This window comes from Asanoa hainanensis (assembly GCF_900188485.1).
In the GTDB taxonomy this organism is placed as follows: Bacteria; Actinomycetota; Actinomycetes; order Mycobacteriales; family Micromonosporaceae; genus Asanoa; species Asanoa hainanensis.
This window is the reverse complement of the sequence record NZ_FZPH01000005.1, coordinates 394,652-480,091: the sequence shown is the minus strand read 5'-3', so window position 1 is coordinate 480,091 and position 85,440 is coordinate 394,652. Positions and strand designations below refer to the sequence as shown.

83 protein-coding genes, 2 tRNA genes and 1 pseudogene (1 of these 86 running past the window's edge) are annotated in these 85,440 nt (G+C 71.0%); 52 read left to right on the top strand and 34 right to left on the bottom strand.

The window, feature by feature from the left end; translation table 11 throughout:
- Window positions 1–161: 161 nt before the first annotated feature.
- The 5 genes from CHC05_RS16215 to CHC05_RS16195 all read right to left on the bottom strand — a co-directional run bounded on the left by CHC05_RS16215 (window position 162) and on the right by CHC05_RS16195 (window position 4,276).
- Window positions 162–1,418 carry a PKD domain containing protein gene (locus CHC05_RS16215; RefSeq protein ID WP_089249486.1) on the bottom strand — a complete coding sequence of 419 codons (1,257 nt, stop codon included), beginning with the start codon at window positions 1,416–1,418 and terminating at the stop codon, window positions 162–164.
- 90 nt (window positions 1,419–1,508) lie between these two features.
- Window positions 1,509–1,928: a globin gene (locus tag CHC05_RS16210; RefSeq protein WP_245870896.1), complete on the bottom strand. Its 420-nt coding sequence runs from the start codon at window positions 1,926–1,928 to the stop codon at window positions 1,509–1,511.
- Between the two features lie 108 nt (window positions 1,929–2,036).
- A complete protein-coding gene (locus CHC05_RS16205) occupies window positions 2,037–2,432 on the bottom strand; it encodes a DUF5130 family protein (protein WP_089249601.1) in 396 nt (131 codons plus the stop codon).
- 49 nt (window positions 2,433–2,481) lie between these two features.
- Window positions 2,482–2,811 carry an aa3-type cytochrome oxidase subunit CtaJ gene (gene ctaJ, locus CHC05_RS16200; protein ID WP_144022619.1) on the bottom strand — a complete coding sequence of 110 codons (330 nt, stop codon included), beginning with the start codon at window positions 2,809–2,811 and terminating at the stop codon, window positions 2,482–2,484.
- Window positions 2,812–2,839: 28 nt separating this feature from the next.
- Entirely contained in the window at window positions 2,840–4,276 is a 1,437-nt protein-coding gene (locus tag CHC05_RS16195) for an amidase (protein ID WP_089249479.1), read from the bottom strand.
- Between CHC05_RS16195 and kynU the strand changes: the two genes are divergently transcribed.
- The 3 genes from kynU to CHC05_RS42505 all read left to right on the top strand — a co-directional run bounded on the left by kynU (window position 4,275) and on the right by CHC05_RS42505 (window position 7,567).
- Window positions 4,275–5,558 carry a kynureninase gene (kynU, locus tag CHC05_RS16190; protein WP_089249477.1) on the top strand — a complete coding sequence of 428 codons (1,284 nt, stop codon included), beginning with the start codon at window positions 4,275–4,277 and terminating at the stop codon, window positions 5,556–5,558. The genes CHC05_RS16195 and kynU overlap by 2 nt on opposite strands.
- A 63-nt stretch (window positions 5,559–5,621) precedes the next feature.
- On the top strand, window positions 5,622–6,209 hold the full coding sequence (locus tag CHC05_RS16185; protein WP_144022618.1) for a hypothetical protein: 588 nt from the start codon (window positions 5,622–5,624) through the stop codon (window positions 6,207–6,209).
- Window positions 6,210–6,955: 746 nt separating this feature from the next.
- Complete coding sequence (locus CHC05_RS42505) at window positions 6,956–7,567, top strand: class F sortase (protein ID WP_425426765.1); 612 nt, start codon at window positions 6,956–6,958, stop codon at window positions 7,565–7,567.
- A gap of 228 nt (window positions 7,568–7,795) precedes the next feature.
- On the opposite strand, the gene CHC05_RS16175 is transcribed toward CHC05_RS42505, so the two are convergent.
- On the bottom strand, window positions 7,796–8,335 hold the full coding sequence (locus CHC05_RS16175) for an HNH endonuclease (RefSeq protein WP_089249473.1): 540 nt from the start codon (window positions 8,333–8,335) through the stop codon (window positions 7,796–7,798).
- A 284-nt stretch (window positions 8,336–8,619) separates the two neighbouring features.
- Between CHC05_RS16175 and CHC05_RS16170 the strand changes: the two genes are divergently transcribed.
- On the top strand, window positions 8,620–9,630 hold the full coding sequence (locus CHC05_RS16170) for a mechanosensitive ion channel family protein (protein WP_089249597.1): 1,011 nt from the start codon (window positions 8,620–8,622) through the stop codon (window positions 9,628–9,630).
- A gap of 225 nt (window positions 9,631–9,855) precedes the next feature.
- Window positions 9,856–11,205 carry an MFS transporter gene (locus CHC05_RS16165; protein ID WP_089249471.1) on the top strand — a complete coding sequence of 450 codons (1,350 nt, stop codon included), beginning with the start codon at window positions 9,856–9,858 and terminating at the stop codon, window positions 11,203–11,205.
- Window positions 11,206–11,707: 502 nt separating this feature from the next.
- Here CHC05_RS16165 and CHC05_RS16160 read toward each other — a convergent pair.
- The gene (locus tag CHC05_RS16160; RefSeq protein WP_089249595.1) at window positions 11,708–12,814 is read right to left on the bottom strand and encodes an NAD-dependent epimerase/dehydratase family protein; all 1,107 of its coding nucleotides are present in this window, start codon (window positions 12,812–12,814) and stop codon (window positions 11,708–11,710) included.
- An 88-nt stretch (window positions 12,815–12,902) separates the two neighbouring features.
- On the opposite strand from CHC05_RS16160, the gene CHC05_RS16155 reads away from it, so the two are divergent.
- On the top strand, window positions 12,903–13,478 hold the full coding sequence (locus tag CHC05_RS16155; RefSeq protein WP_089249469.1) for a TetR/AcrR family transcriptional regulator: 576 nt from the start codon (window positions 12,903–12,905) through the stop codon (window positions 13,476–13,478).
- A gap of 47 nt (window positions 13,479–13,525) precedes the next feature.
- Entirely contained in the window at window positions 13,526–14,692 is a 1,167-nt protein-coding gene (locus CHC05_RS16150) for an MFS transporter (RefSeq protein ID WP_144022617.1), read from the top strand.
- Window positions 14,693–15,077: 385 nt separating this feature from the next.
- Here CHC05_RS16150 and CHC05_RS16145 read toward each other — a convergent pair whose 3' ends face one another.
- From CHC05_RS16145 to CHC05_RS16135, 3 genes are read right to left on the bottom strand one after another with little or no spacing between them, the layout of a single operon-like run.
- Window positions 15,078–16,832, bottom strand: coding sequence for a glycosyltransferase family 2 protein (locus CHC05_RS16145; protein WP_089249465.1), 1,755 nt, complete (start codon window positions 16,830–16,832; stop codon window positions 15,078–15,080).
- A 4-nt stretch (window positions 16,833–16,836) separates the two neighbouring features.
- Window positions 16,837–17,880, bottom strand: coding sequence for a glycosyltransferase family 2 protein (locus tag CHC05_RS16140; RefSeq protein WP_089249463.1), 1,044 nt, complete (start codon window positions 17,878–17,880; stop codon window positions 16,837–16,839).
- Window positions 17,881–17,930: 50 nt separating this feature from the next.
- Window positions 17,931–18,455 carry a hypothetical protein gene (locus tag CHC05_RS16135; RefSeq protein WP_089249593.1) on the bottom strand — a complete coding sequence of 175 codons (525 nt, stop codon included), beginning with the start codon at window positions 18,453–18,455 and terminating at the stop codon, window positions 17,931–17,933.
- Window positions 18,456–18,533: 78 nt separating this feature from the next.
- Between CHC05_RS16135 and CHC05_RS16130 the strand changes: the two genes are divergently transcribed.
- Together CHC05_RS16130 and CHC05_RS40740 are read left to right on the top strand one after the other, a co-directional pair.
- Window positions 18,534–19,766, top strand: a complete 1,233-nt coding sequence (locus tag CHC05_RS16130; RefSeq protein ID WP_089249461.1) for a GNAT family N-acetyltransferase — start codon at window positions 18,534–18,536, stop codon at window positions 19,764–19,766.
- Between the two features lie 24 nt (window positions 19,767–19,790).
- Window positions 19,791–20,222 carry a hypothetical protein gene (locus CHC05_RS40740; RefSeq protein ID WP_144022616.1) on the top strand — a complete coding sequence of 144 codons (432 nt, stop codon included), beginning with the start codon at window positions 19,791–19,793 and terminating at the stop codon, window positions 20,220–20,222.
- Here CHC05_RS40740 and CHC05_RS16120 read toward each other — a convergent pair.
- The 4 genes from CHC05_RS16120 to CHC05_RS16105 all read right to left on the bottom strand — a co-directional run bounded on the left by CHC05_RS16120 (window position 20,219) and on the right by CHC05_RS16105 (window position 22,808).
- Complete coding sequence (locus tag CHC05_RS16120; protein ID WP_089249591.1) at window positions 20,219–20,689, bottom strand: ribose-5-phosphate isomerase; 471 nt, start codon at window positions 20,687–20,689, stop codon at window positions 20,219–20,221. The genes CHC05_RS40740 and CHC05_RS16120 overlap by 4 nt on opposite strands.
- A gap of 13 nt (window positions 20,690–20,702) precedes the next feature.
- Complete coding sequence (locus tag CHC05_RS16115; RefSeq protein ID WP_089249459.1) at window positions 20,703–21,893, bottom strand: DUF1015 family protein; 1,191 nt, start codon at window positions 21,891–21,893, stop codon at window positions 20,703–20,705.
- Window positions 21,894–21,948: 55 nt separating this feature from the next.
- Window positions 21,949–22,128, bottom strand: a complete 180-nt coding sequence (locus CHC05_RS16110; protein WP_089249457.1) for a hypothetical protein — start codon at window positions 22,126–22,128, stop codon at window positions 21,949–21,951.
- 77 nt (window positions 22,129–22,205) lie between these two features.
- Complete coding sequence (locus CHC05_RS16105; RefSeq protein WP_089249455.1) at window positions 22,206–22,808, bottom strand: mycothiol-dependent nitroreductase Rv2466c family protein; 603 nt, start codon at window positions 22,806–22,808, stop codon at window positions 22,206–22,208.
- 214 nt (window positions 22,809–23,022) lie between these two features.
- Between CHC05_RS16105 and pepN the strand changes: the two genes are divergently transcribed.
- From pepN to CHC05_RS16090, 3 genes are all read left to right on the top strand, one after another.
- Window positions 23,023–25,581: an aminopeptidase N gene (gene pepN / locus CHC05_RS16100; RefSeq protein ID WP_089249453.1), complete on the top strand. Its 2,559-nt coding sequence runs from the start codon at window positions 23,023–23,025 to the stop codon at window positions 25,579–25,581.
- A gap of 80 nt (window positions 25,582–25,661) precedes the next feature.
- Window positions 25,662–26,228: a hypothetical protein gene (locus CHC05_RS16095; RefSeq protein WP_089249451.1), complete on the top strand. Its 567-nt coding sequence runs from the start codon at window positions 25,662–25,664 to the stop codon at window positions 26,226–26,228.
- Window positions 26,229–26,231: 3 nt separating this feature from the next.
- Window positions 26,232–26,864, top strand: a complete 633-nt coding sequence (locus CHC05_RS16090) for a nucleotidyl transferase AbiEii/AbiGii toxin family protein (RefSeq protein WP_089249449.1) — start codon at window positions 26,232–26,234, stop codon at window positions 26,862–26,864.
- A gap of 18 nt (window positions 26,865–26,882) precedes the next feature.
- Here CHC05_RS16090 and gntF read toward each other — a convergent pair whose 3' ends face one another.
- On the bottom strand, window positions 26,883–28,127 hold the full coding sequence (gntF, locus tag CHC05_RS16085; RefSeq protein ID WP_089249447.1) for a guanitoxin biosynthesis pre-guanitoxin forming N-methyltransferase GntF: 1,245 nt from the start codon (window positions 28,125–28,127) through the stop codon (window positions 26,883–26,885).
- Between the two features lie 109 nt (window positions 28,128–28,236).
- Between gntF and CHC05_RS16080 the strand changes: the two genes are divergently transcribed.
- Window positions 28,237–30,240, top strand: coding sequence for an AAA family ATPase (locus tag CHC05_RS16080; RefSeq protein ID WP_089249445.1), 2,004 nt, complete (start codon window positions 28,237–28,239; stop codon window positions 30,238–30,240).
- On the opposite strand, the gene CHC05_RS16075 is transcribed toward CHC05_RS16080, so the two are convergent.
- Window positions 30,237–31,619 carry an FAD-dependent oxidoreductase gene (locus tag CHC05_RS16075; protein ID WP_089249443.1) on the bottom strand — a complete coding sequence of 461 codons (1,383 nt, stop codon included), beginning with the start codon at window positions 31,617–31,619 and terminating at the stop codon, window positions 30,237–30,239. The two genes, CHC05_RS16080 and CHC05_RS16075, sit on opposite strands and share 4 nt — an antisense overlap.
- Before the next feature lie 95 nt (window positions 31,620–31,714).
- Here CHC05_RS16075 and CHC05_RS16070 point away from each other — a divergent pair, with 95 nt between their 5' ends.
- On the top strand, window positions 31,715–32,275 hold the full coding sequence (locus CHC05_RS16070; protein WP_179266208.1) for a uridine kinase family protein: 561 nt from the start codon (window positions 31,715–31,717) through the stop codon (window positions 32,273–32,275).
- On the opposite strand, the gene CHC05_RS16065 is transcribed toward CHC05_RS16070, so the two are convergent.
- Both CHC05_RS16065 and CHC05_RS16060 read right to left on the bottom strand, forming a co-directional pair.
- On the bottom strand, window positions 32,262–33,227 hold the full coding sequence (locus CHC05_RS16065; protein ID WP_089249439.1) for a serine hydrolase domain-containing protein: 966 nt from the start codon (window positions 33,225–33,227) through the stop codon (window positions 32,262–32,264). The two genes, CHC05_RS16070 and CHC05_RS16065, sit on opposite strands and share 14 nt — an antisense overlap.
- A 15-nt stretch (window positions 33,228–33,242) precedes the next feature.
- On the bottom strand, window positions 33,243–34,016 hold the full coding sequence (locus CHC05_RS16060) for an SDR family oxidoreductase (RefSeq protein WP_089249437.1): 774 nt from the start codon (window positions 34,014–34,016) through the stop codon (window positions 33,243–33,245).
- Between the two features lie 190 nt (window positions 34,017–34,206).
- Between CHC05_RS16060 and CHC05_RS16055 the strand changes: the two genes are divergently transcribed.
- From CHC05_RS16055 to CHC05_RS40735, 15 genes are all read left to right on the top strand, one after another.
- On the top strand, window positions 34,207–35,907 hold the full coding sequence (locus CHC05_RS16055) for an enoyl-CoA hydratase-related protein (RefSeq protein ID WP_179266207.1): 1,701 nt from the start codon (window positions 34,207–34,209) through the stop codon (window positions 35,905–35,907).
- A gap of 169 nt (window positions 35,908–36,076) precedes the next feature.
- The gene (locus CHC05_RS42500) at window positions 36,077–36,226 is read left to right on the top strand and encodes a hypothetical protein (RefSeq protein ID WP_245870888.1); all 150 of its coding nucleotides are present in this window, start codon (window positions 36,077–36,079) and stop codon (window positions 36,224–36,226) included.
- 3 nt (window positions 36,227–36,229) lie between these two features.
- Window positions 36,230–36,730, top strand: coding sequence for a hypothetical protein (locus CHC05_RS16045; RefSeq protein ID WP_089249433.1), 501 nt, complete (start codon window positions 36,230–36,232; stop codon window positions 36,728–36,730).
- Complete coding sequence (locus CHC05_RS16040) at window positions 36,720–38,030, top strand: hypothetical protein (RefSeq protein WP_089249431.1); 1,311 nt, start codon at window positions 36,720–36,722, stop codon at window positions 38,028–38,030. The genes CHC05_RS16045 and CHC05_RS16040 overlap by 11 nt, the downstream gene beginning before the upstream one ends.
- 451 nt (window positions 38,031–38,481) lie before the next feature.
- Entirely contained in the window at window positions 38,482–40,656 is a 2,175-nt protein-coding gene (locus tag CHC05_RS16035; protein WP_089249429.1) for an Agd3-related carbohydrate-binding protein, read from the top strand.
- Between the two features lie 11 nt (window positions 40,657–40,667).
- Complete coding sequence (pelF, locus tag CHC05_RS16030; protein WP_245870886.1) at window positions 40,668–42,305, top strand: GT4 family glycosyltransferase PelF; 1,638 nt, start codon at window positions 40,668–40,670, stop codon at window positions 42,303–42,305.
- Entirely contained in the window at window positions 42,302–43,819 is a 1,518-nt protein-coding gene (locus CHC05_RS16025) for a hypothetical protein (RefSeq protein ID WP_089249425.1), read from the top strand. The genes pelF and CHC05_RS16025 overlap by 4 nt, the downstream gene beginning before the upstream one ends.
- Window positions 43,819–44,565 (top strand): sugar phosphate nucleotidyltransferase, encoded by a 747-nt coding sequence (locus CHC05_RS16020; protein WP_342745644.1) that lies wholly within the window; start codon window positions 43,819–43,821, stop codon window positions 44,563–44,565. Before CHC05_RS16025 ends, CHC05_RS16020 begins: the two co-directional genes overlap by 1 nt.
- The gene (locus CHC05_RS16015) at window positions 44,562–45,446 is read left to right on the top strand and encodes an NAD-dependent epimerase/dehydratase family protein (RefSeq protein WP_179266206.1); all 885 of its coding nucleotides are present in this window, start codon (window positions 44,562–44,564) and stop codon (window positions 45,444–45,446) included. Before CHC05_RS16020 ends, CHC05_RS16015 begins: the two co-directional genes overlap by 4 nt.
- A gap of 3 nt (window positions 45,447–45,449) precedes the next feature.
- Entirely contained in the window at window positions 45,450–46,409 is a 960-nt protein-coding gene (locus CHC05_RS16010; protein WP_089249423.1) for a glycoside hydrolase family 191 protein, read from the top strand.
- A 20-nt stretch (window positions 46,410–46,429) separates the two neighbouring features.
- Window positions 46,430–47,743: a nucleotide sugar dehydrogenase gene (locus CHC05_RS16005; protein WP_089249421.1), complete on the top strand. Its 1,314-nt coding sequence runs from the start codon at window positions 46,430–46,432 to the stop codon at window positions 47,741–47,743.
- Window positions 47,740–48,705 (top strand): NAD-dependent epimerase/dehydratase family protein, encoded by a 966-nt coding sequence (locus CHC05_RS16000; protein WP_089249419.1) that lies wholly within the window; start codon window positions 47,740–47,742, stop codon window positions 48,703–48,705. Before CHC05_RS16005 ends, CHC05_RS16000 begins: the two co-directional genes overlap by 4 nt.
- Complete coding sequence (locus CHC05_RS15995) at window positions 48,702–49,400, top strand: hypothetical protein (protein ID WP_245870884.1); 699 nt, start codon at window positions 48,702–48,704, stop codon at window positions 49,398–49,400. The genes CHC05_RS16000 and CHC05_RS15995 overlap by 4 nt, the downstream gene beginning before the upstream one ends.
- Window positions 49,401–49,669: 269 nt before the next feature.
- Entirely contained in the window at window positions 49,670–50,185 is a 516-nt protein-coding gene (locus tag CHC05_RS15990; protein WP_144022614.1) for a hypothetical protein, read from the top strand.
- A 13-nt stretch (window positions 50,186–50,198) separates the two neighbouring features.
- Complete coding sequence (locus CHC05_RS40735) at window positions 50,199–50,534, top strand: hypothetical protein (protein WP_144022613.1); 336 nt, start codon at window positions 50,199–50,201, stop codon at window positions 50,532–50,534.
- A 46-nt stretch (window positions 50,535–50,580) separates the two neighbouring features.
- Here CHC05_RS40735 and CHC05_RS15985 read toward each other — a convergent pair whose 3' ends face one another.
- Entirely contained in the window at window positions 50,581–50,937 is a 357-nt protein-coding gene (locus tag CHC05_RS15985) for a hypothetical protein (RefSeq protein ID WP_089249415.1), read from the bottom strand.
- A gap of 114 nt (window positions 50,938–51,051) precedes the next feature.
- On the opposite strand from CHC05_RS15985, the gene CHC05_RS15980 reads away from it, so the two are divergent.
- A complete protein-coding gene (locus CHC05_RS15980; RefSeq protein ID WP_089249413.1) occupies window positions 51,052–52,074 on the top strand; it encodes a hypothetical protein in 1,023 nt (340 codons plus the stop codon).
- 114 nt (window positions 52,075–52,188) lie between these two features.
- Here the strand turns inward: CHC05_RS15980 and CHC05_RS15975 are convergent.
- Window positions 52,189–52,259, bottom strand: a tRNA-Gly gene (locus CHC05_RS15975).
- 30 nt (window positions 52,260–52,289) lie between these two features.
- Window positions 52,290–53,039 carry a hypothetical protein gene (locus CHC05_RS15970; protein ID WP_144022612.1) on the bottom strand — a complete coding sequence of 250 codons (750 nt, stop codon included), beginning with the start codon at window positions 53,037–53,039 and terminating at the stop codon, window positions 52,290–52,292.
- Between the two features lie 172 nt (window positions 53,040–53,211).
- Here CHC05_RS15970 and CHC05_RS15965 point away from each other — a divergent pair, with 172 nt between their 5' ends.
- A complete protein-coding gene (locus CHC05_RS15965; protein WP_245870883.1) occupies window positions 53,212–54,105 on the top strand; it encodes a TAXI family TRAP transporter solute-binding subunit in 894 nt (297 codons plus the stop codon).
- On the opposite strand, the gene CHC05_RS15960 is transcribed toward CHC05_RS15965, so the two are convergent.
- A complete protein-coding gene (locus tag CHC05_RS15960) occupies window positions 54,061–55,452 on the bottom strand; it encodes a sensor histidine kinase (RefSeq protein WP_089249407.1) in 1,392 nt (463 codons plus the stop codon). The two genes, CHC05_RS15965 and CHC05_RS15960, sit on opposite strands and share 45 nt — an antisense overlap.
- Before the next feature lies 1 nt (window position 55,453).
- Window positions 55,454–56,110, bottom strand: coding sequence for a response regulator transcription factor (locus CHC05_RS15955; protein WP_179266205.1), 657 nt, complete (start codon window positions 56,108–56,110; stop codon window positions 55,454–55,456).
- 244 nt (window positions 56,111–56,354) lie between these two features.
- Here CHC05_RS15955 and CHC05_RS15950 point away from each other — a divergent pair.
- The 7 genes from CHC05_RS15950 (at window position 56,355) to CHC05_RS15920 (ending at window position 62,349) form a co-directional block, all read left to right on the top strand.
- Window positions 56,355–56,428 (top strand) — tRNA-Pro (locus CHC05_RS15950).
- 94 nt (window positions 56,429–56,522) lie between these two features.
- The gene (gene tig / locus CHC05_RS15945) at window positions 56,523–57,857 is read left to right on the top strand and encodes a trigger factor (protein ID WP_089249403.1); all 1,335 of its coding nucleotides are present in this window, start codon (window positions 56,523–56,525) and stop codon (window positions 57,855–57,857) included.
- Between the two features lie 104 nt (window positions 57,858–57,961).
- Window positions 57,962–58,603: a ClpP family protease gene (locus CHC05_RS15940; RefSeq protein WP_089249401.1), complete on the top strand. Its 642-nt coding sequence runs from the start codon at window positions 57,962–57,964 to the stop codon at window positions 58,601–58,603.
- A gap of 11 nt (window positions 58,604–58,614) precedes the next feature.
- A complete protein-coding gene (locus CHC05_RS15935; protein ID WP_089249399.1) occupies window positions 58,615–59,277 on the top strand; it encodes an ATP-dependent Clp protease proteolytic subunit in 663 nt (220 codons plus the stop codon).
- 160 nt (window positions 59,278–59,437) lie between these two features.
- On the top strand, window positions 59,438–60,721 hold the full coding sequence (gene clpX, locus CHC05_RS15930; RefSeq protein WP_089249397.1) for an ATP-dependent Clp protease ATP-binding subunit ClpX: 1,284 nt from the start codon (window positions 59,438–59,440) through the stop codon (window positions 60,719–60,721).
- 6 nt (window positions 60,722–60,727) lie between these two features.
- Window positions 60,728–61,537, top strand: a complete 810-nt coding sequence (locus tag CHC05_RS15925) for a carbon-nitrogen hydrolase family protein (RefSeq protein ID WP_089249395.1) — start codon at window positions 60,728–60,730, stop codon at window positions 61,535–61,537.
- 5 nt (window positions 61,538–61,542) lie between these two features.
- The gene (locus CHC05_RS15920) at window positions 61,543–62,349 is read left to right on the top strand and encodes a class I SAM-dependent methyltransferase (protein WP_089249393.1); all 807 of its coding nucleotides are present in this window, start codon (window positions 61,543–61,545) and stop codon (window positions 62,347–62,349) included.
- Between the two features lie 462 nt (window positions 62,350–62,811).
- On the opposite strand, the gene CHC05_RS15915 is transcribed toward CHC05_RS15920, so the two are convergent.
- The 3 genes and pseudogenes from CHC05_RS15915 to CHC05_RS43440 form a co-directional block, all read right to left on the bottom strand.
- Complete coding sequence (locus CHC05_RS15915) at window positions 62,812–63,030, bottom strand: hypothetical protein (RefSeq protein ID WP_089249391.1); 219 nt, start codon at window positions 63,028–63,030, stop codon at window positions 62,812–62,814.
- Between the two features lie 30 nt (window positions 63,031–63,060).
- Window positions 63,061–63,354, bottom strand: coding sequence for an ABC transporter permease subunit (locus CHC05_RS43045; RefSeq protein WP_281257677.1), 294 nt, complete (start codon window positions 63,352–63,354; stop codon window positions 63,061–63,063).
- Window positions 63,355–63,427: 73 nt separating this feature from the next.
- Window positions 63,428–63,595: pseudogene (locus tag CHC05_RS43440) on the bottom strand (hypothetical protein); the annotation flags it as partial.
- Between CHC05_RS43440 and CHC05_RS42490 the strand changes: the two are divergent.
- A complete protein-coding gene (locus CHC05_RS42490; RefSeq protein ID WP_245870912.1) occupies window positions 63,594–63,809 on the top strand; it encodes a hypothetical protein in 216 nt (71 codons plus the stop codon). The pseudogene CHC05_RS43440 and the gene CHC05_RS42490 sit on opposite strands and share 2 nt — an antisense overlap.
- Window positions 63,810–63,909: 100 nt before the next feature.
- On the opposite strand, the gene CHC05_RS15905 is transcribed toward CHC05_RS42490, so the two are convergent.
- Window positions 63,910–64,347 carry a carbohydrate ABC transporter permease gene (locus CHC05_RS15905; protein WP_218824557.1) on the bottom strand — a complete coding sequence of 146 codons (438 nt, stop codon included), beginning with the start codon at window positions 64,345–64,347 and terminating at the stop codon, window positions 63,910–63,912.
- On the opposite strand from CHC05_RS15905, the gene CHC05_RS15900 reads away from it, so the two are divergent.
- Together CHC05_RS15900 and CHC05_RS15895 are read left to right on the top strand one after the other, a co-directional pair.
- Window positions 64,330–65,265 carry an ROK family protein gene (locus CHC05_RS15900; protein ID WP_218824556.1) on the top strand — a complete coding sequence of 312 codons (936 nt, stop codon included), beginning with the start codon at window positions 64,330–64,332 and terminating at the stop codon, window positions 65,263–65,265. The genes CHC05_RS15905 and CHC05_RS15900 overlap by 18 nt on opposite strands.
- Window positions 65,266–65,315: 50 nt before the next feature.
- Window positions 65,316–66,131: an SAM-dependent methyltransferase gene (locus CHC05_RS15895; RefSeq protein WP_089249387.1), complete on the top strand. Its 816-nt coding sequence runs from the start codon at window positions 65,316–65,318 to the stop codon at window positions 66,129–66,131.
- A gap of 18 nt (window positions 66,132–66,149) precedes the next feature.
- On the opposite strand, the gene CHC05_RS15890 is transcribed toward CHC05_RS15895, so the two are convergent.
- Complete coding sequence (locus tag CHC05_RS15890) at window positions 66,150–67,676, bottom strand: hypothetical protein (RefSeq protein ID WP_089249385.1); 1,527 nt, start codon at window positions 67,674–67,676, stop codon at window positions 66,150–66,152.
- A gap of 123 nt (window positions 67,677–67,799) precedes the next feature.
- On the opposite strand from CHC05_RS15890, the gene CHC05_RS15885 reads away from it, so the two are divergent.
- Window positions 67,800–68,198 carry a DoxX family protein gene (locus CHC05_RS15885; protein WP_089249581.1) on the top strand — a complete coding sequence of 133 codons (399 nt, stop codon included), beginning with the start codon at window positions 67,800–67,802 and terminating at the stop codon, window positions 68,196–68,198.
- On the opposite strand, the gene CHC05_RS15880 is transcribed toward CHC05_RS15885, so the two are convergent.
- Both CHC05_RS15880 and CHC05_RS15875 read right to left on the bottom strand, forming a co-directional pair.
- Window positions 68,155–68,466: a hypothetical protein gene (locus tag CHC05_RS15880; RefSeq protein ID WP_089249383.1), complete on the bottom strand. Its 312-nt coding sequence runs from the start codon at window positions 68,464–68,466 to the stop codon at window positions 68,155–68,157. The genes CHC05_RS15885 and CHC05_RS15880 overlap by 44 nt on opposite strands.
- Window positions 68,463–69,782, bottom strand: coding sequence for a hypothetical protein (locus CHC05_RS15875; RefSeq protein WP_089249381.1), 1,320 nt, complete (start codon window positions 69,780–69,782; stop codon window positions 68,463–68,465). The genes CHC05_RS15880 and CHC05_RS15875 overlap by 4 nt, the downstream gene beginning before the upstream one ends.
- Window positions 69,783–69,940: 158 nt before the next feature.
- Here CHC05_RS15875 and CHC05_RS15870 point away from each other — a divergent pair, with 158 nt between their 5' ends.
- On the top strand, window positions 69,941–70,258 hold the full coding sequence (locus tag CHC05_RS15870) for a hypothetical protein (protein ID WP_089249379.1): 318 nt from the start codon (window positions 69,941–69,943) through the stop codon (window positions 70,256–70,258).
- A gap of 26 nt (window positions 70,259–70,284) precedes the next feature.
- Window positions 70,285–71,121, top strand: a complete 837-nt coding sequence (locus CHC05_RS15865; protein ID WP_089249377.1) for a hypothetical protein — start codon at window positions 70,285–70,287, stop codon at window positions 71,119–71,121.
- An 11-nt stretch (window positions 71,122–71,132) separates the two neighbouring features.
- Here CHC05_RS15865 and CHC05_RS15860 read toward each other — a convergent pair whose 3' ends face one another.
- Both CHC05_RS15860 and ileS read right to left on the bottom strand, forming a co-directional pair.
- Entirely contained in the window at window positions 71,133–71,819 is a 687-nt protein-coding gene (locus CHC05_RS15860; RefSeq protein ID WP_089249375.1) for a lysophospholipid acyltransferase family protein, read from the bottom strand.
- Between the two features lie 77 nt (window positions 71,820–71,896).
- A complete protein-coding gene (ileS, locus tag CHC05_RS15855) occupies window positions 71,897–75,058 on the bottom strand; it encodes an isoleucine--tRNA ligase (protein ID WP_089249373.1) in 3,162 nt (1,053 codons plus the stop codon).
- 259 nt (window positions 75,059–75,317) lie between these two features.
- Here ileS and CHC05_RS15850 point away from each other — a divergent pair, with 259 nt between their 5' ends.
- Genes CHC05_RS15850 through CHC05_RS15835 form a run of 4 tightly spaced genes read left to right on the top strand, consistent with a single transcriptional unit; the run spans window position 75,318 to window position 78,922 of the window.
- Window positions 75,318–76,325 carry an ArsR/SmtB family transcription factor gene (locus tag CHC05_RS15850; RefSeq protein ID WP_089249371.1) on the top strand — a complete coding sequence of 336 codons (1,008 nt, stop codon included), beginning with the start codon at window positions 75,318–75,320 and terminating at the stop codon, window positions 76,323–76,325.
- Between the two features lie 46 nt (window positions 76,326–76,371).
- Complete coding sequence (locus CHC05_RS15845; protein WP_089249369.1) at window positions 76,372–77,361, top strand: ABC transporter ATP-binding protein; 990 nt, start codon at window positions 76,372–76,374, stop codon at window positions 77,359–77,361.
- Entirely contained in the window at window positions 77,358–78,131 is a 774-nt protein-coding gene (locus CHC05_RS15840) for an ABC transporter permease (protein WP_245870882.1), read from the top strand. Before CHC05_RS15845 ends, CHC05_RS15840 begins: the two co-directional genes overlap by 4 nt.
- A 14-nt stretch (window positions 78,132–78,145) precedes the next feature.
- Entirely contained in the window at window positions 78,146–78,922 is a 777-nt protein-coding gene (locus CHC05_RS15835; protein WP_245870880.1) for an ABC transporter permease, read from the top strand.
- On the opposite strand, the gene CHC05_RS15830 is transcribed toward CHC05_RS15835, so the two are convergent.
- Window positions 78,923–79,462, bottom strand: a complete 540-nt coding sequence (locus CHC05_RS15830) for an AAA family ATPase (RefSeq protein WP_218824555.1) — start codon at window positions 79,460–79,462, stop codon at window positions 78,923–78,925.
- Window positions 79,463–79,530: 68 nt separating this feature from the next.
- Here CHC05_RS15830 and CHC05_RS15825 point away from each other — a divergent pair, with 68 nt between their 5' ends.
- The 4 genes from CHC05_RS15825 to CHC05_RS43035 all read left to right on the top strand — a co-directional run bounded on the left by CHC05_RS15825 (window position 79,531) and on the right by CHC05_RS43035 (window position 84,626).
- Entirely contained in the window at window positions 79,531–79,995 is a 465-nt protein-coding gene (locus tag CHC05_RS15825; RefSeq protein ID WP_089249365.1) for an NUDIX hydrolase, read from the top strand.
- A 62-nt stretch (window positions 79,996–80,057) separates the two neighbouring features.
- Window positions 80,058–81,194 carry a radical SAM/SPASM domain-containing protein gene (locus tag CHC05_RS15820; protein ID WP_179266203.1) on the top strand — a complete coding sequence of 379 codons (1,137 nt, stop codon included), beginning with the start codon at window positions 80,058–80,060 and terminating at the stop codon, window positions 81,192–81,194.
- 11 nt (window positions 81,195–81,205) lie between these two features.
- Window positions 81,206–82,192, top strand: coding sequence for a zinc-dependent alcohol dehydrogenase (locus CHC05_RS15815; RefSeq protein ID WP_144022611.1), 987 nt, complete (start codon window positions 81,206–81,208; stop codon window positions 82,190–82,192).
- 4 nt (window positions 82,193–82,196) lie between these two features.
- Complete coding sequence (locus tag CHC05_RS43035; protein WP_089249359.1) at window positions 82,197–84,626, top strand: NB-ARC domain-containing protein; 2,430 nt, start codon at window positions 82,197–82,199, stop codon at window positions 84,624–84,626.
- Window positions 84,627–84,632: 6 nt separating this feature from the next.
- Here the strand turns inward: CHC05_RS43035 and CHC05_RS15805 are convergent, their stop codons facing one another.
- Window positions 84,633–85,440, bottom strand: partial view of an SMI1/KNR4 family protein gene (locus CHC05_RS15805; RefSeq protein WP_144022610.1) — the 3' portion only. 767 nt of this gene lie beyond the right edge of the window; 808 of the gene's 1,575 nt are visible here — the last part of the coding sequence; its start codon lies off the right edge, out of view; the stop codon is at window positions 84,633–84,635.

Below are 85,440 nucleotides of genomic sequence, written 5' to 3'. Positions count from 1 at the left end.
CCAAGATCGACACTTCGGACAAGTCACATCCCGGACCCGCCAAACCACACCCTAACCAACCCCCTCTTGACAGAGGGGCGCCGGGAGCGACGGTCCGGACCACCGCGGACCCGGGACCGCTCCTCGATCTTGCCCTCGATCTTGCTTTTGAATTTGATCGATTACGGGAGCGGGAACATCCCGATGCGTCCGTGGTATTCCTTGGCGAGTTTGTCGGTGTCGGAGCCTACGTAGAGGCCGGTTTTGGTGGCGACGATGGCGCGGGCGCCGACGCCTCGGCTGCGGGTCGGGTTCCAGGGCAGGGCCTTGCCGGTCTTCGGGTTGATGGCGCCGATGCCGGGGCGGTCGACGGCGCCCGGGCCCTTGCTCTTCTTGCCCTTCGGGTTGTCGAGCCACTGCTGGTGGCCGCCCACGTAGACCGCCGCGCCCGTCACCGACACCGAGAACAGGGTGTTGCCGCCCGTGTGGTTGACCCAGGTCGGCTTGTGGGCGCCCGTGCCGGCGCTCTCGAAGCGGGCCGCCGAGTCGCACATCTTGCCCGGGCCCGTCAGGGCGCCGGTGGTGACGGTGACGAAGTACGCGCCGTCGGGGGAGTAGTCGACCCCGCGCAGGTACGTGTCCAGCGACGTGTCGCACTGCGTCCGGAACGCGTCCGTGTACCAGTTGGCGACCACCGCCTTCGCGCCGGAGACGTCGAGCACCGCGAGCTGGTGGCGGGGCTGGCCCGCGGCGTGGGTGATCGCGCCGACCGCGACCAGGCGGCGGCCGTCGGGCGACAGGGCCATGTCCTCGACCCGGACGCGGGCCATCTCGGTGGCCGTGAGCTTGGCGTCGAAACCGGCGTCGACGGCGCCGCTGACCCCGTCGAGGCGGGCCAGGCCGGCCCGGTTGACCCCGTTGATCGCGGAGAACGGGCCGCCCGCGTAGAGACGCTTGCCGTTGACCGCGAGCGTACGCACGTCGCCCCAGTTGATCTCGGCGTTGAACGGCTTCACGCGGGCGCCGTTGCCCACCGACAGGCGGGTCAGGCCGCGCGCCGAGGCGCCGTTGACGGTGCGGAACGCGCCGCCGACGTAGACGCTGTTGTCCGGGCCCGCGGCGAGCGCGTAGACCGCGCCGTCGACCGTCGGGGCGAAGCCGGTGCGGATCTCACCGGACTTCGCGTCGAACGCGAACAGGTACGGCCGGCGGACCGACCGGAAGCCGCCCTCGTTGGCGACGCTGGTGAAGGTGCCGCCGACGACGATCGTGTTGCCGACCGCCGCGATCGCGCGGACGGTGCCGTCCAGCGCGTGCGGCGTGAAGTCGACCGGGTCCGCCGTCACGACGGTCGGCTGGGCCACGTCCGCGACGGCGGGCAGGGCGCCGGCGATTCCGGCGGCGATGACCACGGCGGCGGCGATGAGTCGGCGGCGCATGCGGGCGAGGCTCCTCGGGGTGTGGCCCCCACGATCCCTCCGCGGCGGCGGTCGTCTGGATCAACGACCGAGAAGTGCCCTGCGATGCGATTATGTCGGATTTGTGGCGGCTGGGTCGTCCATCGTGTTGACCATGAAGTACGCCGCCCGCTCCAGGTAGTCCCAGAGGGTCCGCTCCTGGTCGGCCGGCAGGTCGAGCGAGTCGACGGCGTCGCGCATGTGCCGCAGCCAGGCGTCCCGCTCCTCCGGACCGACCCGGAAGGGGGCGTGCCGCATCCGCAGCCGGGGGTGCCCGCGGGTGGCGGAGTACGTGTTGGGACCACCCCAGTACTGCATCAGGAACAACGTGAGTCGCTCGGTCGCCGGCCCCAGGTCTTCCTCGGGGTAGAGCGGCCGCAGCAGCGTGTCGTCCGCCACGCCCTCGTAGAAGCGGGCGACCAGCTTGCGGAAGGTCGGCTCACCCCCGACGAGCTCGTAGAAGGTCGGCTCGTCCTTGCCTTGTGCAGTCACGCCTTCCATCCTGCCAGGCCGGGATCCGAGACCCATTCACGTGGGGCTGTGCCTGCCACCACACAGACGAAAAGGCCCGGCACGTGGCCGGGCCTTTCGGGGAAGAACCTAGGAGCGGCCCGCCCTGGTGGCGAGCTGGTCGAGGCCGCTGATGATGCCGCCGGCCAGGTCGCCGCCACCGAAGGCGGCCACCATCGACAGCGCCGCGAGCTTGGCGTCGCGGTCCGGGATGCGCCGGCGGGCCTCGCCGCCGGTGACGACCTCGAGCACCCGCTGGTTGGGGCTGACCGCGATCAGCACGGCCGACGCGACGTCGGGGAGCTGCTGGTGCATCCGCTCGGCGTGGCCGCGGACCGGCTCCTCCAACTCTCCGACGTAGACGGAGAAGACGAGCCCGGTCGCCCGGTCGGCGGTGCGCAGCGCCTCGTCGAGCCGGAGCAGCTGGCGGGTGCTGAACGGACCCTCGAGCACCTCGGGCTGGCCGTAGTTGTGCTCCTCGATCAGCTCGGCGCGCTGCTGGGCCTCGGGGTGCTGCGCCAGCAGAGGGCCGGTCTCACCAGCGGTCACTTGCGCCTCCAACCTTGCCCGCCGGCGCCGCGGAGGGCACCGGCTCGATCGCGCCCACCGGGCCGCCGTACGGCGTCTGCGCGGTGGACAGCGCGCGGGTCTCGCCCGCCTCGATCATGTGGGAGTCCGCCTCTTCCGGCGCGTGGGAGAGCAACTCCGGAGCGGACAGGAACCAGACCGGCCGGAAGTCGTACGGCCGACCGGGCCGGTAGCGCTTCGGGCGCGGTCCGCCGCCCGCGGCCGCCAACCCCGCGATCACCAGGACGGCGGCGCCCGGAATGATGACGAAGTAGAGCACCGTCTCGGTAACTGACAACGCCAACTCCCTTTCGAAGCCGACCGGCTCAGACGCCGTTCACGGTAGCGGAGGGCGCGTCCGTCCAGATCGCCGGGTGGCGATCAACACGCCCGGCGATCCGCTCGAGCTGCGCCGCGAGGGCCAGCAAACGCGCGTCGTCGCCGTAGCGCCCGCTGCACAGGACACCGACCGGAAGACCGTCGGCGGTCGCGCCGGTCGGCACGCTCACCGACGGTTGGCCGGTCACGTTGAAGATCGCACAGAACGGCGAGAAGCGCCGCTGGCGGTCGAAATCCTCACCCGGTTCGTCCGCTTCCGTGAACCAACCGAGCTCGGCCTGCGGCACCGCGAGTGTCGGGCTGAGCAACACGTCGTAGCCGGCGAGCCGGGCCAGTCCCTGGCGCACCCGGGTCTGCAGCTCGGCCAGCACCGCGATCAGCTGGCCGGCGCCGACCGTCTCGCCCCGGGCGCGCAGGTAGCGGGTCAGGGGCAACAGCGACGGCTCCGCCGCCGGGGGTACGGGTGCCAGCGACAGCACGTACCAGAGCGTCTCGAACAGCGGCCACATGTCGGGCGTCAGTGGCGCCGCGACCTCTTCGACTCGGTGCCCGGCGCCGGCCAGCGCGGCCGCCGCGTCGTCGACGGCGGTTACGCAGGCCGGGTCGACGGGCGTGTCGACCAGCATCGGCGTGGTGAACCGGCCGATCCGCAGCGGTCCCGGTGCGGCCGTGCGCGCGGCACCGAGGTAGCCGCCGCCGGGAGCGGGCGGCGCCAGGTAGGGCTCGCCGAGCGTCGGCACCGCCATCGCGTCGAGGAAGGCGGCGGCGTCGGTCACCGTGCGGGCGATCGCGCCGTGCGTGGGCAGGCCGAACCCGGCCGAGCCCAACGGGCCGCCGGAGACGACGCCGCGGCTCGGCTTGTAGCCGACCAGGCCGCAGATCGCCGCCGGAATCCGCACCGAGCCGCCGCCGTCCGAGCCCTGCGCGACCGCCACCAGGCCGGCGGCGACCGCTGCGGCCGCACCGCCGCTGGAACCGCCGGCCGTGTTGCCCAGCGCCCACGGGTTGCGGGCCGGCGGTGCGACCAGGCTCTCCGCGTGGCAGGAGCTGCCGAACTCCGATGTGGTCGTCTTGCCCAGCGACACCGTGCCGGCTGCGCGCAGGTAGGTCACCACGTCGGCGTCGACGTTCGGCACGAAGTCGGCGAACGCCGCCGAGCCGAACGTCGTGCGTACGCCGGCGGTAATGGTCAGGTCTTTGATCGCGGTCGGCACGCCGTGCAGCGGGCCTTTCCGGGCTGCTTTGTCCAGCGCGGCTGCCTCGGCGCGGGCCTGGTCGGCGGTCACGGTCACGAAGGCGCCGACCCGGTCGCCGAACGCGGCCACCCGGGTCAGGTAGTGCTGGACCAGCTCCGCACTGGTCAGCTCGCCGCTGGCGATCGCCGCACCCTGTTCGAGCGCGGTCAGGTCGTGGAGGTCCGCCATGCCTCTCATCCTGCCCGGCTACGGTGTCGGCGTGCCCGTTGATCGCCTCACCCAGGCCCAGCGACTCGACGCCGAGGACCCGCTGGCCGCCTTCCGCGACGAGTTCGTCATCGACGAGTCCGATTTGGTGTACTTCGACGGCAACTCGCTGGGTCGCCTGCCTCGGGCGACCCGGTCGCGGTTGCGTGCCGCCGTCGACCAGGAGTGGGGCGTCGACCTGGTGCGGGGCTGGGACAGCTGGATCGGGCTGGCTCGCGAGGTCGGCGACCTGCTGGCCGGCGGCCTGCTGGAGGCCTCGCCGGGTGAGGTCACGCTCGGCGACTCGACCAGTGTCAACCTCTACAAGCTGGCGGTCGCGGCGTGCTCCGCGCGGCCCGGCCGGAGCGTCATCGTCACCGACGACGACAACTTTCCGACCGACCGGTACGTGCTGGAGGGTGTCGCGGCGGCGCGCGGCATGACGCTGCGCGTGCTGCCGTCCGACCTGGACACCGGCGTCACGCTGGGCGCGGTGCGTTCGGCGCTCGACGAGGACGTGGCGCTGGTGTCGCTGTCGCACGTGGCGTACCGCTCGGGCGCGATCGCCGACCTGGCCGGCATCACGGCGGCCGCGCACGCGGCCGGTGCGCTGGTGCTCTGGGACCTGTGCCACTCGGCGGGCGCGGTGCCGGTGCCGTTGTCCTCGGCCGGGGTCGATCTGGCGGTGGGGTGCACCTACAAGCACCTCAACGCCGGCCCGGGCGCGCCGTCCTTCCTGTACGTCCGCCGTTCCCTGCAGTCCTCGCTGCGGCAGCCCATCTGGGGGTGGTTCGGGCAGCAGGACCAGTTCGCGATGGGGCCCGCGTACGACCCGGCGCCGTCGGTGGACCGCTTCCTGGTCGGCACGCCGCCGGTGCTCGGCGGCTACGCGGCGTTGTGCGGCGTCCAGCTCTCCGCGGCGGCCGGCATCGACCGGATCTTCGCCAAGGGGACCGCGTTGGGGGACTTCGCCGTCGAGCTCTACGACGAGTGGCTCGCCTCGCACGGCTTCGCGCTGGCGTCGCCCCGGTCCGGCCGGGGCGCGCACGTGACCCTGCACCACCCGGCCGCGTGGCAGATCAGCCAGGCGTTGCGGGACGCGTCCGTGGTGCCGGACTACCGCACCCCGGACCGGCTCCGGCTGGGCTTCGCGCCGCTCTACACCCGGTTCGTCGACGTGTACGAGGGCTTCGACCGCCTACGCACGATCATGGAGGCGGAGTCCTGGCGGCGGTTTTCCGCGAATCGTTCTCGGGTTACCTGAGCGATTTCGGGGCTTTGGACCGATAGGCGGGGTTATCGTCTCCCCATGCGGAGGGGGGCTTTCGTGTCTGTCGTTTCGTTTGCCGCACTTGGCCGGATCGTGGTGGCTGGGGCCGCCGCGGCCGCTGGGACCGTATTGATCGTCGGTTTGCCGGCGCACGCCGAACCGCCGTCACCCGCCACGCCCGCCGCGCCCGCTTATGGCGAGCAGCCCGGTGGCGGTGAGCCTGGCGGTGGGCAGGCCGAGGGCACCTGGATCGAGGTCAGCCCCAGCACCGTCCAGGCCGGCGAGCAGGTCCAGATCAAGGCGAGCTGCAAGGAGAAGGTCGACGAGGCCAAGGCCCACTCGAAGGCCTTCGGCGAGGTCGTCCTCGTGCCGAAGTGGGGTTTCCTGACCGGCGAGGCGACGGTGCCGGCGGACACCCGCAAGGGCGACTACGAGGTGAAGCTGACCTGCGTCAAGAGCGGCCACGCCGAGACCAAACTCAAGGTCATCGAGCGGTCCCGGCCCTCGCACGGCCCGCACACCGGCGGCGGCGGCCTGGCCGGCTCCGGCGGTGACGGCACGGTCGCGCTGGTCAGCGGCCTGGCCACGGTGACCGCGGGGGCCGGCCTGGCGCTGGCGCTCCGCCGCCGCCGGCGGCTGGTCTAGCCGCCATGTCCGATGACCTGGACTCGATCCCGGTCATCCGGGACCTGCTTCGTCTTCCGGGGGCGAGCGCACCCCCACCGGTCGCGCCGCCCCCGGACACCGCCGCGCCGCCACCCGCAACACCGGGCCTGGCCTCCGGACCCGCCTCGGCCGGTCTGAGCGTTGCCGGACCCGGACCAGCCGGCTCTGCCTCAGCCGCGGTCGCGGGTGTGGCGGCGGCCCGTGGGCCAGCCGCATTCGGACCCGGCTCTGCCGTCTCCGGCGCGGCCGGACCCGGCTCAGCCGGCTCCGCCTCAGCCGCGGTCGCGGGTGTGGCCGCGGCGGGTGGGCCAGCTGCGGGCGGACCTGGCTCAGCCGGCTCTGCGTCAGCCGCGGTCGCGGGTGTGGCCGCGACGGGTGGGCTGGCTGCGGGCGGAGCTGGCTCGGCCGTTTCTGGCGCGGCCTCCGGGCCTGCCTCGGCCGCGGTCGCGGGTGTGGCCGCGGCGGGTGGGTCGGCCGCGGGCGGAGCTGGCTCGGCCGTTTCTGGCGCGGCCTCCGGGCCTGCCTCAGCCGCGGTCGCGGGTGTGGCTGCGGCGGGTGGGCAGGCTGCGGGCGGACCTGGCTCGGCCGTTTCTGGCGCGGCCTCCGGGCCTGCCTCGGCCGGGACTGGTGCTCTGGCAGCGGCCCGCAACCCGGCGTCCGCCGGACCTGCCTCTGCCCGGCTGCTCGGCTTCTCGGAGCGTGCTCCCGCGCCGAAGCGGCGCCTGTTGGGCGTACCCGGCGTGCTGGTCCTGGTCCTGCTCGGGGTGTTCCTGTCCGGGCTCGGGCTCGGTCAGGCGACGGGCGGGTTCTCGATCTCGATGCCCAACTGGTTCGGCTCGGGCGACAAGCCGCCGCCGCGCGACTTTCCGGTGCTGGAGCCGAGTCGGCCGACTCGCATCAAGATCGCGTCGATCGGTGTCGACGCGCCCGTCAACGACGTGGGTCTGGCCGAGGACGGCACGATCGCCGTGCCGCCGGTGGACGAACCCAACGAGACCGGCTGGTACGACGCCGGGCCGACGCCGGGTGAGTTCGGGCCCGCGGTCGTGGTCGGGCACGTCGACACCAAGACCGGGCCGGCGGTGTTCGCGAAACTGTCCACCCTGGACCCCGGCGACCGGGTCGAGGTGAGCCGGCGCGATGGTTCGGTGGCGGTGTTCGAGGTCAACTCGGTCGAGCGCTTCGACAAGGCCGACGTGCCGGCCGATCGGGTGCACGGCGACTTCACCCGGCCCGCCCTACGGTTGATCACTTGCGGCGGGCGCTGGGTCGGTGGCACCACCGGCTACGCCGACAACATCGTCGTCTTCGCGTCGCTGGTCTCCGCGCGGGCGTAGGGCCTGCCCCGCCGATCATCGCGGCCTGCGCCGGGCCTAGGCGCTGCCTGGCGGCGTCCCCGGGATCACCGAGATCCAACACCGGCAAACGGGAAGCGGCACAGGCCGAGCGGCCCGAGGAAGAGGGCGCTGGTGGGGAATAGGCGCAAGGCAGCCGCCCAAATCGCGGCGATCCGGGGTCACCTGGTGGTGACCCGGATCAGCTCACGATGAGCGGCAGGACGCGCCCTACGCGGCCTCGGCCGCCTCGACCGGCAGGTCGAGCCAGCTCGCCCAGCGCGGGTCGGGTGCGCGGTGGCCGAGCACGCGCCACGCGACTCCTTTGGGCGCCGCCGGCTTGGTGTGCAGCCGCCACCCGAGCTCGGCCGGGGTCTTGTCGCCCTTGCTGTGGTTGCAGCGCGCGCACGCGGCGACCACGTTCTCCCAGGCGTGCCGCCCGCCGCGGCTGCGCGGGAAGACGTGGTCGATGGTCTCGGCCGCACCCTTGCAGTAGGCGCAGCGCCAGCCGTCACGGGCGAATATGGCGCGGCGGGACAGCCCGACGGTGGCGCGGTAGGGGACCCGGACGTAGCGGGTCAGCCGGACCACGGACGGCACCGGAAGCTCGTGGCGGACGCTGTGCAGGAAACCCTCGCCGTCGGCGACGCAGACAGCCTTGGCGGATAACACGAGGATCGCGGCTCTTCGCACTGACACGACGCAGAGGGGCTCGTAGGTGGCGTTCAGGACTAAAACCCCAGAGCCCACAGTTGGTCGTATGTCAGGCATCCCGCTCACCCTCTCGGTCGTTCTGTCGCCCGCTCCACAGGTCCGCGATGTGTGGTCGTGGTGCGCAGCGCCACGACCGGCGCCGGCGAGGTGCCTTCGCCCGTGCAGCAATCGTCCCTGATGGGGGACCCGATTGCACGTACTAATCGGGGGTCGGGAAGTGAAGCTTTTATTTCGTGTGGTGAGATGGTCGGTTCCGTCCGGTTGCGGCCCGCCCCGGGGCGCCTCGCTGACCGAACGGCCCATGCGGTACGAACACACGTGTGACTGCCATCGACACGATCATGAACCTCGCCGAGGCATCCCCGTCCCCAGATCCGACCGCCAGCTGCGCGAAGAATGATGCTTTCTGCGGCTGGATGTGGGACGTGACCGGTTCGGCCTGGGCCGCCGAGGGAAGCACGTACCTCCTCGTCAAACCGCTGCGGATCGTCGCGATCCTGCTGCTCGCGGTCCTCGCCCGGTACCTCCTGCACAAGCTGATCAGCCGGCTGGTCCGGACCACCTCCGAGAGCTCCGTGCCGGCCATCCTCAAGCCGCTGCGCCAGCGGACGCCGACCGCGGCGAGCGCCGACCCGGCCTCCGTGGTGCCCGAGCGGCGCCGCCAGCGGGCCGAGGCGATCGGCTCCGTCCTGCGCAGCCTGGTGACCGCGTTCGTCTTCTCGATCGCGCTGTTGATGGTGCTCGAGGAGTTCAACTTCAACCTCGGGCCGCTGCTGGCCAGCGCCGGCATCCTCGGCCTGGCCGTCGGCTTCGGCGCGCAGAGCCTGGTCAAGGACCTGCTCGGCGGCCTGTTCATGCTCCTGGAGGACCAGTACGGCGTCGGCGACATCGTCGACCTGGGCGAGGCGACCGGCGTCGTCGAGTCGGTCGGGCTGCGGATCACCACGGTTCGGGACGCCCGCGGGGTGCTCTGGTACATCCGTAACGGCGAGATCATCCGGGTCGGCAACAAGAGCCAGGGCTGGGCCATGATCATGATCGACATGCCGATCGGGTTCGCCGATGCCGGCGAGGCGACCGAAGTGCTGCGGGCGGCGGCCGCGACGGTGTACGCCGACCCGGATCTCGCCGAGAAGTTCGTCGAGGCGCCAGAGGTGCTGGGCGTCGAGTCTGTGACCGTCGAGGGCACCGTCATCCGCACCATCGCCAAGACCACTGCGGACGGTCAGTACGTGGTGGGTCGGGAGCTGCGCCGCCGCCTGACGGAGGCCTTGGCCAGCGCCGGCATCACCGCGCAGCTCGTCGCGAACCGGGTGTTCCCCCGTCCGGCCACACCGGAGAGTGGTTCTTAGCGGCTCGGTTCACCCATCCCGCACATTGAAGGTCGTGCCGGCCGGGGTCGCGCGCCAGTCGAACGGTCGGGTATCGTCCGATCGTTCAGTCGGACAAGCGACCCCCTGCCCGTTCGCCCTAGCCAGTTGTCAGACGATCGGGCAGAATCCGTCCCAAGCTCACTTCACCCCCGACGTCTGACAACGTTGCTCGGTCGCACCGCCACAAGTGGGCTGCCGAGGGCGATGGAGGCTTACGCAGTGTCCGATGAGACACGACCGTCCAACCGGCCGGCGACCTTTCGCGAGGTGTTCGGCGAGCGCGAATACCGGGCGGTCTTTGCGGCGAGTCTGCTCTCCTGGCTCGGCGACTACATCTCCAAAGCCGCCGTCACGGTCATCGTCTATCAGGAGTCGCGGTCCGTCGCCCTGTCGGCCGCCGCGTTCGCGATCAGCTACCTGCCCTGGTTGGTCGGCGGCCCGCTGCTGGCCACGCTGGCCGAGCGATACCCGTACCGCAATGTCATGGTCTGCTGCGACCTCGCGCGGATGGCGCTCGTCGCGCTGATCGTGATCCCCGGCATGCCGGTGCCGGTCATGCTGGTCATCCTCTTCGTCGCGACGCTGGCCAACCCGCCGAGCCAGGCGGCGCGCTCGGCGCTGATGCCGCTGATCCTGCCCGGCGACAAGCTGGTCGTCGGCCTGTCGCTCAACAACAGCGTGGGCCAGGCCGCCCAGGTCGCCGGCTACGCCGTCGGCGCCGGCATCGCGGCCTTCAATCCCCGCGCGGCGATCATCGTCGACTCGTGCACGTTCCTCGCCTCGGCGCTGCTGATCTGGTTCGGTACGAAGCACCGGCCGCCCGCGATGGCCGAACAACACAGGTCCAACCTGCTCCGCGAGACCGGCGAGGGCTTCCGCCTGGTCTTCGGCCGCCCGGTGCTGCGCGGCATCGCCCTGCTGGTCTTCTCCGCGATGCTCTTCTCCATCGTCCCGGAGGGCCTGGCCGCGGCCTGGGCCCAGGAAAAGGCCGAGGGCACCGCGGCCGGCGCCTACCAGGCCCTGATCATGGCGGCCAACCCGCTGGGCTTCATCATCGGCGGCCTGGCGATGGCCCGCCTGGTGCCGCCGAACATCCGCCGCAAGCTGGTGCGCCCGTTCGCCGTGATCTCCCCGCTGATCCTGGTGCCGTCGCTGCTCAACCCCTCACCCGTCTGGGTGGCGGTGCTGGCGGCGATCTCCGGGTTCGCGGTGGCGGGCCTGATGCCGGTTGCCAACGGCCTGTTCGTGCAGGCCCTACCGCACGGCTACCGCGCCCGCGCCTTCGGCGTGATGGCCACGGGCGTCCAACTCACGCAGGGCGCCGCGGTTCTGATCACCGGCGTCCTGGCCGAACACTTCGAGATCCCCCTGGTAGTCGGCATCTGGAGCATCGGCGGCGTCGCCCTGATGCTGGTCATGGCCAGCAGCTGGCCCAACACCCACCAGTTCGACGCGGCGATCGCGGAAGCGGCCAAGTCCCGCCCGGACGGCGAGGAACGGCCCCCACCACAACGCGGCCCCTCCAGCCACCGCCCAGCCCACGCCCAGCCGTAGCCCAAGCATCCCGCGCGGCCGGCTCCGCGGGTCTGCGCTCGTGCGGCGTGCGAGCGTCTGCGCTCGCGTAGCGAATGCGGGTCTGCGCTCGCGCGGCGTCTGCGGATCTACGTATCTGTGCCTACCCAACGCCCGCGGGTCCGCGCCCGGGCGGCGAGGCAAGCTCGGCGTGTCGCCGCGACCCGCCGGATGCTGGCCGACGATGGCGAGATCTAGGTAAGAAATTGCTGCCGGAGCAGCATTGGATTTCCTAGATCTCCCTCTTACGCCTGGCCGCCGGCGCGGTCAGGCCTCGCACAGTCGACGATCGTTTCGATGCGGGGGCAGTGAATCCGCGCAGTTATGGGCGTTACTGCGCCCACCCAATGCCTGCGGGTCTTGCGCCCGCGCGGCGATGCAAGCTAGGCGTGTCGCCGTGGCGCGCCGCGTGCTGGCCGGCGGTGGCGGGATCTAGGTAAGAGATTGCTGCCGGAGCAGCATTGGATTTCCTAGATCTCTCCGTTTACGCCCGCCCGTTCGGCGTGGTCAGGCTTCGCGCGCAGTCGACGATGGTTTCTGTTGCTGGGCGTGGGGTGAAGCCGAGCAGTTTCTGCGCCTTGGCCGAGCTGAAGGTCAGGTCCCGGCCGAGCAGTGGCGTCAGTGGGCGCAGCGCCGGGACCAGCCGGGCCAGTGCGCGGACCACGCCGTCCGGGACGGGTCGGGTGGGGACCTTGCTGGCGTACGCGCCCAGGTGGCCGCGCAGCACGGCGGCGATCTCGGCCAGCCAGCGGAACTCGCCCGCGCCGATGAAGCGCTCGCCCGCCGCGGCCGGCGCCGTCATGGCGCGGATGTGGAGGTCGGCCAGGTCCCGTACGTCCACGATGCTGAAGCCGAACCGGGGCAGTACCGGTGGGCGGCCGGCGAGCAGGCGAGCGATCACGTCGACCGAGCCCGCGTTGCCGGGGGAGCGCAGCGGGCCGAAGACGGCGGCGGGCAGCACCGTGGTGAGCTCCGTGTCGCCGCCGTGTGTGGCCATGAAGTCCCACGCCGCGCGTTCGGCCAGGAGCTTCGAGCGGCGGTACGGGTTCAGGTTCGGGTCCTCCGGGTCCGTCCACACGGTCTCGTCGCTCACGCCGCGCGGGTCCGCGGGCGTGGTGGCCGCGGTCGAGGACGTCAGCACCACCCGCCGCACGCCGGCCCGGGTCGCCGCCCGCAGGACCCGCAGCGCGCCATCGCGGGCCGGGCCGATCAGCGAGTCGCCGGCCACGCCGAGGGGCGAGGCGACGTGCAGGACGTACGCGCAGTCGGCAGCCGCCGCGTCCCACCCCTCGTCGCGGGTGAGGTCGGCGGTCACGGTCTCGAACCGGTCGCTGGCGGCCTGAATCCGGTTGCTGCCCGCTGGCTGCGCAGAATCGCCGTCTACTGCTTGCGACGGGTTGTCGATCGCTGCCCGCAGATCGCGGGCCGGTTGCCGCTTCATGCCGAGGTCCGCTGCTCGCGTCAGGTCGCCGGACGCCGCCCGGCGTGAGTCGCGGACCGTCGTTCGCACCGCGTAGCCGCGGTCCAGCAAGCCGGCGATGCACCAGCCCGCGACGAAGCCGGTCCCACCGGTCACCAGTACGCGTTCCATCGCGATCATCTCCTTGTCTACGGTTGTAGACTAACTCGCGGAACGGACCACGTCTACAGCCGTAGACTTGTCGCGGAGGAGAGCTGGCATGGCGGAGACCCGGCGCCGGGACGCGGTGGCCACTCGGGCCGCGATCCTGGCCTCGGCCAGGGCGGGGTTCGCCCGCAGCGGCTACGACGGCGTCGGCGTGCGCGAGATCGCCGAAGGCGCCGGCGTGACGGCGATGATGGTCAACCGCTACTTCGGCTCGAAAGAGCACCTGTTCGCCGAGGTCGTCGACCAGATCATGGCCGAGCCGACGATCCTGACCCGGGCCAACATCGAGGCGCCGGACTTCGCCGACCGGATCGCCGCGAACCTCGTCGAGATCACGGCCGGCGGTGCGACCCCGCTCGACGGCTTTCTGATCATGCTCCGGTCGTCGTCGAGTGACCAGGCCGCCGTGGTCGGCCGCGAGCGGATCGAGGCGCACTACCACCGGGTGCTGACCGAGGCCCTGGCCGGCGACCTGGCGCCCCAGCGCGCCGCGATCGTGCTGGCCATCGTGTCCGGCATCCAGGTCATGCGGCAGGTGCTCGCGCTGTCCGCGCTCACCGACGCCGACCCTGCCGACCTCCGCGCGCTGCTGGAGCCGTTGTTCCGTCAGCTGGTGAAAGCGCCGTAAGCAAGAGCACAGCGGACCAAGATCGAAAACTGGATAGGCTGGCCCGCGTGCGTAATGTCGCAATCACGGCCTTCGTGTTCTGGACCGTCATGCTCGGGACGACGGTGCCCACGCCGCTCTATCCGCTCTACGAGCAGTCGTTCGGCATCGTTCCCGTCGAAATCACGGTCCTGTTCGGCGTGTACGCGCTCGGCGTCGTCGTCGGCCTGCTCATCCTCGGCCGGCTCTCGGACCAGATCGGCCGCAAGCCCGTACTCGCCATCGCGCTGCTCCTGAGCGCCCTCGCCGCCGTCCTCTTCCTCGTCTCGGACAGCCTCGGCCCGCTGCTCGCCGCCCGGGTGATCTCGGGCTTCTCGGCCGCGCTGGCGACCGGCGCCGGTACCGCCGCGATCGCCGAGCAACTGCCGGAACGCCGCAAGTGGCTCGGCCCGGTGATCGCCCTGCTGGCCAACATGGGCGGCCTGGCGTCCGGCACGATGATCTCCGGCCTGCTGGCCCAGTGGGCGACCCATCCGCTCCGGCTGAGCTGGGTGCTCGACCTCGCGCTGATCGCGGCCAGCCTCGTCGGCCTCACCCTGGTCACCGAGACGGTCCGCCGCGGCCGGGCCACGTTCCACCTCGAACGGTTGCGGATCCCGCACGAGATCCGCGGCGACTTCATCCGCGCGGCGGCCACCGGCGGCGCCGGGTTCGGCGTACTCGGCGTGCTCACCTCGGTCACCGGCATCCTGCTCGGCGTCGAGCTCGGCAAGCACGACCCGGCGTTGACCGGCTTCGTGGTGTTCCTCGGCTTCGTCTCGACGGCCACGGGCCAGCTGATCGACCGCCGGCTGCCACCCCGCCTCTCCCTGCCGCTCGCCTGCGTGGCGCTGATCGTCGGCGCGGCGCTGGTCGCGGCGGCCGTGCTCGGCGCCGCCCTGCCGCCCCTGCTGGCCGCCGCGGTGGTGGTCGGCCTCGGCACCGGCAGCGCGGTCAGCGCCGGCCTGCGGGCGATCGCGACGGGTGTGCCACCGGAGCGCCGAGCCGGCGCGTTCTCGGCCCTGTTCGCGATCCTCTACACGCTGCTCGCCCTGCCGGCGATCGGCGTCGGGATCGTCATCGAGTACGCCGGCCTGCGCTGGGCCGCCGGCATCTTCACCCTCGTGGTCGCCCTCCTCGCGGCGGCGGTCCTGGTCAGCCTCAGCTCCCGCCGCCGCCAACCCAGCCACGCCTAAGCCCCGCCAACCCCGAAGGCCAACGACCGGGCCCGACCGACGTTGTCCGCCGTCGTTCCGAGCCCGTGTGGGCCCGAAGGGCAACGACTCAGGCTGGCCGACGTCATACGCCGTCGCTTCGGGCCGGTGTGACCTCGAAGGCTGACGATCGGGGCCGGGCGACGTCGTGCGCCGTCGTTCCGGACCCCTGCGAGCCCGAAGGCCAACGACCCGGCCGGCCGACGTCGTACGCCGTCACTTCGGGCCGGTGTGACCGCGAGGGCCGACGATCGGGGCCGGCCGACGTAGTGGGCCAACCGTCCAGGCCGTGCGAAGTCGAAAGCCGACGACCCGGGTGCGCCGACGTCGTACGCCGGCGGCCCGGGTCGGGTTCGTAGAAAAAGCTCTAGACCGAGGCCGAAGCCAGCGGCATGCCGAACTCCGAGTACGGCGGTAGGCCCTGCCAGGTGAACTGGGCCGAGTCGAGGAAGTACTGCTGGCCCGGGTCCCAGGTGTGGCCCTTCGCCCGGCGGTGGTAGATGTAGCCGAACGGGTGCGTCCGGTAGATCAGGCCGCCGTCCGCCTTGACGCGGGTGATGATGCCCAGGTCTACCGAGCGCGGCACCGGCCGCCAGCCGCCCGCGTTCTCCAGGTCGCCGCGGCCGATCATGATCGTGCCGCCGGCCACCGACTCCGCGAACGACTCCGGGTTGCCGAACTTGCGGCGGATCGTCTCGTTGCGGTCCTCGAGGTGGACGAACTCGGCTCCCTTGCCGACCATCGTCGCGCCCGAGTAGTGGCGGCCCAGGACCAGGTCCCACATGTGCTCCGGGCCGTACGTGTCGTCGTCGTCGACCTTGGTCACCAGGCTGCCGTTGGAGCGCGCGGTGACCAACCCGAGGCCGGTGCCGAAGTCGACGTCGGCCGGCACCTCGACCACCGTGACCGGCCGCGCGGACCGGGCCACCCAGGCGTTGAGCGCGTCCGACGGCGGGCAGCCGTGCAGGCCGACCACGATCTCCAGCTCCGGGTACGACTGCTTCTCCAGCGCGTCGAGCACCGGACCGAGGATCTCCGGCCGCCGCGTCATCAGGATCGCGCTGACGCTCGGGAGCTGGCGCAGCAGCGGGAAGCCCTCCGCAGCCAGGCGGGGGAGCACGAGCTCGGACGCGTGGCCGCGCAGCGCGGCCCGGCGCTGCCGGATGCTGTGCACCTCCAGCGCTACCGAGTCGGTGACGTCGGGCGCGGGCTCGGCCAGGATCGCGGCGAGCTCCGGTGCGAGCAGCTTCGCCACGGCCGGCTGCAGGTCGGGGGCGAGCAGCACCGCGCCGGTCGCCGCCACCTGCACCAGGATCGCGGCCGCCTGGCCGGGGTCGCCCTGGTAGCCGGCGAGGTCGCCGACGTCGACGAGGGCCCGGCGGCGGACCATCTCGACGGAGAACTGGTCGAGGCCGATGCCGTCGAGCCGGCCGGAGCGCACCGTCGGCCCCGACCGGGCGTCGCCGAAGACCAGCCGCTGGGTGCCCTTGACCGTGCGGTCGGGGCGACCGCGGGGGTTGATCCGGATCGCGTCGAGCAGCACCGCGCCGCCGGCCTGGGCCGCGTCGCTGGTCAGCACGACGCCGGCGGCGCCCGGGTCGGCCGGGGAGGCCGTCAGCAGCACGTCGGTCGGCCGGATCTCGTCAGGCGACGGCAGCTTGCCGACGCGCGCGCTCGGCGGCAGGAACCCGGGCTGGATGCCGGTCGCGGCGATGTCGGCGCTGGCCGGCATCGGCATGCGACGCACCGGCAGCAGCGCGCTGAGGCCGCTGCGGACGATCTCGCGCAGCGGCAGCGGCTCGTGCAGGCGGAAGGTGATCGACGCCACACCGCGCTTGCGCAGCGGCAAGGACACCTGGTGGCGGCGCAGCCGCGGCAGCGGGTCGACGGCGCCGGCCCAGCCGGGCCGGATGGTCTGCCAGATCGTCATGATCCGGACGGCGCGGGCCGGTGCCACCGACTCCGGCGCCGCCATCAGGTCACGCAGGTGACCCGGCGTGGCCGCGAGGATCACCACCCGTTGCCGGGGCAGCTTGATGACCCGCAGACCGAGCAGGCGCTTGATCCGGTTGAGGCGGCCGCGCGGCCGGGGGCAGTCGAGCAGGGACCAATATGACGACACGCGGCTAGGGTACGGCGTCGGGAACCCGCGGCTGAGCCCTGGCCGGCCGGGGCGCCCGCCGGACCATCCTGACCTGCATCCGCCGGCCGGCCCGCAACGCTTCGAAGAGCAGGAATGCGTTGCGCGCGACCAGCCGGTGTTTGACGCCCTCGTCGCCGGCCGGCAGGGGGTAGCCGCCCGCCGGCCGCTCGGCCCGGTAGAACGCCACGACGCGGGAGAAGAACGGGCGGCGCAGGTGCTGCGGCACCCGCGCGTAGTGGTTGAGCACCCGCAGCAGGTGCCAGATCGCCCGCTCGAAGATCGGCGCGCGCAACGCCTCGTCCGCCGGGCCCCGGCCGTTCAGGAACTGGAACACGAACTCCCACTGCCCGACGACGTCCATGTGGCGGGGGCTGACGGTCCGGGTGATCGAGCCCGTCGGCCGCTGGCGGTACGCGTACGCGATGAAGTCCAGGAGGGTGATCCGGTCGGCGGCGATCATCAGCGGCATCGAGAACGCGACGTCCTCGTACCAGCCGGGGCGGAACACCAGGCCCAGGTCGACCAGCAGCTGCCGGCGGATCACCTTGTTGCAGGCGATGTGCAGGAGCTTGGTCAGCCCGGGCACCTCGGCGAGGCGGAACGTGTCGGGCGCCGGGCCGGCCTTGGCGACCGTCGACTCCGAGACGCGTCCGGTGTCCCAGAACTTGGCGAAGCCGGTGATCAGCAGGTCCGCCTCGGTCTTCGCCAGCCGGTCGGCAACCTCCTGGACGGCACCCTCGGTGAGCCAGTCGTCACTGTCGACGAACCAGACGTAGTCACCGGTCGCGGCGGCCAGGCCGGCGTTGCGGGCCGCGCCGAGCCCCTGGTTGGTCTCGAAGCTGAGCACCCGGACGCGGCTGTCGCGGGCCGCGTAGTCGGCCAGGATCGCCGCGCACCCGTCGTCGGACGCGTCGTCGACGGCGATCAGCTCCAGGTCACGGAAACTCTGGCGGAGGATCGAGTCGAGGCACTCGGCAAGGTATTCCTCGACCCGGTAGACCGGGACCACCACACTGAGCAGCGCCATCCCGTGTTCGCCTTCCGTCCGCCGGGAAATGCGAGAAGTCTAGGCCCTGATCAGAACAGGCCCGCGAACCAGCTCCAGGCACTGACCACCCAGTCGATCTGCCGCAGGTACGCGATTCCGACGCCGGCGAGAAAGACGGCGGTGACCAGGTGGGCGCCCCGCGCGGACCGGCGTACCCGGCCGAGCTGCTTCTCGAGGACGACCCGGCCGACGACCCGCGCCAGCGCGTACAGGCCGAGTGCGACCAGGCCCGTCAGCACGAAGAGGGCGAACGGGGTGCCGAGGTTGCCACCGTCGGAGATCGCCCACAGGCCCCAGCAGACGAACGCGAACAGCGCGCCGGTGAGCATCAGCCGGGCGCCGCGCCGGAACAGCCGGAGCTCTTCGGAGAACACCGGGCGCGGGATCGTGCCGGTCTCGCCGGGCCAGCCCGTCCCGGTCGGCACGTAGGGCCCCGCCGGCTCGGCGGGCCTGGCCGGACCCACCTGCGCACGTCCGCTCCGGAACGGGTTCTGCGGCCCGCCGGGCGGCACCTCGACGGTGCGCTCGGCCCACGGATCGTGTTGATCGGTCATCATGCCCCCCTCCTGACGCCAGGGTAGCGAGCCGACAAACCGGTCGCCCTCGGGCCGACATTCCGGTACGCAGAACGCATGACTTCCCCCGACGTGGTGTTGCGGACGGCTACCGCCGACGACTTCGAACCGGTCGCCACGATGCTAGGTGTGGTCTTCCACCACACGCAGGACCCAGCCGTGCTGGCCGTCGAGCGGCCCCTCGTCGACCCGGCCCGCGGCCTGGTCGCGGTCGACGGCGACACGATCGTCGGCCACGCGGCCGCGTTCGAGCGCGACATGGCCGTGCCCGGCGGTGTTGCCCTGCCGTGCGCGCACGTCACCGGCGTCGGCGTGCTGCCGACCCACCGCCGCCAGGGCATCCTGCGCCGGCTGATGGAGCAGCAGCTCCGCGACGTGGCCGCCGCCGGGCGCGAGCCGATCGCCGCGCTCTGGGCCAGCGAGACGGCGATCTACCCGAGGTTCGGCTACGGCGCGGCCGGCGCCCGGATCCGGTTCCAGGCTGACCTGACCAGCACCGGGCTGCCCGCGCCCGCGCCCGGTCGGCTCCGCGCGGGCCCGCCGGACACGCTGCGCCCCGAGCTGGTCAAGGTCTACGACGAAGTCCGCGTACGCCGCCCGGGCTGGTCGAGCCGCGACGAGCACTGGTGGACCTACCTGCTCTCCGACGTGGCCTCCGAGCGTGACGGCGCCACCGAGCGGCAGGCGGTCGTGCACGAGGGCACCGACGGCACGGTCGACGGCTTCGCGCTGTGGCGGGTCAAGAACGAGTGGAACCGGGGCGGTCCGGCGGCCGAGGTCCGGGTCGACGAGGTCGTCGCGGCCGGCCCGGAGGCGTACCGCGCGCTCTGGCGCTTCCTGTTCTCGCTCGACCTGACCCGCGAGCTCTCGTACTCGTTCGCGACCCCCGACGAGCCCCTGCTCCACCTGGTGGCGGAGCCCCGCCGCCTCGGCGCGACGGCTGGCGACGGCCTGTGGGTGCGGCTGGTCGACGTGCCGGGGGCGCTGCGCGCCCGGGCCTACAGCGCGCCGCTCGACGCGGTGATCAAGCTGACCGACGCGATCCTGCCCGCCAACGCCGGCCGCTGGCGGCTGACCACGGACGGCGCCCGGACCACCTGCGAGCGCACGACCGAGGACGCGGACCTGGTCTGCGACGTGCTGGAGTTGGGCGCGGCGTACCTGGGCGGCACGTCGTTGGCCGCGCTCGGTCGGGCCGGCCGGGTGCACGAGGCGCGCCCGGGCGCGTTGGCCGCCGCGGACACCGCCTTCCACTGGCACCAGGCTCCCGGCGGAGCGGAGGTGTTCTGACGGAGAACCGGTACGGTGCAGGGCATGGGTGACAACGAACGCCGCCGGCGGCGCCAGCGCCACCCGGCGGACCGGCCCGTGCCGGCACCGGCACCGCCACCGTCCGATCCCGACGACGGCCTGCCCTCGGCGACCACCGCCGAGGTGCACGATCCCGAGCCGACACCCGCGCCGCGCCGCCCCGACCCCAGCGAGAGCCGGCCGCGCCGCCCGGCCGGCCCGCGTCCGATGGGTGGGTTGCCACCGTCGGAGGAGCGCGAGGCCGAGCGCGGGCTGCGTGGGCTGGTCGGCTCGGGCGCGTCGCAGGTCGCCATCACCGCGGCGATGCGGGCCCGCGACGCGTCCCGGCCCAGCGCGGCGGAAGAGGCGGAGGCGATGGACCGCCTCGTCGTCGTCCGCCGCAACTGGGTGCCCCGCGAGGACCTGCCCCGCGGCGGCGCCCGCCCCAAGCCCTAGGAGGGCAGCGCCGGCAGTTCCTGGGCGACCTCGTAGTCGGCGACCTCGGCGATCCGGCGCGAGTGCCGTGCGGCGCCCGAGAACTCCGTCGACAGGAACGCCTCGACCAGGGCCGTCGCCTCGTCGAGCGAGTGCTGCCGCGCACCGACGCCGGCCACGTTGGCGTCGTTGTGCTGCCGGCTGAGCCGCGCCGTGTCGAGGTTCCAGATCAGCGCGGCGCGGACCCCTTTGATCTTGTTGGCGGCGATCTGCTCGCCGTTGCCGGAACCGCCGATCACGATGCCGAGGCTGCCCTGGTCGGCCACCACCTTGGCGCCGGTGTGCAGGCAGAACGCCGGGTAGTCGTCCTCGGCGTCGTAGCGGTGCGCACCGACGTCGACCACGTCGTAGCCCTTTGCCGCGAGGTGGTCGACGAGGTGGGACTTGAGTTCGAAGCCGGCGTGGTCGGAGCCGAGGTAGACGCGCATGGTCAGCAGTCTCTCAGTGCTCGCCGAGCTCGGCGAGCACCAGGCCACCTCGCGCCTTCGGGGTGAACCAGGTGCTCTTGCGCGGCATCTTGGCCCGGGCGAGGTTGACGGCCACGAAGTCCTCGACGGTCACGGGCGCGACCAGGATCGCCAGCTCCGCCCGGCCGGCGTCGACCTCGCCGGTCAGCCACTCCGCCGGGTAGTCGCCGCCGACGTACGTGATCCGCTTGTCGCCGGGCTCCAGGCCCAGCGCGTCGCGCAGGACGATCCGCTCGACCAGCGCGTGGTCGAGGTTCTCGACGCGGCTCACCGCCGGGTCGTGCGGGAGCGCCACCGCGTGGGCCGCGCCGGCCGCGTACAGGACGACCGAGGTCGGCTCGATGTCCGTCGTCGGGGTGACCGACGCGCCGGCGGCCCGCAACGCGTCGAGCAACTCCGCCGGGGTGCTGGTCAGCTCGCTGACCAGGCGGTTGTAGGGCTGGATCGCGACCGAGCCCGGAGTGGTGATGACCGCGAGGAAGCGGGGCAGCCCGCCGGTCTGGGCGGCCAGGCTGCGGTGGTTGCCGTCGGCGACGACGAGCTCGCCGCCGCCGGCCAGCGCGGCCAGCCGGTCCTGCGCCTCACCCGGGCCGATCGGCCAGATCGCGTGGGTGCGGCCGGCCTGGTCGAGGTCGGTCGCGGCGGGGGCGCCGGCCGCGTCGCAGGCCTCCGCGAGGGCGGCGTGCAGCTCTTCGCCGCGCCCGGTCTGCAGCAGGAGCACGGGCGAGAGCAGGTGGCCGACCGCCTCGGCCAGGGCGACGCGCTCGCGCACCTTCTCGATGAACACGTCCTCGTTGCGGATCACGAGACCCGGCTCGTCGGCGCTGGTCGAGATCTGGTCGGTGTCCACCATGGCCCACAGGCCGTACGCCGGCTCCTCGCCGGGCGCCGTGATCCGGTAGAGCACCATCGCCTGGTCTGCGGGTGTGTAGCTGCCGTCGGCCTTGGCGTCGGCGAGCCGCTGGGCGGCCGCGGGCAGCGAGTCGAGGAAGGAGCGTCCGCCCGCGTCCGGGGAGCGGTGCGGCATCTCGATCGCGAGCGCGCTGCGCGGGTTGTCGGCGATGATCGCGGTGATCTCGTTGTCGTCGGCGAACTCGTCGTAGTTCTGCGCGCCGGTGCCGCCGGTGGTGATCCAGGCCCGGGCGATCGGGTGCACGATCGTCATGTCCGAAACGCTACCGATGGGCGTTGACGTGACGGCCGACACCCAGGCGCGTGTCTCAGGCTATGGCCACGGCGCGCGCCTCGCGGGGTGCGGCGCCGACCAGGATGGGTGGCGCCAGCAGGTCGACGACGTGGTCGGGGAGCGCCGGCGCGATGGTTTCCCAGTGGCCCTCGTCGACCGACCAGTAGGCGCCGCCGATGCTCTCGGCGACCTCGTCCTGGGTGTGCTCAGACATGGTGACCCCCTCGATGCGTAGGGTGCCGTTTCGACACCCTACGCAACGAATCGATCAACCAGCCGGAAAGGGTCCGATCAGTCGAAAATCGGACCCACGTCGCGGGTCCGCTTGAGCTCGAAGAAGCCCGGCGTGCCCGCGACCAGGACGACGCCGTCCCAGAGCCGGCCGGCGGCCTCACCCTTCGGCGCCGGCGTGACGACCGGCCCGAAGATGGCGACCCGGCCGCCGTCGGGACCCGGCGCGTGGATCACCGGCGTGCCGACGTCCATGCCGACCGGCTTCATGCCCGCGTCGTGGCTGGCCCGCAGCGCGTCGTCGTACTCGGTGCTCTCGCCGGCCTCGACCAGCGCGGGGTCGAGCCCGACCTCGGCGAGTGCGGCCGCGTAGAGTTCCGGGCCACGCTCCTGCTTGCCCGGGTGGATGCGGGTGCCAAGCGCGGTGTAGAGGTCACGCAGCACGGCGTTGCCGTACTTCTGCTCGGCCGCGATGCAGATCCGCACCGGCGCCCAGGCCGTACGCAGGAACTTCTTGTAGTTCTCGTCGAGCTCGTCACGGCCGGCGTTGAGCACAGCGAGGCTCATCACGTGGAAGCTCACGTCGAGGGGGCGAACCTTCTCGGTCTCCAGCAGCCAGCGGGAGGTCACCCAGGCCCACGGGCAGGCGGGATCGAACCACATGTCGACGTTCTGACGGTCATTGTTTTCGGACACGGCAAGTCCTTGGGGGGTTGGGGGTACGTACCCTGATATTCACCCTCGCCCAACCCTTCTGCCACCGGCAGGGCACCGTGACGTGGGTTACCGTGGTTGGCCGCGAACGGCATGGAAGACTCGAACGAGGCCGCCGTTGTCGTCGGCGAAAATGCGAATGGGAGAACGAACCGTGGCTGGTGTGCGCAACCTGACCCAGGCCGAGGCGGCCGAACGAGCGCGACTGCTCGACGTCACCTCGTACGACATCAGCCTGGACCTGGCCTCCGCCGGGCAGGGTGACGCGCGGACGTTCCGCTCCACCACGACGATCGTGTTCGACTGCGTCGAGCCCGGCGCCGCGACGTTCATCGAGCTCGCCGCCGCGTCCGTGCGCTCGGCCACCCTCAACGGCACGCCGGTCGACATCAGTGGCTGGGCCGCCGACAAGGGCCTCACGATCATCGGCCTGGCCGCCACCAACGAGCTCGTGGTCGACGCCGACTTCAACTACTCGACGTCCGGCCAGGGCCTGCACCGCAGCGTCGACCCGGTCGACGGCGAGACCTACCTCTACAGCCAGTTCGAGACCGCTGACGCACAGCGCGTCTACGCGTCGTTCGACCAGCCCGACCTCAAGTCGGTCTACACCTGGCACGCGACGGTGCCGGCCCACTGGAAGGTCATCTCCAACGCGCCGGTCTCGGGTGTCGACGGCTCGGGCTCCGACGAGGTCAAGACCGTCCACTTCGCACAGTCCGCGCGGATGTCGACCTACGTGACCGCGCTGTGCGCCGGGCCGTACCACGAGGTGCGCTTCGAGCACGACGGCATCGACATGGGCTACTTCTGCCGGGCCACGATGGCACAATACTTTGACCCCGACGACCTCCACCTGATCACCACGCAGGGCTTCGACTTCTACCACGCGCACTTCGGCGTCCGGTACCCGCTGCCGAAGTACGACCAGCTGTGGGTGCCCGACTTCAACGCCGGCGCGATGGAGAACTTCGCCTGCGTGACCCACGCCGAGTCGGCGTACGTCTTCCGCTCGCAGGTCACCGACTTCGAGTACGAGCAGCGGGCCAACACGATCCTGCACGAGCTGGCCCACATGTGGTTCGGCGACCTGGTCACCATGCGCTGGTGGAACGACCTTTGGCTCAACGAGTCCTTCGCCGAGTGGGCCAGCCACTGGTGCAACACCAACGCCACCCGGTTCACCGACGCCTGGACGACGTTCCTGTCGATCCGCAAGAACTGGGGCTACCGGCAGGACCAGCTCAGCTCCACCCACCCGGTCTACTGCGAGATGCCCGACCTGGAAGCGGTCGAGGTCAACTTCGACGGCATCACGTACGCCAAGGGCGCCTCGGTCATCAAGCAGCTCGTCGCGTACGTGGGCATCGAGCCGTTCCTGGCCGGCCTGCGCGCCTACTTCGCCCGGCACGCCTGGGGCAACGCGACCTTCGACGACCTGCTCGGTGAGCTCGAGTCGGCCTCCGGCCGCGAACTGCGCAAGTTCGCCGCCCAGTGGCTGGAGACGGCCCAGGTCAACACGCTGCGCCCGCAGGTGGTCATCGGCGCCGACGGCACGTACGAGTCGGTCGTGGTGCTCCAGGAGGCGCCGTCCGACTACCCGACGCTGCGTACCCACCGGATCGGGGTCGGCCTCTACGACCTGACGCCCGAAGGCTCGCTGGTCCGGCGGGAGCTGCTGGAGATCGACGTCACCGGCGAGCGCACTCCCGTCGAACAGCTCGTCGGCGTCCGCGCCCCTGACGTGCTGCTGCTCAACGACGACGACCTGACATACGCCAAGCTGCGCCTCGACGAGCGCTCGATGGCCACCGTCGTGCAGCACATCGACGGCTTCGAGTCGTCGCTGGCCCGCGCCCTGTGCTGGGCCGCCGCCTGGGACATGCTCCGCGACGCCGAGCTCGCCGCCCGCGACTACGTGGCCCTGGCCCTGACGGGCCTGCCGGCCGAGTCCGACATCAACCTGGTGACGGCGACGCTGCGCCAGGCGGCCGGCGCCCTGTCCTACTACGCCGACCCGGAGTGGGCGCCGACCGGCTGGGCCCAGCTCGCCGACACGGCCCGCACCGCGATGCTGGCGGCCGCGCCCGGCAGCGGTTTCCAGCTCGCCTGGGCCCGCGCGTTCGCCTCCGCGGCCCGCTCCGACGAGCACCTGGCCGTCCTGCGCGGCTGGCTGTCGGGCGACAACATCCCGGCTGGCCTGCCGATCGACACGGAGTTCCGCTGGTCGCTGCTGCGCGCCCTGGTCGCCAACGGCGCCGCGGACGCCACCGAGATCGAAGCGGAACTGGCCAACGACCGCACGTCCAGCGGCGAACGCGAGGCGGCGGAGACCCACGCCCTGATCCCGACGGCCGACAACAAGGCGTCGGTGTGGCGCACCCTGACCGAGTCGACGGAGCTGCCGAACTGGCGCAACCGGGCGCTGCTGGTCGGCTTCCAGCACCCGACGCAGGTCGAGCTGACGGCCCCCTACGCCACGAAGTTCTTCGAGTCGGCGGCGGCCGTGTGGGCGCTGCGCGACTCGGAGCCGGCCCAGGAGTTCGTCGTCTACGGCTACCCGACGTACACGATCACGGACGAGGTGGTCGCGGCAGCGGACGCGTGGCTGTCGCAGACCGGCCACCCGGCCGCGTTGCGCCGCCTGGTAGCGGAAGGCCGCGACACGACCGAACGCGCCCTCCGGGCCCGCCTCCGCGACATCGCCGCCTCCCAGTCCTGACGAACCTGATCGGCTTTTCTCGGTACGCAGCGCTAGGCCAAGCGCCAAGCATGCTTGGCCTAGCGCGGTAGACTTGGCGCATGCGGGAGTACTCCGAGGACGAGTTGCGTGCTGCGGTCGCCGAGTACGAGGAGACCAAGAAGGCCGCGCTCGACGAGCGCGACCGAAGGCTTCGTGCGTTCCGGGACGCCGGCTGGCGGCCGGTCGACCTGCAACGCGTGACCGGCTACAGCCGCGAGACCATCCGGCAGGCGCTACGTCCAGAGGTCCGGCACGCGACCAACAACAGCCGCCGCAAGGCCGCTGTCGAGCCCGGGCCGCCAGCCGACTACGTGCCGTACGGAGACCGCAAGCATTACGTGGTCGCTGACAGTCTCGATGATCTGCACGGCCCGACCACCGGAACGGTGACTCTCCCGCACCATCTCGACTGGTCGGGTCGCGGCACCTACGACCTCGACAAGGCCGCTCGACTCGCATCGATGTACAAGACCGTCCTCAACGAGGCTGCGACGGTCGACGATCTCCGCAGCTGGATCGACGGCCGCCAACTGGTCCGACTCTGGCCCACACTCTGGCTACCCGCGTCGTTGCGCCGGGCGTGGGAGCAACGGTTCCGTGCGCTCGCCGGCACCGCCGTGGCGTAGGCAGTGGACGCATTCCATGAACGGCTCGCCAGTGTCGGGCTGACCGCCGCCGAACGTTACGGCTTCGCTCTCGCCGGTGGCTACGCCGTTCAGATCGCCGGGATCCTGGAACGGCCTAGCGAGGACATCGACCTCTTCACCGCCTGGAACCGGCGCGACGAGTTCGACACCGCTGTCGCCGCCGTCGTGACGGCCTATCGCGCCGAAGGGCTCGTGGTCGAAGTAGAGCGCCGTTACGACACTTTCGCCCGCCTGGCCGTTGCCGATGCCGACCGCACGTCGCTGGTCGAGCTTGGCGTGGACTGGCGCGCCAACGAACCCATTCAGATGACCATCGGTCCGGTGCTCCACCCTGATGACGCTCTCGCCAACAAGATGAGTGCCCTCTACGGTCGCGCCCAAGCTCGGGACTTCATCGACGTCGACGCGGCCATCCAAACCGGCCGCTACGACCGCGAAACGCTGATGCTTCTCGCCGAACGGGCTGACAGAGGATTCGACCGTCGAGTCTTCGCGGACGCGCTGGCCCAAGCCGCGTTGCTCGACGCCGATGACTTCGCGGACTACGGACTCGCTGGCGACGACCTCGCCGAACTGCTAGCTCGGTTCGCGGAATGGCGCGAACGGCTTCTCTGACCAGTGACGGCAGCTCGGTCAACGTGATTGAGCATGACTGAGCTCGCGCCTCCGGGCATGTGCGAGCAGCACCGAACCGTACCCGTGCGCGGTTTCCTGGCCTGTGGAACAGACCTCGATGGCGCAGTCGAAGTCAGGTTCCAGGGCCGCTCGCAGGTCTTCCGAGCCGATGTTCGCGCTCGGGAAGCGGCGGCCACCTACCGAATAGAACGTGCAGCGGTGCAGGGCCGCCGTGATGAACAGGCCGCCGGGTTCGACCAGGCCGGTGATGTTGCGCATCAGCTCTCGCCACGTTGACAGGTTGTCGGTGGCCGAGTCCGCGCAGTACGGGCTGACCACCGTCGAATAGACAACGTCAGTCGGGTGCTCCGACCGGGCATCCAACACGATCAGCTCGGTGATCTTCTTGCGGGTCAGGTCCTCGCGGAGGGTCACCTCGGCGTCGGTCGGGTCGCTGATGCCCTCGCACCGCAGCGTGTAGCGCACGAACGGGCGCCAGTCGTGGGCGTCCGGTGCCCGGTCGACCCAGCGTTGGAGCTCGGTCAGGTTCGCCGGCAGATAGTCACCTAGGTGGATCTCCGAGGCCACCTCGGCGGCGGCGAAGACGTGGTGGAGAGTCGGGCCGACGCCGAAGAACAGGATCGGTCGGTCGCGCTCCGCCTCGCGCAGGGCCGCGACGAGGTAGGTGATCGTCGCGAGCTCGTCCGGCTCGACGGCGCTGTAGTAGTCGGTCAGATAGCGCCGCGGCTGCCAGTCCGTCTCGAACGACGCGAACCGGCGCCGGAGGAACCCCGCGGTGAGGCGGCCCAGGCCGTACTCGTACACCGCGGCCCCGAGGTTCGCTCCCGCCAGGAAGACCAGCGCGTCCGTCGTGGTGATCGCGGACGTCGCCGCCGCCGCTCCGAACGCCGCCGCGTAGTAGGGCAGCTCCTTCACGACCTCCGTGCCGGCGTAGGCGACCGCCGCGGCCACCCGCGGCGCGCCGGCCCGACGGGTGAACCGCCGGGTCAGGTCGTACGCCGCCTTCGACAGGACGTTCGTGCTCGTGCCCGTCGCGGCGAGCAGCGCGCCGTTCGCGCGCAGGTTCGTGCGCAGGCCGAGCGCCCAGACCAGGTAGCTGGCGACGAGTACCGCCACCACCCAGCTGTGGGAGAGCCCGCCGAGCACGCCGGAGGCCACGACCAGCGCACCCGCCGCGGCGGCGAACAGGTCCAGCGCGTAGGTCGAGGCCGCGGTGGCGACGACGCTGACAGTCCATCTCATGGTGTGCAGGGTCGGGTGACGGGCCGCTCACCCACCACGTCAGATAGTGGCTAATCGCTGTCCAACGAGTGCCGCCAGGGCGGAGAGTAGGGCAACCGAAGGAGAGGGCGTGACCACGAGCCTGGGCGACCTGCTGGACACCGCACGGCGCGAGCGATTCGTCGGGCGCCGTCGCGAGCTCGCCTGCTTCGACGACGCCATCGCCGGGCGTGCGCCACAACGACTGCTCTTCGTGTACGGCCACGGCGGCATCGGCAAGACGACACTGCTGGCCGAGTTCCGGGCCCGGGCCCGCGCAGCCGGCCGCAGCGTCGTGCAGGTCGACGGTCGTGAGGTCGACCCGTCGCCGGACGGGCTGACCGCGGCCATCAACCACCACGACCTCGACGACGCGGTGCTGCTCGTCGACGGCTACGAGGAGCTCGGTCCGATAGACGACTGGCTGCGCGACGAGTTCGTGCCGGGCCTGTCCGCCGACACCGTCGTCGTGCTCGCCGGCTGTGACCCGCCCGCCGCGCCCTGGCGCACCGATGCCGGCTGGCGGCGGCTCGTGGCCGTGCACCAGCTCGACCACTTCGACGCGGCGGAGAGCGCCGATCTGCTGGCCCACGCCGGCGTCGCGCCGGAGATCCAGTCGCATCTGACCCGGCTCGGCCAGGGGCATCCGCTGACCATCGCGCTGCTGGCCGACCTGGCGGTGACCGGCACGGTGCCCGGCTCCCTCGCCGACGCGCCGGACCTGATCTCGGCGCTGCTGGGGTCGTTCCTGCGCGACGTGCCGGGCGACGCGCACCTGACCGGACTCGCGACGTGCGCGATCGCCTGGCTCACCACCGAGGACCTGCTCGCCCGCATGGTCGGCGCCGAAGCACCCGAGGTGTGGCGCTGGCTGGCGCGGAGGCCGTTCGTCACCCGCGGCCCGCGCGGGCTGTTCGTCCACGACCTGGCCCGGGCCGTGCTGGACGCCGAGTTCGAGCGCCGGATGCCCGAGCGCTACCACGCGCACCGCCGGGTGATCCACGCCCACACGGTCACCGGCCTGCGCGCCACGACCGGGCCGGACCAGCAGCGACACGCCCAGCAGCTGCTCTTCCTCCAGCGCAACAGCCCGTACGCGACCGCCTTCGCGGAGCTGCGGGCGCTGGGCTCCGCCGCCGTCGTGCCCGGCCGGGTCGACGAACACGACCAGGTCTGCGACATCGTCGAGCGCTTCGAAGGGCCGGAAACAGCCGAGCTGACCCGGGCCTGGCTCCACGAGCAACCCGAACACCTCTACGTCGTACGTACGCCCGACGGTGTCGCGGGTTTCGCCCTGCACCTGTTCTGTCCCAGCGGGTCCGCCCTCGAAGACCGCGACCCCGCGGTGCGGGCCGTCCTCGACCACGTCGCGCGGCACGGACCGACCCGGCCCGGCGAGCTGGTCAACATCGTCCGGGTCGTGGCGGGAGTCAACGACTACGAACGCGACCCGTACGCCGTGCTCGCCGCGCCCGTCTCGAGCGTGATCGAGTGGCTGACCCGCCCGCTCGCCTGGTCGATCGGCATCACCTCGGACCCCGACTTCTGGGCGCCGCGGTTCGAGCACGTGGCGTTCGCACCGCTGGTCAGCGTCGAGGTCGACGGGCAGCGGCACGTCGGGTTCGGCATCGACTGGCGCCGCCTCCCGGTCGACAGCTGGCTCGACCTGATGCGGGAGCGCGGGCACTCCGGCGAGACCGGCCCTCCGCCGGCCGAGCTGCTGCGCCCGCCGCCGCTGGGCCGCGACCGGTTCGGTGCGGCGGTCAAGGCGGCGCTGCCGGTGCTGCACCGCCCTGACCTGCTCGCCACCAGCCCGTTGCTGGGTTCGGCGCTCGCGTCCACCGCAGCCGGGCCGAGCGCGGCGCAGCTGCGCGCCACGATCGAGGCCGCCGTCGTCCGGCTCGGGGAGCAGCCGAAGGGCGAGCAGCTACGGGCCGTCCTGCACCGCACCTACCTGCGCCCCGCCCCGACGCAGGAGGCCGCCGCCCAGGTCCTCGACCTGCCGCTGAGCACCTACCGCCGCTATCTGGCGCGCGCCCTCGAACACCTCACCGATCTGCTGTGGACGGTCGAGATCGGCGACGTCCATCTTTAGGTGATCGCCGCCAGCAGCTCCGCGCGGCTGGGTCCCGGCAGCGGGTAGTTCGGCGCGTGCCCACCGAGCTTCATGATCTTCTCGGGTAGGCCGGGGCGGGCGCGCAGGTCGTCGGGCGTGGCCAGCAACGACGTCAGCGACTGGTACGCGCGGGCGATCTCCTCGTCGCCCAGGCTCGCGGCGAACGTGGCCTTGGCGAACGCCCACCGCATGTCGTCGGGTCGGTACGGCACGCCCGCCGCGTCGGCGTCGAGCTCGGCCAGCCGGTGGGCGTCGAACCAGAGGGTGCCGCGATAGAGCGGCTCCACGTTGGCCATCGTCCAGTCGTGGAAGGCCCGGACCAGCTTGTCGTGCTCACCCGGGCCGGTGTCCCGCAGCACGTCGCGCAGCCCGATCGCGTGCAGCAGGCCGATCGTGGCGCCGCGCCCGAGCGACGGGTTCGTGCACGCCCAGGAGTCACCGACGGCGACGACGCCGGTCGCGACCGGTTCACCGTCGACGACGAAGCTGCGGTGGCGGTCCTCGATGCCGGCCATCACGTCCACGCCGGGCGCCGGGTCGCCGTCACACCAATGAGCGGCCAGGGGGTACGCGGCCACGGCGGCATCCCAACGCGCCGGGTCCCGCAGACCGCGCATCGCCCGGTCCCGGCCGCTGGTGATCAGCGCGACGCTCCACGTGCCGTTGTCGCCGGGCAGCGTCAGGATCGACGCCGACTCGTGCCGTTGCAGGACGTTGGCGCGACCCTCGGGCAGTTCGCCGCGGAAGTGCCGGCCGTAGTAGACGAAGCCGCAGTCGGCCCGCTCTTCGTCGGGCTTGCGGGCGCCGGCGGCGACCAACCAGGACGCGAGCGCGGAGCGCCGGCCGCCGCAGTCGACCACCAGGTCGGCCCGCAGCGTGTGGCCACCCTCGGCGAGCACCCCGGTGACCCGGGTGCCCTCGGTCAGCAGGCCGCTGACCGTGATGCCGCGCCGGATCGTGACGCCGGGCGTACCCGCTGCGGCTGTCGACAGCACAGCTTCCAGGACCGGCCGGCGGGCGGTGACCGTCTCGAAGATCTCGTCGCCGGCGCGCCACGGGCCGCGCTGGACCGCCGGCAGCAGGGCGAGCAGGTTGGTGTGGAGCCCGCCGACGGCCACCAGGTCGGTGAGCACGTCGGGCAGCTCGCGGGCCATCTCGACCCGCCAGCGCGCCGCCATCAGGTGCGGCAGGCGGAACTGGTTGACGCCGGGGCGGGCCCACGCCTCCCAGGCGTCGGCGGCCGGCGGGGGCTCGGCCGGGTCGCGTTCCAGCACGGTGACGTCGTGGCCGTCGCGGGCGAGCAGCATCGCGGTCGACAGCCCACACAGGCCGGCGCCGAGAACGAGGATTCTGGACACTGTGCACCTCCGAACCAGAGGATCGCTGTCTTGGCTGCTCACTTCATAGGTCAATCGCTGTCCAATCGGGCGCCGGAGTGACGGTGTTCGTGGCCGTGACCGGGGGCACCTGCAGCGGCAAGACGACGCTCGCCGCGGGGCTGGCCGCCCGGCTCGGTCCGGCGCTGTCCGTGCTGTCCCTGGACGACCTGGTGGTCGGGCGGGCGGCGCTGGCCGGCCGAACCGTCACCGACTGGGACGACCCTGGCCTGTGGCGCTGGGCCGACCTGCGGGCGCACCTGGCCGACCTGCGCGCCGGGCGGCCGACGCTGGTCGACGCCCGCTCGCGGGAGAGCCGGGCGGCCGGCGTTACCAGCCGGCTGGTGGTGCCGGCGCCGGTGGTCGCGCTGGTCGGGCACCTCGCGCTGCACGACGAGCTGATCGCGGCGACCTTCGAGGTCCGCGTCTACCTGGACCTGCCCGAGGACGAGCTGGTCCGCCGGCGGTCGCGGCGCCCCGACGCGCGGTGGAACCGGGAGCCGTACCTCTCGCGGACGTTGTTGCCGGCCCACCGGCGCCTGGTCGTGCCGCAGCGGGCCCGCGCGACCCACGTCGTCGACGCGACCCGCCCACCGGACGAGGTCGCGGACGAGGTCGCTGGCATCATCCGGCAGTGAACACCGCTGCCACTCCGGCGAGGAGGTCGATGCTCGGCGGCAGACCGTTGGCGGCCGTGGTCACCGACACGGTCAGCTGTCGGCCGGCGTCCGGCGTGTGGAAGGACAGGGTGCGGTAGCCGAAGAAGCCGCCGTCCTTGCCCCAGACGACCGTGGCGTCGGGCAGCGTGAGCCGGGTGGTGGTCCGCAGTTCCTCGAGGTCGGCCGGCAACGCACCGGTGAGCAACGCGGCGAAGAAGCGGTTCAGGTCGCCTGCCGTCGAGATCATCCCGCCGGCCGCCCAGGCCTGGGACGGGTCGTAGGCGGTGACGTCGACCAGCTCGCCGTCGGCCGCCGGTAGGTAGGCGTGTGCGTGCGGCTCGGGCAGCTTCTCGTCGGCCGGGAGCGCGGTCTGCTTCAGCTCCAGCGGGCCGAGGACGCGCTGTTCGAGCTCCGCCGAATAGGTGCTCCGCGTCGCGGCCTCGATGATCATTCCCAGCAGGATGTAGCCGGTGTTGCAGTACGCCCGGTCCGTACCCGGCGCGAACCGCGGCCCGTGCGCGGTCGCCCGGTCCACCATCTCCCGCGGCTGCCAGCGCCGGCGGCGGTCCCGGAGGATCCCGGCGACGTCGAGGTCGTCGGTGTAGTTGTGCAACCCGCTGGTGTGGTCGAGCAACTGCCGCACCGTGATCCCGCCGGGCACCAGGCCGGGCAGCCAGCGCTCGACGGTGTCGGCCAGGTCGAGCCGGCCCTCGCCGACCAGTTGGAGGACCAGGACGGCGGTGAAGGTCTTGGTCACGCTGCCGATCCGGAAGAAGCCGTCGGGCGCGACCGGCCGCTCGGCACCGAGCTCGGCGACGCCGCTGGCTAGGTCGACCGTGCCGTCCTCGTCGCGGAACTGGGCCAGGGCTCCGGGTGAGCCGGCGGCGACCAGGTCGTCGAGCATGAGCTGGATCCGGTCGGGGCGCCGCATCCGCCCACTCTAGATCTAGAGCGACGTGGTGAGACCGCCGTCGATGATGTGGTCGGTGCCCGTGACGTTGCCGGGCAGGTCGCTGGCCAGGAAGACCACCAGGTCCGCCACCTCCTGCGGGTGGGTGAACCGGTTCGTGGCTGCCTGGCCCGCCGCCGCGTCCTTGACGTCGCCCGGTTTCGCGCCGGTCGCCGCGCCCACGGTCTGCGCCATGCCGTGCTCGCCGAGCCAAAGGTCGGTCTCTACCGGGCCCGGGCTCACCGTGTTGACCCGTACGCCGCGCGGACCGACCTCCTTGGACAGCGCCTTGGAGAAGTTGAGCAGGGCGGCCTTGGCCGCGCTGTAGTCCATGACGAGTGGGTCGGGCAGGGTCGCGTTGACCGAGCACACCGTGACGACCACCCCGCGCCGCCCCAGCAGTTGCGGCAACGCCGCGCGCGTCGCCCGTACCGCCGCCAGGAAATTGATCGTGATGGTCTGGAGCCAGTCGTCGTCGGTGATCGACACGAACCCGTCCGGGCGGGGTCGGGTCGCGCCGACGTTGTTGACCAGGATGTCGGCGCCGCCAAGCTTCTCGGCCTCCGCGAGGAGCCGGACAGGGCCGTCGGCGGTCGCGAGGTCGAGCGCGAACGGTTGCACCCCGGCGAGCCCGGACAGCTCGGGCGTGATCGTGCGCGAACCGGCGATCACGCGTACGCCCTCGCGCGCGAGCGTCTGGGTGACCGCGAGCCCGATGCCCTTGCCGGCACCGGTGACCACGGCTGTCTTGCCCGCCAGACCTAGATCCACAGCTCATCCTCCCCCTCTGTGCCGGCGCGGCAGGGAGCTTCCGGCGAATCTGGCTGACATTTGGTCCGTCGCCGCGCGGCGGTGGCGCGCGTTAATCGGGCTCGTGCCGAATTCATGGTCGGAATGGTTTCTCCGCGGCGGTGAGACCGACTCGGTCGTTGGACTGGATGACCGGATTGGGAGTATTGCCGTGGTCTCACGTCGCGTACAACGGGTGCTGTTGCTGTCCAACGGCTTCGGCGGTGCCACCATGGCGGCGTACTGCTGGCTGCGCGACCACGGCATCCAGACCGCTTTCCAGCCGGCCGGCTCGCCGGAGGCCATGGTCGAGGCACACCGGTGGTACGGGCCGGACCTGGTGTTCGCGCCCACGCTGAGCGCCCGGGTGCCGGACGACCTGCTCGGCCAGGTCGTCATCCACCACCCCGGCCGGCTCGGCGACCGCGGCGCGTCGTCGATCGACTGGGGACGGTGCCGCCGCGAGCCGTTCGGCGGCACGACCCTGCTGCTGGCCGCGGAAGGCTGGGACACCGGCGACGTACTGCACACCAGCACGTTCCGCTATCCCGCCGGGCCGGCCACCAAGAGCTGGATCTACGCGTACCAGAACCGGGCCGCGATGCTGACCGGGCTCGAGCGGTTGGTGGCCGACCCGGCGCCGGTCGCGCGCCCCCTCGACTACGAGCACGCGGACGTTCTCGGCCGGTGGAACGACGTGCTGCGGCAGGACGACTGCGCCGTCGACTGGTCGCTGCCCGCCGATGAGCTCGTCTGGCGGGTCGCGGCGCGCGACGGCGCCCCCGGCGTCCGCACCTCGCTGCTGGGGCACCCGATCCACGTCTTCGACGCGCACCCCGCCGGCCCGTGCCGGGGCGACCAGGGCGAGATCGTGGGCTGGCTCGCGGACAGCGCCATCCAGGTGGCGACCGGCCCGGTGCACGCCGACGGCCGCCGCGACAGCGTGTGGATCGGCCACGTCAAGACGGACTTCAAACAGCCGGCCGCCTGGTGGCTGCGCGACGCCCTCGGCTACCTGCCGGCCTGGCAGGGCGACCCGGCGTCCTACCGCCCGGTGACCATGCGACGGCGGGGCCCGGTCGCCGTGATCACCGCGGCCGCGTACAACGGCGCCTGGTCGACGGGTTTCTGCCACGCGGTCGCCAGCAGCATCGCCGCCGCGGCCCGCCGCACCGACGTCGACCAGATCGTGCTGCGCGGCGGGGGTTCCGGCCCGTTCGGCAACGGCATCAACCTGAGCCACGTGTACGCGGCCCGCACGGGCATGACGACCGAAGCCCAGGCCAACATCCGCGCGATCAACGAGGTGGCCCTGGCGATGTTCCAGGCCCGCCGCGACGGCGTCGCGGTCATCGCGTTACTGGACGGCGACGCGGGCGCGGGCGGAGCGTTCCTGTCCCTGTGCGCGGACGTGGTGGTCGCGGTGCCGGGCCGGACGTTCAACTACCACTACGCGGGCATGGGCGGCCTGACCGGTTCGGAGTTCCACACCCTGACCCTGCCGGCCCGGATGCCGTCGGAACAGGCCCGGGCGGACCTGCTCCTGGACTGCCTGCCACTGAGCGCGTTCCAGGCACACCGGCAGGGCCTGGTCGACTACCTGTCGCCCGAGGGCCTGGCGGACGACGACCTGACGGAGTGGGTGCACGAGTTCGCCCTGAACCACCGAGAAGCAGGCAAACGAGCGGACCGCGCCCGCTGGCGCCCGTTGCCGACGGAGGCCGAACTGGCGGCGACGGAGGCCCGCGAACTGTCCCGCATCGACCGTGACTTCGCGAGCCCAGAGTTCCAGTCAGCGGTAGCGAACTTCATCCGCAAACGAGCCACGGCCCCACCCACAGCCGCGATCGAATACCGCGGGGCGTACGCCTGACCCGGGCTGCCAGACTGGGCCGGTGACCACGGCAGGGATCGTGCGGGAATGGCATGACGAAGAGGGGTGGGGAGTTATCGACTCCGACAGCACCCCTGGCGGATGCTGGGCGCACTTCGGCAGTGTCCGCATGGAGGGTTACCGCGCGCTGCGTCCCGGGTAGTCCGTTTTGTTCGAGTTCGAGGACGGCCCGCAGGACGGGTACGCCTACCGGGCCGTCGCCGTCTGGACCGGCGACGACCGCCAGGCGACCCAGCCTGAATCGGCGGCCTTCCACAGCACCCTGCGCCTCTCGTTCGACGCGCCCGCCGACAGCTGAGCCATGCGGTTCACGGTCACCGACGACTCGGGCCTGATCGCGCTGGTGGACCACCATGCCTATCCGACGTTCGTGAGCGGCGACTGGACGTACGAGACGCTGTTCGCCCATTTCCGCTCCGCCATGGCCGCGCGGTCGCTGCTGGTGTGGGGGACGGGCCGGGAGGAGGACTGGGTCGTCGACGTCGTGGTCGACGGCCCGGCGCCGCGCGGCGGCTTCCGGCGGGCGCTCGGACCGATCCGGGTGACCGCGGGCCAGCTCCACGTGACGAGCTACGACTCGCTGACGATGGCGGCCCAGTTCGCCGACGAAGCGCTGCCCCAACCACACCAGGCGGACGCGGTCCTCGACCTCCCGACGGGGCTGTACGGCTGCGAGGTCGTGCAACTCGTGGACCCGGAAGCCCCCTACGACCACGACCGCCCGCAGCCCGACTTCGTCCTGACGCTGACCACCGCCCAGGCCGCCACCCCGTGGCGCGACCCACCCTGGCATGAGGCATAGCGCGCACGGCCTGGCGGCCAATCCCGCACTGACGCGCGCGGCGCTGGATCGGCTGGTCGCGGTCGGGGGTTGGGCTCTCGACGACGAGCTCGCCGAACGCGCGGACCTGACGGACGGCCAGGTCGAGGCGCTGGCTGGCCGGGGTTCCAGCTCCGTGCTCGTGACGCTGGTCCGCCGCGGGCGCGTCGGATTGTCGGCGGTCGAGCATCGGCCGTGGGCGATCGTCGCGTTGCTCGACGACCACGACATCCCGGAGGCGTGGCTGTGGCGCGTCGCCGGCGAGCCCGACAGCGACCTCCGAGCCGAACTGGCGTTGGCGGCAGCCTGCCCACCCGAGCTGCTGCGGCTGTTGGCGCAGGACGCGGAGCTGGTCAGCTCCGTAGCCGCCTCGGCGGCGCTCACCCCCGAGCTGGCCGCCGAGCTTGCCGGCCATTCAGACGCCGAGGTGCGCCGCGCGGTGGCCGCCAACGAGCACGCACCCGCGTCCCTGCTCGCGGGCCTGGTCGCCGCGGTCAGTGCCACCGACCACGACCTCGCGTTGGCCCTTGCCGGCAACCCGGCCGCCGCCGCCCAGGCCTTGGTCGGGCATCCGTCGCGGCTCGTCCGCCTCGCGCTGGCAGGGCGGACCGACCTGGGCCCGGACAGCTATCGCGCACTGGCCCGAGAGGAAGCGGTCCGCCCCGAGCTGGCCGCCAACCCGGCGATCGGCGAGGCGTTGATCCGCGAGCTGGCCACCAGCGAGCTGCGGCAGTGGATCGCGCGCAACCCGGCGGTCCCGCTCGACGTGCTGACCGACCTGGCCCCGGGCCTCCGCATCGGCCCAGCCCCGCTGCCGCGCATCGCCGTGGCAACCCAGGCGGAGCTACGCCGGTTCGCCGGCGGGCCATTGCGCGCGCTGGTGGCCCAACACCCGGACCTGCCGGAAGAGCTGGCCGCCACCATGCTCGACGACCCGGATCCCCGTGTGGCCAAGGCCGTCGCACCCCATCCGTTGGTCACCGCCGAGCAGCTGCGCCGCATGACGGCCCGCCACGGCGCAGCGGTCGCCGCTGGTGTGGTGCGCAACCCGAACTGCCCGCCGGACCTGCTCGGCGCGACGGCCGGCAAGCGCCTGCTGCGCGCGATCGCCACACACCCGAACACCGCACCCGCCACGGTCGCGGCCCTGCTGGACCACGACGACGACCTTGTCGCGGCGTCGGCCGCCGCCAATCCGGCGCTCCCGGCCGAGGCGGTCGAGCGCATCCTCCGCTCGGTCGAGTCGCGGACCAGCACGGCCGCCGACTACGGCTATGCATGATCGAGTTTACAAAGTATCGTGATCTTCGATGTCTTGAGTGCTGTGCCGGGAATTGACGGCGCTTTGTCCCATAAAGCGCCACCAACTTCTTTGCTATAGCGCAAAGCCGGACTTTTCTGGTTGACCGGCGTCGCCCGTTTTTCGTCCGGCCTGACCCGATTCAGTCCGATGTAGAGTCATTCACGCGGGCGCGACCCCCACGGCCCCGAGCGTCCGGTGTGGATGGTCATGATTTACCTGATCATCTCGGGAAGCTTGGCCCCGAAAGGGGATGGCGGCGGGGCGCTCGGAGTGGATCGCCCGCCGAACGGCCAGTCGCAGCGTCGGGATTCCGACTTTGGTTCGCGCATCATCCCGTACCGGATGCAACGCTATTCGCGCCGCGGAATTCAAGTCCGAAAATGGCCGCGCTTTGGCGACCGCCGCTGTCGAAATTGCTTGGAGAGTCAGCATGAGTGGGGTTGCGAGAAAATTCATCCATAGTCCGTCGGTACGCCTGGTGTCCGCCATCTGCGTACCGCTGCTGCTGCTCGCGGGTGCGACCCCCGCGAACGCCGGCCCGACGGCCAAGGCGGACAGCCACGAACACCAACACGGTGTCGTCCGCGGCGTCGTCGCACCGCCCCGCGCCAAGCCCGGCAAGCCGCTGCCCAAGGTCAGCGGCTCGGTCCGGGTCAACCGCGCGCAGGCCGCCGCACTTCCGCCGGCCACGGGCCTCAAGGGCCCGTCCCGCACCGTCACCGCCCTGACCGTCCCGCCCAAGTACCAGCTGCGCGCCCTCATCGTGGGCGTCGACGCGGCTGACTGGGGCGTGGCCACCTGGAAGCAGACCGTCGACCGGGTCGGTGCCTCGTACGACGTCCTCTATTCGAAGACCGCCCCGCTGACCGCCGCCGACCTGGTGCGGCCGGACGGCGTCGGCAAGTACAACGCGATCCTGCTGACGAGCAGCTCGCTGCTCTACGACGCCGGCGGCGGCAGCTTCGTCAGCGGCCTCGACCCCACCGAGTGGAACACGCTGTGGGCCTACGAGCGCGACTTCAACATCCGGCAGGCCGCGCTGTACACCAGCTACGGCACCTGGCCCGAGGACTACTGCCTCACCGCGTCGTCCGAGGTCTCGGTCGGTGACACCCCGCTCGCGGCCACGCTGCCGACGGCCGGGCAGGCGCTGTTCGACGACCTCAAGACCACCGCGACGATCAACATCCAGCAGTCGTACGTCTACAAGACGCGCATCGCCGCCGGCTGCAACGCGAGCGCCATCCTGCAGAGCGGCGCCGACATCCTCGGCGTGCAGACGAACTCCACCGACGGCCGGCAGCGCGCCGCGCTGACGTTCACGTCGAACCAGTACCTCATGCAGAGCAACCTGCTCGCGTACGGCCTGTTCCGCTGGGCCAGCCGCGGCATGTACCTCGGCAACCAGCGGCACTACCTCCAGGTCGACATCGACGACTGGTTCAACTCCGCTGACCACTACACCCTGCCGGACGGCGTCGTCGTGAGCGACCCGCCCTACGAGGTCTCGGGCCACGACGCCTACAACCTGCGCGAGAAGCAGAACGCGCTGCGCGCCGCGAACCCGCTGGCCAACACGTTCCGCTACAACCTGGCCTACAACGGCGCCGACGCGAACCTGCTGTCGAACACCACCTGTAGCCCCAACGGCGGCGTCGAGACGCTCACGTCCACGAGCCGCTGCCTGAAGAACGACTTCCGGTGGCTGAACCACACGTACACGCACCCGGAGCTGAACTTCACCACGTACGCGGAGAGCGCGGCCGAGATCACCCAGAACCGCACCCTGGCCTCGCTGTTCTCCATCTCGCAGCCGAACAGCGTGCTCAAGACGGGCGAGTACTCGGGCCTGGGCGTCTACAACCCCGACCCGAACGACGACACCGGTCCGCCCACCGACTACGGGCTGGCCGCGTCGAACCTCAACTTCCTGCAGGCCGCCCGTGACAACGGCGTCCAGTACGTGCACGGCAACATGTCGTTCGCCAGCCACGTGCCGTCGTGCTTCAACTGCGGCATCGACCACCCGCTCGAGCCCAGCATCATGATCGTGCCGGACTGGCCGACGAACATCGCCTACCACACGACCACGCCGGACGAGCAGACCCACTTCTACAACTCGTTCTACGGCCCGAACGGCCGGTTCCCGTTCTTCCCGGTCGACCAGACGTACGCGCAGATGCGGGACTACGAGACCAACGTGGCCCTGGGTCACGTGGCCACCGGCTCGATCTACGCGCACACGATGCACATCGCCAACGTCAAGGACTACGGCGCCGGCGAGACCCTGGTCACCGACTGGACGTCCACCGTGATGCAGAAATACTCGGCCCTCTACAAGGTGCCGTTACTCTGCCTCGACTGGGCGACGCTGGCCGCCAACGTCAAGAACCGCACCCGGCACGCGTCGCTGACCTCGGCGGGCGCCAACGCGGTCTACGACCCGGTGACCGGCACCATCACGGCCAGTTCGCCGACGGCGGGCCCGCTGATCATCACCGGTGCCAGCGCGGCCGGTTACACCACCTACGGTGCCGAGCGCACCTCGACCCTGACCATGACCGCCGGCGGCACGACGACCGTCATCGCGAGTCCTCGGTCATGAAAGTAGCGCTGGTGTCGGAGGGCACCTACCCGTTCGCCATGGGTGGCGTCAGTGTCTGGTGTGACCAGCTGATGCGCGGGCTCTCCGACTACCGGTGGGAGATGGTGGCACTCACCGTCGACAACTCGGAGCGGCCGGTTTGGCGGCTGCCCGAGAACCTCGACGCGGTGACATCGATTCCGTTGTGGGGCCCCGGCGGCGACCGCCGCCGGGGCGTCCCCCCGCCCGAGTTCACCGAGCCGTACCAGGAGTTCCTGCTGAGCCTGGTCACGCCGTTGGACCCGCGGCCGGAGCGGGCCATCCGCGAGAACATGCGGTTCCTCAACGCGCTGCGCGGGCTGCACCAGTACGCGGCGTCCGGCGGCGACCTGTCGGCGGCGATGATGTCGAACCGCGCGCTGGCGATGATGATGGACGCCTGGCACACGATCCAGGCGGACGGGCTGACCCTGGCCGACGCCACGCAGGGCGCCTGGTCGCTGGAGCACATGCTGCGGCCGCTGTCGATGCCGGCCGTCGAGGCCGACGTCGTGCACGCCTCGATGAACGGCCTGTCGATGCTGCCCGGCCTGGTCGCCAAGTGGACGCACGGCACGCCGCTGCTGCTCTCCGAGCACGGCATCTACCTGCGCGAGCGCTACATCTCGTACCTCGAGGAGGACACGCCGCACCCCGTGAAGGTGCTGATCCTCAACTTCTTCCGGTGCCTGGCCGGCGGTGCCTACCTGGCCTGCGACGCCCTGGCGCCGCACTCCAGCTACAACCGGCGCTGGCAGCTACGCAACGGCGCCGAGCCGGATCGCATGTGGACGATGTACAACGGGGTCGCGCCGGAGTCGTTCCCGCCTGCCCTGGAAGAGCCGCCGGAGCCGACGATCGTGTTCGCCGGCCGCATCGACCCGCTCAAGGACCTGCACACCTTGATCAGGGCGTTCGCCATCGTACGAGAGAAGCTGCCGGACGCCCGGCTGCGGATGTTCGGCGGCACGCCGCACGGCAACGAGGCGTACCACGACAGCTGCGTCGACCTGATCGAGGAGCTCGGCGTGACGGGCGCCGCGGTGCTCGAAGGGCGCATCGAGGACATGGTCCAGGCGTACCACAGCGGCAGCATCGTCGCCCTGACCAGCATCTCGGAAGGTTTCCCGTACACGGTGGTCGAGGCGATGGCGTGCGGACGCACAGTGGTCTGCACCAACGTCGGGGGAGTCTCGGAAGCTGTCGGCGACGCCGGGTACGTGGTCGCACCGCGCGACGCGGCAGCGGTGGCCGAGGCCTGCGTCCGGCTCCTCGACGACGCGGCCCTCCGGCACGAGCTGGCCGCCAAGGCGCGCAACCGCGTGCTCGAACGGTTCACGCTGGCCCAGTCGATCGACGCGTACCGCAACCTCTACGAGCGGCTGTCGAACCCCGAGCTCACCGCCGAGCCGGCGCCGGCCGAGTCCGAGAAGGTGTACGTGGGTCGCGTGGCCATCTCCCGCTATGTCGGGCGGGTCGCCCGCGAGATCACGGCCGACCCGGAGACGCCCGAGTCAGCCGAGCCGGTCGAGCCGGCCGCGTCCGACGCGCCACATGTCGGCCGCGCCGCCGCCCGCTACGTCGGGCGGGTCGCCCAGTCCGAGGTCGACTCCGCGGAGCAGGCCGCATGACCCTCACATCGGGGCAGCCGCGCGCGCCCATCATCGCCGCGGCCCGAGAGGTGGCGGCCGACGCCACCCTCGCGATCAACATCAGCGGCACGGCGGTCGCATCGCCGCCGGTGATCGAGGGCGTCGCCGTCACCGGCGACCCGCTGGACGCACTGGTCGACCGGGTCCGGGAGACGGCCGGTCGGGCGGTCGACGCCCTCCAGGTCGCGGCGCTGCTCGAGGCCGACGGGATCACCGACCGGGTGGCCCGGGCGGTGTTCGGCTTCACCGACGTGTTCTACCTCGCCGAAGAGGTGTTCCGCCGGGCCGGTGGCGGCGTGCGCCGGCTGCGGCCGGTGGCCGCGCCGCTGCGCGACCCGGGGCGGGCCGCCCGGGAGATCGCCCACGGCGCGCTCTACCTGCTGCCGGGTGCGCTGTTCCCGGCCGTGGCCGCCGTGATCGCGCCCCAGGTGCTGGTGGTCGCGCTGCTGGTGGCCGGCGTGCTGGGCTGGGTCTGGGCGGCCGGCGCGAGCTGGCTGGCCTTCCAGTGCCTCAACGTCGACGACGACCTGACCGCGGGCCGGGTGCTCGCCTGGTCCACGGGGATCGGCATGGTGGTCGCGGCCCTCGCCGGCCTCGGCGTGACCATGGCGGTCGGCGGCGGCGTCACCGCCGCCGCGCTCGTGCCGGGCGTCATGGCGTACCAGATGGCCAGCACCGCCCTGGTCTTCTACAAACTGGAGCTCTGGCTGGCGCTGCTCACGGCACCCGCCGCGGTGCTCGGGATCGGCTATCTCCTGGGCGACATCCAGCTCGTCTGGGCCCTGGGCACCGTGTCCGCGTGCGTCGGCGCCGCTCTCGCCGCCGGCATCTGGTTCGCGTTGCGGGCCGGCAAGGGGCGCACGGTCTCGGCGATCGGCGGGCCGCGCGGGCTGTTCCGCGGCCGGATCGGTCCGCTGGCCTGGGTCCTGCTCTACAGCGCGCTCGCCGCGGTGTTCCTGCTGCACGCCCAGGTCCCGTACCTGCTGTCGAATGTGGACGTCGTCCTGGTCGTGCTCGCTCTCATCGTGACCATGGGTGTGGTGGAGTGGCGGTCCCGCCGCTTCATGGAAGAGGCCCGGCGCCTGCTGACCCGGGTCCGCTACCCACGGGAGTTCCAAAGCCGGGTCTGGCTGCTGCTGGCCGGCAACCTGGCCGCGTGCTGGCTGGCGACAGCCGTGTTCGCGACGGCCATCTGCTGGGGGCTGTGGTCGTTCGGCCGACTCAGCCCCGACGCTCTGGCCATGGCCGGTGCGCAGATCGCGATGGCGGGCGCCTACCTGACGGCGTTCGTCCTCGCCGGGCAACTGCGCTACGGCTGGCTCTGTGGCTGCCTGACGGTGGCCATCGCGGCGAGCCTCGGCACGCCGCACCTCATCGGGGCGTCATCCGACGTACCCACGACCTTCTTCTATCTGGGCAGTGCCGTGCTGCTGCAGATCCTCCTGCTGGTGGGTCTTACTCCGGTGCTGGGCCAGGTCTCGCGCTACCGCTGATGAACTGGGGGTTCAACATGCATGCGGTGATCCTTGCCGGTGGAAAGGGTGTGCGCCTACGGCCGTACACGACGGCCTTACCGAAGCCCTTGGTTCCGATAGGCGAACGCTACGCGATTCTCGAAATCATCCTGCAACAGCTCTCCGACCAGGGCTTCCGGTCGGTCACCATCGCCATCAACCACCTGGGCCACCTCATCAAGGCGTTCGTCGCCGACGGACGCCGGTGGGGCCTGCGGGTGGACTACGTCGAGGAGACCGTTCCACTGTCGACGGTCGGGCCGCTGTTCGGCCTGACCGACCGCCTGCCGGAACGGTTCCTGGTGATGAACGGCGACGTGCTCACCGACCTGCACTACGGCGACCTGATGGAGCACCACATGCTGTCCGGTGCGCCGCTGACCGTGGCGACGTACACCCGGACCGTCAAGATCGACTTCGGCGTGCTGGGGCTGGAGAGCGGCCGGATCGTCGGGTTCACCGAGAAGCCCAGCTACCACTACCCCGTGAGCATGGGCGTCTACGGCATGTCCCGCCAGACGCTCGCTCCGTACCCGGCGGGGCTCTCGTTCGGCTTCGACGAGCTCATCCTCGACCTGGTCGGCCAGGGCTCCTACCCGTCGACGTACGCGTTCGACGGCTTCTGGCTCGACATCGGTCGGCCCGAGGACTACGACGAGGCCAACCGCACGTTCAACGAGCTCGAGCCGATACTGCTGCCCACGCGTGCCGGGGTGGCCGCATGAGGGTCCTGTTGTTCGGCGCGTCGGGCTTCCTCGGCGGCCGGGTCCGCGCGGCGCTGGCCGCCGTGGCCTCGGTCGACTGCCCGGGCCGCGCGCGCTGTGACCTGGTCGCCGCCGGGGTCGACGAGCTGACCGACCTGGTGCGCGCGTCGGCGCCGGACGCGGTGGTGAACTGCACCGGCCGGCTCAGCGGCAGCGGCTACGACCTTACGCTGGCCAACACGCTGGTCACGGCCAAGCTCATCGAGGCCGTCGCGGCGGCCGCGCCCGGCGCGCGGCTGGTCCGGCTCGGCTCGGCCGCCGAGTACGGCGTCGTGCCCGACGGCGTCGCGGTCTCCGAGACCGACCCGTGCGAACCGGTCAGCGAGTACGGCGCGAGCCACCTGGCCGCGACCCGCCTGCTCGGCCTGGCCACCGCCGCGGGCCGGGTCGACGGCATCACGATGCGGGTGTTCAACCCGGTCGGCGCCGGCATGCACCCGGACAACCTGCTCGGCCGGGCCGCCGTCCTGATCCGAGACGCCGCGCGCGACGACGCCGACCACGTGACGCTGGCGGCGCTCGGCGCGTACCGCGACTTCGTCGACGTCCGCGACGCGGCGGCGGCGGTGACGGCCGCAGTGACCGTGACCGACCCGGCGGCCCGGGTGTTCAACGTGGCCAGCGGCACCGCGGTGACCAGCCGCGAGGCCGTGGAGCTGCTCGTGAAGGTGTCCGGCTGGTCGGGCGAGCTCCGCGAACGCGGTCTCGGCCCGGCCCGCTCGGCCGCCGTCAACTGGATGCTCGGCGACGTCTCCCGCGCGCGGGCCGTGCTCGGCTGGCAGCCGGTGCATTCCCTCGGCGACTCGCTGTGGGACGTGTGGACCGGGGTCGGGGGGAGTTGACCGATGTGGGGTCGACGCATGCTGGCCTGCCTGGGCGTAGCCGTGGTGGTGATCACGGCCGTGCCGGCGTGCGCCGATGAGCCCGAGGTGACCGCCGCGTGCTCGACACAGGGACTGGACACGCCGGCCAAGGTCGACGCTTTGCCGGCGACCCGCGCGCGTACTCCCTGGACCTCGGTCAAGACCTGGCTCTACCAGCTCCAGGGATACAAGGGCGGCGGGCTCGACGCGGTCGCCGCCGCGCCGCAGGACCTCGCGGTGATCGACCTGGCCCGGGACGCCAAGTCGGACTTCTTCCGGGCCGACGAGATCAAGGCTGTCCGTGATTCGGGAAAGCGGGTGCTCGCGTATTTCGAGATCGGCAGCATCGAGGACTTCCGACCGGAATACCGGGCGACGCTTGACAACGGCCTGGTGCTCAACCGCTGGGACGACTGGCCGGAGGAGCACTTCGTGTGCTTCTGGGAAGAGCCCTGGTGGGAGATCGCGGTCCGGCCCCGCATCGACCAGGCGTTGAAGGCCGGGTTCGACGGCATGTACCTCGACACGCCCCTCGCGTACGAGGAGATCGATCTCGACCTTGTTCCCGGTGCCAGCCGGGAGAGCCTGGCCGCCGGAATGGCCGGGTTGATCACCCGGATCAGCGCGTACGCCAAGGCGCGCTCTGCCGATTTCGGTGTGTTCCCGCAGAACTCGCCGGAGCTGCGCCACCAACGCGGCTACACCGCCGCGATCGACGGAATCGGCATGGAGGAACTGTTCTTCCTCGCCACCGACAAGCCGTGCACCAAGAGCTGGTGTGCGGGGAACCTCGCCGAAACGCGCGCCCTGCGCGCCGCCGGCAAGCTCGTGCTCGCCGTCGACTACGCCGTCGACGCCGACAACATCCGCACCGCCAAGGACCGGTACGCCGCCGAAGGATTCGCCGGCTGCGTCACCGTCCGCGAACTCGACCGCCCCTAGTTCGAAGGAGCTACACCGTTATGCCCACGTCTGTTGGTGTCGTCGGGATGGGCTATGTCGGCCTCACCCTGACCGCCGCGCTCGCCCGCAAGGGCTTCGTCGTCCACGGCGTCGACGTCCAGCCCACCGTTATCGACCAGCTCAGCAAAGGCAAGCCCCACATCTTCGAACCGGGTGTGGCCGAGGCTTTCCAGGAGCACGTGGGCAGCTCCATCTTCGTCGCCGCCGACCTGCCGAAGTCCGGTGTGGACGTCGTCGTCATCTGCGTCTCGACCCCGGTCGACGAGCAGACCCACCGGCCGAACCTGACCAACCTGGCCGCCTCGGCCCGGTTCGTCGCCGAGCAGTGCGCCCCGGGCACCCTCGTGGTCGTCCGCAGCACGGTGCCGGTCGGCACCACCCGGCGGGTCGTGCTGCCCGCCCTGCGCGAGGCGTGGGGTGACAACGTGCACCTGGTGATGGCGCCGGAGCGCACGATCCAGGGCCAGGCGCTGCGGGAGCTCGTCGACCTGCCGCAGGTCGTCGGCGGCCTCGACGACGCCAGCCGCGACGCGGGCCTCGAGTTCTTCGGCGGGCTGGCCAACTCCCTCGTGCCGGTGTCCAACCTGGAGACCGCCGAGATGGTGAAGCTGTCGAACAACTGCCACACCGACCTCATCTACTCGTTCGGCAACGAGATCGCGCTCATCTCGGAGCGGCACGGCCTCGACCCGCTCGAGGTGATCCGCGCGACCAACCTCGACTACCCGCGGCCCGACCTGGCCAAGCCCGGCTACGTCGGCGGCGGCTGCCTGTCCAAGGACCCGTACATCATGATCGAGTCGGCCGGCGACCGGGAGCCGTTCCTGGTCGGCCGCGCCCGCGCCCTCAACGAGTTCCTGCCGACCCACGTGGCGACCACCGTCGTCGACCGCATCCGCGCGATCCGGGGCACGACGCAGGGCGCGCGGCTGGCGGTGCTCGGCTGGGCCTACAAGGGCTGGCCGGCCACCGACGACATGCGCGGCACCCCGATCGCCACGATGATGCCGGTCTTCGCCGAGGCGGGGCTCACGGTCCTCGGCCACGACCCGATGGTCACCGACGACGTGATCCGCCAGTACGGCGGCCTGCCGGTCAGCCTCGACAAGGCGTTCAGCGAGTCCGAGGCGGTCCTGGTCATCAACGATCACCCGGACTACCGGGCGCTGAACATCGACTCGGTGCTGGGCGCCACCCGCCCGGGGATCATCTACGACTCGTGGCGGATCCTCGACGAGGAGGCCATCGCGGCCGCCGGCGTGCAGTACGCGGGCATCGGCTACGCCCGCGGCGGCGCGGGGGTGTCGGCGTGAACGTCCTGCTGCTCGGCGGCGCCGGCTTCATCGGCCTGCACCTGGCCCGGCGCCTGCTCGCCGACGGCCACACCGTCACGATCGTCGACGACTTCTCCCGGGGCCGCGACGACAAGGACCTGGACGCGCTGCGGGCGCACCCTGGGGCCTCCATCCAGTCGGCCGATCTGACCTCGCCGGCCACCTGGGCGGCGTTGCCGCACGGCTGGGACCAGATCTACGTGCTGGCCGCGGTCGTCGGCGTCCGCAACGTCTCGAACGACCCGTGGCGTACGGTCCGGGTCAACACGCTGGTGGCGATGCATGCCCTGGACTGGCTGGCACCGGGCGACAAGGTGTTCTTCTCGTCGACCAGCGAGGTGTACGCGGGTGGGGTCGACGCCGGCATCGTCGCGGTGCCGACGGCGGAGGACGTGCCGGTCATGGTGCGCGACGTGACCGAGCCGCGGTTCGCGTACGCGATCAGCAAGCTCCTCGGTGAGGCCGGCTTCCTGCACGCTGCTGGGGCGCGCGGGTTTTCGGCGGTGGTCGGCCGTTTCCACAACGTGTACGGGCCGCGGATGGGCGCCGACCACGTGATTCCGGAGATGGCGATGCGCGCGATGGCGGGCGAGGACCCGTTCAAGGTGTGGGGAGCCGACCAGTACCGGGCGTTCTGCTACGTGGACGACGCGGTCGAGGCGATGCTGCGGCTGATGGCTTCGCCTGCCGCCGTAGGCCAGATCGTGCACATCGGCGACGACAGCCAGGAGACGAACATCGCGGACCTGGCGAAGCTGGTGCTGCGGTTGACGTCGCACGACGGGGCGTTGTCTCCTGAGCCGGCGCCGGCGGGCTCGGTCGCTCGGCGCTGCCCGGACCTTTCGCTGCTGCGCTCGCTGACCGGCTACCAGCCCGCGGTCGACCTCGAGGACGGTGTCCGCCGGACGATCGCGTGGTACCGGGACTGGCAGAAGCGATGATCCCTCACGACGAGGCCATCGGCTTCTACTACGGCGCCGGGCGTCTGGACGCGCTCCGGCGCTACCCCCGGGTGGTCCTCCAGTCGGAGTTCTACAGCGCGGAGGAGCTCAAGACCCTGCGGGACGCCGGCACGGAGCCGATGGGCTACCTGTCGCTGTCGGAGGACCAGGGCCCACCGGCGCCGTGGCAGCGGGCAGAGCGCAACCCGGACTGGGGAGGCGCGTTCGTCCACGTCGGACACCCGGGTTGGGTGGAGCACGTCGTGGGCCAGGCCAAGGCGGAGATGGCTTCGGGTTTCACCGGGCTGTTCCTGGACACGCTCAACGTGGAGCTGACGTATCCGGAGGACCTGCCACACCTGCTGGCCTTGATCGCGGCGATCCGAGAGGAGGCGAAACCGTCGTACATGCTGGCGAACCGCGGTTTTGGTCTCTTGCCACGGATGGCGGAGTTCGTGGACGGCATCCTCTTCGAGTCGTTCTCGGCCAGGTGGACGGACAACGGCTACGACGCGTGGCCGCCGGACGTGCTGGAGTACAACGCGCAGATCGCGGAGCAACTGCTGCAGTACGACGTCGACCTGTACGCGCTGGACTACGCGGACACGGACGGCCTGACGGAGTTCGCGCACCGCCGAGCGGGCCAGTTCGGCCTGTCGTGCTTCGTAAGCGACCGAGCGCTGTCGCGCATCTAGAGACATAGCTGGGGCGAGGCGGGCCCTGGCGTGGGTGACCGGCCGAGCCGCCGAACACGACGTTCGGCGGCTTGGTCGTCATCCCCGTTGACGAGAATCGAACGCGCACAGTTCGAAGGATGACGTGCGTGCCTGCTTAATTCGGCAATCCCCCGTACGGTGGATAGTGGTCCGATTCTCCCGCTCACAGCAAATATGAGTGCAGTTCTCGGCGTCGCGCGCCGTGTTAACGTACTGACGTCCGTGTGTGGACGAGGTGAGGACCGACCGTGGACGCCTGGGAAGTTGCGGGACGCGTCGCCGACGTTACTGCCGTCCCTGGACTCGTCACGGGCTTTATTATCACCTTCGTGCAACTACGGAAGACGCGCAACGAAGCCGCAGCCGCTCGTCAAGCATCCGAACTGTCTCAAGAGGCAATTAGCAGAAGTGGTCTGTTGGCTTTGGTGCCGCAGCTCGAAAGGGTAGAGGACGAACTGGCGGACGCAATCCGAGCGAACGATCGTGCACGCGCGCTCGGCCACTTGCTGACTTGGCGCAGAAAGGCCAGTCAGTTGCGCGGCCTTCTGGATGTCACCAGCCTCGGGAAAGAAAAGCTTCTGGTCTCAATCCAGGAATCCGTAACGCTCGCTGCGGAATCTCGGACGCTGATGCTTGGCGAGGATGAGGTCGATATGTTGGCCGTGTTAAAGGATGCCCTGACATCGATTTCTGCTGTAACTGACGAGCTGAGCGCGGTAGCTTCGGCTCAGGGTATTAAGTCGGGGGGCGGCGAGAATGGCTGACAGATTTGCGAGATTGGATGCTCTGATCGGCGTCCTCATTCGTCGCACGGAGAACGGCAGTCTTGACTGGAGGATGAGGCGATCATCGGTCAGCGAAGACAACTTCGTTTTCTCCACGTCAACAACCGAGTCGACGATAACTGTGAGGTCGTCCAGTCTGTCGGCGACGCTGGAAATCGCCAACAAAAACGGCGAGGTTGTTGAGAAGGTGGATAGTCTTGGCGCCGTCACAAGCACCACCCAAATTCCGGCACAACTCGCTATCCTGGTCAGACTTCTGCGAGCAAAATACGTTCGGATTGACCAACTTCTCGACAGAGTAATCGAGGAACTCGAGCGCGGTTCGTAGTCGAGTGGCACTGCCCGACCAAAGCGGGCCCGCCGCAGTCCCGCCCTCAGGGGCGAAGAGTGTTCTCCTGAGGGTCGAAGCAGACCAGCCCGTGCTCGGCCGCAAGCCGGGCAGCCCAATCGGACACCTCGTCGGCCATGCTCCAGCGCATCGGGAAGTACACGAGCGGTCCGGCGGCCTCGTCCATGAGCGGAGCCGTGGACCAAGGGCAGACGTCGTCGTTGTCGTCGTCCATGTCCGGGTAGCGGGCGAGCAGGGCATCGACGTAGGCGTGAATCCGCGCGGTGGGCGGTTGTACCTCGTCCGAGTCGATGTACTCGCGGTAGAGGGCCTCGAACACCTTCGCCGCAGCGGCGTCGTCAGAGGGCCGTTCGCCGTCCCAAACGGCCAGGTCATAGGTCACGGCGACGGATTGTGCCAGCCACCCCGGAACTGACCCCCGACGGCCCCAACTCCCGCTGGACCAGGTCGCCCTAGCGGGCTGCATGGCAGTCACGGTGCCGTTATCGTGCCGGTCGTGATCGAAGATCTTTTGCGCCGGCACGCCGAGGCGGACGAGGACGCGGCCGCCGACCTCCTTGAAGAGTTGGAAGGGATCGCGGGGCGGGATCCGTCCGCCCTCACGCCACACCTGGCCGGCCTGCTCGAGCGAGGCGTCCTGGAGGTGCCCTCGATCTACGTCGGCGCCGACGACACGGTGCGCGCACGCCTCATCGATCTGATCGACGCGGGCATTGAAGCCGATTCCGGCAAGGGCGACGCGGTGGTGAGCCACCTGTCCGCTCTCGGGTACGCGGGCGGGACGCTCGCCGAGGAAGCCTTCCGACGGTGGGACAGCGCGCGAGTGACCGCCTACGGCTACCCGGCCGCGCGGTTCGCGCTGGAGGGCGGCTGGGAGCTTCGCGCTGGCAAGGGCATCCGCGAAGTCTGCGCCCCTGTCGCCTACCAGCTGGTCGTCATGGAGACCGACGTCGAGCCGGTGAAGCCCGAGGTCGACCAACCGCGCGACGGCAGTGTCAGCGGGCGACTGCGAGGCAGCACCTGCCCGTGGTGCGAAAGCTCCCTGTGGACGGTGCTGGACCTGGATCCCAGCGACCCGAGGGCGGCGGCCGTTCTCGCACCCACCGGCTGGACCGGCCGCCTAGAGGTGGCGACGTGCTACTTCTGCAACTGCTACGGGACGGTGTTCTGGTCGATCGACTCGGCCGGCCGCAGCGAGCTGTCGGCCGCCCACACCAAACGGCCGGAATACCTGGCCGAGCAGGTCGCGGCGGAGCCTGTCACCGTGAACCGCCTGACCATCGGCGAACCCCGCGGCGCCCACTCCGCCAGCGCCTGGTACGAGGGGGGTTCCACGCTTGGCGGCCAGCCGGACTGGATCCAGGACTGGAACTATCCGGCCTGCCCGGAGTGCGGGACCACGATGCACTACGTGGGTCAAGTAGTCGGGGCCGACCTCGCGGAATACACGGAAGGCGCCCACTACGTCTTCGTCCACACCCCGTGCCGGCTCGCGGCGGTCGAATACCAGCAGAGCTGAGCAGGGGGCGGCGGGCTACGGCAGACCGCGACCACGGGAACGTGGGGTGTCCGGGGCTCGGCCCCGGAGCAGGAATGGCTCAAATCTCACATGAGCGCGCTCAGGAGAGATTTGAGCGGGCGACGGGAATCGAACCCGCACCGTCAGTTTGGAAGACTGAAGCTCTGCCATTGAGCTACGCCCGCGCGGATACCTCCGACAGACTACTGTCTACCTCACGACGCCACGCGGAGTGGGGGTGTGGTGATCTCCAGCAGCGCGGCCTCTGACGTTACCGATGTCACCGAGACCTGTAGGCAGCCCGGTCGTGACCGGATCGAGGCCGTTGCGCCCAGCAGGCGGGCGCTCCGCACCAGGACCGCCGCCATCTCCTGGTCGGCCAGCCGCACCCCGAACAGCCCACCCCGCCGCTGACGCCCCGCCGCCAACGACGCTGCCTGCCACGCCCGCCGGGCCAAGGCCTCCCGCCGCGCGTTGTGCGGCGACGACGCCCCAACCGGGTCCGTACGGAGCAGGAAGTGTCGGCCCTGGCGCCAACCCAGACCAAGCTGCCCCACGGTCTGCATCCACGACGACCCAGGGATCGTCACCCGGTGCACGAAATACTGCCGCCGCCCGCCCCCGACCAGCGTCGCCCACGTCGCGGTGACGCCTAAGTCCGTCAACAGGCGGGAGAGGCGCTCCGCGGCTTCCGGTTGGTTGAACTCCGCCAGGACCTGGCCGCCCCGGAGCGCCGCGCCGGTGTGGGCCGGCGCGGCGCTCGGGCCCGGCAGCGCCGTGTCGCCCCCCGACAGGAAGGACGCTCCTGGTGTCAGCGTCCCGATGGCGCTGCCGGACGTGGGTCCGGGTGCCGGCCCGGGCCCAGGTCCGAAGTCGTGGCCTAGCGGTCGTGCGCCGGGGGATCGGCCTACCCCTGTGCACCGGATCAGGCTGGCCGCCTCGAAGATCGAGGGCAGTGAGCGCATGGCCGCGTCCCCGCTGCTGTCCCGCTGTATGGCCATCGTCATCGCCTCCCGCTCTCAGCGTGGCCGGTCCGGCCTTTCAGGGGGATGCGCCGGCCCCTTACTTGAGGAAAACTTGCGCTCCGTGCGGAGGCGGAGACGAACGCGAGCCCAGACGGCCGGACTGGTCGTTCTGGTGTTGTTGCTCGTCACCACCGGTGTCTATGCCGAGGGCAACCCCCCGGTCACGCACATCCGGATCGCGACCGGCAGCCCCACCGCCGTCTACTACGCCTTCGGCCGGGCGCTCGGCCAGCTCGTCGAGGACAACCTGCCGGACGCGGACGCCGAGGTGATGGTGACCGCCGCTTCGGCCGAGAACGTGGAGCTGGTCGAGCACGGCGGTGCCGAGATCGGGTTCACCCAGGCGGACATCCTGGTCAGTGGCACCGCGCCGCCGGATCCGCGGGTGCGGGCGCTCGCCCGTGTCTACGAGGACCTGTTGCATCTCGTCGTGCCGACCAACTCGACGATCAAGACGCTCAAGGATCTCGAGGGGAAGCGGGTGGCCACCGGGGCCGCCGGGTCCGGCACCGAGATCACCGTGGGGCGGCTGCTCGAGGTCGCCGGGCTGCAGAACGCGATCCAGCGCCAGCGGTGGAACCTGGACGACTCGGCCGCCGCGCTCGCCGACGGGCGGATCGACGCTTTCTTCTTCTCCGGTGGGCTGCCCGTGCAGGCGATCGAGGACCTGAACAACAGCCTGGGCATCCGGATCGTCGATCTCGGCGAATGGGTCGAGCCCATGCGAAAGGCCCATTCGACCGTGTACGTCCGGCGCGAGGTCAACGACTCCGTCTACGACCTGCCGGCGGTCAGCACGCTCGCGGTGCCGAACTTCCTGGTGGTGCCGACGGACATGCCGGACGACATCGCGTACGACCTGACGAAGCTGCTGATGGAGCGGCACGAGGCGCTGGCCCGCGCGCACCCGGCGGGGGAGCGGTTCGACGTCCGCTCGGCGATCGGCACGATGCCGGTGCCGCTACACCCGGGCGCCGCCCGGTACTTCCGCGACGTGAAGCCGTAGCCGGACCCGGGCCTCCAGGCCGTGCGGCTCCAACGGGGCCAAGACCAGCGACCCACCGGACGCCTCGACCAGCACGGTGGCGATCGACAGCCCGAGGCCCGCGCCGTCGACGTTCTGCGTGTCGGGCGCCCGCCAGAACCGCCGCGTCGCCAGCCGGCACTCGGCGGCGGTCATCCCCGGGCCGTCGTCGCGCACCGTGACCACGACCCGGCCGGGCAGCGTGCTGACCGACACCGAGACGTGCCCACCCGCGCCGGCGAACTTCAGCCCGTTGTCGATGAGCGCGTCCAGCGCCTGGTCGAGGGCCGTGTCCGCCGCCGAAGCGAAGACCGCCGCAGAGGGCACCGCGGCCGTCAGGGTCACTCCGCGCTGGACCGCCAGCGGCAGCCACGCTTCGACCCGCGCGGCCACCAGCGAACCGGCGTCGACGACGACCGGTGGCCGGCCGTCCCACTCGGCGCGGGCCAGCGCCAGCAGGCTGTCGAGCACCCGGGCCAGCCGGTCGGACTCCTCCAGCGCCAGGTGGTGCTCCGGCCGGGCCTCGGTGGGCAGCATGTCGCCCAGGCCCTCGACCCGCAGCCGCAGCACGGTCAGCGGGTTGCGGAGCTGGTGGCTGGCGTGCGCGACGAACAGGCGCTGCCGTTCGAGGGCGTCCGTGACCGTGTCGGCCATCTCGTTGAAGCTGGTGGTCAGCCGCCGCAGCTCCGGCGGGCCGAGCGCGTGCGGCACCCGCGCGGTGCTGTCGCCGGCGGTGATCTCGTGGACGGCGGTGTCCAGCGAGAAGACGGGCCGCAGCACCCAGCGGGCCAGCCGGACCGCGGCCACCAGCGAGCCCACGAGGGCGACCAGCCCGACGATGCCGAGCATGGCCCAGGCGAACAGCATCGAACCGCGGGCCCGCTCGGTGGACGAGACGGTCAGGATGCCGCCCAGCACCGCCCCGCCCTCGTAGATCGGCACCGCGACCAGGAGCTGGCTCTCCTGCCAGGGCCAGACGTTGGTCGGCGAGCTCATCTGCCGGCCGGCCAGTGCGCCGCGGATGACGGCGTCGGCGCTCGGGCCGGGGTGCGGCCCGGCCGCGTTCACCACCCGCCGGTTCTGGTCGACGACGATCACGTCGATCCCGTAGAGCTCGTGGTAGCGGCCCAGCTCCGCCGCGACCGGGGTGAAGTCGTCGCCGCGAATGGCCGGTGCGGACAGGGCGGCGAACCGGGTCGCGTCGGCCAGCCGGTCGGCCAGCAGCGCCTGGGTGGTGCGCCCGCTCATCACCAGCGCCAGCGGCACCTCCAGCGCCAGCAACACCAGGCAGAGCAGCAGGAGGTACGTCGTGACGAGCCGGCGCCGCACGTCACTCGGCCTGTAGGCGGTAGCCGACGCCGCGCACGGTGCGGACCAGGTCGGGCTGACCGAGCTTGGCCCGCAGCGAGGCCACGTGCACCTCCAGCGTGTGCCGGCCCGACCAGGTGGTCTGCCACACGTCGAGCAGGATCCGCTCGCGGGTGACCGCCACACCGGGCTGGCGGGCCAACGAGGCCAGGATGTCGAACTCCTTGCGGGTCAGCGCGACCGGTTTCGCGTCGACGCTGACCTCGCGCGCGGTGAAGTCGATGCGCAGCGGGCCGATCTCGCGGGTCTGGCGCGCGGCCACCCCGCGGGCGGCCCGCCGCAGCAGGGCCTCGATGCGCAGCTGGAGCTCGGCCATGGAGAACGGCTTGACCACGTAGTCGTCGGCGCCGACCCGGAAGCCGTTGACCTTGTCACGCTCGTCGGAGCGGGCGGTCACGGCGATGATCGCGAGGTTGTCGTCGCGCGTGCGCAACGCACGGCACACGTCGATGCCGTCGCCGTCGGGCAGGCTGAGGTCGAGCAGCACCAGGTCACAGGGTGCGGCCTCGACGGCCGCCTTGGCGGTCGCCGCGTGCTCGACCTGGTAGCCCCGGCGCACGAGCATCGACTTCATGACGGACGCCACGCGTAGGTCGTCCTCGACGAGCAGAATGCGCATGGCTCCGCCTCCTCCCCCCGCGGTATTTGGAGCGCATCCTAACCGGCGTACCCGACAGAAAAGGTCGCCGAAGTGACGCGGAGGTGGCAGCGACGCGCAGCGAGCGGTGCCCGGCGGGAGCGACGGTCTGGACCGTCGCGGACCCGGGCAATAGGCTTTGTCCGGTTTATCCGTCACCCACCGTGCGGGAATGGGACGCCGGGCGCGGACGGTGCGCCGGTACCGCATAGACTTCGGTTCGCCACGGGGTGTGGCGCAGCTTGGTAGCGCACTCGCTTTGGGAGCGAGGGGCCGTGGGTTCAAATCCCGCCACCCCGACTGTGATCACCGAGGCCGGTGCCTGCGGCGGCCGGCGCCAGCGCGCCTACACTCGGGCTGATCACCCCATAAAGACATGTCGAGGAGTACGCCTGTGAAGAGCACCGTGGAGACCCTGAGCCCGACCCGGGTGCGGCTCGCCATCGAGGTGCCGTTCGTCGAGCTCGAGCCGAGCCTGCGCAAGGCGTACCGGGAGATCGCCCAGCAGGTGACCGTGCCCGGCTTCCGCAAGGGCAAGGTGCCGTCCGCGGTGATCGACCAGCGGGTCGGCCGGGGCGCCGTGCTCAACGAGGCCGTGCAGGAGGCGATCCCCGAGAACATCGTCGCCGCGGTCCGGGAGCACGAGGTCAAGACGCTCGGCCGCCCCGAGGTGGAGATCACCGAGTTCGGTGACGGCGAGCCGCTGAAGTTCACCGCGGAGATCGACGTCCGTCCGGAGATCACCCTGCCCGACCTGGCGACCATCGAGGTCACGGTCGACGAGCTGGCGATCGGCGACAACGAGATCGACGACCAGGTCAAGGCGCTGCGCGAGCGCTTCGCGACGCTGAAGACGGTCGAGCGGGCCGCCGCCGAGGGCGACTACGTGCAGATCGACATGAAGGCCACCGTCGACGGCGAAGAGGTCCCGGGCGGTTCCGCGACCAACATCTCCCACGAGGTCGGCAGCAAGCAGCTGCTCCCGGGGCTCGACGAGGTGCTGGTCGGCCTGGCCGCCGACGCCGAGACCTCGTTCAGCACCCAGCTCGTGGGCGGTGACTTCGCCGGCCGGGACGCCGACGTGGCGGTCACCGTGCGCACCGTCAAGGAGAAGCAGCTGCCGGAGCTGGACGACGAGTTCGCCCAGCTGGCCAGCGAGTTCGACACCCTCGACGAGCTCCGCGAGGACCTCCGCAAGCGGGTCACCCAGGCCAAGCAGGCCGAGCAGATCTACGCCGCCCGCGACAAGGCGCTGGAGCAGCTCGTCGCGGCCGCCGAGGTGCCGGCGCCCGAGGGCGTCGTCAAGGAGGAGGTCGAGCACCGCAAGCAGGCGATGGCCGACCAGCTCGAGCGGATCGGCGCCTCGTTCGACGAGTACCTCGCGGCCGAGGACAAGACCGAGGAGCAGATCGACACCGAGCTGACCGACGCGGCCACCGAGGGCGTCAAGATCCAGCTTGTGCTCGACACCCTGGCCGACGCCGAGGACGTGCAGGTCTCCGACGACGAGTTCGGTCACGAGATCATGCACCGCGCGCAGCGGGCCGGGATGCAGCCGCAGCAGTACTACGACCAGCTCGTCCGCTCGGGTGCCGCGGGTGCGGTGTTCGGCGACGTGCGGCGGGGCAAGGCGCTCACCCTGGTGATGGAGCGGGTCAAGATCACTGACACCGCCGGCAACCCGATCAGCCTGGACGCGGTGCGCGAGGTCACCGAGCACAACCACTGATCCGCCCCGCCTGCGCTCTGAGCGAACACGCTCTCGGGCGGGAAGTCAGGGCTCAGGTCTGCGGTTAATGTCGGGCGTAGAACGGAAACGAGCGAGAGGCTGCCATGACCGATCTGCATATTCCAGCGACGCCCATCCGGGCGCACGAGGCGCGCGGCGACCAGCTCGCCGGCGGGCTCGACGACTCGGTCTACAACCGGCTGCTCAAGGAACGCATCATCTTCCTCGGCAGTGAGGTTACCGACCAGGTGGCCAACCGCATCTGTGCACAGCTGCTGCTGCTGGCCGCCGAAGACCCGGGCCGTGACATCAACCTGTGGATCAACTCGCCGGGTGGCTCGGTCTACTCCGGCATGGCGATCTACGACACGATGCAGTTCATCGACAACGACGTGTCCACGGTCGCCATGGGCATGGCCGCGTCGATGGGCCAGCTCCTGCTCTGCGCGGGCACCAAGGGCAAGCGCTACGCCCTGCCGCACGCGCGGATCATGATGCACCAGCCGTCCGGCGGCATGGGTGGCACCGCGTCCGACATCGCGATCCAGGCCGAGCAGATGCTCTACACCAAGCGGATGTTCCAGGAGCGGGTCTCGCACCACACCGGCCAGGCCCAGGACCAGATCGAGGCCGACTCCGACCGCGACCGCTGGTTCACGGCCGCCGAGGCCAAGGACTACGGATTCATCGACAAGGTGATCACCGGAGCCGCTCAGGTTCCGGAAGGCGCCGGGACTCTGGGCTGAGGAGGCCAACCATGACTGATCTGACGCTGCCTCCGCAGTTCGCTCCGGTGCACAACCGCTACGTGCTGCCCTCGTTCGTCGAGCGCACCTCGTACGGGATCAAGGAGTCGAACCCGTACAACAAGCTGTTCGAGGACCGGATCATCTTCCTCGGCGTCCAGGTCGACGACGCGTCGGCCAACGACGTGATGGCGCAGCTGTTGACGCTCGAGGGCACCGACCCGGACCGCGACATCATCATGTACATCAACTCGCCCGGTGGCTCGTTCACGGCGATGACGGCGATCTACGACACCATGCAGTACGTCCGTCCGGACATCCAGACGGTCTGCCTGGGTCAGGCGGCCTCGGCCGCCGCCGTCCTGCTGGCGGCCGGCACGCCGGGCAAGCGGATGGCGCTCCCGAACTCGCGGATCATCATCCACCAGCCGGCCACCGAGGGCGGCTACGGGCAGGGCTCCGACATCGAGATCCAGGCGCGCGAGATCCTGCGCATGCGGTCGCAGATGGAGGAGATCATCTCCCGGCACTCGGGCCGGGCGCGCGAGCAGGTTTCGCGTGATGTCGACCGTGACAAGATCATGACGGCTGACGAGGCTCGGGAGTACGGGCTGGTCGACACGATTCTCACCAGCCGCAAGAAGGGCCTGCTGGCAGCCGCTGCCGCTGGCTGAGATGGGCAAAGTGTCGGGGATCGGCCAGCTTGGTTACACTGGCTGGTCCCTGACACACCCATTTTGGGGGTCGGAGATAACGCCCCTAGCGGGTAACGTCGAGTTTGCACACAACCCCGGAGGCGGTCCGCCGCGGCCGACGAGCGCAGGGAGAACGTAGGTGGCACGGATCGGCGACGGTGGCGACCTACTCAAGTGCTCCTTCTGTGGGAAGTCGCAGAAGCAGGTCAAGAAGCTCATCGCGGGCCCAGGTGTCTACATCTGCGACGAGTGCATCGACCTCTGCAACGAGATCATCGAAGAGGAGCTGGCTGAGTCCGGCGAGGTGAAGTGGGAAGAGCTTCCCAAGCCGATGGAGATCTACCAGTTCCTCAACGGCTACGTGGTGGGCCAGGACCAGGCGAAGAAGGCCTTGTCGGTCGCGGTCTACAACCACTACAAGCGGATCCAGGCCGAGTCCCACACCGGGTCGGGCAACGAGGTCGAAGTCGCCAAGTCCAACATCATGCTCATCGGCCCCACGGGCTGCGGCAAGACGCACCTGGCGCAGACCCTGGCCCGCATGCTCAACGTGCCGTTCGCGATCGCCGACGCCACCGCGCTGACCGAGGCCGGCTACGTCGGTGAGGATGTCGAGAACATCCTCCTCAAGCTGATCCAGGCGGCCGACTACGACATCAAGCGCGCCGAGACCGGCATCATCTACATCGACGAGGTCGACAAGATCGCGCGCAAGTCGGAGAACCCGTCGATCACCCGCGACGTCTCCGGCGAAGGTGTCCAGCAGGCGCTGCTCAAGATCCTGGAGGGCACGGTCGCCAACGTGCCGCCGCAGGGCGGTCGCAAGCACCCGCACCAGGAGTTCATCCAGATCGACACCACCAACGTGCTGTTCATCTGTGGTGGCGCGTTCGCCGGTCTCGACCGGATCATCGAGTCCCGCACCGGCCAGGGCGGCACCGGCTTCGGTGCCCGACTACGCGCGGTGTCCGAGCGCTCGACGGACGACGTGTTCAGCCAGGTCATGCCCGAAGACATGCTCAAGTTCGGCCTGATCCCCGAGTTCATCGGCCGACTCCCGGTGATCACCAACGTCCGGTCCCTCGACCGCGAGGCGCTGGTCAAGATCCTGACCGAGCCGCGCAACGCGCTGGTCCGGCAGTACCAACGGCTTTTCGAGCTCGACGGCGTCGAGCTCGAGTTCGAGCCGGCGGCCCTGGAGGCCATCGCCGACCAGGCCATGCTCCGCGGCACCGGTGCCCGCGGCCTGCGGGCCATCCTCGAAGAGGTCCTCCTCTCCGTGATGTACGAGGTGCCCAGCAACCCCGACGCCGCCCGCGTCCTGATCACCCGCGCGGTGGTCATGGAGCGCGTCAACCCGACGATCGTGCCTCGCGAGTTCGCCGGCCGTCGCCGGCGGGACCGCGAGGAGAAGTCGGCCTGACGCCCCGTGCGCGTCGCGGTCTGCCAGCTCAACGCGCGGGACAACCGCGCCGACAACCTCAAGGTGGCGCGCTCGCTGCTGGAGCGGGCTGCCGCGCTCGGGGCCGACGTCGCGGTGCTGCCGGAATACACGGACTATCTCGGTCCGTCGTCGGGGCTGCCTTCGCCTGAGCCCGTCGACGGTGAGTACGGGTCGTTCTTCGCCGCCGCTGCTCGGGATCTCGGGATGTGGGTGCACGCGGGCTCGTTCCACGAGGTGGGGCCTTCGCCGGCGCATTCGTACAACACGTCGTTGCTCTTCGACCGCTCCGGCACGCTGGCGGCGACGTATCGGAAGATCCACCTGTACGACGTGGACATTCCGGGCAAGGTCTCCTATCTGGAGTCGGCGACGATCGCGCCTGGGTCCACGACATCGGTGGCCACCGTCGAGGGTGTCCCCTTCGGCCTGACCATCTGCTACGACCTGCGCTTCCCGGCGCTTTATCGGTCCCTGGCCGTGGACTCGGCCGCCCAGGTCCTGGTCGTGCCGGCGGCGTTCATGCTGCACACCGGCCGCGACCACTGGGAAGTCCTGTTGCGGGCCCGGGCGATCGAGAACCAGTGCTACGTGGTCGCGGCGAGCCAGATCGGCGACCACGAGCCGGGCCGTTCGTGCTTCGGCCGCTCAATGATCATCGACCCGTGGGGCACGGTCGTGGCGCAGGCCCCCGACGAGGTGACCGTGGTGGTCGCGGACCTGGACCTGTCCCGGTTGGCCCGCATCCGGCGCGAACTGCCGTCGCTGGCCAACACACAGCAGTTCGACGTCGGCTGATCTCCTTGGGATCGCGCTTCGACGAGCACGAGCGTGCCCAGTGGGCGGGCCGGGCGTCGGTCTATCGCGACACCCTCGCCGCGCTGTGCGCGGGGCCGGCCGAGTCCCTGCTGGACGCCGCCGGGGTCTCTGCTGGTGTAGCCGTCCTCGATGTCGGCACCGGGTCGGGGACGGTCGCGTCGTTGGCGCTTGTCCGCGGGGCGTCGGTGATCGCGGTCGACGCGGAGCCGAGCATGGTCGCGTTGGCCGCCCTCTCGTTGCCGGACGTCCGACTGGCGTCGCTGCCCGAGCTGCCATTCGCGGCCGGGCTGTTCGACGCGGCGGTAGCCAACTTCGTGGTCAACCACGTCGGCGATCCGCTGGCGGCAGTGGCGGAGCTGGGCCGGGTGGTGCGGCCGGGCGGCCGGGTCGCGGTGACGATCTGGCCGCATCCACAACCGGTCGCGCAGCGGCTGTGGGCCGACATCTTCGCCGCCGCTTCGGTCGTGCGCCCGCCAGACCTGCCGCGGGTCGAGGTCGGCCACGACTTCCCGCGGAGCGTCGAGGGGCTGAGCTCCCTGTTCGCGCGGTCCGGGTATGCGGACGTCTCGGGCTCGGAGCTTTCCTGGATCCACCGCACGGATCCCGAGGCGTGGTGGAACGGTCCGGCCGCCGGAATTGGCGCCACCGGCGCGGTGCTGACGGCCCAAGACTCCGCGACGCGTTCGCGGGTGCGCTCGGAGTTCGACCGACTCACGGCACCGTTCATGGAGGCCGACGGCCGGTTGGCGTTGCCGACGTCGGCCGTCCTGGTGTCCGCGCAGGTTGCCTGACCATTTCGCCACCAGGCGCAAGGTTGGTTCGGCTTTGCGCTTGGACCTGGCTTGCGGTTCGACGGGCCTTGCGGTTGGACCCGCCGTGAACCGGGCTCGTGGTCGACCGGCCTATGGTCGGATCGGCCTGCGGCCGACCTGCCCGCGGCGGACCGGGTCTGTGGTCGGACCGGCCCGCGGCGGACCGGCCCTACGGTCGGAACGGCCCGCGGCCGACCGGGCGGTCCGCGTCAGCGAGCAGGCCTCGTGGAGCCAGATGGTGAGTGTCACGATGATGGGTACCGGGTGGGGTGGGAAAAGTTCAGGAGAGAACTGCGGGAATTGCGTGGTGCCGGCCGGCCAGCGGCGCGAGGGCGACCGTCGCGACCGCGACCAAAACGGCGCCGAGCACCCGGGGCAGGCCCGCCAACTCGTCCACGTCGCGGGTAGCGGGCCCCCGAGGGCGCGCACCGGAGGGGTTGGTCAGAAGCCGCCGGCCAGGTAGCTCAGGACCGCGATGCCGACGACCGCCGCGCCCGTGACGAGCATGGCGGTGGTCATGCGTGACGGGCCGCGGGCTGCCAGGCGGTAGGCGGCCGCGCCCAGCGCGAGCAGGACACAGAGGCCGATGACCAGCTGCCAGAACGAGACCAGCATTCCGAGCAACGCGTCCTCGGCGAGCACCACGCTCCCGTCGGGCATGACTCACTCTCGCACACCCTCGACACGCTCTCATTTCACCGAGCCGCGCATCACCCCGGAGATCACCCAGCGCTGGGCGAACAGGTAGACCAGGACCATCGGGGCCAGGGCCATCAGGTACGACGCGAACGCCAGCGTGTAGTTCGTGCTGAACTGGCCCTGGAAGACGTACTGGACCAGCGGCAGCGTCTGCGCCGACGGCGACGACAGCACCACCAGCGGCAGCAGGAAGTCGTTCCACGCCCACAGGCAGGTCAGGATGCCGACCGTCGCGTTGATCGGGGCCAGCAGCGGGAAGATGATCCGCCAGAACGTCGTCCACACGCTGGCACCCCTCGGTCATCGCCGCCTCTTCCAGCTCGCGCGGGATCGAGTTGAGATAGCCGACGTAGATGAAGACGTTGAGCGCGAGCCCGTACACCACGTACAAGAAGATCAATCCGACCTGGTTGTCCATGAACAGCAGCGAGGTCTGCTTCACCACGGGCAGCATGATGATCGGGAAGGGTACGAACAGTGCCGAGACGAAGTAGAAGAACAGGATCTTGAAGCGGCGCCGGTGCATGTTACGGCTGATCGCGTACGCCACCATCGAGTTCGTCACCAGCGTCAGCACGACCGCGCCCACGGTGATCAGCGCGCTGTTCAACGCCGCCTGCGGGAAGTTCGTCAGGTCCCAGGCCTCGGAGAAGTTGGCCCAACGGGGGTCGGCGGGCAACCCGAAACCCGACCCGGACAGCTCGTCCGGAGTCTTCAAAGCCGTGACCACAGCGAAGTAGAGCGGCACCAGCACGGTCAGCGAGAGCACGCACATCAGCGCGGTCAGCCACCAGTTGACCTTGAATTCCGAACGCCGCCGAGTGAGACCGAGGACCGTCATCAGGCCTGCACCTCCCGGCGCATCAGGATGCGGAGCTGGAACAGCGAGAACGCGACGATGACGACGAAGAACACCACGGCGTTGGCGGTCTGGTACGCGAAGTCGCCGCCCTGGAAACCGCCCCGGTAGATGACCAGCGAGATCGACTCGGTCGCCGTGCCCGGGCCGCCGTTGGTCAGCGGGATGATGTGGTCGAAGACGTTCAGGAAGTTCTTCAGCGACAGCACCATGTTGATCGTGAAGAACGCGGCGATCAGCGGGAAGGTGATCTGCCGGAACTGACGCCAGGCGCCGGCGCCGTCGATCGAGGCCGCCTCGTACAACTCGCCCGGGATGGTCTGCAGCCCGGCCAGGTAGAGGATCACCGCGAACGCCGTGGCCGCGAGGGTGGCGTCGGCCGGCCGTCCACCCCGCTCGACGTGGTCGCCGGCGGTCACCGCTTCGCCGGGGTCAAGCTCACCGGATCGCACGGGTACGCCGTGCTGGCCGACCTGCGATCCGCGGTGCTGGCCAGGGTGGACGGTCCGCTGCGCGGCACGTCGCCGGCCGACATCGTGGCCAGCGTGGCGGCCCTGGTCGCCTGCGTCGCCGGCGACCAGCCGCTGACCGGCATCGGGGTCAGCCTCGGTGGCCGGGCCGCCGACCACCGGATCGTCACAGCGGCGCCCTATCTGGGCTGGTCCGAGCCCGTCGACCTCGGCGGGCTGGTGACCACCGCGACGCTGGTGCCGACCGTCGTCGACAACGACGTGCTGGCCCTGGCCCGGGCCACGCACTGGTTCGGCGCGGCCCGCGGCACCGACCGGTTCGCCCTGGTCACGATCGGGGTGGGGATCGGCTACGGCCTGGTCGTGCACGACCGCCTGGTGGACAGCGACGACGCCGGCGTCGGCCTGGTCGCCCACCTCTGCCTCGACCCGCTCGGTCCGCTGTGCGCCCGCGGCCACCGGGGCTGCGCGGAGGCGATGCTGGCCAGCGGCAAGATCCGGGACGCGGTCGCGCTCGGCCGGGGCGGCGCTCTGACCTATGCGGAGTGCCTGGAGCTCGCGTCGTCCGGTGACCCGGTGGCCGCGCGGGTGGTCGGCGACGCCGGGCGGGCCCTGGGGCGGCTGGTCGCCATGATCGCCAACCTGACCATGGTGCCGACGGTGGTGCTGGCCGGCGACGGCGTCCGGCTGGCGTCGGTGGCCGCGGACGCCGTCGCCGCGGGCCTGGCCGCCGACCGAGACCCGGCCGCCGACCCGGTGCGCGTCGAGATCCACCCCGGCGGGTTCGACGAGTGGGCCCGGGGTGCCGCTGTCACCGCGATCCAGTCGTATACGACTCCTGGGGGCAGCGGATTGGTGCACCGTTAGTGCATAGTGGACGCCTACGCGGTTCGACGGTTTCGAACGGAGGGTCAGACGTGGTCGAGGCTCCACCCGATCGTGGATCCAAGCCGGCCACGGCGGCCCGGATCTACGACTACATCCTGGGCGGCACCTTCAACTTCCTGGCCGACCGACAGGCCGGCGACAAGATGATCGAGATGTTCCCGATGGTCCGGGCGGCCGCCCGCGACAACCGGTCCTTCCTGCGCCGCGCGGCGCGGCACGTCGCCAACGCCGGCGTGACCCAGTTCCTCGACATCGGCTCGGGCATCCCTACCGAGGGCAACGTCCACGAGGTGGTGCAGGCGGTCACGCCCGACGCCCGGGTGGTCTACGTCGACATCGACCCGGTGGCCGTGTCGGAGAGCCTCGACCTGCTCCGCAACAACCCCCACGCCACGGCGATCAACGCCGACCTGCGCGAGCCGGGGTCGATCCTCGAGCACCAGCAGGTGCGGGCGACGCTCGACTTCGACCGGCCGGTCGGGCTGCTGCTGTGCGCGGTGCTGCACTTCGTGCCCGACGACGAGCTCGCGACGGGCGTCGTCCGCACGTTGCTGAAGGCCCTGCCGCCCGGCAGCCACCTGGTCCTGTCACACGGCTCGGTCGAGGGCATGCCCGAACGCACGGCGCAGCTCGAAGACGCCAAGGACCTCTACAAGCGGAACACCTCGAGCCAGCTCTTCCCGCGTACGCGCGGCGAGGTCCTGGGTTTCTTCGAAGGCCTCGACCTCGTGGACCCGGGCGTGGTGTGGGTGCCGCAATGGCACCCGGACCCGGCCGACCCGAGCAACTTCGAGGACAACCCGCCGCAGAGCGCCTCGGTGGGAGGCGTCGGCCGGGTGGTCTGACGCCGGCCCGCCCGCGAGTCACGTCTTACGCACCGCGCTGGTGAAACCGGCGATGAACAAGGTCGCGAAGGTCCAGGCGAGCAACTGGAGAAACCAGCCGGCGACCGTGAGGGTCTGGCCGGTGGCGGTCGCGGTGGGCTGGCAGCGGTCGCGGGCGCCGGTCTTGAGCAGGGGAGTGCCCAGGTCGAGGCCGACGCCGATCTGGTCGACGGTCGAGCAGGCGGCGGTGCCCGGTTTCTGCGCGAGCCCGCCGTGGTGCCCGCCGACGACGACGCTGAGGACGACCGCCGTCGCCAGCGTGGCCAGCAGCAGGAGCAACGCCCGCCAGGGCTGGTAGCCGTACCCCAGGGTGAAGCCGGTGAACCGCCCCCAGGCCCGTTCGGAGCGGGACAGCCCCGCGCGCGTTATCTGGTCACGGCGTTGGGCGATCAGGATGGCGCGGGCGTCGCGGTCGTGTCCAGCGGTGCGGTAGGCGCCGGCGAGCTGCTGGTAGGCCTGCGCCTGATAGCCGGGGGTGTGCGCCCGGAGCGTGGTCAGCCAGCGGCGCGCGGATCGCGGCCACGGGAGCCCGGCGTACGTCAGCCCGTCCAGGTCGACGCTGTCCACCCCGTCGAGGTCCAAGGCGAGGGACCCGCCGACGCGTACGAAGGTCAGCTCCAGCACGGCCCGGTCGCCACCGCCGGTGGCGGTGAAACCCCAGTCCAGGGCCAGATCCCGGTCGACCCGGAGCCCGTCGGCGACGACGGCCGGTCCGATGTCGCTCCCGATCCGCGCCCCGGCACCGGTCAACGAGCCCAGTTGGGCACCGATCAGCCGGACGGCGCCTTCGGTGGCGGAGGTGACAGCGGCGCCGTCGTCGAGCAGCATTTCGTGGGAGACCTCGGCGTTGCCGACGTCGAGGGCGGGACCGGCCGTGTTCTGGAAAAACGCCCGGCTACAGTTGAGTTGCCCGCCGATGTCGGCACCGACCAGGCGGACCGTGCCGTGCTTGTTGGCGCTGGCGGCGGTGAAGCCGTCGCGCAGGAACACGCTCTGGTCGGTGCGGAGGCCGTCGGCGTCGAGGGCGGGCCCGTTCGCGCTCTCCAGCCGCGCGCCGGTGCAATCCAGGGTGCCCAGGTGGGCGGCGAGCAGCCGCACCGTGCCCTTCACGGTGGTCTCCGCCAGCGAGAACGTCGGCGCGGTGAGTCGGCTGGCCTCGACCGTCCCGTCGACCCGGCAGCCGACCAGGGCCACGGCCGGCAGGTGGGCGTTGCTGAGCGTCAGGCCGTCCGCGAGCAGGCAGTCGCGTAGCTCGATCGCCACGGTGCTGGTGATGTTCGTCAGATCGATCCGGCCGGAGATCCGCGCCCCACGGAGCCGCACACCATGGGGATCCGCCTCCGCGCTCCCACGGACGAGGTCCCGGACGAGTGACGCGGAAATCGTGCGCTCCGCACCCCATGAACGCATCGCGGCCTCGTCGACCGCCCCGTCACCGGCCAGATCGAGCACCTCCCCGGCATCGACGGCGTCGATCAGCCGTTGCTCGACAGGTCTGTTGGACAACGGCGTGACCTCCGGAGCGCGAGAGCTTGGAGTGTGCCATCAAGGCAGCGAATCCGTCGAGACGTGTCCGGCCCCCCCGTGCGCTCCGACGTCTCGGGCAACCGACGCGGAGAGGTGGAGCGCATGAGCGGCAGGTGGCGGCATCTGGTGTGGATCCCGCAGGTGGTGTTGGCGCTGGCCATCGGAGGCGGTGGCCTGGCGAAGCTGTTCGGCGACCCGGCGATGGTCGACCTGTTCGCGGACATCGGCGCCGGGCAGTGGTTCCGCTATGCGGTCGGCACGCTGGAGGTCGCCGGCGCGATCGGTCTGCTGGTTCCGCGGCTGGCGTTCGCCTCGGCGCTCGGCCTTGTCGGCCTGCTCGCGGGCGCGGCCGTCACGAACGCCGCGGTACTCGGTGTGTCCGTGCTGACCCCGCTGGCTTACCTCGCGGTCGCGGCCTTCGTGGCTTACGCGCGCCGGCCGACCCGGGCAGCGGAGGTCACTGCCAGGGGATCCCGCAGGCCTGGGCGATCGCCGCGATGAGCGCGGCCGCCGCGCCGACCTCTTCGAACCTGTCCCGCGCCGAGCGGAGCCGGTTCGCCAAGCGCGCCGGGCGGTTGATCGCCTCCTCGACGTCCTCGACGGCGGCGCGGGCCGCGTCGGGGTCGCCGGCCTGGTCGATCAGCTCGCGGAGCTGGCCGAGCAGGGCCGCCACGTCGGTCGCGTGGTAGTTGACGGTCGCGCTGGCGTGCTCGCCGGCCGCGACCGGGCCGTGGAACGTGCCGCCGCTGATGCTGACTCCGTCGGTCACGCCCGCGTGCCTCCCTTCGGCCCGGCGACCGCGGCGTTGGCGGTGGCGGGACCGTTGGCGGTGGCGTTTGCCTCCCGGCCGAACGCCGTCGGGCCGTTGAAGGTGCCGCCGGACACGTTGACGACCGAGTTGTCGTGGACCACGTTGACCCGCTGGACCAGCTCGTTGGTGTCGACGCCCTGGCTCTCCAGGTAGTCGATCACGGCACCGGTCAGCCGGCGCTCGATCAGCTTGCTGTACTTGGTCGAGTCCAGCGTCTGGATGAACGTGTCCGGCTCCCGGTTGGACGCGAGCGCGCGGATGCTCACGCGGGCTCCGTAGTCGTACCGCGGCGCCTCGAAGCTGCGGCGGTCCAGGCGGTTCATCCGCCCCGTCATGGTCCAGTGCCGGTGCAACCCGACGACCAGTTCCAGGGGCGCCAGGATCAACGACACGGGCATCGTGCGTACGGCGTCCGCCAGTGCCCGGAGCAGGAGGTCCTTGTTGTTGCGCGGCAGCCGGTCGATCTCGTGGAACCGGTCGTCGACGGGCCCGAGCATCGTCGGCACGTACTCCAGGTACAACAGCCCGCCCTCGACCGCCAGGTGGACGAACGCCGAGATCTCGACCTCCTGGTCTTCGGCGCCCAGAATCGGGTAGCCGTACTGGTCGCGTACGGCGGTGCCGCGCGTGCCGGTGGTGGCGCGCAGGAAATGCCGCGCACTGGCCTGCGGATGCCGGATGAAGGCCTCGATCGCACCCCGGCTGGCGTACGGGAACGGCAACCGTGCGGTGAGGTCGACCAGCGGGCTCGTGGGTTCCCGCTCACCGGCCGCGATGACGACGTCGCGAAGCTGGAGGCCGGCGATCTGCTCCGGCTCGGGCAGCGAGTCGTCGCGAAGCTCCGCTAGCCGCCGCTTGACGTAGCGGTTGAGGGCCACCGGGTCGATCCGCACCGGCTCACCCGGCCCGTACCGGTTCGGGTCCCCGGCGCGTCGCAGCTCGAGGACGAGGGACCAGTCCCGGCCACGCCGGCCGGCGCCGAGGAAGGGCTCCTGTCCACTGTAGAGAAGCAGGTTGCCGTCCTGGGCTCCACCGGCGACCCGCGCCCGGCGCTCGAGCCGCTGGTTGCCCAGCCGGGGCAGTTGGTGCGGTGCGTCCGGCGCCAGGTCGCGCACGAGGGTCTGGAGGTTGCGGTTGCTCGCGTAGGTGAGGACGCCGAACGCCAGCGCGGCGAAGACCAGGCTCTCCACGACCAACTGGAGGGCGGTGGGCGGCGTCGGTTCGACGTACGTTCCGCGACTCTGCATGAAGTAGCGGCGCGGGAACCAGCTCACCCTGCGGATAGGTTCCGTCCAGGATCCCGCCGCCGCACCGCGCGGTGTCACGCCACGGGCTGTGGCTCCTCCAACGCCGCGATCTTTCTCCAGCCGCGCCCGCGTCAGTCGCCGCTGAGGGACTGCGGGGTATAGCCGCCCGTGCTTATCGTGGCGGGATGACCTGGACGCTGCACGAGCACGAGGACGACATCGTCGCCGCCTACATCGCCGGGCAGCCCCTGGAGAAAATCGCCGCGAGGTTCGAGGTCGACGCGGCGCGGGTTGAACTCATCGTTGACCGGTGGCTGCCGCCCACGGGGCTCCAGGTCCCCGGCACCCGGCTCCTGGTGGCCACCGGCATCGGGTTTCTGGTCGGGTCGATGGCATATCTACTCGGCGCCCGAACGGCGTTCCTCATCGTGCTCGGGATCGTCGCAGTCTTGGTGGCTCTCCCGATCCTGACCTCGCTGGCGCCGCTGCGCGGCAGGCGGTAACGGGTCACCGCGCAACCCACAGTCAGATGCCAAAGGCGACGACGTTGGGCTCGGTGGTCGCGCCGTCGGGCGTGGTGGTGTTGGGCTGCGGTGGGTTTCTCGATCAGTGGGCTGACCTTGGCGAGACCTTGTCGGTTCGGGCCACGCGGGCCGCCGGCGAGGGTGGTGCCCATCTGCGGGACTGGCTTGCGGAAGCGGTCGCCGTGCCGGCCGGGTCCGGACTGTTGACAGTTACCGCGCGAACCCGCCCCGGAACGTACGACGAGACCGCGACCATCGGCACGCTCGACATCGACCTGAACGTGCCCTGGTCGATGGTGTCAGCGACACCGGAACCCGTGCACCTGGGCGATCTTCCCGTCGATCGGTCCGGGATGGTCGTCGGTGACGCGGTCGCGCTTGACTCCTGGGTCGGCTTCCTGTCGTCGGCGCGCACCGTCGACGGTTTGGCCGATCTGCGGATCTGGGGTGCCGGCGCCGAGGAGGCGTGCGCGGAATTCCGTGTGCCGCGGGTCCGGGCTGGCGAGCATGGCTGGCTCGATCTGCCCATCGAGGTCGCGCACGAGCGGGCGGCCGCGATCAACCAGTGGGCCGTGGACCGGGGCCACCACGCGCACCTGGCACACGTCGACCCGCACAGCCATCACCATCTCGGGTATCGCGCGGGCTGGTCGAGTCCGCTCGGCGCCGGGGTGGTCGAGGTGGCGGGCTGCCCGACCCTCTGCGTCCACTGGTCACCGAGCGAACTACAGCGATTCACGGCGGGCCGGGCGTACGGGCAGGTATACCCGCTGACGCTGGAACCCGTCGAGGGCAAAGCCGTGCTTCGGTGGGCTATCCCACCCGCCGGTGACGAGGTCTGACTCGATCGCGGCTATTCGCCTTGGGGGGTTCCGACCCGGAGCATCGGGGCGTATTTCGGGACGTATTCCTGGCCCGTCATTTCTTGGATCGCGACCATGACCTCGTCAGTGATCTGGCGCAGGGACGAGCTGTCGCTGCCCCGGCCGCTCACCTCGATCGGCTTGCCGAACTTGACCGTCGCCGTGCCGCGTTTGAAGCGGGGCACTCGGTGGCCGATCGGCTGGAGCTCGTCGGTGCCGATGAAGCCCACCGGGATGATGGGCACGTTGGCCGCCAGCGCCAGGCGGGCCACGCCCGTGCGGCCGCGGTAGAGGCGGCCGTCGGGTGAGCGGGTGCCCTCCGGGTAGATCGCTACCAGGTCGCCGGACTTGAGCACCGGGATCGCTCCGTCGAAGGCGCTCAGGGCCGCCCGGCCGCCGGCTCGCTCCACCCGGATCGCGCCGATTCCGGTCATCACCGAGCGGCTGAACCAGCCTCGGAAGCCCGTGCCGGTGAAGTATTCCGCTTTCGCCCAGAATGCGATGTGGCGCGGGATGACCGAGCCCAGGAACAGCTCGTCGGCCACCGAGAGGTGGTTGCCGGCCAGGATCGCGCCGCCGCGCGGGGGTACGTTCTCCAAGCCCTCGACCTTCGGCGCCCAACCCCACCGCATGCTCACGCCAATGGTGAGCTGGCCGATCGTGTAGAGCAGCGGCACGGGTCCTCCGGATCTCGCGGCGTGGGCGGTGTCACCGTAACCGACACCGCCCGCCGCCGCGAGTGGACGAACAGGCCCTAACTACGCGTGACCGTCACCCGGACGGGTTCGCCGTCGCCGACCTCGCCCTCGAAGCCAGAAGCAGCCGCACCGAACGTCACCGCGTCGGCCAGGACCTCGCGGGCCACGAAGTCGCGGTGCGCTTCGACCGCCGCACGCATCCCGTCAGATCCCGAGAGAACGACCGTGATCCGGTCCGAGACGTCCAGGTCCGCGTCGCGCCGGGCCTGCTGGACCACCCGGACCACGTCGCGGGCGACGCCCTCCGCGGCCAGTGCCGGCGTCACTGTGCTGTCCAGCACGACCACGCCCTCACCACCGGGCAGGGTGGCCGAATTGTCCGGGTCCGCGGCCACCAGCTTCAGGTCGTACTCGCCCTCCTGGAGGGTGACCCCGGCGGCGACCGGCTGGCCCGCGACCAACGACCAGTCGCCGGCCTTGACCGCCTTGATCACCTGCTGGACCTGGCCGCCGACCCGCGGGCCGAGCGCCCGGGGCACGACCGTGAGCACCCGCTCGCAGTGCGCCGCCACGTCGCCGGTGAACTCCACCGACTTGACGTTGACCTCGTCGGTGACCAGGTCGGCGAACGGCCGCAGCAGGTCCGCGTCCGGCGTCGCCACCGTCAGCGACGGCAGCGGCAGCCGGACCCGCAGGCCCTTGGCCTTGCGCACCGACAGCGCCGACGACACCAGCTCACGGACGGCGTCCATCGCCGCCACCAACGCGTGGTCCGAAGGGAACGAGTCGGCGGACGGCCAGTCGGTCAGGTGCACCGAGCGCTCACCCGTCAGACCACGCCACACCTCCTCGGCCGTCAGCGGCGCCAGCGGGGCCATCACCTGGGTCAACGTCTCCAGCACCGTGTAGAGGGTGTCGAAGGCGTCCCGGTCACCGGCCCAGAACCGGTCACGGGACCGGCGCACGTACCAGTTGGTCAGCGCGTCCAGGAACGACCGCACGGCCCCGCACGCGCCCGAGATGTCGTACGCGTCCATCTGCTTGGTCACGGTCGCGACGAGCTCGCCGGTCTTGGCCAGCACGTAACGGTCGAGCAGGTGCGTCGAGTCGGTCCGGCGCACCGCCTCGTAGCCGTCGGCGTTGGCGTAGAGCGAGAAGAAGTACCAGACGTTCCACAGTGGAAGCAGCACCTGCCGCACGCTGTCGCGGATCGCCGGCTCGGTGACCGGCATGTCGCCACCGCGGAGCACCGGCGACGACATCAGCATCCAGCGCATCGCGTCGGAGCCGTACGAGTCGAACACCTCGTACACGTCGGGATAGTTCTGCAGGCTCTTGCTCATCTTGCGGCCGTCGGACCCTTGCAGGATGCCGTGGCTCACGCAGGTGCGGAACGCCGGCCGGTCGAACAGCGCCGTGGCCAGCACGTGCATGGTGTAGAACCAGCCGCGCGTCTGTCCGATGTATTCGACGATGAAGTCGCCTGGGTAGTGGTGCTCGAACCAGTCCGCGTTCTCGAACGGGTAGTGCACCTGGGCGAACGGCATCGACCCGGACTCGAACCAGCAGTCGAGCACCTCCGGAACCCGCCGCATCGTGGAGCGACCGGTGGGATCGGAGGGGTTCGGCCGGGTCAGGTCGTCGACGTGCGGCCGGTGCAGATCGGTGACCTGCACGCCGAAGTCCCGCTGGAGCTCCTCCAGCGAACCGTAGACGTCCACACGCGGATAGGCCGGATCGTCCGACTTCCACACCGGGATCGGCGAGCCCCAGAACCGGTTGCGGCTGATCGACCAGTCGCGGGCGTTGGCCAGCCACTTGCCGAACGAGCCGTCCTTGACGTGCCCCGGCGTCCAGTCGATCTGCTGGTTGAGCTCGACCATCCGGTCCTTGAACTTGGTCACCTGCACGAACCAGGACGACACCGCCTTGTAGACCAGCGGGGTGTCGCACCGCCAGCAGTGCGGGTAGGAGTGCGTGTAGGTCTCCTGCCGCACCACCACGCCGCGCTCCTTGAGGTCGCGCGTCACCGGCTTGTTGGCCTCGAAGACCTGCATTCCCTGGTACGGGGGAACGAGCGCGGTGAACCGGGTGTGGTCGTCGACCGTCACGATGGTCGGGATGCCGGCCGCGTTGCAGGCGTTCTGGTCCTCCTCACCGAAGGCGGGCGCCATGTGCACGGCGCCGGTGCCGTCCTCGGTGGTGACGAACTCGCCACCGAGCACCTGGTACGCGTTCGGACCGGCCTGGTCGACCAGGAAGTCGAACAGCGGCGTGTAGCGCTTGCCGACCAGGTCGGCGCCGCGCCGGGTGCCGGTGCGGGTGAACCCCTCCAGCTCCTTGGCGTAGTAGTCGGTGCGGGCGGCACCCACCAGGTAGACCTGGCCGGCGTCGTCGGTGAACTCGGCGTACTCGATGTCGGGCCCGACCGCGACCGCCAGGTTGGACGGCAGCGTCCACGGCGTGGTGGTCCAGACCGCGAGCTTCTCGCCGGTGTCGAGGGTGAACCAGACGGTCAGCGACGGGTCGTGCCGGTCGCGGTAGACGTCGTCCATCCGGGTCTCGGTGTTGGACAGCGGGGTCTCACAGCGCCAGCAGTAGGCCAGCACCTTGAAGCCCTCGTACACCAGGCCCTTGTCGTGCAGGCTCTTGAAGGCCCACATGACGCTTTCCATGTAGGACAGATCGAGCGTCTTGTAGTCGTTGGTGAAGTCGACCCAGCGGGCCTGGCGGGTGACGTAGCGCTCCCAGTCCTGCGTGTACTGCAGGACCGAGGTGCGGCAAACCTCGTTGAACCGCTCCACGCCCAGGTCGACGATCTCGGCCTTGGTGGTGATCCCGAGCTGCTTCTCGGCGACGACCTCGGCGGGCAGGCCGTGGGTGTCCCACCCGAACCGGCGCTCGACCCTGCGCCCCCGCATGGTCTGGTAACGGGGGACGACGTCCTTCACGTAACCCGTGAAGAGGTGGCCGTAGTGCGGCAGGCCGTTGGCGAAGGGGGGACCGTCGTAGAAGACGAACTCATTGTCGGCGGGCCCGCCGACAGCAGCGGAAACGCCCGCCGTTTCATCTGCGCCGCCGGAGGCGGCTGGCCGGAGCTCGATCGACGCCTGGAATGTCTTGTCGGCCGTCCAGTGGTCCAGCACACGCCGCTCGACCGCGGGCAGGTCGGGGCTCGCCGGGACGCCCGGCTTGCTCTCGTGCTTGGGATAGGCCATCGGTGGTCAATCTCCTCGAACAGCTCACACACGTCGTGGACTGCGAGGACGACCCATAAGGCCGCGGTACCACCCCGCTTGGTGATCAAAGAACGACCACCCGCTCGTTGTCGGCTGTAACGGGCCGAACCCGTCCGGTTCTACTGGGATCCGAAGATCCGTTCTTCCGGAGGCTCACCGGTGATGGCCGGGTCGTCGCCAATTGCACACAAGGCTACCTGACCGGTAACAACGACCGCGCGCGACTTATTCTGCCCCCGTGATCCGGATCGAGTTCGACGCGCCGACGCTCGACCGCACCCGGATCGCGATCAGCCCGCTCTGGGAGACCATCGACGCGCTCTATCTCCTCGACCGCAACCCCGGCGGGGTCCCGTGGCCCTACGAGCGGTGGGCGGTGCGGGCGCACGAGGCGATCCGGGACCTGCCGGGGGCGGCCCGGGCGGCGGCGCTCATGCGCGAGTCCGGCTCGCGGTCGCCCGACTTCCTCGCGCCGATCCCGCCCACGCCGGCGCCCACGATCGAGGACGAGCTGCACGCCCTGGCCGCGACCCCACGCAGCGTGGTCGAGGAGCAGCTGCCGGCCTACTACCACGATCCGCCCGCCTGGATCCGGCCGTTCCGCGACGACCCGGGCCGCGCCTTCGCCGCGCTCGCCGACGACCTCGCCGCGTTCTGGGAGGCGGCGATGGCGCCGCACTGGCCGGCGATGCGGGCCGCGCTGGACGAGGAGGTCCTGCACCGGGCCCGGGCGCTGGCCGCAGACGGGCCCGACGCGCTGCTCGCCGACCTGCACCAGCGGGTGATCTGGGAACGGCCCGTGTTGACCCTGGTCAAGCCGCTGGACCAGGCGTTCTCGGCGGTCGACAAACGGCTCCTGCTGATCCCGTTGATCTTCTCTCGGGGCGCGCTGATGTGCTCCACTGACCATCCCGAGGTGGTCGCCGTCTCCTACCAGGCCCGGGGCGCGGCCGTGCTGGCCGAGGGGCGCCCGGAGCCCGCCCCGGACCGGCTGGCGATCCTGATCGGGCGCGGCCGGGCCGCCGTACTCGAGGCGCTGTCGCGGCCGTCAACCACCGCGGGCCTGGCGGCGACCCTCGGCCTGGCACCCAGCACCGTGTCGGAGCACCTGGCCGCGCTGACCGCGGCCGGCGTGGTCAACCGGCGGCGGGCCGGCCGGCGGGTGCTCTACTCGCTGGAGCCGGCCGGGACCGCCCTGCTGCACCTGCTGGCAGACGACCCGTCCCGCCGCCAGCATTCGGCCTGAGCCGAATTCATTTCCCGACCCGCGTCGCGCACCTAGCGTCCCCGGCATGGCTCTCGCGATCGAGGCGCGTGATCTGCGCCGGACCTACCGCACCCGCACCGGGTGGCTCAACCCACGGCGACTGGAGCTCGACGCCGTCCGCGGCGTCGACCTCGACGTCCGCCGGGGCGAGCTGTTCGGGCTCCTCGGCCCGAACGGCGCCGGCAAGACCACGACGATCAAGATGCTCAACACCCTGCTCATCCCGACCTCGGGCAGCGCGCGGGTGTGCGGCTTCGACGTGGTTTCGCAGACGAGGGAGGTACGGCGGCGCATCGGGTACGTCTTCGGCGGTGACCGCGGCCTCTACGACCGGCTCTCGGCGCTGGACAACCTGCGGTACTTCGCGGAGCTGTACGGGGTGCCGGCGGCGCGGCAGAAGCGGCGGATCGGCGAGCTGCTGGAGCTGGTCGGGCTGACCGGTCGCGAGCGGGAGCGGGTCGAGGGCTACTCGCGGGGCATGCGGCAGCGGCTGCACATCGCCCGCGGGCTGCTGCACGAGCCCGAGGTGCTGTTCCTCGACGAGCCGTCGATCGGGGTCGACCCGGTCGCCGCCCGGGAGTTGCGCAACACGGTCGCCGGCTTGGCCGCCACGGGGACGACCGTGTTGCTCACCACCCACTACATGGCCGAGGCGGAGGAGCTCTGCGACCGGATCGCGGTGATCGCCGGCGGCGAGATCCAGGCGCTGGGCACCCCGGACGAGCTCAAGCACCACGCCGAGGGGCGCCGGGTGCTGGAGGTGCAGGCGTTCGGGGTCAGCGACGCGCAACTGGCCAGGATCGACGGGCTTCCGGGGGTACGCGAGGCGAGCGTCGACGTCGTCGGCACGGCGCAACTGGTGACCGTGCAGTCCGACGCCACGGTCGACGTGCAGGCGGACGTGCTCCGCCTGCTGGACGGGGTGCGACTGGGCCGGGTGACCGCGCGGCAGCCGACACTCGAGGACGCGTACGTCGCGATCGTGGGCCGGTCACCCGTCGGGGCGGCCGCGTGAGCGTGCTGCGGTTGATCGGGCGCGCGACGCTGCTGCACGTCAAACAGCTCAGCCGGTCCCAGTTCGAGATCGCGACGGCGCTGTTCGTCCCGCTGGTCCAGGCGACCCTGGCGGTCTACCTGTTCCGCGCGGGCACCGAGCCGCACCGGCTGCTGGAGGCGGCGGTCGGCGCGGGAATGATGGCGGTCTGGAGCTCGGTCCTGTTCGGGTCCGGCGGAGCGATCCAGAACCAGCGCTGGCAGGGCACGCTGGAGATGCTGATGCTGGCTCCGCGCCCGCCGGCGCTGCTGGTCTTCCCGATCACGTTGGCGACCGCGGTCACCGGCACGTACGCCATGATCGCGACCCTGCTCTGGGGTGGTCTGGTCTATCGCATCCCGCTGGACGTGGCCGATCCGCTGGCCTTCGCGGTCTCGGTCCCGGCGGCGATCCTGGGCCTGGGCATGTTCGGCCTGCTGCTGGCGTCGACGTTCGTGCTGCTGCCGAACGCGAACGCCATCAACAACACCCTCGAGTACCCGATCTGGCTGGTCTCCGGGATGCTCGTGCCGATCACGGTGTTGCCGGGGTGGACGGGCCCTGTCGGCGCGGTGCTGCCGACGACGTGGGCCTCCCGCGCGGTGCGGGAGTCGGTGACGGGCTCCGGCCCGGTCTGGCCGTCGCTCGGGGTGTGCCTGGCGCTCAGCCTCGGGTGCCTCGTCGCCGGCGCGCTCGTCATGTCCTACGTGGAGCGTCGCGCCCGTGCGAACGCGACCCTCGCCCTAGCCTAGAGATTGGCCTGCCCGTGCGCCTGCTCGCCGTCGGAGGCGTGATCGCCTACCGCGCCCTGTTCAACTGGACCACGCCGTCGATGTTCGTCGGCACGCTGCTGGTCGGTCCGCTGTTCCAACTGCTGTTCTTCGCGTACCTCGGCCGGCAGTTGGGTGTCGCCGACGACTCCTTCTACATCGTGGGCAACGCGGTCCTGGCCGCGTCGACGGCCTGCGTGTTCGGCGGGACGATGGCGGTGTCCAACGAGCGCCGCTTCGGCACGCTCGGGCACGTGCTGCTCTCGCCGCGGCCGCGCACCCTGGTCTTTCTCGGGCGGGCCATCCCGTACGCGGGGAACGGGCTGTTGATCGCCGCCTTTTCCCTCGTCGTCGGGTCGGCGCTGCTCGGTCTGCGGGTGCCGCTCGCGGCGGTCCCCGGGCTGGCGGTGACGCTCGCGGTCGGTGCGCTGTCGTGCGCGTTCTTCGGACTGACGCTGGGCGCGCTGGGGCTGCGGTTCCGGGACGTCTGGCTGGTCTCCAACGTGTCGGTCTCGCTGTTGCTGCTGCTGACGGGCGTCAACGTGCCGGCCGACCACCTGCCGGGCTGGATGCGGGTGGTGGGCGGCGGGCTGCCGATCACCCACTCGGCGGAGGCGGCCCGACGGCTGGTGGACGGCGACGGCTTCGGCGCGGCGCTGCCTTCTTTGTCGAAGGAGGCCGCGGTGGGCGCGGCGTACGCGGTGACCGCTGCCCTGCTGCTCAAGGTCTTCGAGGCCGAGTCCCGCCGCCGGGCGTCGTTGGACACCCTCTGATCACTCGATCCGGTCGAGCGCGAACCTGAGCCGGTCGGCCACGTCGGTCCGCGGCAGCTCGACCAGGTCGTACCCGTATCCCTTGTGCACCTCGACGATCGCCGCATGGATCCGCTCGGCGTGTTCGAACGTCTCCCATCGTTCGCTGTCGCGCCGATAGATCTCCCGCCACGGCGGTGCGACGAGGACCAGGGGGTCGTACCGGAACCTGGCCGCCGCGGCGTCCAGGTGCGGGGGAACCACCGCGCCGCGCGCCTGCTTGTAACCGGCGATGCAGGGAATGCCGTGGTCGAAGAAGACGGTGCCGCCAGTGGTGCGGGCGGCGGCGTGGGCGCGCATGCCCCAGGCCAGCACCAGTTCGTCGAACAGGTCCGGATCGGACCACGGAAGAGCGGGACCCCCGACGAGCACCTGGTGCCGCACGATCGCCCGGCCCGCCTCCTCCGAGGTGCCGAACCCGGCGCGGTGCAGCTCGTCGACCAGGGTCGTCTTGCCGGTGCCCGGACCACCCGTGACGATGACGAGGCGGCTGCGCGACATTGACATTTCACTCCCCTGCCGATGGTACGGAGACCCGGTGACGCCCGTCACGCGTGGGAGCATGTGGAATGCGATCCGCTCGTCACTTCACCGCCGCGGCGATCATCCTGGATGACCGCGACCGGGTGCTGCTGGTGAGTCACCACAAGATCGGCCTCTGGATCTATCCCGGCGGCCATCTCGAGGCCGACGAGGACCCGGTCGAGGGGGTCGTCCGCGAGGTGCGCGAGGAGACCGGGTTGCGGGTCGAGGTGATCCGGGCGAAGAGTTTCGAGCATCCGGCGATCCGGGTCATTCCGCCGCCGTTCGCGATTCTCGACATCGACATGAACGCTCCGTCGTCCGAAGCGCACCGGCACATCGAGCTGGTCTACGTGTGCCGGCCGTTGCGGGGAACCCTCACGCCGCGGCTCGCCGAGGTCGGCGAATGTCGCTGGGTGCCGGCGCTGGAGGTCGGCCGCCTGGAGACGCCGACCGAGCTGCCCGACCTCGTGCTGGCCGCGGTGAACTGGGTCCACGCGGCGGATCTCTGACAGATTCGCGACCTTCCGTGCTGTCGCACCGACATGCCAACATGGGAGATCGGGAGGCGCGCGTGACCACACTCGACAACCTCACGATCTCGTTGACCCTCAACTGCAACCAGGGCTGTCAGCACTGCTGGGTCGACGCGGGCACGGCCTCGGCCGGCGAGCTCGACAACGCCGAGGTGGCCGAGGTGCTGGCCCAGGCGCGCGGGCTCGGCGCCCAGCACGTCAAGTTCACCGGTGGCGAGCCGCTCGTCCGCAAGGGCTTCGGCGACGTGCTCGCCATCGCGTACGACCTGGGCTTCCGGATCTCGCTGGAGACCAACGGCACCGGCCTCACCAGGCCTGTCGTGGACCGGCTGCACCCGTTCTTCGACCGGTTGCACCTGTACGTGAGCCTGGACGGAGCCACCGCCGAGGTCCACGACTCTTTCCGCGGCCAGCCCGGGGCTTTCCGGCGTACGGTCGACAACCTCCGGATCCTGCGGGAGCGCGACGGCTACTTCTCGATCCACACGGTCACCCGCCGGCAGAACCTCGCCGAGATCCCGGCCATCCTCGACCTGTCGCGACAGCTCGGCGCGTCGCAGCTCAAGTTGATCCTGTCGGTGCACGACCTCGGCCGGGGCCGCGCGATCCAGGCCGAGGCGATCACCCACGACGAGCTGTTCGCCCTGCTGGACGCGCTGCCGCCGCAGCGGTTCTGGGACTACCGCTGGAGTCCGTCGCGTTCCCGTGACACGGTCCTGATGACGACGCTGCCACCGGCGTTCCAGCCGACCGGCACGGCCGTGACCTGCGGCTGGGCCTCGTCCTACGTGGCGGTGCTGGCCAACGGGGACGTCGCGATCTGCCATGGGATGTACGACGTCGACGAGGCCAAGGCCGGCAACGTACGCGAGCGGCCCCTGACCGAGTTGTGGGAGTCGAGCTCGCTGTTGACCTCGCTGCGGTCGTGGCAGGCCGACGACCTTCGTGGCGTCTGCGGCAACTGTGCGGTGGCGGAGAGCTGCCGTGGCCTGTGCCGGGCCAACGCCATCGCGCGCTACCAGGACCTGCGCGCGCCGTACCCGCTCTGCCAGACGCTTTATGCGGCGGGGCGTTTCCCGACCGAGATGCTGCGGGATCCGACCCGCGACGCGACGTACGAGCCCGGTGGCCGTCGGCTTCTGCCGGTGCTGGGCGGCGGGTGCGCCACCTCGTGAGGCAGGCGGTGATGACGGCCCCGTACGAGGTCGTGGTGCGGTCCGCGCCCGATCCGCCGCGCGGCCCGGACCAGGTCCTCGTCGCCGTGGGCGCGTGTGGGCTGTGCACCTGGGAGCAGCGGGTGTTCCGTGGCGTGCGACCGGAGTATCCGCTGCTCGGCGGGCACGAGGTCGGGGCCGTCGTGGTGGCCGCACCGGCGGACTGCGGTGTCGTGGCGGGCGACATCGTGGCCGTCTCGCTGCTGCCGCGCTGTGGCCGGTGCCGCTACTGCCTGGCGGGACGATCGAATCTGTGTGCTTATGCCGCGGCGCCGCATTCGGACGGGCCCGGGGGCCTGTCGGAGCTGCTGGTCGTGGAGCCGCGCGACGTCTACCCGGTCGGCGGCTCCTGTGCTGAGGCCGCGTTGGTCGAGCCGCTCGCTTGCGTCGTGCACACCGTCCGGCGCACCGGCTGCCAGCCTGGAGACGTCCTGGTCGTCTTCGGAGCGGGGTTCACCGGGCTGCTGCATCTCGCCTATGGGCGGGCGCTGGGGCTGCGCACCGCCGTCGTGGCGGCTGAGCGGGCCGAGGTGCCTGGTGCCGACCTCACGGTCGGCTCGACCGAGCCGGCTGCGATCGTCTCAGCCCTGCGCGACGCTTTCGACGTGCCCGGGGCGGACGCCGCGGTGGTCACCCGCGGTGGCAGCGCGGCGGTTCGCGGCGCGACGGAGGTCGTGCGATTGGGTGGCGTCGCGATCCTGTTCCAGTCCGTCTACGACCGCGAGCCGATCTCGCTCGACCCGGCCCGGCTGCGGTCGCGCGAGATCATGGTCGGTGGCGCGGTCAGCCACACCGAGCGGGACTTCGAAGCGGCGGCCGCCATCGTGCGCGACGGCGGGATCGACCTCGCTCCGCTGATCGACCGCACGTTCCCGCTCGTCGCCGTACACGAGGCGTTCGAGCACGCGGTCGCCAACCCCGGACGGCGCACGCTGGTCGTGCCGAACCACGGACGGTGAGCTCATGTTCGTCGACCTGTTGGCCCGCGGTGTCGAGGCGGTCGTCGGTGCCCAACTCCGGCGTCGTGACTTCGACAAGCGGCTGCGCTCCTCCATCGACAAGGCAGTGCTCCGCTACCGGAGCGGCTACGGCCTGGTCGATCCGACGATGGTCGACCTGCTGCTCGACCAGGCACCGGTGCTCGACCTGCCGACGGTCGCGGAGGCGCTGCAGGAGATGGTCTTCTTCCCGGCCCGTACCCACGACGGGTCGAAGGACGCGTTCACCCAGGCGGTCACGCGGTTCAGCCCGAAGACCGACGAGGCGCGGCTGGACCGGGCCGTCGCCGAGCTTGTGCGCTGCCTGCGCGACGAGCTGCAACACCTGCCGGAGCTGCAGCCCTCGTTCGCGCTGATGTACCAGCAGCAGCAACTGGAGGCGTTGCGGGCTTTCGAGGTGCCGGCCGCCTCGCCTCCGGCTCCGCCTGCCGTTTCGCACAACCTGCCGCATCGCACGTACACGCGGCTCGTCGGTCGTGACGACGAACTGGCGACGGTGCTGGCCAGGATGGAGCCCGGCGACCGGACCTGGGTCGTCGTCATCGACGGGATCGGCGGGGTCGGCAAGACCTCGCTGGCGCTCGAAGCCGCTCACCAGCTCGTCGCCGACCAGGGGTTCGACGCCGCGGTCTGGGTCTCCGCGAAGCGCACCATGCTCACCGGTCACGGCATCAGCGAACGCGAGCCCGAGCTGGCCGTGCTTCGCGACCTCTTCGAGGTGACCGGCTCGGTGCTCGGTCGGAAGGAGCTCGTGCAGCTGCCGATGCGGGAGCAGCGCGCCCTCGTCCGCACGCTGCTCAGCGGACCGACGCGGGTCCTGCTGGTGCTCGACAACCTGGAGACCGTCGACGACGAGCAGATCCTCGCCTTCCTGCGCGAGCTCCCGCAGCCCGCCAAGGCGATCGTGACCTCCCGGCACCGGATCGACGTGGCGTACTCGCTGCGCCTGCGCGGTCTTCCCGACGACCAGGCCGTGCAGCTCGTCGCCGCGGAGGCCGGCCAGCGCGGAGTGGTCCTCACCGACGCGGAGACGCTGTCGCTCACCCGCAAGACCGGCGGGGTGCCGCTCGCGATCGTCTGGAGCCTGAGCCTGATGGGCCTCGGGCACTCGGCCGAATCGGTGCTGCGCCGGCTCGGCTCGGGCCACAGCGACATCGCCGCGTTCTGCTTCGCCGAAAGCCTGCGCACGCTGGAAGGCACCGACGCCCTGCGCGTGCTCGCCGCGGTCGCCATGTTCGAGGCCCCGGTGGACCGTTCGCTCCTCGGCCGCGCCGCTGGGCTCGGCGAGGATGTCGTGGCCCGCGACGACTCCATCCAGCTGCTGACCGAGCTTTCGCTGATCAACCTCCAGGACGGCGCGTTCAGCCTGCTGCCGCTCACCCGCACGTACGCGACGCGGCTCATGCAGGACCGCCCTGAGCTGCGCGACCAGGTCACGAACGCCTGGATGGCGGCGATGCTCGCGATCGCCACCGAGTACCAGCTCGCGGACCCGACCTGGCGCGACCTCAGCCGGCTGCGGACGATCGGACCCCACCTGCAGGCGGCGTACCGCTGGGCCCGGGCCCACGACCAGCCGCACAACGCCCTCGTGCTGGCCGGAGCCGTCCTCGCCGACCTCGACAGCAACGGCCGCTGGGACGACCTGATGGCCGTCTGCGCCGAGGTCGAGGGCTACGCCCAGGCCGTCTCGGCGCGCCACCTCGTGGTCAACGTGGCCTGGTACCAGAACTGGATCCATGGGCAACGCGGCGAGTTCGAGGCGGCCTGGCGCGCCCTCGACCGGGTCGACCACCTGCCGATGGAGCCGGAGGAGCGGCTGCGCCAGCTCACCCTGCGCGCCCAGACCAGCCGGCGCGAACGGAAGTTCACGGACGCCGCGTCCTATCTGGAGGCGGCGAAGGAGCTCGTGCCGAAGCTGAGCCAGCCGGCGAGCTCGGTGCTGGTCGCGCACATGGTCTTCGAGCAGGGCAAGCTGGCCCGCGACCTCGGCGACTGGGACGCGGCCGAGCGCGCGTTCCGGGAGACGGGCCGGGTCTTCGACCCGGAGGCCGCGACCCAGGCGCTGGCCGACGGCCTGACCCCCGCGTACGACGTGGAATGGACCGTGCGGGTGTTGGGCAACCTGGGCGTGGTGGAACACCGGCGCGGCAACCTGAGCGCGGCGAGCGCCCTGCTGGACCGGGCCCTGTCCTACACCCGAGCCCACGGCAGCGTCTCGAACCTGGCCACGCTGCTGATCCGGCGGGCGGACGTCGAACTGGACCTGGGCCACCTCGACGAGGCGGACCGCACCCTCGCGGAGGCCCGCCTCCTGGCAACCCGACTACGCATGCGGGACGAGATCGCGGAATGCGAACGCCTGACCACCAAACGCGAAGGCTTGGCGTCCTGACCGGGCTCAGCGCGGTCCGCGGATCGTGCGGTGTCGCATGGTTGGCTGGCCCGCGCGCCGCATCGCGTCGTGCCACTCGGCATCAGCGACGTTTCCTCGGCCGCCCAGCCTGGCGGCGGCCAGGTTCTTCGGGGTCCATCCGGTGGCCAGGAGCTCCTGCCACTGCTCGGCGTCGAGGGTGAGGACCCGTAGCGCGGGGAGGTTCGCGATCGCGGAGACATCGGCGACGACCGCACCGGCCAGATCGAGGCGCACCAGGTTCGGCAGCGCCGCGAGTGCGGCGATCTGAACGGGTGCTTCGTTGCCAGCGAGGGTCACGTACCTCAGGCTCCGCGCCGTCGCCAGCCGTTCCGGTGCGAAATGTTCGGCTGTCACGTCGACCTGCTCCACCGGTAGGCCCGGTGGGATCGCCAGGTCCACGTGCGTGGCCTTCTGCCGCACGTCGAGGACGCGGATGGCGCGTAGGTGCGGCAGCCCGGCCAGATCGGTCAGGCGCAGCCGGTCGGCCCGACGGAGGTGCACGAACTGGATCACCGACCGATCAGCGGACGCGGCAACCAGGTCAGCGAGGTCGGAACCGTCGAGGTCCAACAGCCATTCGTGCGCCGGCGGGTTCGGAGGCTCCCAGTCCGGTGTCGCGACGACCTCGTGCAGGAGCTGACGGACCGATCCGGCGACGTGAGCGATCGGGCCGTCGACGTCCCGGCCGTACGAGAGTATCTGCCCGTAGGTCCCGGACCCGGCCGGGTCGAGGTCGACGACGGCGTAGTTCCCGCCATGGTCCGGCGCGAACGTCACCCACCAGTCGCTGCGG

Excerpts from the sequence above, each read along its gene's own strand:
- CHC05_RS15935 (WP_089249399.1), top strand. The coding sequence starts at position 58,615 with ATGACTGATCTGACGCTGCCTCCGCAGTTCGCTCCGGTGCACAACCGC.
- CHC05_RS16015 (WP_179266206.1), top strand. The coding sequence starts at position 44,562 with ATGAGGGTCCTGTTGTTCGGCGCGTCGGGCTTCCTCGGCGGCCGGGTC.
- CHC05_RS15845 (WP_089249369.1), top strand. The coding sequence starts at position 76,372 with ATGGCTCTCGCGATCGAGGCGCGTGATCTGCGCCGGACCTACCGCACC.
- kynU (WP_089249477.1), top strand. The coding sequence starts at position 4,275 with ATGCCTCTCATCCTGCCCGGCTACGGTGTCGGCGTGCCCGTTGATCGC.
- CHC05_RS16195 (WP_089249479.1), bottom strand. The coding sequence starts at position 4,276 with ATGGCGGACCTCCACGACCTGACCGCGCTCGAACAGGGTGCGGCGATC.
- CHC05_RS16005 (WP_089249421.1), top strand. The coding sequence starts at position 46,430 with ATGCCCACGTCTGTTGGTGTCGTCGGGATGGGCTATGTCGGCCTCACC.
- CHC05_RS16170 (WP_089249597.1), top strand. The coding sequence starts at position 8,620 with ATGAACCTCGCCGAGGCATCCCCGTCCCCAGATCCGACCGCCAGCTGC.
- CHC05_RS15830 (WP_218824555.1), bottom strand. The coding sequence starts at position 79,462 with ATGTCGCGCAGCCGCCTCGTCATCGTCACGGGTGGTCCGGGCACCGGC.
- CHC05_RS15825 (WP_089249365.1), top strand. The coding sequence starts at position 79,531 with ATGCGATCCGCTCGTCACTTCACCGCCGCGGCGATCATCCTGGATGAC.
- CHC05_RS16135 (WP_089249593.1), bottom strand. The coding sequence starts at position 18,455 with ATGACCGATCAACACGATCCGTGGGCCGAGCGCACCGTCGAGGTGCCG.
- CHC05_RS40740 (WP_144022616.1), top strand. The coding sequence starts at position 19,791 with ATGGGTGACAACGAACGCCGCCGGCGGCGCCAGCGCCACCCGGCGGAC.
- CHC05_RS16155 (WP_089249469.1), top strand. The coding sequence starts at position 12,903 with ATGGCGGAGACCCGGCGCCGGGACGCGGTGGCCACTCGGGCCGCGATC.
- CHC05_RS15865 (WP_089249377.1), top strand. The coding sequence starts at position 70,285 with ATGCCAAAGGCGACGACGTTGGGCTCGGTGGTCGCGCCGTCGGGCGTG.
- CHC05_RS16025 (WP_089249425.1), top strand. The coding sequence starts at position 42,302 with ATGACCCTCACATCGGGGCAGCCGCGCGCGCCCATCATCGCCGCGGCC.
- CHC05_RS16020 (WP_342745644.1), top strand. The coding sequence starts at position 43,819 with ATGAACTGGGGGTTCAACATGCATGCGGTGATCCTTGCCGGTGGAAAG.
- CHC05_RS15970 (WP_144022612.1), bottom strand. The coding sequence starts at position 53,039 with ATGCGCTCACTGCCCTCGATCTTCGAGGCGGCCAGCCTGATCCGGTGC.
- CHC05_RS16105 (WP_089249455.1), bottom strand. The coding sequence starts at position 22,808 with ATGTGGTTCGATCCCGCCTGCCCGTGGGCCTGGGTGACCTCCCGCTGG.
- CHC05_RS15940 (WP_089249401.1), top strand. The coding sequence starts at position 57,962 with ATGACCGATCTGCATATTCCAGCGACGCCCATCCGGGCGCACGAGGCG.
- CHC05_RS16140 (WP_089249463.1), bottom strand. The coding sequence starts at position 17,880 with ATGGCGCTGCTCAGTGTGGTGGTCCCGGTCTACCGGGTCGAGGAATAC.
- CHC05_RS15915 (WP_089249391.1), bottom strand. The coding sequence starts at position 63,030 with ATGCCCGACGGGAGCGTGGTGCTCGCCGAGGACGCGTTGCTCGGAATG.
- CHC05_RS16215 (WP_089249486.1), bottom strand. The coding sequence starts at position 1,418 with ATGCGCCGCCGACTCATCGCCGCCGCCGTGGTCATCGCCGCCGGAATC.
- CHC05_RS16130 (WP_089249461.1), top strand. The coding sequence starts at position 18,534 with ATGACTTCCCCCGACGTGGTGTTGCGGACGGCTACCGCCGACGACTTC.
- ileS (WP_089249373.1), bottom strand. The coding sequence starts at position 75,058 with ATGGCCTATCCCAAGCACGAGAGCAAGCCGGGCGTCCCGGCGAGCCCC.
- CHC05_RS16045 (WP_089249433.1), top strand. The coding sequence starts at position 36,230 with ATGCGGTTCACGGTCACCGACGACTCGGGCCTGATCGCGCTGGTGGAC.
- CHC05_RS16040 (WP_089249431.1), top strand. The coding sequence starts at position 36,720 with ATGAGGCATAGCGCGCACGGCCTGGCGGCCAATCCCGCACTGACGCGC.
- CHC05_RS16115 (WP_089249459.1), bottom strand. The coding sequence starts at position 21,893 with ATGACGATCGTGCACCCGATCGCCCGGGCCTGGATCACCACCGGCGGC.
- CHC05_RS15815 (WP_144022611.1), top strand. The coding sequence starts at position 81,206 with ATGACGGCCCCGTACGAGGTCGTGGTGCGGTCCGCGCCCGATCCGCCG.
- CHC05_RS15885 (WP_089249581.1), top strand. The coding sequence starts at position 67,800 with ATGAGCGGCAGGTGGCGGCATCTGGTGTGGATCCCGCAGGTGGTGTTG.
- CHC05_RS42490 (WP_245870912.1), top strand. The coding sequence starts at position 63,594 with ATGTTACGGCTGATCGCGTACGCCACCATCGAGTTCGTCACCAGCGTC.
- CHC05_RS16120 (WP_089249591.1), bottom strand. The coding sequence starts at position 20,689 with ATGCGCGTCTACCTCGGCTCCGACCACGCCGGCTTCGAACTCAAGTCC.
- CHC05_RS16095 (WP_089249451.1), top strand. The coding sequence starts at position 25,662 with ATGCGGGAGTACTCCGAGGACGAGTTGCGTGCTGCGGTCGCCGAGTAC.
- CHC05_RS16110 (WP_089249457.1), bottom strand. The coding sequence starts at position 22,128 with ATGTCTGAGCACACCCAGGACGAGGTCGCCGAGAGCATCGGCGGCGCC.
- CHC05_RS15955 (WP_179266205.1), bottom strand. The coding sequence starts at position 56,110 with ATGCGCATTCTGCTCGTCGAGGACGACCTACGCGTGGCGTCCGTCATG.
- gntF (WP_089249447.1), bottom strand. The coding sequence starts at position 28,127 with ATGAGATGGACTGTCAGCGTCGTCGCCACCGCGGCCTCGACCTACGCG.
- CHC05_RS43035 (WP_089249359.1), top strand. The coding sequence starts at position 82,197 with ATGTTCGTCGACCTGTTGGCCCGCGGTGTCGAGGCGGTCGTCGGTGCC.
- CHC05_RS15995 (WP_245870884.1), top strand. The coding sequence starts at position 48,702 with ATGATCCCTCACGACGAGGCCATCGGCTTCTACTACGGCGCCGGGCGT.
- CHC05_RS15870 (WP_089249379.1), top strand. The coding sequence starts at position 69,941 with ATGACCTGGACGCTGCACGAGCACGAGGACGACATCGTCGCCGCCTAC.
- CHC05_RS16175 (WP_089249473.1), bottom strand. The coding sequence starts at position 8,335 with ATGCCTGACATACGACCAACTGTGGGCTCTGGGGTTTTAGTCCTGAAC.
- CHC05_RS16065 (WP_089249439.1), bottom strand. The coding sequence starts at position 33,227 with ATGCGGCGCCCCGACCGGATCCAGCTCATGCTCGACGACCTGGTCGCC.
- CHC05_RS16160 (WP_089249595.1), bottom strand. The coding sequence starts at position 12,814 with ATGGAACGCGTACTGGTGACCGGTGGGACCGGCTTCGTCGCGGGCTGG.
- CHC05_RS16165 (WP_089249471.1), top strand. The coding sequence starts at position 9,856 with ATGGAGGCTTACGCAGTGTCCGATGAGACACGACCGTCCAACCGGCCG.
- CHC05_RS16010 (WP_089249423.1), top strand. The coding sequence starts at position 45,450 with ATGTGGGGTCGACGCATGCTGGCCTGCCTGGGCGTAGCCGTGGTGGTG.
- CHC05_RS16035 (WP_089249429.1), top strand. The coding sequence starts at position 38,482 with ATGAGTGGGGTTGCGAGAAAATTCATCCATAGTCCGTCGGTACGCCTG.